Raw genomic sequence first — 89,768 nt, forward strand, 5'->3', positions numbered from 1 at the left:
CCGATGATCGGGGTCTCGGTGCCCGGGATCTCGACCATCGGCTTGGGGCGGTCGTCCGTGTACGGGCGCAGCCGCGAACCCTGGCCGCCCGCCCGGCGTCGTGGCGGCGCTGCGTCGGTCCGACGGCATCAGGAGACCGGCCCGTGGGCCCGTCGCACCCGTCGCGGTGCCGGGCGCGCGGGCCGCATATCGTTCACGCCATGCAAACGCCTACGTTTCCGACGCAGGCCGTGGTCCTGGCGGGCGGCCAGGGTTCGCGGCTGCGCCCGTACACGGACGACCGCCCCAAGCCGATGGTCGAGATCCCGGGCACCGGGACCCCGATCATCGGCCATCAGCTTGCCTGGCTGGCCGAGGAGGGCGTGACGGACGCCGTGGTGTCCTGCGGCCACCTCGCCGAGGTCCTCCAGGAGTGGCTGGACAGCGCGGTGCTGCCGCTGCGCGTCACGACCGTCGTGGAGACGGAACCGCTGGGCCGCGGCGGCGGCCTGAAGTACGCCGCGTCGAGCCTGCCCCATCCCGATCAGCCCTGGTACGCGACGAACGGCGACATCTGGACCCGCTTCTCGCTGCGCGAGATGGCCGCGTTCCACGCCGAGCGCGACGCCACGGCGACCCTCGCCCTCGCGCGTCCCCGCATCCCCTGGGGGGCCGTCGAGACGGACGCCTTCGGGCACATCACGGACTTCATCGAGTCGCCCCCGTCGCCGTACCTCATCAATGCGGGCGTGTACGTCTTCTCCGCCGCGTTCACGGGGCTGCTGCCCGACATCGGCGACCATGAGCGCATGACCTTCCCGCGGCTGGCACGCGAGCGCCGGCTGGCGGGTTTCCCGCTGCCGAACGGGGCCTACTGGCGGGCGATCGACACCGCGAAGGACCTCACAGAGGCGGCCAAGGAGCTGGACACGCAGGTCCGTTGAGGCGCCCCGCAGGGGCACGCACAGCACGCGGACACAGGGGCGGTCACCGGATCCCGGATCCGGTGACCGCCCCTCATGGCGCCGTCGCGGGCGCCGGTCAGCCGAGCAGGCCGCCGATCACGCCACCTCCGTCGGAGCCCCCGTCGCTGCCCGGGTCGGAGCCGCCGGTCGAGCCGCCGGTCGAGCCGCCGGTCGGACCGCCGGAGCTGCTGCCGCCGGTGGAGGTCGGCCCGGTGGTGCCGGTGGACGGCGGGGGCGCGGGCGCCGAGTCGGTGGGCGGCTGCTGCCCGGTGCCCTGCGTCTCGCTGGGCGTACCGGCGACCTGACCGCTCTCCCTCACCGTGTCCGCCGGAGGCGTGGACGCCTCCTCCTTCGGCTTCTCCGCGGTACGGCTGGCGGACGGGGAGGGCTTGTCCTCGCGCGTGGCCGGGGAGCTGCGCTCCGCACCCGGCTCGTTCGGCAGCGGTGCCCCGGGAAGATGGTTGGTCGGGTGCTGGTTCGGCCCGGGGACGGTGACCACGTCGTCGGAGCGGACGGCACCGCCGAGCACCGAACCGACGAGCATCGTGAGCCCGACGACGACGGCGGCGGCGAGACCGCCGCGCCGCAGCACGCGCCGACGCAGGTCCCACAGCTCCGAACGCGGGCCGAGAGTGCGCCATGCCTCGCCTGCGAGGCGGCCGTCGATCGAGTAGACGGGAGCGCCGGCGATGATCAGCGGAGACCAGGCGGCGAGGAAAATGATGTCCGGCGTCTCGTAGACGGGGACGTCGCTCCAGCTGACGGTCATGACCAGCGCCGCGGCCAGCAGGGCGCCGAAGACGGCCGCGACCCGCTGCCACAGGCCGAGGACGGTCAGGACGCCGACGATGACCTGGAGGAAGGCCACGGTGAGACCGGAGCCGACGGGGTGGGCGACCGCGAAGTCGCGCAGCGGCTCCCCGAGGGCCCACGGGTTCAGGCCGTTCAGCCACTTCACCAGCGAGCCGCGGCCGCCGCCGTCGAAGTAGACGGGGTCGCAGAGCTTGCCCATGCCGGCGTAGATGGAGATGAAGCCGAGCAGCACGCGCAGCGGCAGCAGCACCACACCGAGGTTCATCCGGCGGCCCGGGTAGTACGCGTGCCGTACGGAGTCCGCTCCGTGGCGCTGCGCCGGGCGCCGCCGGGCCCGGTCCCCGTCCAAGCCCTCGTCGTAGGGCTCGACCTCGTACGTGCCGGCGTCGTAGGGCTGCGGACCGCCGGACGGCTGCCGGTCGTCGGAGGTCCGGTCGTACGGCGGGGCGGTGTCGTAGGCGCCGACCGCCTGCCGCATCGGCGGCAGCAGCGGCTTGTCGCGGCCCGGGCCGCCGGGGGCGGGGACCGCGGGGGCCTGCACGGTCTCGTCGAGCGAGACGCGCGGGAGGACCTGGGTCGCGGACGCGCTGTAGGTGTCGTGCTCCAGGGAGGAGTTGCGTACGGCCTGGAGGAGACCGGTCGCGCCGGAGTCCCCGGGCGCGGACCTGCCGCTCCACACCACGGGCGCCCGGCGGCGCGCCGGGGCGGCACCGCCGAGGGGGGCGAGGCGCGCCGTGTTCGCGGTGGCACGTGGGCGCGGGCTCTGGGCGAGCTGCACCCGGAAGCTGGCGTGGCTGACGATGACCTGCGCGGGATCGCAGTCCACCTTGACCATGCTCAGCGCAGGCTGATCATCGAACCCGGACCGGGGCGTTCTGGTGTCCACACTCATCTAACCGAGTGACGGGTGTTTAGGGCACGGCCGTGACGGGCCCGATCTGTCCGAGACCCGTCAAGGACTCCGTATCGTCCGGTTTACGCCCGAGTCCGCCAGGATCCGCCCGGAGTCGGTCTCCGGTCTGTCAGAAAGCGACCGAACCGGACGATCTCACGCGCGCCGCTTGGCCGCCTCGTACAGCACGACACCGGCCGCGACACCCGCGTTGAGCGACTCGGCGCCGCCCGGCATCGGGATGCGGACGAGGACGTCACAGGTCTCACCCACGAGGCGGGACAGACCCTTGCCCTCGCTGCCCACGACGATCACCAGCGGTCCGCCGAGCGCTTCGAGCTCGCCGACCTCCGTCTCGCCGTCGGCGGCGAGACCGACGACCGTCAGACCGGCCTTCTGGTACGCCTCGAGGGCGCGCGTCAGGTTGGTGGCGCGCGCGACGGGCGTGCGGGCGGCGGTGCCCGCGGACGTCTTCCAGGCACCGGCGGTCATACCGGCGGCACGGCGCTCGGGGACGACGACGCCGTGGCCGCCGAAGGCGGAGACCGAGCGGACGACCGCGCCGAGGTTGCGGGGATCGGTGACACCGTCGAGGGCGACGATCAGCGGGTCCTCGCCGTCGTCGAACGCGGCCGCGGCCAGGTCCTCGGGGTGCGCGTACTCGTACGGCGGGACCTGGAGCACCAGGCCCTGGTGGTTGAGCCCGTTCGTCAGCCGGTCGAGCTCGGGGCGCGGCGCCTCCATGATGTTGATGTCGCCGCGTCCGGTGGCGAGCTGGAGCGCCTCGCGCACCCGCTCGTCGTTGTCGATGAACTGCTGCACGTAGAGCGTGGAGGCGGGCACGCCGTCACGCAGCGCCTCGAAGACGGGATTGCGGCCGACGACCATCTCGGACGTGCCCTTGCCGCCGCGGCGGGCGACGGGCCGGCGGGCGCCGTGCTTCGCCTTGGCGTTGGCCACCCGGTTCTTGACGTGTCCCTTGCGGGCGGAGGCGGGCGGCGTGGGGCCCTTGCCCTCGAGCCCGCGACGCCGCTTGCCACCGCTGCCGACCTGCGCGCCCTTCTTGTTGGACGTACGGCGGTTCCTGCGCTGGCTGTTCCCGGCCATGACTTTTCGTTCCTCTGGGTCGCGTCGTTGAGTGAAAGTGTGCCGCCCGGAACGCCGGGCGGCACATTGCGCCTGGTGCTGCGGACGCGAGGGCCGGGCCCCGGGGCCAAGACCCTAGCGGGGTCCCAGCGCCCAGCGGGGCCCGTCCGGACCGTCCTCGATGACGAGCCCGGACTGGTTCAGCTGGTCACGGATGGCGTCCGCCGTCGTCCAGTCCTTGCGGGACCTGGCCGCTTCGCGCTGCTGGAGCACGAGCCGCACGAGGGTGTCGACGACTCCGTGGAGGTCCTCGCCACGGTCGGACTCGCCCGCCCAGTGGGGGTCGAGCGGATCGAGGCCGAGGACACCCAGCATCGCACGGACCTCTGCGAGGCCTGAGACGGCGGCTTCCTTGTCGTCGGCGGCCAGCGCGCTGTTGCCCTGACGGACGGCGGTGTGGAGGATCGCGAGGGCCTGCGGCACCCCGAGGTCGTCGTCCATGGCCTCGGCGAACGCCGGCGGCACCTGCGCGGCCGGTGCGACCGGGCCGGCCTTCTCGACGACCCGCTGGACGAAGCCCTCGATCCGCGCGTACGCCGACTCGGCCTCGCGCAGTGCCTCCTCGCTGTACTCGATCATCGAGCGGTAGTGCGGGGTGCCCAGGTAGTAGCGCAGGACGACGGGACGCCAGTTCTTGACCATCTCGGAGACGAGCACCGAGTTACCGAGCGACTTGGACATCTTCTCGCCGCTCATGGTGACCCAGGCGTTGTGCACCCAGTACGAGGCGAAGGCGTCGCCGTATGCCTTGGCCTGGGCGATCTCGTTCTCGTGGTGGGGGAAGACCAGGTCGAGACCGCCGCCGTGAATGTCGAAGGCCGCGCCCAGGTACTTGTGCGCCATCGCGGAGCACTCGAGGTGCCAGCCCGGCCGGCCGCGGCCCCAGGGGGTCTCCCAGGAGGGCTCGCCCGGCTTGGTCGACTTCCACATGGCGAAGTCGCGCGGATCGCGCTTGCCGGTGATGCCCTCCTCCGAGGGCTGGCGCAGATCGTCGATGTCCTGGTTGGAAAGGGCCAGGTAGTCGGGGAACGACCGCACGTCGAAGTAGACACTGCCGTCCGCCTCGTAGGCGTGTCCGCGCTCGATGAGGCCGCGCATCATCTCGACCATCTCGGTGATGTGGCCCGTGGCGCGCGGTTCGTAGGTGGGCGGGAGGCAGCCGAGGGCCTCGTAGCCGTCGTTGAAGGCGCGCTCGTTCTCGTAGCCGATCGACCACCACGGGCGGCCCTGGTCGGCCGACTTGGCGATGATCTTGTCGTCGATGTCGGTCACGTTGCGGATGAACGTGACGTCGTAGCCGCGGTACTCGAACCAGCGGCGCATGATGTCGAAGTTCAGCCCCGACCGGATGTGCCCGATGTGCGGTGCGGCCTGCACGGTCGCGCCGCACAGGTAGATCGAGACGCAACCCGGCACGAGAGGGGCGAAGTCACGGATCTGCCGGGCGCTGGTGTCGTACAGGCGAATGGTCACGCAACAAGGGTAGTGGGCGCGTGGTAGTGCCTCGCGACCCGTTCCCGCCGGGGCACGGCGCCGACGTGACGTGTCCCCCGGCCCGGCGCTGGGCGGTACGGCGCCCGTCAGCCGTTCCTGACGACGAGCGCCGTCGCGACGGCGGCGAGCCCTTCACCCCGGCCGGTCAGGCCGAGCCCGTCGGTCGTGGTCCCGGACACGGCGACCGGCGAGCCGACCGCGGCCGACAGTTCCTTCTGCGCCTCGTCGCGCCGCTTGCCGATCTTCGGGCGCACACCGATCACCTGAACGGAGACGTTGCCGATCTCGAACCCGGCCGCGCGCACGATCCGCGCCGCCTCCGTGAGAAGCGCGACCCCGGAGGCACCGGACCACTCGGGCCGGGAGGTGCCGAAGTGGGCGCCGAGGTCGCCGACGCCGGCCGCGGAGAAGAGGGCGTCACAGGCGGCGTGCGCGGCGACATCCCCGTCGGAGTGGCCGGCGAGGCCGTACCCGTCGCTGTCGGAGCCCTCCCACAGCAGCCCGGCACACCACAGCTCGCGCCCCTTCTCGAAGGCGTGCACATCGGTGCCGATGCCGACCAGCGGCAGGCGGAGCTGCTCAGAAGCCATCGTTGGCCCTTCTCCGGGCGAGTACCGCCTCGGCCAGTACGAGATCCAGCGGCCTGGTCACCTTGAAGGCTTCCTCGTGGCCGGGGACGACGACGACCCGCAGGCCCAGCTGCTCGACCATGCTCGCGTCGTCGGTGACATCGTCGGTGACCGCGTCGTGGGCGCGGACGAGGATGTCGCGGTCGAAGCCCTGCGGGGTCTGCACGGCACGCAGGGCCGCCCGGTCGGGAGTGGCGACGACGGGCTCCGGCTCCCCCTTGGCGGCCGGCTCGACCTGCTTGACGGTGTCCGAGAGGGGCAGCGCGGGCACGACGGCCGGGGCCCCGCCGTGCACGGCCGCGACGACCGCGTCGACGGTCTCCTCGGGCACCAGCGGGCGGGCCGCGTCATGGACGAGCACGGCGGTGACGTCGTCGGGCAGCGCGTCGAGACCGAGCCGTACGGACTCCTGGCGGCTGTCACCCCCGGGGACGACGAGGTAGTCCGTTCTCTCGGGCAGGGCGTGCGCGTCCAGGAGCAGCTTCACCGCGGCGGCTCCGTCGGGAGGTGCGACCACCACGACGAGCGAGACGGCGCGGGAGGCGGCCATGGCACGGACGGCGTGGACGAGCATGGGAGTGCCGTTCAGCGCGCGGAGCGCCTTGGGGGCACCCGGGCCCAGCCGTACGCCCCGGCCGGCCGCCGGGATCACGGCGGCGGTGCGGTGGTGGCGCGATTCGTCAGACATCGGTTGCACTCCGGCAGGTTTGTTTCCTCAGCCGACATGGGTATGGCCTGGGCGTGCCCCGGCCACAGGTTGGGGTAGTGCCGGGCGCGACGTTTGACAGGACCCTTCCGTGATCAGGTCTGCGCCAGCCGCCCGGGCCCGGCACGCCATTACGTCGTCGGCGACGGCGTCCGTGATCAGTCGGCAGCGCGGCCGCCGTGCGCGTACCGCGACGCAGACATGCCCGCACACATGCCGCAGCGCCCGGTGGCAGGCTGGATTTCACAGGGTGAGTTCACAGCGTGCCGACGGGCACTGCGGCATTGTGTTGTGCGTCAGGACGCGAGGACCTCGTCAAGCAGGGCCTCGGCCTTGTCTTCGTTGGTGTTCTCCGCGAGGGCGAGCTCGCTCACCAGGATCTGGCGCGCCTTCGCGAGCATCCGCTTCTCGCCGGCGGACAGTCCGCGCTCACGCTCGCGACGCCACAGGTCACGCACCACTTCGGCGACCTTGATGACATCGCCGGAGGCGAGCTTCTCGAGATTTGCCTTGTAGCGACGGGACCAGTTCGTCGGCTCTTCGGCGTACGGCGCGCGAAGCACCTCGAAGACCCGGTCCAGTCCGTCCTGGCCGACCACATCGCGCACGCCGACGAACTCCGCATTGTCCGCCGGTACGCGAACCGTCAGGTCGCCCTGGGCGACCTTGAGCACCAAGTAGGTCTTGTCCACGCCTTTGATCTGACGAGTTTCGATAGCCTCGATCAGCGCGGCCCCGTGATGGGGATAGACCACGGTGTCGCCAACCTTGAACGTCATGTGACAGGTACCCCTTCCGTGGCTATCCAGGGTAACACGGATACAGCTTCTCCTGAATGGCGTTTTCGCAGGTCAGGGCATATCTCGGGGCTTGACAACAGCAACACGAACGTGCTGCGGAGGACTTCCGGAGTGCGGTATTCGCAGGTCGGAGGGGCTGTGCGGGCGGACGGAAACATGCCCGTTTCACGCCCCGCACGCCCCTCCCGGGAGGCCCGAACGTCCCGATATGCCGGATTCTCGACGGTGAACTTTCCGTACGCCGTTCGGCCGCCGCTCACTCGTTCGGGCGGACGCTCCCGAGAATCTGGAATTGATCACCCACGGGTATTCGTAAGGAATGTGCGGTGACCCGGGAAATTGATCACCGCGGTTATGTGAACGCGCCGGTCCGGCGCGTGGTCCGGTGCGCGGTCCTGCCCGCCGGACCTGAGGAGCGCCCCGGGCGGTTCGTCACCGCCGGTACGGGTGCGGTCGTCACCGCCGGTACGGGCAAAGGGCGGGTCGGGTGCGGGGCGTGATCGACGGCTCGGTAACCTGAGCCCGTGCTGGCACGCGATCAGCCGGTGACAGCCACCACCCGTCCGTACGTAGAAGGAGAAGCCGCAGCCGTGAGCAGCAGCCTTCGACGCGGTGCCCTCGCCGGCGCTGCCATCGTCTTCTCGATCGCCTCGCTCTCCGCCTGCGGTGCGGGCAACGACGCGCAAACCCTCGGAGTCAGGCCGGACCACGCCGCGGTCTCGGTCGACGGTCTGAAGCTCCAGAACGTGACCGTCATCGCCCAGCCGAAGCCGGACGCCCAGGGCCCGGCAGCCGTGAGCCTGACGGTCTTCAACGAGGGCGACAAGCCGCAGACCCTCGAATCGATCTCGCTGCCGGGCTCCAAGGCCCAGGTGAAGCTGACCCCCGCCGAGGGCTCGGGCCCGGTCACCGTCCCCGCGCAGGGCAGCGTCGTCATCGGCGGCGAGGGCAACGCGTCCGCCGTCATCGAGAACGGCAGCCAGGAGATCGACCACGGCGTCGTGCGCGAGCTCGCCTTCCGGTTCAGCGAGACCGGCAACGTGAGCGTGCAGGCGATGGTCGTCCCGGCGACGAACTACTTCGAGGGGTGGGGCCCGAGCGACATCCCCAGCCCGCCGGCCCAGTCCACCGAGGAGTCGCCGTCCGGCAGCCCCGCCGCACCGGAGACCACCCCGGCGGACACCGAGGCCGCGGGTGGCGAGGGCGAGGCCGCCTCGTCGGACGCGGAGTCCGCGACGGACGGCGCCGGTCACTGACCGGCGAATGCGCGGAAGGGGGCGACCCGCCGGTCACGGCGGGTCGCCCCCTTTTCCGTACGTCCGGGCCCCCGCACGTCGCTCCGTACGTCCCGCCTCCGGGCCCCCGCACACGCACGGCTTCCGCACGCCGCGCGTCTCTCCGTAGGTCCGGGTCTCCGGGTCTCCGTACGTCCGGTCTCCGTACGCCGCGCGTCTCTCCGCACCTCCGGGTCGCCGGGTCTCCGTACGTCCGGTCTCCGTACGCCGCGCGTCTCTCCGCACCTCCGGGTCGCCGGGTCTGCGTACGTCCGGGCCGTCGGCAGCGGCCTACGGCTCGAACTTGTATCCGAGACCGCGGACGGTGACCAGGTAGCGCGGCGCTCCCGGGTCCGGCTCGATCTTGGCGCGCAGACGCTTCACGTGGACGTCGAGGGTCTTGGTGTCACCCACGTAGTCCGCGCCCCACACCCGGTCGATCAGCTGCATCCGGGTCAGGACCCGGCCCGCGTTGCGCAGCAGCATCTCCAGCAGATCGAACTCCTTCAGCGGCAGGTCGACCTTTCCGCCGGAGACGGTCACGACGTGACGGTCCACGTCCATCCGCACGGGCCCGGCCTCCAGGGCGGCGGGCGTGACCTCCTCCGGCTCGCCGCGGCGGCGCAGCACCGCGCGGATGCGGGCGACCAGTTCCCGCGAGGAGAACGGCTTGGTGACGTAGTCGTCGGCTCCTATCTCCAGCCCGACGACCTTGTCGATCTCGCTGTCCTTCGCGGTCACCATGATGACGGGCACGTTCGAGCGGCCCCGCAGCTGGCGGCACACCTCGGTGCCCGGCAGGCCGGGCAGCATCAGGTCGAGAAGCACGAGGTCGGCGCCGTTGCGCTCGAACTCGTCGAGTCCGTCGGGGCCCGTGGTCGCCACCGCGACCTCGAAACCTTCCTTGCGGAGCATGTAGGACAGGGCGTCGCTGAAGGATTCCTCATCCTCGACGACGAGCACTCGGGTCACGGAAGGGCCTCCGGGGCAGGGATGTCACTGTTGGGATCGGTGTCGTAAGGCCGGTCGTCGCCCTCTTCGACGCGATCCCGGCCGCTGGTTGCGCGGTCTTTCGCCGCGCCTGTCTCAGGCAGGCGCAGGGTGAAGGTGGAGCCCTGTCCTTCGGTGCTCCACACCGTGACCTCCCCGCCGTGCGAGGCGGCCACGTGCTTGACGATCGCCAGTCCGAGGCCGGTGCCTCCGGTAGCGCGGGAACGGGCGGGGTCCACACGGTAGAACCGCTCGAAGATCCGCTCGCGGTCCTTCTCGGAGATGCCGATGCCCTGATCGGTGACGGCGATCTCGATCAGATCTCCGCCGGGTGCGGTGACGCGGCGGGCGGAGATTCCGACGCGGGTGCGGGCGGGGGAGTAGTTGACGGCATTCTCGACGAGATTGCCGAGAGCGGCGGCGAGCTTGCCGCGGTTGCCCCAGATACGCAGGTCGAGGGCGGCCCCCGCGGCCATGGTGATCTGCTTGGCAGACGCGGGCTGACGGGAGCGGTCGATGGCCTCCGCGACCAGTTCCTCCACCGGCACGGGCTCCGCGTCCTCCAGCGGGTCGTCGTTCTGGACCCGCGAGAGGTCGATGAGTTCCTGCACGAGGTTGGTGAGCCGGGTCGCCTCGATCTGCATACGGCCGGCGAAACGGGTGACCGCCTCCGGGTCGTCGGAGGCGTCCATGACAGCCTCGGAGAGCAGGGAGAGCGCCCCGACCGGGGTCTTGAGTTCATGGCTGACGTTGGCGACGAAGTCGCGCCGTACGGCCTCTATCCGGCGGGCCTCCGTCAGGTCCTCGACAAGGAGCAGGACCAGCCGGGAGCCGAGGGGCGCGACGCGGGCGGATACGGCCAGCGCCTCGCCGCGGCCGGTGCCGCGGCGAGGCAGGTCAAGTTCGACCTGCCTTATCTCGCCGTCGCGCCGGGTGTCGCGGGCCATGTGCAGCATCGGTTCCACGGCGAGCTTGCCGCCGCGGACCAGACCGAGGGCATACGCCGCGGAGCTGGCCTTCACGACGGAGTCGGACTCGTCGAGGACCACCGCGGAGCTTCTGAGGACGGACAGGACGGTGTCGACTCCGGGCGGGAGCACGGCGTCGGTGTGCAGCGAGCTGCGAGTGGGGCGGCTCTGCTCCCGCTCGCTCCAGCGGAACGCCAGCATGGCGATGACACCGGTGCAGAGACCGGCGATCGCTGCCGCTGCGGCAACCGCCGCGTTCACGTCCATGCATTCAGGTTATGCGCGCTTCCGGGCACTCTCCCAGCCAAACGGGTGGCACCTCGATCACTCGTCGCCCAGAGTTCACCAAGGGGATAGTGCTGATTCATTTGGGATGGAGCTGACGGACTCCTGACCGGCCGACCGTGGGAGCGTGGAGGTTCGAGGCCCCACCCGGACCCCGGTCGCATCAAGAGAGGGACACCCATGCGGGACGCGTACCACGAGGAACTGGACTCGATCGGCGAGGGCCTGGTCGAGATGGCCCGGCTGGTCGGGTCGGCCATCGGGCGCGCCACCACGGCCATGCTCGACGCCGACCTCAAGCTCGCGGAGACCGTGATCGCCGCGGACCAGAAGGTCGACGACCTCCAGCACGAGCTGGAGGCACGGGCGATCGCCCTGCTGGCCCGGCAGCAGCCGGTCGCCACGGACCTGCGGATCGTCGTCACGTCGCTGCGGATGAGCGCCGACCTGGAGCGCTCGGGCGACCTGGCCCAGCACGTGGCCAAGCTGGCCCGGCTGCGCTTCCCCGACCGCGCCGTACCGGACGACCTGCACGCCACGATCCTGCAGATGGGACAGCTGGCGCAGCGCCTGATGGCGAAGGCGGCGGAGGTCATCATCACCAAGGACGTCGACCTGGCGCTCCAGCTCGAGCAGGACGACGACGAGATGGACCTGCTGCACCGTGCTCTCTTCCAGCACCTGATGGACGACCGCTGGAAGCACGGCATCGAGACCGCGGTCGACGTCACCCTGCTCGGCCGCTACTACGAGCGGTTCGCCGACCACGCGGTGTCGGTGGCCAAGCGCGTGGTCTACCTGGTCACGGGCGAGCACGCGGACGAACTCCAGCAGCAGACCACGGTCGAGGGCGCTTAGCGGCGCGGCGGGGGGCGCACGGCGGGCGCCTGCGCGCATGCGCCGTTGATGCGCCCGCCTCGGCGGGGCTGCAATGGGCGTGGCGGCATTCCCATACGCCCTTGAGGAGGGACCCATGGCCGAATCCCCCACACCCGAAACACAGCCGGAAACCCCGCGTGACGCGGTTTTCCTGCCCGTCCTCGGCGCCTGCGGCTGCGGCTCCGGCTGCGGCTGCGGCTGCCAGTCCGGCGCCCCCTGCCAGTGCGGCGGCTGACGCCTCGCGCTCCCGACGAGGGCCCCGTCCGACCTCGCGACACCGGACGGGGCCCTCGTCACACGGCGCGGCCGCGGCGTGCGCTGCGGTCGAACCGGGCCCGGGACGCACCTCGGCGTCCCGCGTCCGGCCCCGGCATCCGGCATCCGGCATCCGGCATCCGGCATCCGGCCCGAGAACGAACCAGGCCCCCTGCCCGCGTGCGAACCGCGGGCAGGGGGCCTTCCAGGTACTGGGGCTACTTCTTCTTGCCCTGGTTCTTGACCGCCTCGATCGCCGCCGCGGCCGCGGCCGGGTCGAGGTAGGTGCCGCCCGGGTCGACCGGGTTGAAGTCGGCGTCGAGTTCGTAGACCAGCGGGATGCCGGTCGGGATGTTGAGGCCGGCGATGTCCGCGTCGGAGACGCCGTCCAGGTGCTTGACCAGGGCGCGCAGGCTGTTGCCGTGGGCGGCGATCAGGACCGTGCGGCCGGTGAGGAGGTCGGGGACGATGCCGTCGTACCAGTACGGCAGCATGCGCTCGACGACGTCCTTGAGGCACTCGGTGCGGGGCCGCAGCTCGCTGGGGATCGTCTGGTAGCGGGCGTCGTCCGACTGCGAGAACTCGGTGCCGTCCTCGAGGGCCGGCGGCGGGGTGTCGTACGAACGGCGCCAGAGCATGAACTGCTCCTCGCCGAACTCGGCCAGCGTCTGGGCCTTGTCCTTGCCCTGCAGGGCGCCGTAGTGGCGCTCGTTCAGCCGCCAGGAGCGGTGGACCGGGATCCAGTGGCGGTCGGCGGCCTCCAGGGCGAGCTGCGCCGTGCGGATGGCGCGCTTCTGGAGCGAGGTGTGGAGTACGTCGGGGAGCAGGCCGGCGTCCTTGAGCAGCTCACCGCCGCGGACTGCCTCCTTCTCGCCCTTCTCCGTGAGGTTGACGTCCACCCAGCCGGTGAACAGGTTCTTCGCGTTCCATTCGCTCTCGCCGTGGCGGAGGAGGATCAGCTTGTACGGTGCGTCGGCCATGCGCCCGAGCCTAATCGACTCCTCCGGAGCACCGCGCGGCTGCCCGAGGAGCGGACTCGGCTGACGGTCGCCGTCAATTGAGTGGCGGTGGGAGCCCCACCCTTTGTAACTTGCGGATTACTGCCGAGACCATTACATCCGTGGGGGCTTCCGTATGTTCATCGCTTCGCTGGTCCGTGCGGCGCGGGCGACGGTCTCGGGCCTGCCACCCGGGTTCTGGTGGCTGTGGACCTCGACGCTGGTGAACCGCACCGGCGCGTTCGTCCTCACCTTCCTGTCGCTGTATCTGACGCAGGAACTCGGCTACTCGGCCTGGTACGCCGGTCTCGTCATCGCACTGCACGGCCTCGGCGGCGTGGCCGGTTCACCGCTGGGCGGGATGCTCACCGACCGGTGGGGACGGCGCCCCACCATGATCTCGATGCACCTGGCCGGCGGGGTGTGCGCCGCCGCGCTCGCCGTGGTGAGCAGCGCCTGGGGCGTCGCGGTCGTGGTCCTGCTCATGGGCGTGGCGATGCAGGCCGTGCGGCCGGCGATCAGCGCCATGATCGCGGACATGGTGCCGGAGGCCGACCTGCGCCGGGCCTTCGCGCTGAACTACTGGGCCCTCAACCTGGGCTTCGCCGTCGCCGCTCTCGGCGGCGGCGCCGCGATCTTCCTCGGCTACCGGACCCTGTTCGTGGCCGACGCCGTCGCGACGGCGCTGTGCGCGCTGATCGTCTTCCTGCGACTCCGCGAGACTCGCCCGAAGGCCCGGGCCGCAGTACCCGCCGCGGCAGGACGGACGGACGAACAGCGTGTGTCGGTTCTCGACGTACTGAAGGACCGGCCGTTCCGGACACTCGTGCTGCTCAACCTGCTGGTCTGCCTGATCTTCACCGCACCGTGGATCGGCCTGCCGCTGACCATGGCCGCGCAGGGGCTGACCGAGTCGTACGGCAAGGTCATCTTCGTCAACGGCCTGGTGATCGTCGTTTTCCAGTTGTTGGTCAACTTCGTCATCGACAAGCGCTCCCCCGCCGCGCTGCTCACGGTCTCCTCGCTCCTCTTCGCCGTCGGGACCGGTGCGACGGCCCTGGCAGGCACGCCTTTGCTGTTCGCGGTGACCGTGGTCGTGTGGACGCTCGGTGAGATGGTGCACGTGCCCACCAACGCCGCCGCGACCGCCCGCCTCGCCCCGGAGCACGCGCGTGGCCGGTACCAGGGCGTGATGGGCATGTCATGGGCGGTGGCAGGCTTCGTCGCCCCGATCGTGGCCGGCTGGGTCGTGGACGGGCCCGGGCCGAACGTGCTGTGGGTGGGCTGCGCGGTGGTCGGTGCGGTGGCCGCCCTGGGTTACACGCTGCTGCTGCGCCGGGCGCTGGCGGAGAACGGCCCGCCGGAGAAGACCGTGCAGGCGGACGCCGGGCCCGTCGCCGTCGAGAAGGCCGAGCCCATCGGCGGCTGAACCAAGGCGCCGACCGTCAGGACGGCTCACCGTCGGCTCGGGTCGGCACAGCCGCCGGATGGCCCGTCACCCGTGTCCCCGGATGCAGCAGCGCGCACAGGAAGGCGAGGGCGAGCGCGATGGCCATCCCGTAGAAGACCCACTGGTTGGCTTCGGCGAAGTCCAGGCGGATGGCGTCCATCGAGTCGCGCATGAGCTGCGCCTGCTCGCCGCTGCCGGTCGGCGCCCGGTCGTCCGCGTGACCGGTGACCGCCTCCGCGATGCCCCGGCTCGCGTCCTGCGCGGCGGACTCCGGCACTCCCTTGGCCGCCAGGGTCTCGACCACGCGGTCGGTGGTGACGTGCGTGAGGACGGTGCCGAAGACCGCGATGCCGATCGCGGCGGAGAAGTTGCGGACGGTCTGGGTGATGCCCGTGACCTCCCCGTACGACGCGCCGATCGAGCGGTTGACCGCATCCGTGGAGGCCGGGGCGAGCAGGAAGCCGATGCCGGCGCCGGCGAGGGCCGCGTACGGCCACTGGTCGTGCATGGAAAGGTCGGTCAGTTTGTGCGCCCAGAGCGCGAAACCCACCGCGCCGAGCGCGGTACCGAGCTTCATCGCGGGCCGCGCGCCGCGTTTGTCCAGGATGCGGCCGCCCCACTGGGAGGCGATGCCGAAGCCCGCGAAGAAGTACAGAAGGAACAACGCGGCCTGATTGGGTGAGGCGCTCAGCGAGACCTGCGCGTACACGGACGCGAAGAAGAAGGCGGGGACGAAGGCGAGCATCGCGAAGAACAGCACCAGGATGTCGGCGGTGAACGCCCGGTCGCGGAACACCCGGAGGGTGATCAGCGGATGCTCCACCCCCAGCTCGTACCGGCAGAACACCGCGAGCACGACCAGTCCGCCGACGATGCACAGCCAGGTCGGGAAACTGCTCCAGCCCCATGCGGACGCCTGCTGGAGGCCCAGCACGCTCAGCCCCATGCCGACGGCGACGAACACGGCACCGGGGACATCGAGGCGTTCCCGGCGGGAGTCGCCCGGAATGCGGGCCATCGCCGTCAGTACGAGCGCGACGATAGCGACGGGCACGTTGACCCAGAAGATGGCACGCCAGGTCCAGCCGGTGAGCCAGCCGCCGAGCAGGGGGCCGAGGGCGGTCAGGGCGCCGGAGAGGCCGAAGAACAGGGCCAGTGCCCGCCCGCGCCGCTCGACCGGGAAGACGGCGATGACCACGGCGAGCGCGGCCGGGAACATCAGGGCCGCGCCGAGGCCCTGGGTGGCCCGGAAGATGATCAGCCAGGTCTGGGCGAAACCGGTCTCGGGCACGCTTCCGCACAGCACGGACGAGATGACGAACGTCAGGGTGCCGATCAGCACGATCCGGCGGTGCCCGAAAATGTCGGCCAGCCGCCCTCCGAGGGCGAAGAACGCCGCCAGCGAGAGCAGATAGGCGTTGACGACCCATTGCATGCCCGAGGAGGAGAGGCCCAGTTCGTTGATGATGCTGGGCGCGGCGATGGACACGATCGTCTGGTCGATGAAGGTCATCGACACCGCGAAGAGCATCGCCGCGAGCGCCAGCGTCTGGTTCGGCGCGCCGCGCGAAGAGACGGATGCGGTGCCCGCGCCGGCTCCGGACGGGGGCCGTTCGGTACTCATGATCCGAGTTTGGCCTCGAAGGGCCCGGCTCGCACATCCGGCCGATCCGAGGATGAATGACCACGTCGACAGCACAGGAGAAGGGAAGCGCCACGACTGTTGCCGGGGCGGGCCGGTTCGGCGGGACGCCGGGGCGGGCCGACTCCCCAGCCGCCAGGTCGGTTCCGTTCCCGAAGCGCCGGGTCGGTTCGGCGGGGCGCCGGTCAGTTCGCGGGGCGCTGGATCAGGCTCTTGAACGCGTCCAGGTTGCGGGTGGATTCGCCGCGCGAGACCCGCCACTCGTACTCACGGCGGATCGCGCTCGCGAAACCCAGCTCCAGCAGTGTGTTGAAGGAGCCGTCCGCCGCCTCCAGGATCGTGCCGAGCAGCCGGTCGAGTTCGTCGGGTGTGACCACGGACAACGGGAGTTTGCCCACGAGATAGATGTCGCCGAGGGAGTCGATCGCGTAACTCACCCCGTACAGCTTGAGGTTCCGTTCGAGCAGCCAGCGGTGGACGGCCGCGTCGTTCTCGTCGGGGTGGCGGACGACGAAGGCGTTGACGGAGAGCGAGTGCTTGCCGACGAGGAACGAGCACGTCGTCGAAAGCTTCCGGGTACCCGGGAGTTTGACCACGTAGGAGCCGGTGTCCGGGCTCTCCCACTCGAGGTCCGCGTCCGTGAAGGTCTGCTCGATGACCCGGGTCACCTGCTGCACGTCAGACATGGGGCGAGCGTACGTCAGTGGTGGGCGGCCCGGGTGCGGCGGCGGTGCTCGTACATGGCCGCCTGATAGACGTCCGCCGTCGTCGACGCCGCCGTGTCCCAGCCGAACGACTGGGCGTGCCGGGCAGCGGCCGCGCCCATCCGGTCCGTCAGCAACGGGTCCCGTACGAAGCAGGCCAGCACGTCTGCGTAGTGCGCGGGGTCGTGTCCGGGCACCAGGAAGCCGGTGCGCTCGTCGCGGACGGCGACCGGGAGTCCGCCGACGGAGGCCGCGATCACCGGCGTTCCCGCCGCCTGGGCCTCGATGGCGACGAGGCCGAAGGACTCGCTGTACGAGGGCATGACCAGCACGGAGGCGGCCCGGAACCAGTCCGCGAGCCGCTCCTGGTCGACCGGCGGCCGGAAGTGGACGACGTCCGCGATGCCGAGCCTGGCCGCCAGCTTCTGGAGACCTTCGGGCTTGGCGAGGCCGCTGCCGCTGGGGCCCCCGACGACGGGCACGAAGATACGGCGGCGCAGTGACGGGTCGCGCTCCAGCAGGGTCGCCACGGCACGCAGCAGGATGTCGGGGGCCTTCAGCGGCTGTATACGGCCTGCGAAGACGGGGATGAACGCCTCCTGCGGGAGCCCGAGGCGGGCCCGGGCGGCGGCACGGCCGTCCGCGGGGCGGAAGAGGTCCAGATTGACGCCCGGGTGGACGACGGCGACCTTCGCCGGGTCCGCGTCGTAGAAGCGGACGAGTTCGCCGGCCTCCTCCGCCGTGTTGGCGATCAGCCGGTCCGCGGCGTTCACGATCTGGGTCTCGCCGATCACGCGCGTGGCCGGCTCCGGGGTGTCGCCCTCCGCCAGCGCGGCGTTCTTGACCTTGGCCATGGTGTGCATGGCGTGCACGAGCGGGACGCCCCACCGTTCGGCCGCGAGCCAGCCGACATGGCCGGAGAGCCAGTAGTGGGAGTGGACGAGGTCGTAGTGACCGGGGCGGCGGGCCGCCCACGCCTGCATCACGCCGTGCGTGAAGGCGCACAGCTGGGGCGGCAGGTCCTCCTTGGCCAGGCCCTCGTAGGGGCCGGCGTCGACATGCCGTACGAGGACGCCCGGTGCGAGCTCCACGACGGGCGGCAGCTCGCCGGTGGTGGCTCGGGTGAATATCTCGACCTCGACGTTGATGGCGGCGAGGCGCTTGGCGAGCTCGACGATGTACACGTTCATGCCGCCCGCGTCGCCCGTGCCCGGCTGGTGCAGGGGGGAGGTGTGGACGCTGAGCATCGCGACCCTGCGCGGCTTGCGGTGGCCGCCGGGGAAGCGGATACGCGGTGCCATCCGGCTGCTGCCGAGGCGGGACACGTACTGGCTCACGGCGGCGGTCCTCTCGCTGCGGGCACGGCTAGGTGCGGGGCAGGCGGTCCCGCACGGTCTCACAACAGCGGAGGGGTGACTTCCATTTCCGGCTGCAGCCACTTTGCCAAATCATTACCGTCAGCCGGCCATGCCGCCCCTTGCGCACGTGGCGGCGCCGCCGGTCCCCGGGGCGTCCGCTCGCGGGTGGCTCCACCACTCCCGGACTTCCGCCCGCCTTGTCGCCGGGAGCCCGGCGACAAGGCGGGCGGCGGCGACGCGGCGGACGGGCGCGCCCGCAGCGGCCGGGGCGTACGGCCGGCTCCCGCCGGGAGCGGGCCCGGCAACGGCCCGGGCCGGCAGCACCGGCGGTGACGGCCGAGCACGGATGGCGATGACCAGGCACCGTCGGTGACGACCGAGCTCTGATGGCGGGGCGAGTAGCCGGCGGTGACGACCGAGCGTTGACGGCGGGGCGAGTAGCCGGCGGTGACGACCGAGCGTTGACGGCGGGGCGAGTAGCCGGCGGTGACGTCCGGGTCCGCTGTGCGCCGGTCCGACCACATACCCTCGCTGCCATGAACCGCCCCGTCGGCACCGCGACCCGCGGGACGACCAACCCCAACCGGCTCCGCCGAATGGACCGCTGGATCGCCCATGCGCACGGCCCTGCCCTGCGCCGCGCCGACTCGGCGCCCGTCGCCGTCGACCTCGGATACGGCGCGGCCCCGTGGACCGCGGTCGAACTGCTGCGGCGGCTGCGTACAGCGGATCCGCGGTGCCGAGTCGTCGGCATCGAGATCGACCCGGCCCGGGTCGCGGCCGCCGAGCCGTACGAGCGCGACGGGCTCACCTTCCGCCACGGCGGCTTCGAGGTGCCGACCGCGGACCGGCCGGTGCTCATCAGGGCGGCCAACGTGCTGCGCCAGTACGACGAGTCCGAGGTCGCCGACGTGTGGGCACGGCTGTGCGGCAGGCTCGCGCCCGGCGGGCTGCTGGTCGAGGGGACGTGCGACGAGATCGGGCGGCGGCACGTATGGGTGGCGCTCGGCCCGGAGGGGCCGCGGACGGTGACCTTCGCGACCCGGCTCGGTTCACTGGACCGCCCCTCCGATCTCGCCGAGCGGCTGCCCAAGGCGCTCATCCACCGCAATGTGCCGGGCGAGCCGGTGCACGCCTTCCTACGGGACTTCGACCGCGCGTGGGCGGCCGCTGCGCCGTACGCGTCGCTCGGCGCGCGGCAGCGCTGGATCGAGGCAGTGACGGATCTGGCGGGTACCTGGCCGCTGACGGACGACCGGAGGCGGTGGCGGCAGGGCGAGGTCACGGTGGAATGGGCGGCAATTGCTCCGAATGCAGAATGAAAGTTCCTTTTCCCGTCCGGAGTCCCACGCGGACTCCCGGGCGCACAGGCGGCCGTCCGCCCCGCGTGCCGCTCCACCCCACCCCACGCCCACCCCCACTCCGCCCCGCTCCAACCACGATCGGGTGAACCGACCGAACACGGGAACGCACAAGACGCATTGCTCGTCAGTGGAGTAGGAGAGATCAGCGGGCGCGCTGCGGGGTGGGGCGATCCATGGGGGATGATCTGCGTGCCGAACTGCCGATCGACTCTGTCACTTTTGCGTGCGTCATGACACCATCACGACGTCACTTACAAGTTACTGACGGTTAATCACATTCGGATGCCCCCGCACGGCGGCCGGATGCCAGGCGTTCGCCCGAAGGGGGAGTCGTGAACCGACGCCACTGTGCCACTGCCGCGATCACACTGGTCTGCGCTCTGACGCTGCTGACGTCTCCCGGGCCGGCCTTCGCGGCCCCTGAGCCGGCCCCGACGACCCCGGCGTCCGTCACGCAGCCGAACGCACCCGCGCCGCCCGCTCCCCCGGCTTCCCCCGCGCCGAACGCGTCACTCGAGGAGGTCCGCCTCGAGATCGACGCCCTGTACCGCAAGGCGGCCTCCGCGACCGACGCGTACAACCTCGCGGAGGAACAGACGCAGCAGCAGTCGGCCGAAATCGTGAAGCTGGCACAGGAAATGGCCAGGGGCCAGGCCAGGATCAAAGAGCTGAAGGACCGGGCGGGCGCCGCCGCCCGCGCCCAGTACCGCGGGGGCGGCCTGCCGCCGGAGGCGCAACTGGCGCTCGTCGACGACCCCCAACTCTTCCTCGACGGCGTCGGCCGTATCCAGCAGGGCCAGAAGGCCACCCAGGACCTGATCACAGAGCTGACCCGGACCCAGGCCGATCTGGCCACCTACACCAAGGACGCCAGCACCCAGTGGGAGCGGCTGGAAGCCAATCGCGCCAAGAAGGAAAAGGCAAAGAAGGAGATCAAGGAGAAAATCGCCGCGGCCAAGAAGATCGAGGACCGGCTCGAGAAGGAGGAGCTGGCACGGCTGCGGCAGCTGGAGCGGCAGGCGCAGCACAAGGCCCAGGCGGCCTGGCTGGGTTCGGGCATCCTGAAGGGCGTCGGCGGCACCGCGAGCGAACAGGGCCGCAAGGCAGTCGAGTTCGCGACGCGGCAGCTCGGCAAGCCCTATGTGTGGGGCGCCGAGGGCCCCGGCTCGTACGACTGCTCGGGGCTCACGTCACAGGCGTGGGCCGCGGCGGGACGGGGCATCCCCCGCACCTCGCAGGAGCAGTGGCGGCTGCTGCCCCGGATCGACATCAAGGACCTGCGGCCCGGCGATCTGATCATCTACCACTCGGACGCCAGCCACGTGGGCATGTACGTCGGCAACGGCGCGATAATCCACGCGCCCCGACCGGGCAGGAACGTGACCGTCGCCGGCGCCGGCTCCATGTCCATCCTCGGGGTCGTACGCCCCGACAGGTGACGTGGACCGCCGAGGAGCCGTCCACCGCACGGCGGTACGGCCCGCGTGACCCGCGCCACGCGGAGACCGGGGCAATAGGGACGCGCCGGGTGATGTTCGTCATGAGAGGTCCGGCAACTACGCCCTCATGCGCGGCATATGCCAACGGCTCTTCACTGATCGCCATTCCGTTCGGCCGCCCCGTACCGCTATGGTCCCGGTCATGAGGGCACCTCCCGGGCGCAGCCCTGGGGGAGGGACGTCGATCGTCTCCCTGCCCACCCTCGGGGGGAGGGAAGGAACAGCACCGATGCCCGTACCCGTACCGCGACAGAGGAGCGTTCCCGTCGCGGAGAGCGCCCCCGGCGGATCCGGCGGCGACCTGACGCTTCTGGTCGTCGAGGACGACCCCGCGGGCACCCTGAGCGTCCCCGAGCTGCTGGACGACACCGGCACGCGCGTCCGGGTCCGCACCGCACGGAATCTCACCGAGGCGGAGCGGCTGCTCACGGACGACGTGCACTGCGTCATCGTCGATCTCGCGCTGCCCGGCCGCGCGCAGGACGACGCCCTCGGCGCACTCAAGCACGTACTGCGCCTCGCACCCCGGCACGCCGTACTTGCGCTGACCGGGTCCGGTGACGCGGAGCTGGCGGCCGAGGCGGTACGGATCGGCGCCCAGGACCACCTCGTACGCGAGGAACTCGACGGACGCCTGCTGACCCGCGCCGTGCGGTACGCGGTGGAGCGCAAACGCGCCGACACCGTACAGGTCAAACTCGCGGAGTCCCGGCTGCGCGCCCAGGAGAACGCCCGCCTGGAGCGCGGGCTGCTGCCCACCCCCCTGCTGGAGGGCTCGGACCTGCGCTTCGCCGCGCGCTACCGCCCCGGCCGCTCCCGCGCACTGCTCGGCGGCGACTTCTACGACACCGTCCGCACCCCGGACGGCACGGTCCACGCCATGATCGGCGATGTCTGCGGCCACGGCCCCGACGAGGCCGCACTCGGCGTGGAGCTGCGCATAGCGTGGCGGGCGCTGACATTCGCCGGCCTGTGCGGCGACGACCTGCTCTCCACGCTCCAGCAGGTGCTGGAGCACGAGCGGGAGAGCGAAGAGATCTTCGCGACCCTCTGCACCGTGGACATCGCGCCGGACGGGCGCCGGGCCGGGCTGTACCTGGCAGGCCACCCCACCCCGCTGATCGCCCGCCACGGCCGTGCCGCGCAGCTGCTGCCCTACGACGACGGCGGCCCGGCACTCGGCCTGCTGCCGCGGGCCCGGTGGCCGCGCCGACAGGTGGAGCTGGGCAGCGCCTGGAGCCTGATGATGTACACGGACGGGCTCATAGAGGGTCGTCAGGGTCCGGACACGAAGCAGCGCCTGGGGCAGGAGGGCATGGTCACGATGATCGACCGGCAGCTCGCGGCCGGCCTGGAGGGCGAGGCGCTGCTGGAGGCGGCCGTCGGTGAGGTACGCGAACTCAACGGCGGTGACCTGACGGACGACGTGGCGGTGCTGCTGCTCAGCCGGAGCGGCACCCGCCACTGACCCGGACCGGCGCGCCTACCGGACCGACGCGCCGACCAGCCACCAGCCACCAGCCACGGGAACGGCGCCGACCGAACGGCGCCGACCGCCGAGATGTACGGGTTACCGTCCGCCGTTGTAGGGGCCGTACGGGCCGTCGCTGCTGGAGCCGCCACGACGCGGGCCACCGCCTCCGGTGACCTGCTGCAGGGCGGGGCGGACGTCGACGAAGAACACGATCGAGGCGATCAGTCCCGCGATCGACAGGAACAGCATGGGGATGAACAGGTTCACCGCGACCGCGACGCCGAGGATGACCATCCAGAACGGCTTGGTCTTCTTGTCCGCGGCCCGGTAGGCGTCCTCACGGGCCAGGGCGGCCATGACGAACGCGGCCACGGACGTGACGAGGAAGACCAGATTGACGATCAACATGAGTCCGAAGTCGAAGTTCTCAGCCAGCATCCTCAGCACCGCCTAGTGAGTGGTTGGTGTGACCTTGCCCCGCGGCCAAGGTACCTCCGTGGGGCACCCATGCGCGATGAACGTGCCGGACGCCGCGTCACCGCGGCGCCCGCGCTTCGCTCACTTCGCGGCCGGCGGCGTGCTCTTCTTGGCGGCCGGCTTGCGCGCCGTGGTCCTGCGGGCGGCCGGCTTCTTGTCCTCGGCGGCCTTCGGCTGCGCGACCGTCGCGTCCCCGGTCCCGGCTGCGGGCTCCGACGTCGCACCCTTCGCCGACACGGACTCCGGCTCGGACTTCGGCTCGACGGCGACGGCGATCTCGGTGATCTCCTCCGCCGCCTCGCCGCGCCACGCCCGCACGGTCTGCTCACCGTGCTCGGCGACCTTCTCGTACGTCTCACGGGCCTTGACCGCGTACTCGGCTGCCACGCCGACGCCACGCAGCGCCAGGTCCTGAGCGCTCTCGCCGAACTTCTTCAGGTCGGTGTCGAAGGACCCGATCACCTCGGCGACCTTGGCCTGCATGGTGGCCTGCGCCTCCTTGGCCTGCGTGGTCACCTTCTCCTGCACGGCCTTGGGGTCCGTGTTGCGCACGGCGTCGATCCGGGCCGGGGCCTCGGCGGCGAGCTGCTCGATCAGCACCGGCACCTTCCTGGCCTGCTGAACGGCGAGGTCGGCGGTACCGGCCGCGAAGTAGAGAGGGGTCGGGTCGGTGAGGGTCTTACGCAGGTCATCGGTGATGGCCATGACTGTGGTCCTCCCGGAACGCAGATCGGTTCATTTCGTGTTCGGTCCGGCATCGCCCGGCTCGTCGGCCGTGCGGGGGCCGTCGGCGGCGGTGTCCAGGGCGATGTCCTGGGCAGTGCCCTCAGGCACGTCCGCGGCATCGGCGGCCTCGAGCCCGTTCTCCTTGCGAAAGGACTCGTAGATCTGCAGAAGCACCTGCTTCTGCCGCTCGTTGATGGAGGGATCGGCAAGGATGACGGCACGCGTCTCCAGCTCGTCCCTCTCCTGTTCGTCGAGGATCCCGGCCCGCACGTACAGCGTCTCCGCGGAGATCCGCAGGGCCTTGGCGACCTGCTGGAGGACCTCCGCGCTCGGCTTGCGCAGCCCGCGCTCGATCTGGCTCAGATACGGGTTGGACACCCCGGCGGCATCGGCGAGCTGCCGCAGGGACAGCTGCGCGGTGCGCCGCTGTTCGCGGAGGTACTCACCAAGATTGCCGACGTTGAGCGATGCCATGTGGTCATGGTGCCCGGCAGGCGCTAACTTTTGCAAGCACCTGCTTGCAAAAGTGTTCCTCGCAACACCGCGCGGGCTTACGGTCCAGCTACCGGCGTCACCCTCTCCGGGCGGATTCGCGAGCCACGCGTTCCAGGCTGCTGCGGTGGTGCTCCCACCATGCCGGGTCGCCCGTCGGCATGCTGTCGTTGTCCTTTCTCATCCCCACGGCACCGTCTGTGAGCTCGCGGAGAATGTCGGCCTGTCCAGCATGCCGTTGCGCGTCGGCGATCACGCGTACCACGGCATGGTGCAACGTCACCCCGTCCCTGCCGGTCGGCCACCACGGCACCCTGCCGGTCGTGTCCAGGGGCAGCGCGGCGATCGTCGCGTCCGCGTGCGCCCACGCCCGGTGGTAGAGCTTCACGATGTCCTCGCGTGACTCGTCGGCGGTGACCCACATGTCCGCGTTGGGCTCGGCACCGTCCGCGAGGACCTCATGGGGCCCGGCCGACCTCGACGTGGCCCACTGCTCGACCGCGCTCGCCCTGCTGCACGGCCCGGACGAGGGCATGCGCTTCGCGGACCGGTACGCCGCCGAGGGCGGCCGGCTGTCCCGCGACCCGGCCGCCCACCTCTACTGGCGCATGCCGGACGCGCTCGCCTTCGCCCCCGACGCGGAGAAACTCGCCGCCCCCTGGCGGGAATGCGGCCGCACCGACCTGACCGCCCCGCTGCTCGCCCGCCGCCTCGAGGACTATCTCGAAGCCCTGCTCCGTCGCTACGGCTGAGCCTCCCCGCTTGCCGACGTCAGCAGGGCCATCTCGTCGTCCGAGAGCCGCAGGGCACCGGCTGCCACGTTCTCCGCCAGGTGGGCCGGGTTGCCGGTGCCCGGGATCGCCAGCACGTGCGGGCCGCGCTGCAGGGTCCAGGCGAGCCGGACCTGCGCGGGAGTGGCGCCGTGGGCGCGGGCGACCGCGAGGACCTCGTCGCTCTCCGTACCCCTCACGCCGGCCTCGCGCCCCGCGCCCGCGACGGCGAAGAACGGCACGAACGCCACGCCCTGTTCACCGCAGGCGTCCAGGAACGCGTTGTGTTCGGGCGAGGCCCCCACCCCGAACGGGTTCTGTACGCAGACCACCGGAGCGATGGCCCGGGCCTCCGCAAGGTGCCGGGGTCTGACGTGGGAGACGCCCAGGTGCCTGACAAGTCCTGCGTCCCTCAGTTCGGCGAGCGCCCCGAAGTGGTCGGCGAGAGAGCCGTTCTCCTGGCTCCGAGGCATGCGCAGGTTCACCACGTCGAGGTGGTCGCGGCCGAGTTGCCGCAGGTTCTCCTCGACCTGGCCGCGCAGTTGCTCCGGTCTGGCCCACCACCACTGCCCCGAGGTGTCCCGGCCCGGCCAGACCTTGGTGGCGATGACGAGGTCGTCCGGGTACGGCGCGAGCGCCCGGTTGATCAGCTCGTTGGCGGAGCGCGTCGAGGAGAAGTAGAACGCGGCGGTGTCCATGTGATCGACCCCGAGCTCGACCGCCCGCCGCAGCACGGCGACGGCCCGGTCCCGGTCACTCGGACTGCCGTCCGCCTTCGCCGTAAGCCGCATCGCGCCGAATCCGATCCGGTTGACCTTGAGGTCGCCCAGCGTCCAACTCCCGGCCGCCGCCGCGTCGATCTTCTGCGAAGTCATCCCGGGATGATGGCATGAGCCCCGTCGCCGCACCGACCGGATCACACGTCGCCGCACCGAACGGAGCCGGTGGCAACGAGGAACGGCGGCAACGGGCAAGCTGCGGAGGCGTCGAGGCGTGCGACCGCGCCGGTGAACACCCCGTACAGCGGTGCGGTCACACGACTCCGCCACGGCGATCGCCGCCGGATCGGCGACGGTTCACAGAACACCGGCGCGCAGCTGCGCGAAGCCCAGCTCCGCCGCCGCCACCGCGTCCGGCGCCACGTCGTCCGCACGTTCGCCCGCCTCGATCCGCCGCCAGTTCTCCTCGGCGAGGATGCGCTGCACGGCCACGATCTGACCCGCCGCGAGCCGCGCGGCAAGCCCCTCCGTACCCGCCCCCCGCAGCGCCTGCACCAGCGCCTGCTCGGACCTGCCCCGATAGGCGTGGAGCCGCGCCACCAGGCTCGGCGTGCCGTAGAGCAGCCGATGGAAGGCGAGTACGCCCGGTTCGTCGTTCAGGCCGGTCACCGGGTCGCGTCGCGACAGTCCGTCGAGGAAGTGGCGGCGCAGGGCGTCGAGCGGCGCGATGCCGGCCGCCCGGGCCGCGACCACACGGGCGGCCTCGTCCTCGTGATCGGCGAACCGGTGCAGTGCCAGATCCTCTTTCGCGGGGAAGTAGCGGAACAGTGTCGGCTTCGAGACGTCCGCCGCGGCCGCGACCTCGGCGACGGAGACGGCGTCGAAGCCCCGTTCGAGGAAGAGCGCGATCGCGGCGTCCGAGATCGCCCGGTACGTGAGGCGCTTCTTGCGCTCCCGCAGCCCCATCCCGCCGTTCACGCCGCACCGCCCTCCTCGTGCACGGCGCCGCCGCGCCTGGGGCCGCGATTCACCCCGGCGCGGTCCGCCCCGGCGCGGTCGGCCTTGCCGCGGTCCGCCCCGTCGCCCCGGCCTGCACGGTCGGCCCCGTCGCCCCGGCCGTCGCACGCTTCGCCGCCGCCCCGGGCGCGCCTGCCGATCAGCACGCCAACCCCGTCCAGCAGGCGCTCCAGGCCGAAGAGGAAGTCGAAGTCCTGCGTGTCCGGTTCGTACATCACCTTCGACTCGAGCAGTCGGGCGAGAGCCGGATAGCGCTGGGGGTCCGCCAAGCGCTCCAGGGTCTGTGCGTAATGTCGCATGACGGCCTCCGGCGGCTCACCGCTCGCCGCGATCGCCGCATCCAGATCCGCCATGAGCATGGCCTCGTTGCGCACGAAGCCGCCGACCAGCAGGATCACCGAGATCTTCTCGGCCTCGTCGAGGCCGGTGTCGGCCAGGGCGGCGAGGCCACGGTCCCACCAGGCAACCGAATTGGGGGTGGCCGGCGGGCCGGAGATGGGGATGCGCAGCATCCACAGGTTCCGGTGGAACACCTCCCGCTGCGCCCGGGCCCACGCCGCCAGCGCCTCGCGCCAGCCGGTCCCCGGAGGCGGCGGCGCAGGGGGCAGGCCGACGGCCTCCTCCTGCATCAGGATGTAGAGCTCGTCCTTGGCGGCGACGTACCGGTACAGGGACATCGTCGAGACGCCCAGTTCCTTGGCGACCCGCCCCATGGAGACAGCGCCGATCCCTTCGGCCGACGCGAGAGCGACGGCGGCCGCGACGATCCGCTCGATGCCGATCCCCGGTTTGGGGCCCTTGCCCGGCCGTTCCCTCAGCCCCCACGCCGCCTCGATGCTCGCAGGCAGCCCGGTGCCGGTCCGCGCACCTCCCGGGCCGCGCCCGCGTCCGTCGCCCGCCATTGCCTCCGCCGCCCTCTGACCGCCGACCACCGGCCACCGTCTTGACGACCGCCGTCCTGGTGTCGCCCGCACCCTCTGGTGCTTGACTCACATCCTAGTTATGCGTAAGCCTTACGCAGTAGCGCGTATCTCATACACAGAAGGTACGCGGAAGGAGTCCGCCGCCATGAGCACTCACCAACCGCCGCCCTCCGACACCACGAAACCGGCGACCACCGTGCCGACCCGCGAGGCGGCCGCCGGGGCGGCCCGCGAGGCGGCCGCCGCGTCGACCGCCGGGGCGGCCGTCGAGGCGCAGGGCCTGCGCAAGTCCTACGGAAAAGTCACCGTGCTCGACGCTCTGGATCTCGTTGTCGAGCGCGGCAGCGTCTTCTCCCTGCTCGGACCGAACGGCGCCGGCAAGACGACGACCGTGCGGATCCTCGCCACCCTCGCCGCCCCCGACGCCGGAAGCGCCCGGGTCGCCGGACACGACGTGACGGCCGACCGCGACCGGGTACGCCGGGCCATCAGCCTCACCGGCCAGTTCGCGGCGGTCGACGAGAAGCAGACCGGCGAGGAGAACCTCCGCATGATGGGCCGCCTCAGCGGCCTGTCACGCCGGGCCGCCCGCCACCGCGCCGCCGAGCTGCTCGAACGCTTCGACCTCACCGGCGCCGCCCGCCGCCTCGCGGCGACGTACTCCGGCGGTATGCGCCGTCGGCTGGACCTCGCCGCCGGGCTCGTCGGCGAACCGGAGGTCGTGTTCCTCGACGAGCCGACGACGGGTCTCGACCCGCGCAGCCGCCAGGAGCTCTGGCAGGTGGTGCGCGACCTCTCCGCCCGCGGCACCACCGTCCTCCTCACCACCCAGTACCTGGAGGAGGCCGACCGGCTGGCGGACCGCATCGCCGTCATGGACGGCGGCCGCATCGTCGCAGAAGGCACGGCGGCGCAGTTGAAGGCCATGGTCGGCGGCCACCGACTGGACCTCGTCTTCACCGACCCGGCCGCCTACCGGCGGCACAAGGGCCGGGCCGCGCACCGCGCGCCGGAGACCCTCACCCTCGGCGTACCGACGGACGGCTCGGCCGCCCTCGTCCGCGCCCTGCTCGACGAGATCGACCCGGACCGGCGGGACGTGGCCCGCTTCTCCCTGCACACGACGACGCTCGACGACGTGTTCCTTTCCCTCACACGTACCGGCACGCGCCGCCAGGAGGAGACCACCCATGCCTGAGTCCCCCGGTTCAGCCGGCCTCCTGACCCCCGCCCTCACCATGACCGGCCGCTGCATCCGCCTCAGCCGCCGCGACGTCGACTCCGTCATCACCTCGATGATGCTCCCGGTCATGCTGATGCTCGTCTTCGTCTACTTCCTCGGCGGAGCGATCAACACCGGTGCGGAGTACGTCGACTACGTCGTGCCCGGCATCCTCGTCCTGTGCGCCGCCTTCGGCTCGGCCGGCACGGCTGTCCGCGTGAGCGAGGACATGAAGGGCGGCATCATCGACCGCTTTCGCTCCCTCGACGTGGGCGGTACGTCGATCCTGGCGGGCCATGTCGTGGCGAGCACCGTACGCAACCTCTTCTCGACCGCGCTCGTCCTCGGCGTCGGCCTCCTCATCGGCTTCCGCCCCTCGGCTCCGCCGGCCGGCTGGCTCGCCGCCGGGGGCGTCCTGGTCGTGTTCCTGATCGCGCTGTCCTGGCTCTCCGCGGCGGTCGGCCTCCTGGCGAAGACACCGGAGGCGGCGGCGGGCTTCACCTTCTTCATGATGTTCCTGCCCTATCCGAGCAGCGCGTTCGTCCCCATCGAGACGATGCCGACGTGGCTCCACGGCTTCGCCGACCACCAGCCGGTCACCCCGCTGATCACATCCCTCCGCGGACTCCTCCACGACCAGCCGGTGGGCTCCGCGCCCTGGCTGGCGCTGGCATGGTGCGGTGGAATCCTCGCGGTGGCGGTGGCGCTGTCGGGAGTGCTGTTCCAGGCGCGTACGGCGTGAGACCGGCACTCCTGTCGCACGTTCACGCCCCTGCCCACGCTCCCGCCGCGGCGTCGCGCCCGCCGACACTCCTGTCGCACGTACCCGCCCTGCCCCCGCTCCCGCCGCGGCCTCACGCCCCGCCGGCGGTCTCGGCCAGCGCCTGCGCTATCCGCCGCCTGCTCGGCACCCGCCGGGTGCCGAGCGGTCTGCGCGCCGCCCGCATGACGGACTCGATCCCGGCCACCACCCGGTCGCGTCCCCCCTTGTCGGGGCAGCGCGAGAAGTCCGACGCCAGTCTGATCACATCGATGTGGACCGACTGCAACCGCTCGAAGTCGCGATACACCCTCAGCGCCCGGCGATGACCGGCGAGCGCGGCAGGGTTCACCTGGCGGAGGGCCGCACACCAGACCCGGTGCGCGGCCCGCCGTTCCGCCCACGTCGCGTACCGCATTCGGGACAGATGCGATGCCAGCTCGTACACGGGGTCGCCGAGCAGGGCGAGTTCCCAGTCGATCAGCGAGAGCCCGCCGTCGGGCCCGACGATCAGGTTGCCGCGGTGGATGTCGGTGTGCAGCAGCACGAAAGGGCGCTCACCCAGCGGGTGTGCGCGCTCCAGCAGCCGGGCGAAGACACCGTCCGGGACCCGGAGCGCGGCGAACAGGGCCTGATGGTTCTTGCCGTGCCGCCCCTTCACCTCGCTCTCCGTGAACTCGACGAGCGTACGCAGGAAGCCGGCGCAGTCGCCGTCCTCCGGCCAGTCGTCGGGGCAGGCGGGCAGCGTAGCCGGCGGTACCGTGGCCAGCTGCCGGAAGATCTCGCCGAGCGCGTCGATGTACGCGCGCCCGACCGGGGCGTCACGGCCCGCCAGCTCGGCGAGCGACCGGCCTTCGGCGAACGAATGCACGGTGAAACCCGGCCGGTCGGCGAGCACCCGGGGACTGCCCCTCACCCGGCCGCGGATGGCGCCGAGTACCTCTCCCTCGGGCCATATCCGTAAGTTGAGCTGCGCGGCCTCGGTGATCGGGGTCCGGAATTTCACGATCGTGCCCGCGGGCAGCGCGACGGACCGTGCCGGGCCGGGAGGCAGCCGCACGCAGTGATTACGGTGGTAGTAGCCGGCGAGCGGAGCGCCTTCAGCGGCTGTCCGGTACAGCGAGACCCAGGTGTCCACGACACGGTCGGAGTCGCTGCGCGCTACATCGGGCATGCGGCTCCTGCGCTCTCAGGTCCGACGACACCGGCGGCGGGCCGTCCCCGACCGCCGATCAGCTTCATACCCAGCAGTAGCCAGAGGCTCAAACCCGCCGCGCCGCAACAAAGTCCGGAAGCAGGGATGTCATGTCGGGCACGGCGTGCGCCACCTCGACCGGCTCCGGACGGCGCCATCTGCCCTCGTCGGGGTGGACGCCGAGGAACGGCATGCCGACGCGTTGCGCCGCGCCCGCGTCCGCCCGCGAATCACCGACCATCACGCTGTCGACGGGACGCACGCCACTGCCGTGCAGCACATGAAGCAGCCCGAAGGGGTCCGGCTTCATCAGCTCCGGAGCGTCGGGCCGGCCGACGACACCGGCCGTGATGTGCTTCTCGAGGTCGTGCCGCTTGAGGAAGGTCTGCACCGCCAGTTCGCAGTTGTTGGACACCACGGCCATCTCTTTGCCCAGGCCGGTCAGTTCCTCCATCAGCGCCGCGGCTCCCGGCATGCGCGCGGCCGACTCCGCGGCCGCCACCTCCTCGGCGTCCAGCCGCTCCTTGACGGCGGTCACCAGGCCGGGCGCAGTGTGCCGGTACGTGGCGTGGATCCGGGTGAAGACGACGAGCGGATCAGCCAGGCCGGTGGCACCCGCGCCGTGGCAGGCGTCGGAACCGGCCAGCTCGCGGAGCCTCTCCGCGATCCTGTCGGCCGGGCTGCGGACGAACAGGTCGCACACGATCTTGTCGAAGTCCAGGACCACCAGCGAAGCCCCGGAGAGCAGGACCCACGCCGGGTTCCGGTCGTCGCCGCCGGCACCGGTGCCGGTTCCCGTTCTGGCGTCGGTGTCCCCGACGGCGTCGGCGCCGGCGCCGGTGTGGGCATGGGGGTCGGTACCGGTATTGGTGTCGGCGTCGGTGTCCGGGGCGGTGTCGGTGTCGGTGTCGGTGGGGGGCACGATCAGTCGCCGAAGTCCGCATCCTGGGCCAGCAGGTCCCAATAGGAGTCGAAGAAGGTCTGCGCCGTCTCCACCTTCAGTGCCTGGTCAGGCTTGGAATACGGAAAGAGCGTCGCGCCGAGCCCGAGGGAGTTGAGGGTTGTGCCCTCCTGCTCCTCGCCCTCGACCGGGTCGGGATCCGTGCCCTCCAGGGTGTAATAGCCCTCGAGCAGCAGATCCTTGTTCAGCAGATACATCTTGCCGGTCGGCGTGAGCGGCACGGTCCTGATCCGGACCGAGACCTCCGGTACCAGCCGCTGCCGCTTCAGGGTACGCAGCTCGTACCGCACCGACCTGGAGCACTGGATCAACGTGTCACGGTGTCGCTGCCGCGGCCGTTCGTCGTCCGGGTCGGCGAGTGCCGCGGGGAAGGCGAGTCTGATCTTCGGGTCCGGAACCATCAGACGCAGCGAGATGCTCTGCGGCCGGATCACCCCGTCGTGGATCCGGGTGATCTGCGCTCCGAGGTGCCGGTTCATCGTCTCCGAGGTCAGGGAGAACACGTCCAGGGTGATGTGATCGGCCTCGAACGCGGCCTGCAGGTGGGGGCGGAGCGTCTCGAGCGCCGGGAGCGCGGGGGCGGACGGCCGCTGCGGGGGCAAGCCCTCGGACCGCTCCTCGGCGGGCAGGACACGGGCCCCGCTGCCCTGGCGCGACTCGATCAGACCTTCGTCCCTCAGCAGCCGCAAGGCCGTGGTGACCGTCGCACGGGACACGTCGAAGTCGTCCACCAACTGCCGCTGTGTGGGCAGCAGTCTGCCGACTCGGTACACACCGTCGCGGATCCGGGCCCTCAGCTCCTCCGCGACGTACTCGTACTTTCTGCTGCCCTCTGCTTGTCCGCGTGTTGCCACACCACCACCGTACAACTACACCGAGTGCGGCCGTAATTGACTTGTCGCCGTCGACAGGACCGATCCGGCTCCGGCGAGCGGCCAACCCTCAGCCAACCAACCGTCCGATAGTCATACAAGTTTACCGACACGTAGCCAACGGGAAGACAAGTCATATGCCAACCAGTCAGATTTGTATGGGAGTTGGCAGCTCGAGCGAATTTCCACGGGGCGCCCTGGCCGGTGACAACGGCGTACGGGCAGAAGGCGCTCCCCGCCCTTTTGAAGGAGGGGACCCCATGCCTGTGATCGCACTCGTACTCGCAACCCTCACCCTCGGCTTCGAGCAGCTCGTCCAGTGGAAGTACGGCGCCATGGGCGTGGTGGGTCTGGCCATGCTGACCATCGGGCTGAAGGCCCGGAGCGCCACCTGCACGGCCATCGGCTCGATCATCCTCGTCCTGCTGCTGACCCAGCCGGGTCAGTGACCCGGAGGAGCGAGGACCAGCGCCCCGGGAACAGCACCGGCCCGCCGGCCGTCGCTCAGAACACGTCCGGGCACCACGGCCGCCGCGCCGTGCGGAACAGCGTGTCCGCCAGGGCGACCGCGCCCGGACGGTGTTCGTCGACACGGCCGAGGGCCCCGAGGCGCGTCGCGGGCTCGTCGCCCAGACAGAGTGTCGCCAGGCCCTGCACGTCCGGCGTCAGATCCGGTGACTGCGACGTGGGCACGCAGGCCGTGCCGGACGGGGTCGCGTCCAGGCGGTAACGGCCGGAGGCGAGGGACGAGGAGTCCCGGACGTCGAGGACGAGGTTTCTCCACGAACCCGCGTCCGGTTGTCCTTTTCCACGGACCCCGCGGAGCCCACAGACCCCACGGACCCCACGGACCCGCGACGGCTCAGTCAGAACGCCGCTCGGATCGAGCCCACCTCCACGCCACCGCCGAGCAGCGGCATGTGTCCGATCCGGTCGACCACGGGCGCGTCGACGCCCATCAGCCGCAGCGTCCGCGCCAGTACCGGGCCCAGCGCCCGGATCGCGCCGTCGTCGATCTTGAAGGCAAGAGCCCGCCCGTCGGGCAGGGCGACCGCCTGCACCGCCTCGGCGCCCATCTTGGAGAGCGTGCCGGGCACCTCGCGCATCAGCCAGGTGTCCGGGCGGCGTGTACCGGCGACGTACTCGGGGTGGGCGCGCATCGCGTCCGCGACGCGGCGCTCCGCCGAGCCGGGCTCGGCGAGCACGAAGTGCCGGAAGGCGCGGGCCAGGCCGGTCAGCGAGAGGGCCATCAGCGGCGCACCGCAGCCGTCCGTGCCGACCGCGGCGACCGGTTCGCCCGCGGCCTCCTCGACCACCCTGCGGACCAGCTGCTGGAGCGGGTGCGCGGGATCCAGGTAGTTCGTACGGTCCCAGCCGTTCACCGCGCAGGCCGCCAGCATGGCCGTGTGCTTGCCGGAGCAGTTCATGGTGACCTTGTCCCGCACCTGGCCGGAGGCGAGGTACGTCTCGGCCTCCGCCGGGTCCAGCGGCAGGTCCGGCGGGGTCTGCAGTTCGTCCGCCGTGAGTCCGTGTCCGGCCAGCATCTTCCGTACGAGTTCGAGGTGGAAGCCCTCGCCGGAGTGGCTGGCCGCGGCGAGCGCCAGCCGCTCACCGTCGATGTCGAGACCGGCGCGCAGCACGGCCGCGGCCTGCATCGGCTTGTTGGAGGAGCGGGGGAAGACGGGCAGTGCGGGGTCACCCATGGCCGACTCCACGCTGCCGTCGGCCGCGAGGACGACCAGCGAGCCCCTGTGGTGGCCCTCCACGAAGCCCGAGCGGACCACCTCGGCGAGAACCGGCGGCGCCGACGGTATGACGGTGGGGCTGGAGGAGGACATGGAGGACATCGGCGGCCTTCCGGGACAGGGACCCGCGCCGGAGGCCGCTTCGGCCGGGGAGACCCGGGCAAGCCTCAGGTGAGCAGATCGTCGACTTGTGCTTCGCCTTCACGGTACCTGCGGGCGATCTCGGCACTGCAATCGTCGGCGGTCCGCTGCAACAGCCGGCGGCGGTGCGAGACCTGCTCCTCGTAGCCGAGCAGCCTGCCCATCGCCGACCGCAGCTCCTCGTCCGTACGGGCCTCGAGGTCGGAGAGGCCGACCTCGTCCAGCATCTCGGACGCGAGCCGCCGGTACTCCTCCCCGTGCGGCGTGGACAGTGTGACGTGGCGGGCGGATGAGCCTCGCCGGGAGGGTGCGTCGGCGAGGAACAGCCGGTCGCCGACCAGCCGGTCGACCACCGTGCCGGCCGCCCCCGGGTCGCTGCGGCGGGCCAGCTCGGCCCGCAGGATGTCGACCCGGCCCTGGACCAGCCTCCGCACGTAGCTCAGGTCGGCCTCGTCGCGCTGCGAGTCGCGGCGCAGTGTGCGCAGCTCGGGCAGGCGCAGGGCGGCGAGATCGTGCTGCGGGTGCCCGGGCAGCTCCGCGCCGCTGCGCTGCCGCGGCGGGCGTGCCGTCCCGACGCCCGGCGGCAGACTGATCGGTACGGGACCGAGCGACTGCCCGGCGCCAGAAATGGTCATGTGCGTATGTCCGTCCCCTCGACCGGTGCACGGGCTCCCCGGGCCCGAAGGGCCGAGGGGTTTGCACCGCCTTGGTGCATGGTGCCACTCCGATACGTCCCGACGCAGGCACTCTGCACCCGTTCGGCCCTGAACGGCGGCCCGGACGGGTCCCGATAGGTTGCTCTCCATGCGAGCAGTGGTACAGAGGGTGGACGGCGCGAGCGTCGTCGTCGCCGGTGAGTCGGGACCGGAGACCGTCGGTGAGATTCCCGGCGAAGGGCTGTGTGTGCTGGTGGGGGTCACCCACGAGGACACCAAGGAGAAGGCGGCCCAACTCGCCAGGAAACTATGGTCGGTTCGTATGCTCGAGGACGAGAAGTCCTGCTCGGACGTGGACGCGCCCCTGCTGGTGATCTCGCAGTTCACCCTCTACGGGGACGCCCGCAAGGGCCGTCGCCCCACCTGGAACGCGGCGGCGCCCGGTCCGGTGGCCGAGCCGCTCGTCGACGAGGTGGTGGCGCAACTGCGGGCGCTGGGCGCGCAGGTCGAGACGGGCCGGTTCGGAGCGAAGATGCGGGTCTCGCTCACGAACGACGGCCCGTTCACCGTGCTGATCGAGGTCTGAGGCGCACCGCCGGACGCGGGCCTCGCGCCCACACCCCCACACCGCCGGACGCGCGCCTCGCGCCCACACCCACACCCACACCCACACCCACACCCACACCCACACCGGACGCGGGCCTCGCGCCACACCCCCACACCCCCACACCGCCGGACGCGGCCCGAGCAGGCTCGCGCCGGAGCCGCCCGGCTCGGGGGCCGCGGCGAAACCACCGGGGCGCTCCTGCCCCCGGCCGCGGCGAAACCGCCGGGCGCGAGTTCTGCCCCCGGCCGCGATGGAACCGCCCGGGCTCAGGGCTCGACGACCGCCTCCTGGGCGGCGGCCGTGTCCCCGGCCCGCAGCTCGGCGTCCACCGGCACGTTCCGCTTCACCAGCGCGAGCGCGATCGGGCCCAGCTCGTAGTGGCGGGCGGATGTCGTGACGAAGCCCAGCTGGCGGCCCTCCTCGCCCTCGGAGGCGAGCCGGACGGGGGTGCCGGGCACGGGCAGGTGCACCTCGCTGCCGTCCAGGTGCAGAAAGACCAGACGGCGCGGCGGCTTCCCCAGGTTGTGGACGCGCGCCACGGTCTCCTGACCGCGGTAGCAGCCCTTCTGCAGATGCACGGCACTGCCGATCCAGCCCAGCTCGTGCGGGATGGTGCGGTGGTCGGTCTCGAAGCCGAGCCGCGGCCGGTGGTTCTCCACCCGCAACGCCTCGTACGCGAGGATTCCCGCGGCCGGACCGGACCGGGCGGCGTACGACTCGAGATCGGCGCGCGGCAGGAACAGGTCGCGGCCGTACGCGGTCTCCCGTACGACGACGCCGTCCGGCACCTCGGCGATGGACCCGGCGGGCAGATGGACGACGGCGAAGTCGTCGGTGCGGTCCGCGACCTCGGCCTTGTAGAAGAACTTCATCGACTCCAGGTAGGCGAGGAGCGCCTCGCGCGTGCCCGGTTCGACGTGCGCCCAGACCGTCTCGCCGTCGTCGACGAGGTACAGCGCGTGCTCGATGTGGCCGTGCGCGGAGAGGATCAGTGCTTCCGTGGCCTGTCCGGCGGGCAGCTCGCTCACATGCTGGGTGATCAGCAGATGCAGCCAGCTCAGCCGTTCCTCGCCGGTGACGGTGATGACACCGCGGTGCGACAGGTCGACGAAGCCCTTGCCGTCGGCGAGGGATCGCTGCTCACGGAACAGGTCGCCGTAGTGGGCGGCGACCCCTTCGTCACGCCCCTCGGCGGGGACCGCGCCGGGCAGGGACAACAGAGGGCTGGTCGGTGACATGGCCCCAGCCTACGACTCGGCCTGCGCCGCCTTCACGGTGCAGTCGCGGCAGCGGCCGAAGATCGCGAAATGCTTCATGTCCGTCTCGAAGCCGAACGTGTCGCGGAGCTTCGCGGTGAAGTCCGCGGCGATCTCGACATCCGCCTCGATCACGTCCGTGCAGTCACGGCACACCAGATGGAGGTGGTGGTGCCGGTCTGCGAGGTGGTAGGTGGGCGCACCGTGCCCGAGATGGGCGTGCGAGACGAGGCCCAACTCCTCGAGCAGCTCCAGCGTCCGGTAGACGGTGGAGATGTTCACCCCGGACGCCGTCTTGCGCACCTCGCCGAGGATGTCGTCCGGAGTGGCGTGCTCAAGGGTGTCGACGGCCTCGAGGACAAGCTGGCGCTGCGGAGTCAGCCGGTAACCGCGCTGCCGCAGATCACTCTTCCAGTCGGTGCTCACCACGTCCCCAGTGTAGGCAGCCGGTCCCCGCCCCGTCCGGCTGCCCGCCCGAAGTGGGGACCCGCTCGGAAGCGGGACCTGCCGGAAGAGGGGCCTACTTGAAGAAGGGTCTACTTGAAGAAGGCGATGCCGTCGTCGGGGAGGTCGCCGAGGTCCTTGGCCCACGACTCGACCTGCTCGGGCGTGACGACCTTCTTCAGGTGTGCCGACATGTACGGACGCAGCGGCACCTCGGGGGTGGCCTTCTCGCCGACCCACATCAGGTCGCTCTTGACGTAGCCGTACAGACGCTTGCCGCCGCTGTACGGGCCGGAGGCCGCGGTGCGCGCGACGGCGTCGGTCGCCAGGTCGATCTGCGGCTTCTGGTCGGCGAGCTCGCCGTACCAGATCTCCACGACACCCTCGTCGCGGACCATGACGACCTCGACCTTGCGGTCCTTGTCGATCCGCCAGTAGCCGCTCTCGCTCTCCAGCGGCTTGACCTTGTTGCCCTCCGTGTCGAGGACCCAGGAGTGCGAGACGTACTCGATGAAGTCCCGGCCGTCGTGGCTGAAGGTCACGGACTGGCCGAAGTTGCACTTCTCGGCGCCGGGGAAGTCGGAGACACCCGCGCCTTCCCAGGTGCCCAGCAGGAACGCGAGGGGGACGAGGTCCGGGTTCAGGTCGGACGGGATCTCGATCATGAGCAGCTCTGTCGATCTCTAGGGGTCGAGTGGTGCGGGAGGCTGGAGACTACCGCTGGCCCTGGTACAGCTTCTTCACCGTCAGACCTGCGAAGGCGAGGACACCGACGCAGACCAGAACCAGCAGGGCTTCGAAGAAAACGATCACGGGGTGCTCCTCGAATGAGCGTGAAGGCAATAGCGGGCCGGACCCCAGCTTAGTGCGCCGCATTCCGGCCCGTTCCGCGAGGTCGCCCTCGCGTCGATCAGCCGAGCAGCTGGTTCTGCAGGACCACGGTCTGGTGGAAGGGGACGAGCGGCGCGACGCCCTTACGGGAGACCACGACCAGGGCGATCGTGTCACCGGCCGTGATGTACGCGTGCCGGACGTGGACCGGGCCGCGGGGTTCGGCCTCGTCGTACACGTAGCGCTCGATGGACGTGACCCTCGCCTCACGGCCGTAGTCCCCGTCGAACGAGGACATCTCCTCAGTCCCCGTCGAACGAGGACACCTCCTCGACGCCGGTCGGCCGCACCGTCGTGTCGGGAGCCCCACCCAGCTGTCTCCCGAAGAAGTGTCCGGCGAGCGCCGAGGTGTGGAACCGCAGCAGGAAGATCCGTGCCGACGTGCCGTCCGGCATCGACCAACCGCGCGCCGCGATGTGGCGCAGGCCGCCCTCGGTCAGATGCTCGCGCAGCCCCTCGCGGTCGTCAGCGGCGTACTCGCCGAGATACCGGTCGACCGGCACCCGGCTGCGCTCGCCGCCCAGGTCCGGGTCCGGGCTGCAGCGTGGTCCGGCCGCGACGGCGTACGGCAGTCGGCCCGTCGGGTGCCGGTGGCGCCTCGGGTACCGGGTCCGGGTCCGGGTCCGGGTGCCGGTGGCGCCTCGGGTGCCGGGTCCGGGTCCGGGTCCGGGTGCCGGTGGCGCCTCGGGTGCCGGGTCCGAGCCCGGGTCCGGCGGCACGTTGCCGGCGTGCGTACCCAAATGGGCCCCCTGAGACCTGAGGCACGGATTCCGTATCCGCGCCCACGTGCAGACCGCGGCCGGACCACCAGGGTTGTAGCGCCGGGCATTACAGTTCGGCATATGGCGAACAAGCTCGTGATCAAGGTGACCGCCGGTGCCGACGCACCTGAGCGCTGCTCCCAGGCGTTCACGGTCGCGGCCGTGGCCGCGGCCAGCGGCGTGGAGGTGTCGCTGTGGCTGACCGGGGAGTCCGCGTGGTTCGCGCTGCCCGGACGCGCGGCCGAGTTCGAGCTGCCGCACGCCGCGCCGCTGCCGGACCTCATCGAGTCGATCCGGGCGAGCGGACTCATCACCCTGTGCACCCAGTGCGCGGCGCGCCGGGACATCACGGAGGAGGACGTCCTCGAGGGAGTACGGATCGCGGGCGCGCAGGTGTTCGTCAGCGAGATCATGCCGGAGGGCGTACAGGCCCTCGTCTACTGACGCGACCGGACGCCGGCACGGCCGGCTCTCGACGCGGCCGGCCACTGGCCCGGCCCGCTACCGCTCCGGCAGGGCTACCGGTCCGGTCGGCTACTGGTCCGGTCGGCGGCGTTTGCCGTCGAGTTCGTCCCACCACGCGTCGGACTCCGGGTCACCGGAGGGGTCGTCCCACCAGCGGTCTTCGGGGCCCCGCCGGTTGGCGACCACCGCGGCGACCGGCGGGACGACCATGGCGACCAGGCACATGGCGACGGCGACCGGCACGGACCAGAGCCGCACGACGGCCCAGGCGGAGACGAAGAGGACGAGGCATCCGCCCATCATCAGCAAGTAGTTGCGGCGCCGTCGCGCGTACATGCTCTCAGCGTACGACCGAAGGACCGCACCTCGTTCCCGGTAAGCGTCCAACCCCCAGGAGGTGCGGCCCTTCGGCCGGTCAACGGACTCAGACGGCGATCGCGACCTCGGCGAGGCCGCCCGTCTGCGCGACGACCGTACGGTCCGCCGTCGCGCCGGGGACGAGGGCGCGCACGGTCCACGTGCCCTCTGCCGCGTAGAAGCGGAACTGTCCGGTCGCGGAGGTCGGGACCTCCGCGGTGAACTCGCCGGTCGAGTCCAGCAGACGGACGTAGCCCGTCACCGGCTCGCCGTCGCGGGTCACCTGACCCTGGATCGTGGTCTCACCGGGCTTGATCGTCGAGGCGTCGGGGCCGCCGGCCTGCGCTCCACACATGCTGTTCTCCTAGGGAAGAGGGAAGGAAGGTCTGGCGGGTTACTTGTTGGCGCCGAGCTCGATCGGCACGCCGACGAGGGAGCCGTACTCGGTCCACGAGCCGTCGTAGTTCTTGACGTTCTCCTGGCCGAGGAGCTCGTGCAGGACGAACCAGGTCAGCGCGGAACGCTCGCCGATGCGGCAGTAGGCGATGGTGTCCTTCGACAGATCGACCTGCTCGGCCTCGTAGAGGGCCTTGAGCTCCTCGTCGGACTTGAAGGTGCCGTCGTCGTTGGCGTTCTTGGACCACGGGATGTTGCGGGCGCTGGGCACGTGGCCCGGGCGCTGCGACTGCTCCTGCGGGAGGTGCGCCGGGGCGAGCAGCTTGCCGCTGAACTCGTCGGGCGAACGCACGTCGACCAGGTTCCGGGTGCCGATCGCGGCGACGACGTCGTCGCGGAAGGCGCGGATGGAGGCGTCCTGCGGCTTGGCCTTGTACTCCGTCGCCTCACGGACCGGCACCTCGGCGACCAGGTCGCGGGAGTCGAGCTCCCACTTCTTGCGGCCGCCGTCGAGGAGGCGGACGTCGCTGTGGCCGTAGAGCTTGAAGTACCAGAAGGCGTAGGAGGCGAACCAGTTGTTGTTGCCGCCGTAGAGGACGACGGTCGAGTCGTTCGCGATGCCCTTGGCCGACAGGAGCTTCTCGAAGCCCTCCTGGTCGATGAAGTCGCGGCGGACCGGGTCCTGGAGGTCCTTGGTCCAGTCGATCCGGATCGCGTTCGTGATGTGGTTCTTGTCGTACGCCGAGGTGTCCTCGTCGACCTCGACGATGACGACCTTCGGGTCGTCGATGTGGGCCTCGACCCAGTCGGCGTCTACCAGGACGTCGCTGCGGCTCATGATGGTTCTCCTCCGGGGCAGTGTGCGGCGGTGGTGCGCGAGGGGTTGTGCGCAAGAGGTGTGCGAGTACGCGGAAGCGCGTCGATCAGCACGGTGCGGCCCCGACGAACGGTCGAAGGGCCAGGGGATACGGGGCGGTGCTCCCGCTCAGACGGGGCGACAGAGCATGGCGGCGACGCGGCACAGGTCGACTGCCCGCCGCTTCGTGAGATCCGCCTGTCGCTGCTTCATGGGACCGATCGTAGGGACGAGTCGGGCACCGTGTCACCGGCGTGTCGTATATTGAGACGCGATCGTCCACATTTCGATACGAGAGGGGCTGCACGGGCCCCGGGACCAGCAACGGGAGTGACCTGCGCCACTCAGCCTTCTGCCCAGCGGACTGAGCCGTCTCACCATGCGGCCGGTGGACACGCCGAGGTGCCCCGGCGCAGGCCCGGACCGCGGACACCCGCGGCGCTCCGGTGCCTCAGCCCGCCAGGGAGACGTCCTTGCCGGTGACCGTGATGGCCACACCCTCCGGCGTGGCCTCGACCTTCTCCAGCATCAGGCCCGCCGGCAGCCCGCCCAGCTTCCGGTCGAAGTCCGTCTTCTTGCGGATCTCGCCCTCGAGCCCGGGAATCCCTTCGCCCGGCACCTTGACGGCACGCACCCTGATCGTGTCCCCACCGACGATGCTCACCGTGGACACGACACTGCGGGTGATCTTTCCGAGCAGGGGCAGCGTGACGGACCCGGTCACCTTCACCTTGCCGTTCTCGCCGTAGGCGACGGTGACATCGTCGTCGGCGGCCTTCGTCAGGTCCGCGTAGGTGATCCGGGCGGTGCCCTCCGCCCGCTCGGCGGTCGCGGTCGAGTACCCCTCGCCCACCCGGACGTCGAACAGGTCCGCGGTCATCTCATCGATCCGCACCGGCCGGCCCGCCGCCCTGGTCTCTATGCCGGTGAGCTTGATCTCGACCTCGTCGAACTCCTTGGACAGCGCCTGCGTCAGGAACGGGAAGCCCTTGATGGACACGTCCGTCGAGTCGGCCGACCCCTCCTGGACCTTGATCCGGTCCGAAGCCTCCGACTCCGCCATGTTGACGGCGATCCGGTCGGCCACGACGAAGAGACCACCGAGAACGACGGCAATGACGAGCAGTATTCGCAGTGCACGCATGTGCTCGGTGTCCCCCACCCTGTCTGACCACGGACGTCCGTCGCCTGAACGAGTCCGGACGGCACCTGCGTAATGCTCGACGCCCGGCGGACGCCGATGGTTCCGAACCTGCCCGCAGGGCCCGCGGCTATGCGAGCGCGCGGCCGATCAGATACACCGCCGGAGCCGCCGCCGTGAGGGGAAGCGCCACGCCCGCCGTCAGGTGGACGAAGCGGGAGGGGTAGTCGTAGCTCGCGACGCGCAGGCCGATCAGCGCGCACCCGCCGGCCGCGAGGCCCAGCAGGGCACCGTCCGCGCCCATGCCGGTGAGCCCGCCGGCCGCGATGCCGGCCCCGGCGGCGGCCGACAGGGACAGCGCGACGGACACGACACCGCCCAGCGGCAGCGCTCGGGCGAGGACGGCCACGGCGACGGCGACCGCGCCGACGACCACCGCGTCGTCGGCGGCCGCGAGATGACCGGCCGCGAGGATGGCGAACGCCGCGGAGGCGACCGTCGCCATCAACCCGTACATCCGTTCGTCGGCCCCCGCGCGGCTGCGCAGCTGGAGGACGAGCGTGAGCAGCACCCACACCCCGAGCGCGCCGATGATCGCGGCGGCTGCGTTCCCGTCGCCCGCGGCGAGCAGCGCGACGTCGGCGGCGAGACCGCCGAGGAAGGCGAGGGCGATGCCCTGGCGGGCGGGCCACATGCCGTTGAGCCGGAACCAGCCCGCAGCCGTGACGGCCTGGAGCAGCACCAGCGGCACCAGCAGCGCGTACGGCCCGACGGCCGCGCCGCCGGCGAGCAGCAGAGCCAGCGCGGCGGTCAGCCCGGCAGGCTGCATGCCCGGCGCGATGATCGGCGAGCGCCCTTCGGCGCGAGCGCGCTGCGCGTCGGTGATCCGGGCGTTGCCGCCGACCGTGGTCGGGCTGTAGCCGGCGGCCACGGGCCCCGCCTCGGGCGCCGCGTACGCCGGCCCGCCGGGCTCGGGAGCCGCCGGCGGCAGCGGCTGCCCCGCCGTGACGGGCGGCAGGTACGCGGTCTCCTCCGCGGCGGGACCGGAGTGCGCGTGCGCCGCCGCGGGAGGCGCGGGCTGCCCGTACGCCGAATCGCCCGGAACCTGCCCGTACGCCGAGTCAGGCGCGGGGTTCCCGTACGCCATGTCCCTGGGGAACGCGGGCTGCCCGTACGCCGGGTCCGGCACGGCATTCCCGTACGCCGGGTCCGGCACGGCATCCCCGTACGCCGGACCGGTCGCAGCCGGCGCGGGCTGCCCGTATGCCGCCGGGGTGCCCGGCGCGGGCTGCTCCCGTCGCACGGTCGGCTGGTACTGGGTGTCCCAGGTGTCGCCCTGCCAGGTCTGCGCCGCGTCGTCGGCGGAGGCGGAGGCGGAGTCCGGCGGCGGCTGCCCGTACGGGTCCTCGTAGGGCGCCGGATGCGCCGGGTACGGCCGCTGCCCGTACGGGTACTGCTGATCGCTGCTCATGCTGTGCGGTTCACCCTCCTGCGAACGGCGGAAGCACCTCGACCGTGCCGCCCTCGGCAAGGTGTACGGTCTCATGACTCCGGGTGCCGACAGGGGCACCGTCAACGAGGAACGAACACCGCTGCAGTACGCGCGTCAGCTCCCCCGGATGCCGCTCACGGACCGTGTCCAGCGCCGCCGCGAGCGTCTCCGCCGCGTACGGCTCCTCCGCGACACCGGCCGCCGCCTTGGCCGCGGCCCAGTAGCGGATGGTTCCCGCTGCCATAGCGGCACTCCTCTCGTTCGTGTGCGCGCCGGTCACCATGATGGTCCATCCGGCGGTGAGCCAGTCCCTCCAGGCTGCGCAGCAGCGGCTCGACCGCCGCGTTCTCCGCGTGCCCATGCCCGGCTCCAGCCGCAGCTCGGCCGCCCCGTCTGCGGGGCGGCGCCCGGCATGCGCGGGTGGCCGAGCGGGAGGTGCGGGTGGCCGAGCGGGAAGTGCGGATCGCCGTCGCCGTGCACGATCAGCAGCGGCGCCGGCGCGATCAGCGGCAGGGACTCCACGGGGGACAGCGGCACCGGACCCCGGTCCGGATGGCGGATACGGGTAGGAACCCGAACCGGCCGACGAACCGGCCCGCGGGCCGTGCGACGACCCGGTGCAGCCGCCGCATCGGCGCCGTACCACGGTAGTACCAGCGGGCGGGGTCGCTCACCGCGACGACGGCGTCCGTAGGCGCCTCGGTGCGCCCCTCGTGCTTCTGTGAGCCGTGCAGCACCGCGTGCCGAAGCGGGACCGATCCCCCTCCCCCACAGCTTCGGCGTGGGAGGCACCCCCCAGCATCCGACCGTCTCCACCCGCCGGAGCCCGAGGGAGCGCGCCCACTCGACGGCCGCCGCCCAGGTCCGACCCTCCCGGTCGCCCACGGTGGACCGCCCGCCGGACCTGCCGTGTCCACGGAACGAGAAGGTCACGACCGCCGCGTACCGCGTGAAGGTCCGCGCGGCGCGGCGCACCGAGGGCCGGTCCACCGGCCGGTGAAACGGTGTGCGACGACGATCGCGGTGTCCGTCGGACCGGTCGTGCACGGCTCGGAAAGCGCCGCGATCCGGACCCCGTCCGATGTCACCGGAGTTGCGCGCCGAGGTCCGGAAGTGATCCTTCATACGTCCACAATGTGAAAACGGCCCTCTCCTACGGAACTCATGTGGGCTATTGTGCTTGGCAGAGGATCCGGGCAATGCAGCCCCCGGGTCCTTTTGTGTTTTCCGGCCGTTGTTACAGGCTGGTGAACAAAGCCTCACAAAGGCTCTCGGGCGCGAGAGCCACCGTACGAAGCAGTGCACGTCCTCGCAGGGACCGAGGAGGAACCGACGTCATGGACGAGCGACCCGACGAGCCAGGCCGACCCGCCGAACGCAGGACGAACAGGGCAGGTGAGAGGCGATGAGCTCTCTGCTGCTCCTCACCAACGCACTCCAGCCGTCGACGGAGGTGCTCCCCGCTCTCGGACTGCTCCTGCACAACGTACGGGTGGCCCCCGCCGAAGGGCCCGCCCTCGTGGACACCCCCGGGGCCGACGTGATCCTCGTCGACGGCCGCCGCGACCTGCCGCAGGTGCGATCGCTGTGCCAGCTGCTGCGGTCCACCGGACTCGGCAGCCCGCTGATCCTCGTCGTCACCGAGGGCGGCCTCGCGGCGGTCACCGCCGACTGGGGCATCGACGACGTGCTCCTCGACACGGCGGGACCCGCCGAGGTCGAGGCGCGGCTGCGGCTCGCGACGGGCCGCCGGCAGATCACCTCCGACGACTCCCCGATGGAGATCCGCAACGGCGACCTGTCGGTCGACGAGGCGACGTACAGCGCGAAACTCAAGGGCCGGGTCCTGGACCTGACCTTCAAGGAGTTCGAACTGCTCAAATACCTCGCTCAGCACCCCGGCCGCGTTTTCACCCGGGCGCAGCTGCTCCAGGAAGTCTGGGGCTACGACTACTTCGGCGGTACGCGCACGGTCGACGTCCATGTGCGACGGCTGCGCGCGAAGCTCGGCCCGGAGCACGAGTCGCTCATCGGCACCGTCCGGAACGTCGGCTACCGGTTCGTCGCTCCGGAGAAGGTCGAACGTGCGGCCGAGGAGGCCAAGGCGAAGGCGGCGGAGGTCGTAGCCCGTACGGAGGAGGGCGCCGACGTCGAGGAAGCAGCCGTACGCCCTGCCCAGCGGTAGGTCACCACGCGTAGACTTCGCGCGTGGCCAAGGTGACGCGGGACGATGTGGCGAGACTGGCGGGGACTTCGACCGCGGTCGTCAGCTATGTCATCAACAACGGACCCCGGCCGGTCGCCCCGGCCACGCGCGAGCGGGTACTCGCAGCGATCAAAGAGCTGGGGTACCGGCCCGACCGGGTGGCCCAGGCGATGGCGTCCCGGCGCACCGACCTCATAGGCATGATCGTGCCCGACGCCCGGCAGCCGTTCTTCGCGGAAATGGCACACGCGGTCGAACAGGCGGCGGCGGAGCGCGGCAAGATGGTCCTCGTCGGCAATTCCGACTACCGCGACGAGCGCGAGGTCCACTACCTGCGGGCCTTCCTCGGGATGCGGGTCTCGGGACTGATCCTGGTCAGCCAGGGCATGAGCGAGCGGGCCGCTGCGGAGATCGAGGCATGGGACGCGCGGATCGTGCTTCTGCACGAGCGCCCGGAGGCGATCGACGACGTCGCGGTCGTGACGGACGACATCGGGGGCGCGCAGCTCGCCACCCGCCATCTGCTGGAGCACGGCCACGCATACGTCGCCTGCCTCGGCGGCGTCGAGTCCACGCCGTCGGTCGGCGACCCGGTCGCCGACCACGTCGAGGGCTGGCGGCGGGCGATGCTCGAGTCCGGACGGTCGGTCGAGGGCCGGCTCTTCCAGGCGCCGTACAACCGGTACGACGCGTACCAGGTCGCGCTGAAGCTGCTGGCCGGCCCGGACCGGCCGCCGGCGATCTTCTGCTCCACGGACGACCAGGCGTTCGGTGTGCTGCGGGCGGCGCGTGAGCTGCGGATCGACGTGCCCGGTGAGCTGGCGGTGGCCGGCTTCGACGACGTCAAGGAAGCCGCGCTGACGGACCCGCCGCTGACCACGATCTCCTCCGACCGCCCGGCGATGGCCCGTGCCGCGGTCGACCTGGTCCTTGACGACGGACTCCGGGTGATGGGATCCCGTCGCGAACGCGTGAAGCTCTTCCCTTCGGGCCTGGTCATCCGCCGCTCCTGCGGCTGCGGCACGCCGACGTAGCGCGGAGCACGGGACGCGGCGCGGAGCACAGCACGCGGCGCGGAGCACAGCACGCAACACGGAGCACAGCACGCGGCGCGGAGCACGGGACACAGCCCCGCGCACAGGACGGTACGGAGCGCGGCGGGCGAGCTGAGGCCGACGCGCCAAGCGCGGTACGGAGCCCGGGGGCTGCCCCCGGGGCGAGGGAGGGAAGCAGCCGCCGCGGGCGCCGCACCCCGCCCGCCCTTATATGGGACATACACGGTTCTGCCGGACTTCTCAGCGCCGCCTCAGGCTGTTCTCATCTACGCCCACGACAGTCGTTCCCATGACGAACCACTACCCGCCACCGCCCCCGCCCTACTACCCGCCCGCGCCCGCCGCACCCACCCCGCACCGTGCCAGGGCCAAGCGGCCCGTCGCTCTGATCGCCGCCGTCGCGATCGTCGCCGCGGCCATCGGCGGCGGCGCCTCCGCCCTGGTCGGCGAGCTCGTCGGAGACGCCGGTGGCAGCAGCGGCGGCGGCTCCGTCGCGACCGGAACCAACGTCTCGCAGAGCAGCAAGGGGACCGTCGCCGGCGTCGCCCAGGCCGTCTCGCCGAGCATCGTCGAGATCAGCGCCACGTCGAGCACAGGCCAGTCGACAGGCTCCGGCGTGATCATCACGTCGGACGGCGAGGTCGTCACCAACAACCACGTGATCTCCGGCGCCTCGACCATCAAGGTCCGGCTCAGCGACGGCAAGACGTACGAGGCGGACGTCCTCGGCACGGACCCCGCCAAGGACCTCGCCCTGGTCAAGCTCCGGAACGCGTCCGGGCTGAAGGCCGCCTCGCTCGGTGACTCGAGCAAGGTCGAGGTCGGCGACGAGGTCGTCGCGATCGGTTCACCCGAGGGCCTCACCGGCACGGTGACGAGCGGTATCGTCTCCGCGCTCGACCGGGACGTCACCGTGGCCAAGGACGAGGAGCAGCAGCCGCAGCAGGACCCGCGCCAGGGCTGGCCATTCGAGTTCGGCGGGCAGCAGTTCAACGGCGACACCGGCGACTCGACGACCACGTACAAGGCCATCCAGACCGACGCCTCCCTCAATCCCGGCAACTCCGGCGGCGCCCTGATCAACATGAACGGCGAGATCATCGGCATCAACTCCGCCATGTACTCCCCGAGCGCCGCCACCGGCGCCACCGCGGGCAGTGTCGGCCTCGGCTTCGCGATCCCGGTCAACACCGTCAAGGCCGACCTGGACACCCTCCGCTCCGGTGGCAGCGGCAGCGGTACCGGCAGCGACGACAACGGCAATGGCAACGGCAACGGCAGCAGCATCAGCAACACCGACGGCAACTGAGCGCATGCGAGGCTTGGCCCATGACTGAAGGCGAGCGCGAGCGCATCCTGATCGTCGACGACGAGCCCGCCGTGCGCGAGGCGTTGCGGCGATCCCTGGCGTTCGAGGGGTACGACACCCGGGTCGCCGTCGACGGCATCGACGCGCTCGCCGGGGCCGAGTCGTACGCGCCCGACCTGATCGTCCTCGACATCCAGATGCCCCGCATGGACGGTCTGACCGCGGCCCGCCGGTTGCGGGGGCGGGGATCGACGGTGCCGATCCTGATGCTCACGGCCCGCGACACCGTCGGCGACCGGGTCACCGGTCTCGACGCCGGCGCGGACGACTACCTGGTGAAGCCGTTCGAACTCGATGAGCTGTTCGCCCGTATCCGCGCACTGCTGCGGCGCAGCTCGTACGCCGCGGCGGCCGGCACGGAGACGGCGGAGGACCACGTGCTGGCCTTCGCCGACCTGCGGATGGACCTCGCGACACGGGAGGTCACCCGCGGTGCGCGCCGGGTGGAGCTGACCCGTACCGAGTTCACCCTGCTGGAGCTCTTTCTCGCGCACCCGCGTCAGGTGCTCACGCGCGAGCAGATCCTGAAGTCCGTCTGGGGCTTCGACTTCGAACCGAGCTCCAACTCCCTGGACGTGTACGTCATGTATCTGCGGCGCAAGACGGAGGCGGCCGGCGAGCCGCGGCTGGTCCACACCGTGCGCGGCGTGGGGTACGCGCTGCGGACCGGACCGGAGTGACCTCGTGACGAACAGGTTCCGCGTACTGCCCCTGCGGTCCCGGCTGGCGCTGCTGGTGGCCACGGCGGTGACGGTCGCGGTCGCCGCCGTCTCGACGGTGTGCTGGTTCGTCGTACACGACAAGTTGTACGACGCGGTGGACGACAAGCTGCTGACCAGGAGCGAGACCCTGGACCTGCGGGCCGTGAGCGTCGCGGCAACGCTGCGCAGCTGCCCGCAGACAGCCGCGCCGCCGGACCAGTTCGCCCCGCCACGCGACTACTACTTCCAACTGGTGCGGGCCGGCGAGGAACGGCCCTGTGTCTTCCCCGCAGACTCGGTCGGAACGGTGCACGTCGAGGAGAGCGACCGGCAGGTCGCACGGCGGGCGGATCCGGAGGTCCTGAACTACCGCGACGGCACGGACACCGACGGGGAGCCCGTACGCGTGCTGACCGTCGCCGCGTCCGTGGACGCGGGCAACGCGGTCGTCCGGGACACCGCGCTGATGATCGGCGTACCGCTCGGCGACACCGAGCGCACCCTGAACGACCTGGCCCTGCTGCTGCTCGCCGTGTCGGGCATCGGCGTGGTGGGCGCGGGGGCCGCCGGGCTGGCCGTGGCACGCACCGGCCTGCGCCCCGTCGACCGGCTCACGGGCGCCGTCGAACACGTCGCCCGTACGGAGGATCTGAGCGTGCGCATCCCCGTCGACGGGGAGGACGAGATCGCCCGGCTGTCCCGGTCGTTCAATGCGATGACCGCCGCGCTCGCCTCGTCGCGCGATCTGCAGAAGCAGCTGATCGCGGACGCGGGCCACGAGCTGCGCACCCCGCTGACGTCGTTGCGTACGAACATCGAGCTGCTCGCCCGCAGCGAGGAGACCGGCCGGGCGATCCCGGCGGACGACCGGCGGGCGTTGCTGGACTCGGTCAAGGCGCAGATGACCGAACTGGCGGCGCTCATCGGTGATCTGCAGGAGCTGTCCCGGCCGGACGTGGGCGCGAGCGGCCGGGTGCAAGTGGTAGCGCTGCACGAGATCGCGCGGACCGCTCTGGACCGGGCACGGCTGCGCGGACCCGAGCTGACCTTCACGGCGGCGCTGGAGCCCTGGTACGTGCGGGCCGATCACGCCGCGCTGGAGCGTGCACTGGTGAACATCCTGGACAACGCGGTGAAGTTCTCGCCGCCCGGCGGTGAGGTCGAGGTGGGCCTGAGGGCGGGTGAGCTGTCGGTGCGTGACCACGGGCCGGGTATCCCGCCGGAGGAACTGCCGCATGTCTTCGAGCGGTTCTGGCGCTCGCCGTCCGCCCGGTCGCTGCCCGGTTCGGGGCTCGGGCTGTCGATCGTGGCCCGTACGGTCCGGGAGGCCGGCGGCGAGGCCGTGCTGATGCCCGCCGAGGGCGGTGGCACCCGGGTCGTGGTCCGGCTGCCGGGCGCGGCGACCCCGCCCCCGTCCATCCCTGACGGAGCCCCCTGCCCCTGACGGAGACCCCTGAGACACACCGTCCCGGGCGGCCCGCTACGGTCGTGTACATGCAACCGCAGCAGCCCTACCAGGCTCCCGTCCCGCCGCCCCCGCCCGTGCCTCCCGCCGCGCAGGCCCGCAGCAGGGGCCCGCTGGTGACCGCTCTGCTCGTCGGGCTTCTGGTGGGCGGCGGAGCCGTGGGCGCGGCCTGGGCGCTGACCGGCGGCACGTCGGGCGCGGGCGGGACGAGCGCCGCCGACGACGCCCGGGGCGCGTGCGACGCGCTGGCCGGCTTCGACGAGTCGAAGTACACGGCAGAGGGCGACGAGGGGCTGATCGCGCTCAACCGGTGGACCGGAGCCGTGACGCTGTCGGCCGCGGCGGCCATGGGTGACTCCTCGTACCAGCCGCTCGCGGACGCCCTCCAGCGTGCGAGCGATCGCCATATGCAGGTCTTCGAGTTCGACGACCGGGCCAAGAAGGACCTGGCCACAGCGCGCGAGATCTGCGCGGACCTCTGACCTTCCCCCGCTGCCCTGCCCTTGTCTCTCCCCTGCCCCTGTCTCTCCCCTGCCTTTCCTCTCGCCTCCCCGCCTCGCCCTCCCCTCTCCCCCTCTCCTCGTCTCGCCTCGCCACCCCTCCTCTCAGCCGTTGTGCCGGACGAGTGAGTCGACCAGTCCGGCCCGGGTGTTCGGGAAGTCCGTCGCGACGATGCCGAGACCACGCCAGCCGCTCGTCTCCGGGCCATCGAGGAATTCGTGGACGCGCGGATTGAGGTCGTCGGAGTTCCAGCGCGGCGGGAGATACGCGGACGTACTCACATAGTTGACGAACAGCTTGCCCGGCTGCTGAACCGCCTTGCGGAAATGCGCCTCGATCTTCGGGTACTTGTCCCAGGGCGGAGCGTTCCAGTCGTCCTGGATGTCGAACAGCGCGCCGTCCGCGTAACGGACACCCGGCAGACCGCCGTTGTCGCCGAGCAGCACCACCCGCCCGCGCGCCTCTCCCAGCGCCGGTATGCCCTGACCGATCCGGAACAGCGGACGCCAGCCGCGGTTGTCGAGGTAATCGTCGAAGATCGCGCGGAAGGTGGCGTCGCTGTCCTGCGAGTACTCCTGCTTGACACGCATCAGCACCGTCTCCGACGGGTGCGCGGCGAGGAAGTTCCAGCACGCGACGAGGACGTCGCCGAACATCATGTTCTGGTACGACGGGCCGTGGTGGATGGCGAACGAGCCGCCGGTGACCCGGCACCGGACGTCGAGGAAGCGGATACCACTGTCGAGCTGCTCCGCGATGGTGGTGTTCTGGCACTCGCTCCACAGCCCGCCGAAGCGGGCGCCCGAGTCGTGCGTGCCGGGGATCGTCAGTCGCTGCAGGGGGGTCGAGTCGGCAGCCCCGGCCATCCAGTCCTGGGCGGACAGGGGGCGGCGCGGTGCGGCGGCGGCGTGGGGGGCGCCGCTGAGGACGGTGGCGGACAGAGCCGCAGCGCCCACGAGGAATCTCCGTCGGTCCATGGCGCGGAGTATGACGCGAGCACGACAACACACGCCAGGGTCCGGACGCGGAACGGTCCGCGAGGCTCTGGACCGGCCGAAAACCACCCCCGGGAACGCGGACGGGGCGGCAGGCCACCGGCCCACCGCCCCGTCCGCTCCCCTCCTACTGCGTGGCGTCTACTACGTGGCGTCTGCTCCGCGACGCCTACTGCGTGACGCCTGCAGCGTGGCGTCTGCAGCGTGGTGTGTACTGCTCACACCTACTGCACGACCGTGATCCGGTCGGCCTTCGGCGGCGCGATCGGCGCCTCGGCCGAGGAGTTGCCCGCCAGGTAGGCGTTGAAGACGTCCAGGTCGGAAGCGCCCACCAGCTTGTTGGTGTGCTCCTTCAGGACCGGGAAACCGTCACCGCCGCCCGCGAGGAACTCGTTCATCGCGACGCGGTAGCTCTTCGACGGGTCGATCGCCTCGCCGTTCAGCTTCACCGAGTCCACGACGATCCGGTCGGCACCGGTCTTCGTCAGGTCCAGGGTGTAGGTGAAGCCCTCGGACACCTGAAGAATCTTCGGCGACGCCTCGTTCGGGCCGCTGACCTGCTGCTGGAGCGCGGTGATCAACTGAGCGCCGGTCAGGTCGACGACGTTCATCATGTTGGTGAACGGCTGGACCGTGTATGCCTCGCCGTACGTCACCACACCGTCGCCCTCGCTGCCCGACGCCTTGTAGACCAGGTCCGAGCGGATGCCCCCCGGGTTCATCAGCGCCAGCTGCGCACCGCCCTTGTCGGCCGGGGCGAGGCCCGCGAGCTGTGCGTCCGCGATCAGGTTGCCGAGCGGCTTCTCCGGGGTGGTGGCGCCACGGCCGTTGATGTCCGCGGAGATGAAGCCCTGAGGACGGTTCGCGATCGGCTCGACCAGCTCCTTCCAGCGCGCGATCAGGTCCGTCATGTCCTGCGCCTTGGGCTGGTCACGGCTGACCACATGGTTGGCGGACTTCACCGACGTGCGCACGATGTCCTTGGTGCGGCGGTCGTAGGTGAGCGTGGTGTCCGTGTAGAGCTTGCCGTACGAGGACGCCGAGGTGACCATGCGCGGCTTCCCGGACGGGTCCGGGATGGTGCACACGTACGCCTGGTGGGTGTGGCCGGTGACCAGCGCGTCGACCCGGGGCGTGATGTTCTTGGCGATCTCCGCGATCGGGCCGGAGATGCCGTCGCCCACACCCGGAGAGTCGCAGTCGTAGTTGTACGACGTCGAGGCCGGCGAACCGCCCTCGTGGATGAGCGCGACGATCGACTTCACGCCCTTGCGGTCCAGCTCACGGGCGTACTTGTTGATCGTCTCGACCTCGTCGTGGAACTTCAGGCCCTTGATGCCGTTGGCGCTGACGATGTCGGCGGTCCCCTCGAGGGTCACACCGATGAAGCCGATCCTGACGCCGTTCTTCTTCCAGACGGTGTACGGCTTCAGGATCGGCTTGCCCGTCGACTCCTTGGTGACGTTGGCCGCGAGGTAGGGGAAGTCCGCGCCTTCGAACTCCTTGCCCTCCTCGTAGCAGCCGTCGACCGGGTGGCAGCCGCCGTTCTGCAGACGGGCCAGTTCGACCGCGCCCTCGTCGAACTCGTGGTTGCCCACGCCCGCCACATCGAGGTCGAGCTTGTTCAGCGCCTCGATCGTCGGTTCGTCGTGGAAGAGCCCGGACAGCAGCGGGCTCGCGCCCACCATGTCACCGGCCGCGGCGGTGACGGAGTACCGGCTGCCCTTGCGCGCCTCGCGCAGCGAGGTCGCCAGGTACTCGACGCCGCCGGCCGGGATCGACTTGACCGTGCCGTCGTGCTGGAGTTCGGAGACGTGGCCGGCGGAACCGGTCGGCGGCTCCAGGTTGCCGTGCAGGTCGTTGAAGGAGAGCAGCTGCACATCGACGGTACGGCCGTGCCCGTACCCGTGCCCGTGCCCGGGGACCGAACGGTCGCCGCCGGCCGCACCGGCCGGCAGGGCGGCGACGAGCGCGCCGACGGTCGCGAGCCCGGCGGCGGCCGCGAGAAGGCGCCGGCTCCGTCGGGACGCGCGGTGGTTGGGAGGTGTCGCTGACATCTGTCCCCTTGTCAGTTCCAGCGTGATGTGAGGGTCGAGCGGCAGCTTAGAGTCAACGCGCGTAGCGCGACAGGGGGATGCAGGTTACGACCTGGTTGCCGTGTTCCACCAACGGGCGAATTGCCGCTCATCGCCCGCACGACTGCCATACCGGCACATAAACCACCGTCATGCCGCCGACGACGTGGCGACCGCGGCACCCGAGAACCCCTGAGCGGCGGCGGCTCCGCCGTACCCTCGAAGCATGACGATCGACGCAGTGATTCCGGGGCCCGGCCGCCAGATCCAGTCCCTCGACGAACTCACCTCCGAGCAGGCCGACGCCGTGCTGGACGTCCTCGCGGAGGCTGCACGGTCCGACGGGATGCAGGCCGTCTCCGAGCAGGGGCGGCTCCAGCTGCGCGGCGGGCGGCGTGAGGGCGTACGGCACTTCCTCCTCACCGTCGGCGACCAGCTCGTCGGCTACGCCCAGCTGGAGGACACCGACCCCGTCGAGGCACCCGCCGCCGAACTCGTCGTACACCCGGGTCACCGCGGACGCGGGCACGGGCGCGCGCTGGGCACGACGGTCCTTGACGCCTCGGGCAAGCGGCTGCGGATGTGGGCGCACGGCGGCAAGTCCGCCGCCCGGCACATGGCTCAGGTTCTCGGGCTGACGCTCTTCCGCGAACTGCGGCAGCTGCGCCGCCCCTTGAGCTCCGAAGGCACCGCCGAGCCGGTCTACCCGTCCGGCGTCACCGTGCGCACCTTCGTCCCCGGCCAGGACGACGCCGCCTGGCTCGCGGTGAACTCCGCCGCCTTCGCCCACCACCCCGAGCAGGGCTCCCTGACCCAGCGGGACCTCGACGACCGCAAGGCCGAGCCGTGGTTCGACCCGAAGGGCTTCTTCCTGGCCGAGCGGGACGGGGAGATCATCGGGTTCCACTGGACGAAGGTGCACGCGGAGGAACAGCTCGGCGAGGTGTACGTCCTCGGCATCCACCCCGACGCCCAGGGCGGCGGCCTCGGCAAGGCCCTCACCGCGACGGGCCTGCGCCACCTCGCCGCGCAGGGACTGCCCACCGCCATGCTCTACGTCGACGCCGACAACCCGGCAGCGCTGCGGGTGTACGAGCGGATGGGGTTCGTGACGCACGAGGTGGACCTGATGTACCGCACGGAGTCCTGAGCCCCGCAGGCACGAAGGGGGCCTCCGTCGACACGGCCGCGTCGCCTCGCCGGCGCGACGGAGGACCTGGTGTCCGCCCACACCCTGCTCACCGGGCCGGTCGGCGACCTTCCCGACGACGGCACAATCGTCGAGTCGCGCGCGACGGGCCGTCAGCTGACCGTGCCGGTACGAGGGTCCGGCGCGATCGGCGGACCGCGGTCGTCCATGGCGGAGCCCACCGCCGAGGCCCGGTACTGCTCACGCCGAGCGCGGAGCTGCGGGCGTGAGTGCCCTCACCGCCGCCCGTCCACGGCTGCGCTTCGCCACCCGGATCGTCGTCCGGCAGTACTGCCGCGTCCCGACCAGCATGGTCGTGCTGCCGGCGGCCGCCTCGACGGTCGGGACGTGCGGGCAGCGGATCGTCTACAAGGCGACGCCGCCGTAGAGCAACGAGGGCAGTGGCCTCTTCACACGGTTCACCGACCGGGGCTCGCCGCCGTCGCACACGGTTCACCGACCGGGGCTCGCCGCCGTCGCACACGGTTCACCGACCGGGGCTCGCCGCCGTCGCCGAGTACGGGGCATGCCTCGCCCGGCACGACGCGGTCGGCCGCTACCCGGACCACAACCCCGACTCGCACCTCTGGCCGCCCAGGCTCGTCGAGACCGGCATCGTCCTCGTCCTCGCCGTGGCCGCCTGCGCCGCCTGCGCCGCCTGCGCCGCCTGCGCCGCCTGCGCCGCCTTCCGGATCTTCCGGCGCCGCGCCCGAGGAGCCCGCAAGGCCGCGCACGGCCCCCGGATCGCCCCTGGGGGTCTCTTCGCGCTTTCCCTCACGTCATGTCCTTGTTACCCGGCATTCAGACGCCCTTGCGACCCTCGCTCAATGCAGCCTGCTGTGCCAGCCTCACCGAACGGCAGAAAACCTCTCGCTCCGGCCCTTTCCGACACGCCGGTGACGCCCCACGCGCGGAACAATGGGCTCATGAGCCAGCAGCCCGCCGAGGTCCCGGTCCAGCACCACCAGCCGTCCGTCGCTTCCATAGCCGCGCACCGGCCGCACGCCGTCGCCGCCACGGTCTCCGATCTCGAACCCGACCTCGACTCGGATCTCGACTCCTACGAGGAGGACCCCGAGTACGCGTACGGCTCCGAGCTGCCCCAGGGGCGGTTTCAGGACCGGGAGCGCAGCTGGCTCGCGTTCAACGAGCGGGTCCTCGAACTCGCGGAGGACCCGGCCACGCCCCTGCTCGAGCGTGCCAACTTCCTCGCGATCTTCGCGTCCAACCTGGACGAGTTCTTCATGGTCCGGGTCGCCGGACTGAAGCGCCGGATCGCGACCGGTGTCGCCACCCGTTCGGCATCCGGTCTGCAGCCCCGCGAGGTCCTCGACCTGATCTGGACCCGTTCGCGCGAGCTCATGGCCCGGCATGCCGCCTGCTACCAGCAGGACATCGCCCCGGCCCTGGCCGACGAGGGCGTCCACCTCATCCGCTGGCCCGACCTCACGGAGAAGGAGCAGGCCCGCCTCTTCACGCTCTTCCGCCAGCAGATCTTCCCGGTCCTGACCCCGCTGGCCGTGGACCCCGCGCACCCCTTCCCGTACATCTCGGGGCTCTCGCTCAACCTCGCGGTCGTCGTGCGCAACCCGGTCAGCGGCCACCGCCACTTCGCCCGGGTCAAGGTCCCGCCGCTGCTCTCCCGCTTCCTGGAAGCCTCGCCGCAGCGGTACGTACCGCTGGAGGACGTCATCGCGGCGCACCTCGAAGAGCTGTTCCCCGGCATGGAGGTGCTGGCGCACCACATGTTCCGGGTGACCCGGAACGAGGACCTGGAGGTGGAGGAGGACGACGCGGAGAACCTCCTCAAGGCGCTGGAGAAGGAGCTCATGCGGCGCCGCTTCGGCCCGCCGGTGCGCCTGGAGGTCGAGGAGTCGATCGACCCGTACGTGCTCGACCTGCTGGTGCGCGAGCTGAAGGTGTCCGACGCCGAGGTGTACCCGCTGCCCGGGCCGCTGGACCTGACCGGCCTGTTCGGCATCTCGGCGCTGGACCGGCCGGAGCTGAAGTTCCCCAAGTACGTCGCCGGCACCCACCGTGACATCTCGGAGGTCGAGTCCGCGTCGGCGCCCGACATCTTCATGGCGCTGCGCGAACGGGACGTGCTGCTGCACCACCCGTACGACTCCTTCTCGACGTCCGTCCAGGCGTTTCTGGAGCAGGCCGCGGCCGACCCGGACGTCCTCGCGATCAAGCAGACCCTGTACCGGACCTCCGGCGACTCCCCGATAGTCGACGCGCTGACCGACGCCGCCGAGTCGGGCAAGCAGGTCCTCGTCCTCGTCGAGATCAAGGCCCGCTTCGACGAGCAGGCCAACATCAAGTGGGCGCGCAAGCTGGAGGAGTCCGGCTGCCACGTCGTCTACGGGCTCGTCGGGCTGAAGACCCACTGCAAGCTGTCGCTCGTCGTCCGGCAGGAGGGCGAGACGCTGCGGCGCTACTCGCACGTCGGCACGGGCAACTACCACCCGAAGACCGCGCGGCTCTACGAGGACCTGGGGCTGCTCACCGCGGACCCGCAGGTCGGCGCGGACCTCTCGGACCTGTTCAACCGGCTGTCCGGCTACTCGCGCCGCGAGACGTACCGGCGGCTGCTGGTCGCGCCCAAGTCACTGCGGGACGGGCTGATCTCCCGGATAAACAAGGAGATCGTCCACCACCGGGCCGGGCGTCCCGCGTACGTCCGCATCAAGGTCAACTCGATGGTGGACGAGGCGATCATCGACGCCTGCTACCGGGCGGCGATGGCGGGCGTCCCGGTCGACATCTGGGTCCGCGGCATCTGCGCGATACGGCCGGGCGTGGCCGGCCTCTCGGAGAACGTCCGCGTCCGTTCGATCCTCGGCCGCTTCCTCGAGCACTCCCGGGTCTTCTCCTTCGGCAACGGCGGCGAGCCGGAGGTGTGGTTCGGCAGCGCCGACATGATGCACAGGAACCTCGATCGCCGGATCGAGGCGCTGGTACGGGTCACCGACCCGGGCCACCGCGCGGCTCTCACCAGGCTGCTGGAGACCGGCATGTCCGACACCACGTCCTCCTGGCACCTCGGCCCGGACGGCGCGTGGACGCGGCATGCGGCGGACTCCGACGGCCAGCCGCTGCGGAACGTACAGGAGATGCTCATAGACGCCCGGAGGCGCCGGCGTGCACAGCCCTGAATTCCCCCGGCCGGTCACCGCCCCGGACGGCACCTTCGCCGGGACGGCGGGCGAGGCGGTGGCCCACTACCTCCACGACCAGGCCGCCGACTTCCTGCGCAGCCTGCGCCGGCACGGTGAGAGCGGCGCGGAGACCGCGGCGGTCGCGGAGTCGGCCCGCGCGCTGCGGACCGCGTCCCGCCGCATCGGCGGGACGCTGCACACGTTCCGCCCGCTGCTGGACGCGGCATGGGCGGACGGCCTGCGTACGGAACTGGCGTGGCTGTCGACGACACTGGCCGAGGAACACGCCTGCATGTCCCGGCTGTCCCGCCTGCTGGACGCCTTGTCCCGCCTATCGGGCACATCACCGCTCCCCCCGGCCCGCGGCGAGACCCGCCCGCTGCGTGAACCGGCCGGGGCGACCGCAGGACCCACGGCTGATCCCGGCTCCACGACGGGCGCCACGGCGACCGGTACGGCGACGGGTGCGAAGACGGGTACGGCAGCCGGTACGGCGACCGCGGGGCCCACGGCTGGTCCCGGCCCCATGACGGGCACCGCGGCGACCGGTACGGCGGCCGCGGCACCAGTGGCTGGTACCGCTACCGGCACGGACGCGGTGATGCGCACGGCGGCCACGGCATCGGGTGCGGGTACGGCGGCGGGGTCGTCCACGGCGGGCAACCTGTCCGCGGCATCCTCCGCCGGCGCGAGCTCCGCGGCGGGCCTTGCCGCCACCGCGGCGAGCGGCGCAGCGGACGCCAAGCCCGGGGCGGGCGCCGAGCGTGCGAGGCAGGCCGAGCCCGCCACCGGTGCACCAGGACGCGCCGCCGGTGCACCCGAGCCCGCCACCGGTGCACCAGCACGCGTCGGCGGCAAGGCCGGGGGCAGCGCGCTGGCCGTGGGCGCCGCGCGGGCCCGGGCGCTGCTGGAGCGCCGGCTCACGCTCGCCCGGACACGCGCCCACTCCGCCGCGCTCCAGGCGCTCGGGTCCTCCCGCTTCCACGCGGTCGCGGACGCCGTCGCCTTACTGGCCTCCGAGCTCCCGCTCGGTCCCGCGGCCGCCGGGCCCGCCGCAGAAACGCTCGCACTGCCCGCCCAGGCCGCCGAGCGGCGGCTGCTGGCAGCGGTCGCCGAACTGCCGCTGGGCAGGGCGGCCCACCCGTACAACGCCGAAGCGCTCTTCAGCGGCCTCGCAGCCGCCTCCGCCGGTGAGGCGCAGGACGCGCCCTGGCACGAAGTCCGCAGGCTGCTGCGGCTGCACCGCTACGCGCAAGAGGTGCTGCGCCCTGGCGCGGACCCGGTCCTGTGCCACGCCGGGCTTCTGCTCGACCGGCACCACGACGCCGCCGAAGCCGCCGCCGCGGCAGCGGCCGCCGCCCGCACGCCGCGTATCGCCCCGGCCACGGCGTACGCCCTCGGAGTCCTCCATGCCGACCAGCGGCACGAGGTCGAGGCGGCCAGGTTCGCCTTCCAGCAGGAATGGCGCCACGCCACGGACCGCGCCACGAAGGCGGCCACCGCGCCATGAACGGCGAGGACACCGTGCTCGCCGCGGGGTGCGTGCTCTGGCGCCGCTCCCCGCATCGGCACGAGGGTCTTGAGATCTGCCTCGTGCACCGGCCGAAGTACGACGACTGGTCCCATCCGAAGGGCAAGCTGAAGCGCGGCGAGGACATGCTCGCCGCCGCTCTGCGCGAGGTGCTGGAGGAGACCGGCCACCGCTGCGTTCCCGGCGCCCGGCTGCCCACGTGCCGCTACCTGGCACACGGTCGGCCCAAGCAGGTCGCCTACTGGGCCGCCGAAGCGACCACCGGCTGCTTCGCCGCGGGCGAGGAGGTCGACCGCATCGTCTGGCTGCCGCCGCCCGCGGCGCGCGAGAGGCTCACTCAGCCCCGCGACCGCGAGCTCGTTGACGCTCTGCTTCAGGCACTGCACACGACGTAACGTTGTGGAGTGTGCGAAATGCCCTCTCTGCCCGATTGACACCTTCTCGGATCCGCGGACCATGTCTCCGGACGGATGAAGTGGGGCTGGACACCGGGTCGCCGGTCACGGTTCACCTTGCGTTCACCCTCTCCCGTCGGCCGCTTCATCTCATCTGCCTAGTTTCGGCCTCAGACGGTGACCGGCACAGTGCAGGTCCCTCCACCCCGACGCACGCCGCCACCGACGGCGGCAACTGGAAGGAACACCAGAAAGTGAAGCTTCAGCGCAAGACCGGGCTTCGCGCCACCGCGCTCGGCGCCCTCGCGATCTCCGGCGCCCTGGTCCTCACGGCGTGTGGTTCGGACGACAACACGGGCGCCACCGCCGACGGCGGCGACAAGACCAGCGCCGCGTCGAACATCAAGTGCGACGAGGCCAAGGGCCAGATCCTCGCGGCCGGCTCGACCGCCCAGAAGAACGCCATGGACCTGTGGGTCAAGAACTTCCAGGCGGCCTGCTCCGGCGTCGAGGTCAACTACCAGGCCATCGGCTCCGGCGGCGGCATCACCAAGTTCACCCAGGGCCAGGTCGCCTTCGCCGGCTCCGACTCCGCGCTGAAGCCGGAGGAGGTCGAGGAGTCGAAGAAGATCTGCAAGGGCGGCCAGGGCATCAACCTGCCCATGGTCGGCGGTCCCGTCGCGATCGGCTACAACCTGGACGGCGTGGACGACCTCGTCCTCGACTCCACCACGCTCGCGAAGATCTTCGACTCGAAGATCAAGAAGTGGAACGACCCGGCGATCGCCAAGCTCAACCCCGACGCGAAGCTGCCGGATGCCGCGATCCAGGCGTTCCACCGCTCCGACGAGTCGGGTACCACGCAGAACCTGCACAAGTACCTCAGCGAGGCCGCCCCGTCCGACTGGAAGCACGACCCCAAGTCGAAGTCGTGGCTGGCCCCCGGTGGCCAGGCCGCCAACGGCTCCTCCGGTGTCGCCGCCCAGGTGAAGCAGACCCAGGGCTCGATCGGCTACTTCGAGCTGTCGTACGCGACCTCCCAGTCGATCTCCACCGTCAAGCTCGACACCGGCGCCGCCACCCCGGTCGCGGCGACCAGCGAGAACTCCTCCAAGGCCATCGCCGCCGGCAAGATCAAGGGCACCGGCAAGGACCTTGCGCTGTCCCTCGACTACACGACCAAGGCCGAGGGCGCCTACCCGATCATCCTCGTGACGTACGAGATCGCCTGCGACAAGGGCAACAAGGCGGAGACCCTGCCGACGCTGAAGGCTTTCCTCAACTACGCCGTCAGTGACGAGGGCCAGAAGGTCCTCACGGACGCCGACTACGCGCCGCTGCCCGCCGAGATCGCGGCCAAGGTCCGCGAGATCGTCCCCACCCTGTCCTGATGTCCGGCCGGGGCCGGTCCGCACGGACCGGCCCCGGCATCCGGTGCACCGCCGCCTGGAGCCCGAGGGCTCCGCAGACCGGAGACCCCGATGGATACAGCAACAACCACCACATCGCCCCCGCCACCCGGTGCGCCGGCCGCAGATCGCTCCATGCGCGGCAAGCCGCGCCCCGGTGACCGCGTTTTCCTGGGCATGTCCCGGGGGGCCGGTATCACCCTTCTGGTGATCATGGCCGCGATCGCGGGATTCCTCGCGTACCGCGCCGGGATCGCCATCTCGAAGAACGAGGCGAACTTCCTCACCACGTCCGAGTGGAACCCGGCCGGCGATCCGCCGGTCTTCGGCATCGCCGTCCTCGCCTTCGGCACGATAGTCAGCTCGGTCATCGCCATGGTCATCGCCGTGCCGATCGCCATCGGCATCGCGCTGTTCATCTCGCACTACGCGCCGCGGAAGGTCGCTTCCCCGCTCGCCTACGTCGTCGACCTGCTCGCCGCCGTGCCCAGCATCATCTACGGCCTCTGGGGCGCCCTCTTCCTCGTCCCCCACCTCGACGGCCTGAACCGCTGGCTCGACGAGTACTTCGGCTGGACGTACATCTTCGACAAGACGGGCGAGGGCGTCGCCCGGAACCTGTTCACCGTGGGCATCCTGCTCGCGATCATGATCCTGCCGATCATCACCAACGTCACCCGTGAGGTCTTCCTCCAGGTACCGAAGATGCACGAAGAGGCCGCCCTGGCGCTCGGTGCCACCCGCTGGGAGGTCATCCGCATGTCGGTGCTGCCCTTCGGCCGCTCCGGCATCATCAGCGCCTCCATGCTGGGCCTGGGCCGCGCCCTCGGCGAGACGATGGCGGTCGCCGTCGTCCTGTCACCCAGCTTCATCATCTCGGGGCACCTGCTGGACCCGGGCGGCGGCACGTTCGCGCAGAACATCGCCGCGAAGTTCAACGAGGCGGACACCTTCGGCCGTGACGCGCTGATCGCCTCCGGTCTCGTCCTGTTCGTGATCACCCTGCTGGTCAACGGCGCGGCACGCATGATCATCGCCCGCCGCAAGGAGTACTCGGGGGCCAACGCATGAGCCAGCTCGTCAAGGACGCGCCGCCGGTGGCCGCGGTGCGCACCGGCTCCCTCTCCCACGCCCGCCTCCCGCGCTGGGCCCCGGCCGGCATCGCCGCCGGCTCGATCGCAGCGGGCTGCGGCATCGGCCTGGCCGCCGGCTGGCACAGCCGCGTCCAGTGGGGCATGATCGCCGCCCTGCTCTTCGTCCTCGCCACCTACGTGATCACCACCAAGGTCGAGAACTCCCGCCAGGCCAAGGACCGCGTCGCCACCAGCCTCGTCTGGGTGTGCTTCGTCCTGGCCGTCGTGCCGCTGTTCTCGCTGGCCTGGGTCACCCTCAGCGAGGGCATGGGCGTCGTCGACGGCTACTTCCTCACCCACTCCATGAACGGCGTCCTCGACGTCCAGCCCGGCGGCGGCATCTACCACGCGCTGCTCGGCACGATCGAGCAGGTTTTCATCGCCGCGGTGATCGCCGCCCCGATCGGCCTGCTCACCGCGATCTACCTGGTCGAGTACGGACGCGGCAAGCTGGCCAAGGCCGTCACCTTCTTCGTCGACGTCATGACCGGCATCCCCTCGATCGTGGCGGGCCTGTTCGTCCTCGCCACCTGGAACCTGATGCTGGGCTTCGGCCCCTCCGGCTTCGCCGGCGGACTCGCCCTCGCCATCCTGATGATGCCGGTGGTCGTCCGCTCCACCGAGGAAATGCTGAAGCTGGTCCCGAACGAGCTGCGCGAGGCATCCCTCGCCCTGGGCGTACCGAAGTGGCGGACCATCCTGAAGGTGGTCCTGCCCACCGCCATCGGCGGCATCACCACCGGTGTGATGCTCGCCGTCGCGCGGGTCACCGGTGAGACCGCCCCGGTACTGCTCCTCGTTTTCGGCACGAGGCTGATCAACCCGAACCCGTTCGAAGGCGCCCAGTCCTCACTGCCGCTCTACGTGTACGAGCAGTACGCGGTCGGCACCGACGCCTCGATCGCGCGCGCCTGGGGCGCCGCCCTGGTCCTGATCGCCTTCGTCATGATCCTCAACCTGGTGGCCCGCGGCATCGCCCGCTGGAAGGCCCCGAAGACCGGAAAGTAGAACCACCATGGCCAAGCGAATCGATGTATCCGGCCTGACCGCCTACTACGGCTCCCACAAGGCGATCGACGACATCTCGATGACCGTCGAGCCCCGCTCCGTGACGGCCTTCATCGGCCCGTCCGGCTGCGGCAAGTCCACCTTCCTGCGCACCCTCAACCGCATGCACGAGGTCACCCCCGGCGGCCGCGTCGAGGGCAAGGTCCTGCTGGACGACGAGGACCTGTACGGATCGCACGTCGACCCGGTCGCCGTGCGGCGCACCGTCGGCATGGTCTTCCAGCGTCCGAATCCCTTCCCGACCATGTCGATCTTCGACAACGTCGCGGCGGGCCTGCGGCTGAACGGCTCGTACAACAAGAAGCAGCTGGCGGAGGTCGTCGAGCGCTCCCTCAAGGGCGCGAACCTCTGGAACGAGGTCAAGGACCGCCTCCACAAGCCCGGCTCGGGCCTGTCCGGCGGCCAGCAGCAGCGCCTGTGCATCGCCCGCGCGATCGCGGTCGAGCCCGACGTGCTGCTGATGGACGAGCCCTGCTCGGCGCTCGACCCGATCTCGACCCTCGCGATCGAGGACCTGATCGGCGAGCTGAAGGAGCGCTTCACGATCGTCATCGTGACGCACAACATGCAGCAGGCGGCACGCGTCTCCGACCGCACGGCCTTCTTCAACCTCTCGGCCGTCGGCCAGCCCGGCAAGCTGATCGAGATCGACGACACCGAGCGGATCTTCGCCAACCCGTCCGTCCAGGCGACCGAGGACTACATCTCGGGCCGCTTCGGATAAGACGTCTGCGGGTGCTGCATGGCGGTGCCACCCGCAGGACGACGGGCCCGCCCCTCTCCCAGGGGGCGGGCCCACCCATTTCCCTGGCGCGGGCCCACCCATTACCCGTGGGCGGGCATTACCCGTGGGCGGGCGCCACGATCTCCCGGGCGCGGAGGCACGATCTACCGAGGGCGGGCGCACCCCTTTCCCCGCGGGTAGGGGCCACCCGGAGCGGGGCGGCTTCCCCTTCGGGGCGGGGCGTCCCGAGCGGGGCCGTCCCTTCTCTCTGGGGGCGGGGCTCAGGGCCCCGGAGACCCGTCCGGTGGCGCGGACGGGAAGGTTACGTAGTTCCAAGAGCCGCAGCCGGACCGGGCCCGACCCCAGCCCGTCCGGCGTTCGAGGACACCCCGCGAGGCGCGGCACCGGCACCCGACAGGGGCCCGGTCCGGAACCCTGGCGGGGCGGGGCGCAGCCCCCGCAGTGCCGGACGAGGGCCCGGCGGGCCGCTGGGCACGCCCGGGCCACGCCCGGTTTCGGCAGGGGCGGGACGCAACCCCCGCACACCCGGGCCGGCGAGGTCCGGGGCGGAGCCCCGGTTTCGGGAAGGGGCGGGGTGGGGGAAACGCCTCGCGCAGCGGCCCACCACCCCCGCGCGCCCCCCAACACACGCAGCGGCCCCCACCGCCCACCGGGCGACAGGGGCCGTGCACAACCGGTCGTCAGCCGAAGAGCACGTACACCACGCCATAACTGAGCGCAGCGACAGACGCCGCCGCCGGCATCGTGATGAACCACCCCAGGACGATGTTCTTCGCGACACCCCACCGCACCGCGTTCAACCGCTTCGTCGCCCCGACGCCCATGATCGCCGAGGTGATCACATGTGTCGTCGAGATCGGCGCGTGGAACAGGAACGCCGAGCCGAACATGATGGACGCGCCCGTCGTCTCCGCCGCGAACCCCTGCGGCGGGTCCAGCTCGATGATCTTGCGGCCGAGTGTCCGCATGATGCGCCAACCGCCCGCGTACGTACCCAGCGACAGCATCACGGCGGAGGCGATCTTGACCCAGATCGGGATCGGCTCACCCGGGTTCTCGACGTCGGCGATGACGAGGGCCAGCACCACGATGCCCATCGTCTTCTGCGCGTCCTGCAGACCGTGACCGAGCGCCATGCCCGCCGCGGAGACCGTCTGCGCGATACGGAAGCCACGCTTCGTCTTGTGCGGGTTCGACTTGCGGAAGATCCACATGATCCCGACCATCACCAGATAGCCGACGAGCAGGCCGACCACCGGCGAGATGAACATCGGGATGACGATCTTCTCGAGCACACCGGTCCAGATGACCTCCGTCCCGCCGGCCAGCGCGGCTCCGACCATGCCGCCGAACAGCGCGTGCGACGAGGACGACGGCAGGCCGAAGTACCAGGTGATCAGGTTCCAGGTGATCGCACCGACCAGCGCGGCGAACAGGATGCCCATACCGGCCGCGCCGGCCGGCGTCTCGATGAGCCCCTCACTGACCGTCTTGGCGACGCCCTGCCCGAGGAACGCACCGGCGAGGTTCATCACCGCGGCCATGACCAGCGCCGCCCGCGGTGTCAGGGCCCGCGTGGAGACGGACGTCGCGATCGCGTTGGCGGAGTCGTGGAAGCCGTTGGTGTACGTGAAGAAAAGCGCGACCCCGATGGTCACAACCAGGGCAAAGGTGTCCACGTGGTTCAGGACTCCTTGACCGCGATGGTCTCCACCGTGTTCGCGACGTGCTCGAACGCGTCCGCAGCCTCCTCGAGCACATCGACGATCTGCTTGAGCTTGAGGACCTCGATGGCGTCGTACTTGCCGTTGAAGAGGTGGGCGAGGAGCTTGCGGTGGATCTGGTCCGCCTGGTTCTCCAGCCGGTTGACCTCGATCCAGTACTCGGTGAGGTTGTCCATCGTCCGCAGATGCGGCATGGCTTCGGCGGTCAGCTCCGCGGCCCGCGCCAGGACTTCGATCTGCTGCTCGACGCCCTTGGGCAGTTCTTCGATGTTGTAGAGGACGACCAGGTCGACGGCCTCCTCCATGAAGTCCATGATGTCGTCGAGGGACGATGCCAGGGCGTAGATGTCCTCGCGGTCGAAAGGTGTGATGAACGAGGAGTTCAGCTGATGGAAGATCGCGTGGGTAGCGTCGTCACCCGCATGCTCCGCCGCCCGCATCCGTTCCGCGATCTCGGCCCTGGCGGAGGACTCCGCCCCGAGCAGTTCCATCAGGAGCTTCGAGCCCGTGACGATGTTGTCCGCGGATGCGGCGAACATGTCGTAGAAGCTCGTCTCCCTGGGGGTCAGACGAAATCGCACGGAGGGTCCTCAGGGTGCTGGGGTTCGGTCAGGCTGATGCTAAGCGCATCATCCGGCCACGGCTAACGGCATTATCCCAGTCTCGCCCATGGGGCAAGGCGTCCAGCACAGGACCCCACCACTTTCCGAACGATTCGTTACCATATACCCATGAGGGGTATACACCCCTTTCTGGACAACGGGAGGACGCGATGACGACCACCGAGACGGCCGGCCTTCCGGTCACGGACCACGAGACCGACCACGACCACGGCGTGCACGGGTACCACAAGCAGAAGGACGAGCACCTCAAGCGCCTGCGGCGGATCGAGGGCCAGATCCGCGGTCTGCAGCGGATGGTCGACGAAGACGTGTACTGCATCGACATACTCACCCAGGTCTCGGCCTCGACCAAGGCCCTGCAGTCCTTCGCGCTCCAGCTGCTGGAGGAGCATCTGCGGCACTGCGTCGCCGACGCGGCGGTGAAGGGCGGCGACGAGGTCGACGCGAAAGTGGAGGAGGCCACGAAGGCCATCGCCCGCCTGCTCCGCACCTGACCGGGCCGCGCCCCGTCCGCCCCACACACCCCGTCCACCTCTGACGCCCCCGCCCCTGACGGAGTGTGCCCGTACCGCGTTCCGCCCCGCCCCTGGAATTCGTTTCCGGCCCGGCGCCGGTGGCTTGATCTCGACGGTCGAGTCCCGCCGCCTGCCGTCAGGCCCTTCGGCGGCCCGCCGGCTGCCCCACACCGGGACCCGGCGACCGGGCGGCGGACGCTCTCGGCAACGGCGGCCCGGGTGACGGCAACTCATGACGGTCGGCGCGCGCCGAGCGGTCGACGCGGTCCGCCGCCACCATCAGCACCTCGTCGATACGGTCCGGGCTGAGCCGCTCCCCGACCGCGGCCGACGCGGCGATCATCAGCTCACCGCACAGTTCGATCTCGGCGAGGGCCACGTGGTCCTCCTGGACGGTGGTCGTACTGGACGGAGCCACGTGCAATCACCTCTTCCGGCCGATGTCGGTCTCCTAGCGTAGGGAGCGGCGCACGCCCCGCGCATGGCACGTCCGGACCATTTGGGTTCTGACTCCCCCGGCACGCCCCCCTGGGCCACCCCGGCCCAGCCCCCTTCGACCACCCCGGCCCGACACCTGCCGCCACCCCGCGGCCACCCCGCGCCAACCAGGCGCCGCACGCTCAGACGTCGACCTTTCCGGTGTAGATGTCCCGGTTGTCAGGCAGCCGGACGACGACTTTGGTCCCGAAGTCGAAGAGGACCGTGGTCGATGTGACCTCGACCGTCCGGCCCTCGTTGGCGAAGGTGAAGCGGTGCCGCACCTTGCGGAGCCTGCCCGCCTCGTCCAGATAGGCATCGAACGGCACCACGTCCTCGGCGAACCCTTTCGCCGCCGCGGCCAGTGACGCTCTCGTATGAGGAGCCGCGGCCCGCGCCGCCCGCCCGATGTCGGTCGTGCCCCTGAAGTGCCGCACCTTCTGGCCGGAGAGCTCCACGTCCCCGACGTACTTCACCCGGTCGGCGCCGCGCAGCAGTTCCGCGGCGGCGAGTGGATCGGTCGCGCCGCCCGTGACGAGATTCCCGTCGTCCAGCGTGGTCGTGTCGACCCGGACCCACTTGTCGGCGGGCACGCCCGCGCCGCGGTTCTTCATATAGAGGGCACCGGGCGTCAGCAGTTCGGTGATCGGCTCGTGCTCCTCCGCACCGGCGGCGTCCGGCGGCAGGACGACCTTCAGGCTGCCCATGCCGCGTGCGAAGTCGTACCCGCCCTCCCCGCGGATGGTGACCCGCGTCCCGCCGGACGCCATCTCCATCGACGTACGCGCCTTGGAACTGCGGGCGCCCGTCAGCGTGTCCGCCGCCTTGCGTACCTCGTCGACCGAGCCGCCGGGCCGCACGCCACCGTCGTCACCGTCCACGGCGGCACCCCCGCCGGAGCATCCGGCGGCCGTGGCCACGGCCACGGCGGTCACGACGGCGACCGCCGCGCCCCTGCGCTTGTGCTGCACCACCATCGCCTGCCAACCCCCAACGCCGGACCGCTGCCTGATTCGGGACTCGCCCTGCCTCGGCCCCCTGGGGGCCTGGGACACCCATGCGCATAACGACGGCCCGGGCACGCCGTCACGCCGGGCACCCGGCGTTCACCGCCGCAGGGGCCGCAGTACCTTTGATCCGTGCCTCAGCAGGACGTCTCGACCGGTGATCCGGAAACGCACGTGGCCACGACCGTCGAGCGCGGCTCCTTCGCCATCGCCCGTTGCAGTTGCGGCTGGTCGGGCCCGGCGAGACGCTCCCGTGACAAGGCGCGTACGGATGCCGCGTCGCACACGTCGGCGCCATGACCCGCGGTGCCCCGGCGACCGGCCCGCGACAGGAACCCGCAGGCCACGGGAGCCGTCTCGTTCCACAGGAGGTTCCATGGAACTGGACCGGCGCTCACTGCTGACCACCGCTGTCGCCCTCGCCACGAGCGCCGCCGCCGCGGGCTGCACGCGACAGGAGACCGGCACCCCACCGCGCACCTCCGCCCCCACCCGGACCGGCACCCCGCCGACGCCGTCCGCCGGCACGACCGCCGCCGCCGACTGGGCCGCTCTCGCCCGCGGTCTCGACGGGCAGCTGATCCGCCCCGGTGACGCGGAGTACGCGAGCGCCCGGCTGCTGTACAACACGCGCTTCGACTCGCTGAAACCGGCGGCCGTCGCGTATGTGGCGGGCGAGGACGACGTACGGGAATGCCTCGCCTACGCGAAGGCGCACGCCACACCCGTGTCGATCCGTAACGGCGGCCATTCCTACGGCGGCTGGTCCTCCGGGAACGGACGCCTCGTCATCGACGTGTCGTCACTGAACCGGGTCGGCGCCGACGGCTCCGTCGGCGCCGGTGCCAAACTCATCGACGTCTACAACACCCTTGCCCGGCACGGCCGCACCGTCCCCGCCGGTTCATGTCCCACCGTGGGCGTCTCCGGCCTCACTCTCGGCGGCGGGCACGGCGTCACCTCCCGCGCCTACGGACTGACCTGCGACAGCCTGACCGAGGCGACGATCATCACCGCCGACGGCAAGCGGCGAGTCGCGAGCGCGGACGAGAACAGGGACCTCTTCTGGGCCCTGCGTGGCGCGGGCAACGGCAACTTCGGCGTCGTGACCGGCTTCCGGTTCCGTACGCATCCCGCACCCGACACCGTCTCCGCGTTCCTGAACTGGCCGTGGCAGAAGGCGGAACCGGTGCTGGCCGCCTGGCAGCGCTGGGGGCCGGACCTGCCGGACGAGATCTGGTCGTCGCTCCATCTCGCCGCCGGCCCCGGCGGCACCAGGCCCACCCTGTCCGTCACCGCCTTCACCCTCGGCTCGCAGAGCGACCTGCGCAACGCCCTCGACCGGCTCGCGGACGCGGTCGGCTCGCCCGCGGCCTCCGTCGCCCTGCGCCCGCGCAGCTACCGCGACGCCATGCTCGCCTACGCGAACTGCCTCTCCCTGAGCGAGGAGCAGTGCCGCCTGCCGGGCACCACCCCGGGCCGCGGCCGGCAGGGGGCGCTGCCCCGGGAGACCTACGCGTCGGCCTCCGACTTCTACGACCGCGACATCCCGGCCGCCGGACGCCGCGCTCTGACAGCGGCGGCTGAGGCGTTCACCCGTATCCCGGCCGACGCCAGCGGCGGCGGCGGTTCGGTCGCGCTCACCGCGCTCGGCGGAGCGATCAACCGGGTCGACCCGCTGGCGACGTCGTTCGTCCACCGGCGCTCCCGGATGCTGGCCCAGTACATCGCCGCCTGGCGGCCGGGCACGGCGGGAGCCGCCCAGCAGGCGTGGCTGAAGGACACCCATGCGTCGTTGCGCCGGTACACGTCGGGCGCGGCGTACCAGAACTACGCCGACCCGAACCTGACCGACTGGCGCCGTGCCTACTACGGCCCGGCCCTCGACCGCCTCACCCGCCTGAAGCACCGCTACGACCCCGACCGCCTCTTCGACCACCCGCAGGCCCTGTAGCGCGCCGGACCACGGCCGCGACCGGTGGGAGGCCAGGCCCCGGGGGCGCGGGTCAGGCAGCGAGGCCGTTCTCGCCGTGGCCCTCGGCCCTCGGCTCCGGGACGCCCAGCGTCTCGGCCGGCAGCGCCGCACCGGCCGGTGCGCGCTTCGACCGTACGACCCACCCGAAGGGGCGCGAGGCCGCGACCGCCGACACCAGCGGCGTGAGCAGCGCGAGGGCGAGCGGCGCGAGCAGCAGGGCCACCGCCGTACCGAGCGCGAATCCGCCGATGACGTCGGTCGGGTAGTGCACGCCCATGTAGACCCTGCAGAACCCCTCGGCGACCGCGAGGCCGAAAGCGGCCAGCCCGAACCTGCGGTGCGCCACGAACAGCCCGGCGGCGATCGCCATCGCCATCGTCGCGTGGTCGCTCACGAACGAGTAGTCGGTCTTGCCCTCGACGAGGACCTCGATGCGCTGGTGGTCCAGGAAGGGCCGCGGTCTCTCCACGAAGCCCCGGATGGGGATGTTGATCAACAGTGCGATACCGGCGGCGAGCGGTGTCCAGACCAGTCCGGCGACCGCCGACACCGAGTCCTCCGCCGTGCCGCGCCGGCGCACGCTCCACCAGCACCAGAGCACCACCAGCACCATGGCGAGCATGATCCCGTACTCGCCGACGAACCCCATGACGCGGTCGAGCCAGGGAGGTGCCTCCTTGGCGAGGCCGTTGATGTCGTAGAGCAGGCCGACATCCGGGTTCAGCCCGTCTGCTGCGAGTCCAGCCATCTGCTGCGGCCCCTTGCCTTGTGCCTGCCGACGCACCTGCCTGTGCGCCGCTCATCGACCCCCGTGGTGGTGCGGTGTCTGCTGCATGGTCGGTGCGGCCTTCCCTGCACAGGAAACGACGTGATCGGCGGCCGCGTTCCCCTCTCCACCGAACGAACACGATCACGTTATCGAAGGGTGACATGTCGTCGCAGCTCAGAGCCCTGCGGCAAGCGTCGCTTTCCGGCCACCCGTTCGCGTCACGTCACTCTTTCGGAGTCTTCGGCAGGTCCGTCGGCAAAGCGCGCGCACCGTCCTCCGTCACCCGGGTCGCACCGAAGTAGTCCGGCGTGTCGATCTTGTCGAACCGGATCACCGCCCCTGTGTACGGGGCGTTGATCATGTACCCGCCGCCGACGTACAGACCGACGTGCCGGATGGCGCGCGAGTTGCTCAAATCGTCGGAGAAGAAGACCAGATCGCCCGGGAGCAACTCGTCACGGGACGGGTGCGGTCCCGCGTTGTACTGGTCGTTCGCCACCCGCGGCAGTTCGATCCCCACCGTGCGATAGGCCGCCTGCGTCAGACCCGAGCAGTCGAAACGCCCGCCCTGCTCGGGCGTTCCGTTCCCGCCCCACAGGTACTTGGTGCCCAGCTTCTGCTGCGCGAAGTAGATGGCCCCTGCCGCCTGCCGCGACGGCTCGACCCGCCCCACCGGCTGGGCGAAACTCTTCTCGAGCGTCCGGATGACCTTCACGTAGTTCTGCGTCTCGCGATACGGGGGAACACCGCCGTACTTGATGACCGCATACGCGCCCGCGTTGTAAGCGGCAAGCATGTTGGCGGTCGGATCACCCGGCACCTTGCGAACATATCCAGCCAGTTCGCAGTCGTACGAAGCCGCCGACGGAATCGCGTCCGCCGGGTCCCACACGTCCCGGTCGCCGTCCTTGTCCCCGTCGATGCCGTGCGTCGCCCAGGTGCCCGGGATGAACTGCGCGATGCCCTGCGCCGCGGCGTGGCTCTGCGCCCTGGGGTTCCAGCCGCTCTCCTGGTACAGCTGTGCGGCGAGCAGCGCGGGGTTGATGGCCGGGCAGAGGTTCCCCCATGTCTGCACCAACGCCTGGTACTTCGCCGGCACGGCCCCCTTCGCCAGCCCCACGGCCCCGTTCTTGGCATTCCCGCCGAGAAGCCCGGAGGCCGCGGAGTACGTCCCGACGACGAGCAGCGCGACGAAGCACAGACAGAACCCGATCGAGAGCCCAGCGGCCAGCCACGCCTTACGCACCGTCAACCGCCTTTCGACGCCGGGTAGTCCGCCATCCGTCAGTGTAGGCGGCGACACCGTCCGTCGAGGGTTTCCGACGGCACCACCGCCGGGCGTCCGGCCGGCAGCGCGAAACGTCCTGCGGCCGAGGCGGCGAGGCGACCGCGGCGTCGCCGGTGCGCTGTCCCTGTCGTACGAGTCGATGCCTCCTGAGGACCGCAGCGCCTTCCGGCTGCTCGGCCACCACCCGGGCCGGTACATCGATGTGCAGGAGGCCGGTGCGCTGCTCGGCCGCGGGGCGACGGAGGCCGAGGACGTCCTGGAACGGCTCGTCGACGTAAGCCTGCTCGAAGCCAGGGAGCCGGGGGCGTACGCCTTCCACGACCTGGTGCGGCACTTCGCTCGGCGACTCGGCCAGAGCGAGCCGGCCACCGGGGACACCGAGGCCGTGGAACGTCTTCTCGACCACTACCTGGCGCGGGCGGAGAACGCCGGTGACACCCTCTTCCCCGGCAGGGCCCGATACAGCGGTCCGAGCGGTGGACCCGCCGGCGGGCTGCCGGAGTTCGGCAGCCGGGACGCCGCTCTCAAGTGGCTCGACCAGCACCGGGACAGCCTGCTGGCTGCCGTGGACATGGCACAGAGCCACGGGTTATTGCGCCACGCGGGACGGCTCCCGCGCGAACTGGGCTTCCATTCGAGCATCCGCAGTTACGACCTGGAGGCGAACGTGGCGCTCGAAGCCGGTGTCGGCGCCGCGCGGACACTGGCGGACCCCGCGCTCACGCGGCTCAACCTCACCAATCTGGCCATGGGGCAGTGGCGCCTCGGCCACATCAGGGAGGCGGTGGCCCGGCTCGAGGACGCCCTGGACATCTCGCGCTCCATGAACGACGCGCGCAGCGCCGCCGAGTGCAAGGCCAGACTGGGGCAGGCGTACAACAGTCTGGGGGAACTCGGACACGCACTCAGGCTCAGCGAAGAAGCCAACCGCACGGCGCGTGCGACGGGCTTCGCGCGGCTGGACGGCTCTTCGCTGAGCACCATGAGCCATGTGCGGGCACGGCTCGGGCAGTTCGCAGAGGCCGCCGCGGCGGCACGGCAGGCACTCGCGGTCTTCGACTCGATCGGCGAGATACAGCTGTCGGTGGACGCCCTCGCCTATCTGTCCCGGGCGCTGGAAGGCACGGGCCGCCTCGAGGAGGCGCTCGCCCGCGCCGACGAGGCCGTGGAGCGCTGCGAGCAGCTGCGCGGTCCAGGAGGTCCGCCTCCGGCAGCTCGGGATCCCACAGCGACCAGACGCGGAACCCCGCATCGACGGCCTTGCTGGTGAGCTGGTGATAGGGCATCACCAACAGCACCCTCTTGTTCCGACAGCTCGTGAATGGGGCCATGTCCACCACTGTGCGCCGATGGATTCCCGGCCCGGTCCTCTCGCGTTCCCGTCGGTCCCGGTGCCACGTCGGGTCACCTCATACGCTCCCCCCGGCCTCTCCGTAGACGGCGAGCGCCCCCGTGACGAGATCGAGCGCCGACGGCTCTGGGAGCGGGACGGCCTCGCCGTACGTGCCGGGCCGGGTGCGCCGGTAGCGGGCCCCGTCGGGCGCGGTGTGCAGAGCCCAGGTGCCGTGGCGGGGGTCGACGACCAGGAGGGCCCGTACGTGCGCGACCGCGTACCAGTCGGACTTCCGGCCGAACTCCCGGCTCTTCTCCTGCCGTGGCACGATTTCGACGGCGAGTGCGATGTCCTGCGTGCGTATGGTCCGCTCCCGGGTCTCCACGCCGTCGACCAGGACGGCGAGGTCCGGCACGGCGAAGTCGTCGGGGTCCATCGGTATCCGCACGGACGGGGCTTCGACGACTGTGGCGTGCTGCGCGATCCGGTCAGCCAGGTCCCGGGCGACTGCCGCACGCGTCCGGCAGTCGGTCCGCGACAGCACGAGGCTGCCGGCGAGGATCTCCACACGTAAGTCGGTCGCCCGCGCGATCATGCGCGCCACCTCGCGGGGACTGCGCGGCAGGACACGCCCGAGCAGACCACGCCTGCTCAACGCGCACCACCGCCGAGCTCGACCCAGAGCAGCTTCCCGCCCTGCGGCAGCGCTGTCGCGCCCCACTCGTCCGCGCAGTGCGCGACCAGGCAGAGACCACGTCCGCCGGTGGCGTCCGCCGCGGGGCGGCGCGGCAGGCCGGCGAACGGAGGCGGGATGTCGGGGTGGGTGTCCCACACCCCGAGCCGCAACCGCCCCGCCTCGGGGGCGCGCAGCCGGAGCCCGTAGGGGCCCTCGGTGTGGCGGTACGCGTTGGTGACAAGCTCGGAGGCGAGCAGCTCCGCGGTCTCGGCCAGGCCGGCGAGGTGGTGGGCGTGAAGGACCGCCCGCAGGATGTGCCGGGCGACGCCGGGCGCCCGGGGATCCTGCGGGAGTTGAAGGGTGTAGGTCCAGGGCGGGGCTACGGTGGTCATGGAAGTTCCCCTGTCGGGAGTCGCGTTGAGGATGCGGTGGTGGTTGCCCGGTGACCAGGTCGCTCCGTCGAGCGGGGTACTTCCAGGCGGGTGGCCTGAGTCACACCGTAGAGCGCGCCATGGAATACATTCCATGCAATCCAGCGAATTGATCGCAGTTACCCTCGTGTGGGTGACGCTGCCCGGGAGAGTTGATGACGCCGAGCTCCACTCCAACCGCCCGCCGCCAGCGGCTCGGCGCCGAGCTCCGCAAGCTGCGCGAGCGGGCGGGCCTCACAGCGACGCAGGCCGCCGCCCTACTGGGCGGCAATCAGGCACGGATCAGCAACATCGAAGCCGGCCGTTACGGCGTCAGCGCTGAACGGGTACGCACCCTGACCTGCCTCTACGAGTGCTCGAACGCCGATCTGACAGAAGCCCTCGCCGCCATGACGGGGGACCGCAAGCGAGGCTGGTGGGAGGAGTACCGCGAGGTCCTTTCCAGCGGACTGCTCGACCTTGCCGAACTCGAGCACCACGGGCAGCGGTTGCGTACCGCGCACACCTCCGGCATCCCCGGGCTACTCCAGACCCGGGAACACACCCTGGAGGTCATGCGCCAGGTGGTGCCCGCCCTACCCCCACCCGACGTGGAACACCGCCTGTCGTTCCGCATGAAACGCCAGGCGGTTCTCTTCCGGGAGGAGGCCGTGCCGTACCAGGCGATCATTCACGAGGCCGCCCTGCGGATGAAGTTCGGCGGCCCGTCCGTCGCCGGTCGCCAGCTCCAGCACCTCTTGGACATGGGGGAGCACACCCACATCACGATCCTGGTGCTGCCCTTCGAGGCAGGCGCGTTCCCAGGTTCGGGCCAGCCGCTCTACTACGTACACGGCCCGTTGCCGCAGCTGGACACGGTCCAGCTGGACCAGGCGCACGGGATCGTCCTCCTGGACGCGGAGGCCCAGCTCGACAAGTACCGCCAGGTCTTCACCCGGCTGGAAAGCCTCGCACTGGACGCGGACTCTTCCGCAGACCTCATCCACAACATCGCCAAGAGCCTGGGAAGGGACCGGACGTGTTTGTAGACAGCTGGCAGAAGTCGTCGTACTGCGGCGAAGGCGAGTCATGCGTACACGTCACCGCCTCAGAGGGCTCGGTCAAACTGGCCGAGAGCAGCGATCCGGACGGGCTCATACTCCGCACCACCCCCGACGCCTTCGCCTCCCTCACCCACGCGCTCAAGACCGGCGCCCCGAGCCCGGACATAGACGTCACCCGCACCCCCGACGGCCTGATCCGCGTCGGCGGAGTCGTCACGACGACACCCGAGAAGTGGGACGCGTTCGTGCTCGGCGTACGAGCCGGCGAATTCGACCACATCGGGCGGCCGCCCCTGGATGCGCCCGGTCGGTGAGCGCGTGGGGCCGCCCTCCCAATCTTGATCTCGATGTTCGCGGCTCCGGGGCGTGCGCCAAGGGCGCTCGCGCCTCCGTGAGCTCGCCCATCCGGGAACGGCCGGATCGCGACCCCGGGGAAGGTGGTCTGGACCTGTCGCCGCTACTGTGTGTCACACAGCCCAGAAGGCTGAGGTCAGATCCCCGCCCGGTGACCACGCGCGGGGCCGGCAACACAGCACCACAGGAGCAAGACGTGAAGAACGCCGCGAGCGTGACGGACACCCCCGACACCAAAGACGCGCGCAACGAGGCAAAGGCAGCCCGCCGCAAGGGTGACTCCGGCGGCATGGTCGCGACGGTGACCTTCGTCGTACTCCTCGCCCTCGCCCTGGGGCTGCTCGGCTACATGGTGGTCAGCGGCTGACCCCACAGGGGCAGGCAGGAGAGCCAAGGCGGTGCGGGTCCGGTCTCGGACCCGCACCGCCTTCGGCGTACCCGACCGTCGCGCTTCCCGGACGAACCATCCCAAAGGTGGAACAACGACAGTCATTGCCCGAAGTCACCCTCCGTGATACACAGAGTGACCATGCAGACAGTCGCACCGACCCGAACCGCGCCGCCGCAGGTCAGAGCGGCTGGTTCGGTCATACGTGCGGAGATCGGGTAAAGAGACCCTCCAAGTCGGCATACGCGGGCGGTTTCATCAGCGAAGATAGGACCCAAGAGCCTGTGCCGAGCGGCACGGGCGGCTAACAACCCAACAGGGGCGGTGAGTTACATGATCCTGGCAGCGGAAAAGGGCGACATCACCACCATCATCGGCGGAATCGCCCCGAACTGGGGGCCGTTCGGAAGCCTGGGCAACGAGGCTCGGGTGATGATCGAGGTCGTGATGGCCATTGCCATCCTCCTCTGCCTCGGAATCGCGATCTGGGGAGCGGCCAAGCAGCGCATCGGTGCGACGGCGCTGCGCGACACGTTCAGCGCCGAACAGGGCAAGGGCCTGATCGTCGCCGGCCTGACCGGTGTCTTCATCATCGGGTCGCTGGGGACCTTGTTCACCATCGTCTACGGGATGGCTGTGTAAGCGCCCGTCAGTCCTCCGGGCGCGCCCCGGGCCCACCGTTCGAGGTTGCGTCTCCCTGATGTCGAGTCACCACACCCTGTCCGCACGGCAAGCAGTACGCCCATCACTGGTTGAGGGGGCCTGGGCGAGATGAGCCTCGGCGACGATCACGGCTACGGCGGCGAGCCGGGCGGCGGCTCCGGCCAGACGCGTACCCGCCTGCCGGGCAGCGGCGACCCGGACGTGTACGGAGGCGCCCGCCGCCCTGCGCGCAGCGGCTCACGCTCCCTCATCACGGTGCTCGGTGTGGTGGTGCTGCTGATCGCGGCGATCGCTTTCGCCAACCGGGGCGGGGACGGCGGGGACGACGACGCGTCGGGCGGTGCCAAGGAGCCGGCGGCCCAGCCGACGGCTCCGTCCGGCGTCCGCCCGGTCAAGGGCAACACCGGCGGCATCCCGACGGGCTATGCGCAGGACGAGCAGGGGGCGCAGAGCGCGGCGGCGAATTACGCGGTGGCGCTGGGGTCGGCCGACATGTTCGACGAAACTCGACGGGTCGAGATCGTCAACACGGTGTACGCACCGGACGTCGCGGCTGCCCGACGTGGTGACCTCGACAGCGTCTATTCCAGCAAAGAGTTCCTGACGGGCATCGGTTTGAAGCCGGACGGCACGGCGCCTGCCGGAATGACCTTCATCACCCGCTTCAATCCGGTCGGTGCCAAGGTTGAAAGCTTCACGCCGAACCGGGCGAGCGTCTCGGTCTGGTACTCGGCCCTCTTCGGGCTTGCGGGCGAGGGCTCCCAGAACCCGGTCACCGAGAGCTGGTACACGAACACATTCGACTTGAGATGGGTTGACGGTGACTGGAAGGTCGCCGACTTCACACAGAAGGAAGGCCCCGTGCCAGTCGGCCGGGACCAAGCGGCTTCAGGTGCTCGAGAGATGGCGGACGCCGTGCAGCAGTTCGGAGGGTTCACGTATGCCCGCTAATCGCCGAGCCGCGTTGTTCGCAGCTGCGTTTGCCACCACGCAGGCAGGCGCCGTGGCGTTGGCGACTCGAGCCGCCGCCGAACCGACGCCCGCACCGAGCAATGACCCTTGCGACCTCATCCGTGGCCCCGCCCGCGACTACTGCGAAGACGGCGAAGGCGCCGCCAACCCCGGCAGGACCGGGCTGGACGCCGATCCCTCCGCCGCGCTCGACCCGCTCTCCGCCCTCGCCCGCGGCTGTGCCGACGCCGCCTCGTGGACGATCGGGAAGCTGTCGGAGGCCGTCGAGTCGACGGCCACCGTCGACTTCACGAACCTGACCTTCCTCGCCCACTACGCCATCGTCTTCGCCGCCGCGTCCATCCTCACGCTGCTGCTCTGGCTGCTGGCCGTCGCCAAGCGGGCCGTGCGGGGCGTGCCGTTCATGACCGCGGTGTCCGAGGCCGTCGGGTTCCTCTGGCTGAGTGTGCTCGCCTCCGCCTTCACGCCCCTGATCCTCTTCACGCTCGTGTCGGTGACCGACGCCGTCACCGAGGTCATCGCGGGCGGTACGGCACAGCAGACGGACATGTTCTTCGGGAACTTCTCCAAGGCGCTCGCCAAGGGCGACGACATCGGCGGCGGGCCGATCATGCTGATCGTCGTGTCGCTGGTGACGATCCTCGCCGCCGGTGTGCTGTACCTCGAGCTGTTCATCCGGGCCGTGCTGCTCTACGTCGGCGCACTGCTCGGCGTCGTCGTGTACGCGGGCCTCGTCGACAAGAACATGTGGGGGCACGTCCGGCGCTGGGCCGGGATCATGATCGCGATCATCCTGGTCAAGCCGGTGATCGTGATCGTGCTGGGCCTCGCGGGAGCGCTCTCCGCCGACGGCGGGCCGGACTCGTTCTCCGCCGTCGTGTCCGGGCTGGCGATCATCCTGCTCGCCATCTTCGCGTCGGCGATGATCTACCGCTTCGTCCCCGGTTTCGGCGACGAGATCGCCGCCTCCCGCAACAACCGCATCCAGAACGGCGCCGAGAACAAGGCGGCCGCCGTCATCAGCTCCCCCGCGGCGCTCGTGTCCCAGGGCATCAAGACCCACAGCAGCCGCGGCAACCAGAACACCGGCGGCGACGGCGGGGGCGGCAGTAGCCCGCGCCCCGCCAACCCCGCCTCCGGCGGCATGGCGGCCCACGGCAGCCGTGCGTCGGAGGGGGCGGCGGGCGCGGCGCCCGCACCCCGTAGCAGCAGTCCGACGAGCGGGACCCCGCACGGCAATCGCAACAGCACAGGAGGTGGCCGGCGTTGACGACCCAGTCCCATCCGATCACGCCCCGCCGCACGTACCTCATCGGCCGGGCCCGACCGAACGCGGTCATCGGCAAGAACCGTGAGACCGGCGAGATCGCGCTGATCATCGCCGGCGCGTTCCTCGGCATGATGAGCGGGCTGCTGGTCCCCTTCCTGTCACTGCGCATCGTGCTGCTGATGGGCTTCCCGATGCTGGCGCTCGCCGCCGTCTACGTGCCGTACAAGCAGCGCACCTTCTACAAATGGTTTGAAATCAACCGCAGCTACAAACGGTCCCTGCGCAGCGGCGGCACCCTCTACCGTTCGGGCGCCGTCGAGGCGGGCACCCGCCTCGACGGCCGGGAGGTCGAGGTCGGGCCGCCGCCCGGTATCGGGCGTATCAGCTGGCTCGCCGCACCGTTCGGCCCGGACGAGATCGCCGTGCTGCTGCACGCCGACCGCCGGACCGTCACCGCCGCCATCGAGATCGAGGGTCCCGGCGTGGGCCTGCGGGACAGCGAGGACCAGGAGGCCCTGGTCGACCGTTTCGGCACGCTCCTGAAGCATGTCGCCAACGGCGACGGCTTCGTGACGCGGATCCAGATGCTGGCACGTACGCTGCCCGCCGACCCGGACGCCCACGCCAAGGACGTCGCCCAGCGCGGCGACCGGAACGCCCCCGGCTGGCTCCAGCAGTCGTACGACCAGCTGCAGTCGATGGTGTCGACCTCCAGCGAGCAGCACCGCGCCTACCTGGTGGCGTGCATGCACTACTCCCGCGAGCTGGCCGCGGAGGCGCACACCATGGCCCGTGCCGCCAAGGCGGCTTCCGGGGCGCGGCGGCTCGACAAGGACGCCGGCCTCGCCGTCGTCATGGCGCGTGAACTGACCGACATCTGCGCGCGGCTGGCGGAGGCCGACATCCGGGTGCGGCAGCCGCTCGGCCAGTCCCGCCTCGCGTCGCTCGTGCACTCCATGTACGACCCGGACCACCCCATCGACCACATCCAGGCGATGACGAAACGGAACGCCTGGCCGGCCGAGCTGGACGCCGTCGAGCCGACCTATCTCCAGGCGAAGACCCGGGAGTCGTCAACCCGGGCCCCCTGGTGCCACTCGACCGCGTGGGTCAAGGAATGGCCGCTGACGCCCGTCGGCGTCAACTTCCTCGCCCCCCTGCTGGTCCACACTCCGGACGTGATCCGTACGGTCGCGGTCACCATGGACCTGGAGCCCACCGAGGTCGCCATCGAGCGGATGCTGACCGAGAAGACCAACGACGAGGCGGACGCCAGCCGCGCCGCGAAGATGAACCGGACCATCGACCCGCGTGACATCGCCGCGCACGGTCGGCTCGACCAGCGGGGTGAAGATCTCGCGAGCGGTGCGGCGGGGGTCAACCTCGTCGGGTACATCACTGTGTCGTCGCGTTCCCCCGAGGCCCTGGCCAGGGACAAGCGCACGATCAGGGCCTCCGCCGGCAAGTCGTACCTGAAGCTGGAGTGGTGCGACCGCGAGCACCACAGGGCCTTTGTGAACACCCTGCCGTTCGCGACCGGCATCCGCCGATAGGGGCCCGTGTGATGCGAGATCCGCTGTCCATCCTCACGGATGCCTTCACCTCCTTCCTCTTCGGGAAGGTGGAGACGACCCGTCTGCCCGTCCGTACGTCGACGGGCCAGGCACAGGCCGTCTACCTGCCGACCGCCGCACCCGGCCTCGGTGACTCGGGTGTGATCATCGGCCGCGAGGTCTACAGCGGCAAGGGCTACATCTACGACCCCTTCCAGTTGTACGGGCAGCAGCTCCCCGCCCCCCACTGGCTCGTCCTCGGCGAGTCCGGCAACGGCAAGTCGGCCCTCGAGAAGACGTACGTGCTGCGCCAGTTGCGCTTCCGCGACCGCCAGGTCGTCGTGCTCGACGCCCAGGGCGAGGACGGCGTCGGCGAGTGGAACCTGATCGCGCAGGAGCTGGGAATAACTCCCATCCGGCTCGACCCGATGACCGCCCTCGACGGCGGCATCCGCCTCAACCCGCTGGACCCGTCGATCACCACGACCGGCCAGCTGGCGCTGCTCCGCACGATCATCGAGGTCGCCATGGGGCACGGCCTGGACGAACGGGCCGGCTTCGCGCTCAAGGTGGCGCACGCGTACGTCAACGCGAGCGTCACCGACCGGCAGCCGGTCCTCACCGACATCGTGGAGCAGCTGCGTCACCCGAAGCCGGAATCCGCGGAGGCCATGAACGTCGACATAGACGATGTCCGCGCCTGGGGTCTCGACGTGGCGCTGGTCCTGGACCGGCTCGTCGACGGCGACCTGCGCGGCATGTTCGACGGGCCGACCACCGTCGGTATCGACCTCGACGCGCCGCTCATCGTCTTCGACCTGTCGCACATCGACCGCAACTCCATCGCGATGCCCATCCTGATGGCGATCGTCGGTGTCTGGCTGGAGCACACCTGGATCCGCCCCGACCGCAAGAAGCGCATCTTCCTGGTGGAGGAGGCGTGGCACATCATCAACAGCCCGTTCGTCGCCCAGCTCTTCCAGCGGCTGCTGAAGTTCGGACGGCGGCTCGGTCTGTCGTTCGTGGCGGTGGTCCACCACCTGAGCGACGTGGTGGACGGGGCGGCGGCGAAGGAGGCCGCGGCGATCCTCAAGATGGCGTCGACCCGGACGATCTACGCCCAGAAGGCCGACGAGGCACGGGCCACCGGCAAGGTGCTGGGGCTGCCACGCTGGGCCGTGGAGATCATCCCCACCCTGACGCCCGGTATCGCGGTGTGGGACGTCAACGGAAACGTCCAGGTCGTCAAGCATCTGATCACCGAGGCGGAACGGCCACTGGTCTTCACCGACCGCGCCATGACGGAGTCCTCGGTGCCCGCCGTACCGGAGCACGTACAGGCCGCGGAGTGGGAGGCGGAACAGCGCGCACGACTCGTCGAGCAGCAGCAACTGGGCGAGTCGACAGAGTCGACGGTGGCGTGAGATGTACGAGGACGGCCGTAAGGACCACACGCGGCGCGAAGGGGGCGTCCCCGACGGCCTGCTGGTCGGGCTGCTGGCCTTCCTCCTCGGCCTGACGCTGCTCGTCTGGTCGGCGACGGGCCTGGCCGGTCTGTTCACGCACGGCTCCTGGCCGTCCGGGGTCACCTTCACCGACACCCCGGCGGCCATCCGGGCGCTGGCCGCCGCCCCGCAGGACCTGGCCGCCGCCTGGCCCGCCACGCCGCCCGGCGAACTCTCCGGGTACGGACCGTTCTGGGGGCTGCTCATCGGGCAGTTGATGGTGCTGATCGTGCTGACGGTGTTCGCGCTGGGCACGTTGGCGCGCTGGCGGGCAGTGCGCGCGGCAGCGCGTGCCGCGGCGCGTGAGCCCCGGCGCGTACGGGCCCCGGGGCGCGAGCCGGAGCCGCCCGTACACGGGGAAGCCGTGCGAGAGAGGACAGTGCTGGAGAAGACCACGGCACCGCAGGGCGAAGCGGCACCGCAGGCCGAAGCCCCAACGCAGGCCGAAGCGACACCGGTAGCCACCGCGCCGTTCACCGCCGCTCCCGTCGCGGACGCGGCTCCCGGGACGTTGCCCACCGCACCGCTGCCCGCCGTCCCGGGACCCCGCACCCGGACACCCCGGGTGCTGTACGGCAATCCCTCCGGCCGGCGCCCGGCCGCCGTCCAGGCACTCCTCGACGCGGAGGGCCCGGCGCTCGTCGTGACCTCCGATCCCGCCGTGTGGGCCGAGACCAAGGGCGCACGCGCCAAGCTGGGGCCCGTACTCGTCTACGACCCGGGGCACCTCTGCGACACGCCCGCCCGGCTGCACTGGTCGCCGACAACCCACTGCGAGGACGACCGGACGGCCGCCGCCCGCGCCGGCGCCCTCCTCGCGCCCGTACGCCCCCGGGCGCTCATCGACGCGGCGATGGCGGACACCGCGGAAACGCTCCTGCGCTGCTGGCTGCACGCCGCGGCCGTGGACGGGCGCCCGTTCCGCCAGGTCCACCGCTGGGCTCAGGGCAACGGCGCCCACGAGCCCGTACGCATCCTCCGGACCCACCCCAAAGCAGCCGGCGGGCTCGCGGGGCTGCTCGAATCTGCCCTCACCTCCCACCCCGAACGGCGAGAGATCGCGCAGGAGTTGACCGCACGCACGTTGTCGGCACTCTCCTCGGTCCACATCCGCGAGGCATGCACCGCGAATCGAACGGATTCGCTCACACTGGAATCATTCGTGACCGAAGCGGGCACGCTTTATGTGGTGGGTGAACCGATCGAAGATCCTCGCACCCATCCCGGCGCGATGCCTCTCCTCACGGCACTCGCAGCAGACGTGGTCGAGCACGGCCGCCGCATGGCCGCACGGTCATCCGACGGTCGGCTCGACCCACCAATGACTCTCGTGCTGGACGACGTGGCGGCCGTCGCCCCGCTCCCCGGACTCCCCGAGCTGCTGGCGGCCGGCGAGGACCAGGGCATGCCGACGCTCGCACTGCTCCGCTCCCCCGAACAGGCCCGCGCCCGCTGGACCGCGCCACTGCCCCGGTGCTGAGTACCGAGCCCTGAGCCCCGATCCCCGCAACCCCGGCGCACGCCCGAGCCGCGAACCCCGGCAACCCCGGCCCACCTCCGAGCCCTGAGCGCCTGTCAATCCTGAGGCAGGCGCCGGATCTCGTACTCCTGCGCCATCTCGTCGTCCGGCACCGGACCACTGACGCCGCTCGGGACGAAACCGACCTTGCGGTAGAGCGCGGCCGCCCTGGCGTTGTCCGAGTGGAACAGCAGCCGCACCCGCTCCACAGGCGGCGAGTCCAGCGCCCACGACCACTCCAGCGCCGCACGGAACAGCGCCTCGGCAAGCCCGTTGCCCCGCGCCTCCTGCCGTACGAACACGCCCACCACATGCGTCTGCTCGACCGGGGCCGGCGTACCGATGAGGGCGCTGCCCTTGTGCTCGACCAACACGGACGCCGTGCCGTCCCACCGGCCCCCCGGCGCCTCGGCCACGAACTGCACGACATCGACGCCCGCGGCGGCGTTCGCCGTGCGCTCCTGCCAGGCCGAGTCCGGCCGTTCGAGAGCCTGCTCGTACGACTCGTAGAAGGCTATGGGGGCGAGCGGGTCCCGCAGGGCGTGGAGCCGGAGATCACGGGCCTTGGCCCACTCCTCGGCACGCACGCGGCGGATGACGTATTCCATCCCCTGATACTGCCCCTGACCAGCACACCCGGGCAACGCCGTTTCTCCGTCGTACCCCGGTACTACCCCCGCTCCCCGCTCTGCCGCCCACGGTCGGACGCCCGGCCCGGGCCCGCTCCGTAGCGTCGACGGCATGACCGAACCCCACGGCATCGAAGCCGTCGAACTCACCAAACGCTACGGCGACACGACCGTCGTCCAGGACCTCACCTTCCGTGTCAGGCCGGGCTCCGTGACCGGCTTCCTCGGACCGAACGGCGCGGGAAAGTCCACCACCATGCGCATGCTCCTCGGTCTCGACGCCCCCACCCGCGGCCGCGCCACGATCGGCGGCCGGGCCTACGCGGCCCACCCGGCTCCTCTCACCGAGGCCGGAGCACTGCTGGAGGCCCGCTCCATCCACCCCGGCCGCACCGCCGGAAACCATCTCCTGGCCCTCGCGCACACCCACGGCATCCCGCGCTCCCGCGTCGACGAGGTCATCGCCCTGACCGGGCTCACCGATGTGGCAGGACGCCGGGTCAAGGGCTTCAGCCTCGGCATGGGCCAGCGTCTCGGCATCGCCGCCGCCCTGCTCGGCGACCCGGCGACCCTCATCCTCGACGAACCCGTCAACGGCCTCGACCCGGAAGGCGTCCTGTGGATCAGGACGCTCCTGAAGTCCCTGGCGGCCGAGGGCCGTACCGTACTCGTCTCCTCCCACCTCATGAGCGAGATGGCCCTCACCGCCGACCACCTCGTCATCATCGGCCGCGGCCGGCTGCTCGCCGACACGACCGTGGAGGCGTTCGTACGGGACTCCGGCGCGAGTGCCGTGAAGGTGGTCTCACCGGAGGCGGCCACGCTGGCCCCCCTGCTGGACGGTCCGGATGTCGACGTCGAGCGGACCGCGCCCGGCGAACTGCTCGTACGCGGCACGGACGGCGAGACCGTCGGCCGCACCGCCGCCGCCCACGGCATCCCGCTGTACGAACTCACCCCGGTCACCGCCTCGCTGGAGCAGGCGTTCATGGACCTCACGCACGACGCGGTCGAGTACCAGGCCACCCGCCTCGAAGGAGCAGCGGCATGAACGCGTACGCACTGACCCCCAAGCGCGTGCTGCGTTCCGAGTGGCACAAGCTGTGGACGCTGCGCTCCACGTGGATCACGCTCCTGACGGCCGGCGTCCTCACCCTCGGCATCGGCCTGCTGATCGGCGCCACGTACGAGTCGGGCGGCGGCGACGGCGACGTGGACGTCGTCGTACTGACGCTCATCGGCGTCCAGTTCGCGCAGATCGCCTTCGCCGTGCTCGGCATCCTCGTCACCGCCGGCGAGTACTCGACCGGCATGATCCGCGCCTCGATGACCACGGTCCCCCGCAGGCTCCCCGTGCTCTGGTCCAAGGCCGCGGTCTTCGGCGCCGTCACCCTCGCCGGCACGCTCGTCACGGCCTTCGTCACCTTCCCCGCGGCACAGCTGTTCTTCACCGGCACCGACCAGGAGGCGTCGCTCGGTGATCCGGGCGTGGTCAGGGCCCTGGTGGGCAGCTCCGCCGGGCTCACCCTGATCGGTCTGACCGCCCTCGGCCTGGGCGCGCTCGTACGGTCCGTCCCGGGCGCGATCGGGGCGTTCGTCGGCGGTGTCATGGTCCTGCCCGAGGTGATCACCCTCCTTCCGTACAGCATCGTGACGGACGCCATGGAGTACTTCCCGGCGAAGGCCCTGGAGTCCCTGATGTCGGCACAGCCCGCCCCGGGGGCGGCGTCACCGGTCGGAGCGCTGCTGGCGCTGACCCTCTGGGCGGCGACGACGCTGGTCCTCGCCGGTGCGATGCTCAAGCACCGGGACGTCTGAGGCCGGGCACGTGTACGAGGATGTGGGGATGGGGGTGGTGCGCATGGCCCGGCAGCGGAACGACCGACCGTCGACCCGCTCCGCGCAGCAGGGCTGGTCGACGGGAGCGCAGCCGCTCACCCGCCGGCTGCACCGGCTCACCGAGCGGACACGCTCCGTCGACCGCCGCCGTCCGCTGGTCTGGGACCTGCATCTCACGGGCGCGTTCGTGTTCGCCGCGATGGTGGACGCCGCGGGTGGCTGGCGAAACGTGGCCTTCAACGACGAAGTGCCGCTCTGGCTCGTCGTCCTGATGAGCCTCGGCTTCTCCCTCCCCCTGCTGTGGCGGCGCACCCACCCCCTCGCCGTGCTGCTCGTGATGCTCCCGTTCGCACTGGTCAACGCGGCGAGCGGGGCACACCTCCAGGCGTCGTTCCTCCAGATGATCGCCGTCTACAACATCGCGCTGCGGCTGCCGCTGCGGACCCTGGTGTGGTCGTTCGGCACGGTGCTCGTGCCGCCGGCGGTGGGGGCCTCGGTCTACCCGGTGGGCAGCTGGGACCAGCAGTTCGTGCCGATGCTCGACAGCTTCGCGCTGGTCGCTCTGCTGGGACTCGTGGTCCGCTCACGGAAGGAGTACCTGGCGTCACTGGTGGAGCGGGCCAGGCAGCTGGAAATCGAACGCGACCAGCAGGCACAACTCGCGGCGGCGGCGGAACGCGCGCGTATCGCACGGGAGATGCACGACATCATCGGCCACAACCTGTCCGTCATCACCGGCCTCGCGGACGGCGGCGCCTATGCGGCCGCGGGCTCCCCGCACCGCGCCGCCCAGGCACTCGAGGCCATCGGCACCACCAGCCGCCAGGCTCTGACGGAGCTGCGCCGGCTGCTCGACGTCCTCCGCGAAGAGGCCGAGACCCGGCCCGTCGCGGAGCTTGCGCCACAGCCGGATCTGACCGACCTGGACGGGCTGGTCGAGCGGGTGTCGGAAGCCGGACTGCCGGTCGGCCTGACGGTCGAGGGGACCCCCGGCACACTGCCGGCGGGCAAGCAGTTGACGGTGTACCGGGTCGTCCAGGAAGCCCTCACCAACACGCTGAAGCACGGCGGTCCGAGCGCCTCTGCCACCGTGGATGTGCGGTACGCCGCCGACGGCGTCACCGTCACGGTCACCGACACCGGAGACACTCCGTCGACCTTCGCGGACCCGGGCTCGGGCCCGGGCCGCGGTCTGACCGGAATGCGGGAACGAACCGCCCTGTACGGCGGCACACTTGAGGCCGGCCCGCTCTGCCGGCCCGGTGGCGGCTGGCGCGTCCGTCTCTCCCTCCCGAAGGAAACCGACCAGTGACGACCGTACTCATCGTCGACGACCAGCCCATGCAGCGTTTCGGCTTCCGCATGCTGCTGGAGAGCCAGGACGACATGACGGTGGTGGGTGAGGCGGGCAACGGCACGGACGCCGTCCGCGCGGCAGGGGAACACCGTCCCGACGTCGTGCTCATGGACATCCGCATGCCCGGCCTCGACGGCATCGAGGCGACCCGCCGCATCGTCGCCTCCGGCGCCCGCACCCGCGTCCTGATCGTGACGACGTTCGACCTCGACGAGTACGCGTACAAGGGCCTGCGCGCCGGCGCGAGCGGCTTCCTCATCAAGGACGCCCTGCCGGAGGAACTCCTCTCCGGCATCCGCGCGGTGGCGGCCGGGGACGCGGTCGTCGCTCCCAGCCTCACACGAAGGCTTCTCGACACCTATGTGCAGCATCTGCCTGAGACGGGGGACGGTGTGAAACCGACTGCACCCGACGAGCGTCTGGCGCGGCTGACCGAGCGAGAGCGGGAAATCCTGACGGTCATCGGCCAGGGCTGGACGAACACCGAGATCGCGACGCGGCTGCACCTCGCGGAATCGACGGTGAAGACGCATGTGGGCCGCATCCTGGCGAAGACGGGCGCGAGGGACCGGGTCCAGGCCGTCATTCTGGCGTACGACAGCAGGCTGGTGAATCCGTCGTGATCGGTCGTGAATCGGTCCGGAACGCAGGAAAGCCCCGTACCAGAGGCACGGGGCTTTCCCACAACAATTGTTCGGCGGCGTCCTACTCTCCCACAGGGTCCCCCCTGCAGTACCATCGGCGCTGAAAGGCTTAGCTTCCGGGTTCGGAATGTAACCGGGCGTTTCCCTAACGCAATGACCACCGAAACACTATGAAGATATCGAACTACCAGCCGGCAACCCACACAACATGCAGGTCGGGCGAGTTCGTTACTTCAGAACTAACACAGTGGACGCGAGCAAATGAGGACAAGCCCTCGGCCTATTAGTACCGGTCAACTCCACCCCTTAC

General features: G+C 71.0%; 91 protein-coding genes, 1 rRNA gene and 5 pseudogenes. 46 read left to right on the plus strand and 51 right to left on the minus strand.

Going from position 1 to position 89,768, the window contains the following annotated elements:
* Window positions 1-92: pseudogene (locus AB0903_RS19450) on the minus strand (sugar phosphate nucleotidyltransferase); the annotation flags it as partial.
* Window positions 93-200: 108 nt separating this feature from the next.
* Between AB0903_RS19450 and AB0903_RS19455 the strand changes: the two are divergent.
* The gene (locus AB0903_RS19455) at window positions 201-923 is read left to right on the plus strand and encodes a nucleotidyltransferase family protein (RefSeq protein WP_366704352.1); all 723 of its coding nucleotides are present in this window, start codon (window positions 201-203) and stop codon (window positions 921-923) included.
* A 97-nt stretch (window positions 924-1,020) separates the two neighbouring features.
* On the opposite strand, the gene AB0903_RS19460 is transcribed toward AB0903_RS19455, so the two are convergent.
* The 6 genes from AB0903_RS19460 to AB0903_RS19485 all read right to left on the minus strand — a co-directional run bounded on the left by AB0903_RS19460 (window position 1,021) and on the right by AB0903_RS19485 (window position 7,403).
* Window positions 1,021-2,649 carry a DoxX family membrane protein gene (locus AB0903_RS19460; RefSeq protein ID WP_366704354.1) on the minus strand — a complete coding sequence of 543 codons (1,629 nt, stop codon included), beginning with the start codon at window positions 2,647-2,649 and terminating at the stop codon, window positions 1,021-1,023.
* Between the two features lie 156 nt (window positions 2,650-2,805).
* On the minus strand, window positions 2,806-3,756 hold the full coding sequence (gene rlmB, locus AB0903_RS19465) for a 23S rRNA (guanosine(2251)-2'-O)-methyltransferase RlmB (RefSeq protein WP_366704356.1): 951 nt from the start codon (window positions 3,754-3,756) through the stop codon (window positions 2,806-2,808).
* A gap of 114 nt (window positions 3,757-3,870) precedes the next feature.
* The gene (cysS, locus tag AB0903_RS19470; RefSeq protein WP_366704358.1) at window positions 3,871-5,268 is read right to left on the minus strand and encodes a cysteine--tRNA ligase; all 1,398 of its coding nucleotides are present in this window, start codon (window positions 5,266-5,268) and stop codon (window positions 3,871-3,873) included.
* A 107-nt stretch (window positions 5,269-5,375) separates the two neighbouring features.
* On the minus strand, window positions 5,376-5,879 hold the full coding sequence (ispF, locus tag AB0903_RS19475) for a 2-C-methyl-D-erythritol 2,4-cyclodiphosphate synthase (protein WP_366704360.1): 504 nt from the start codon (window positions 5,877-5,879) through the stop codon (window positions 5,376-5,378).
* On the minus strand, window positions 5,869-6,606 hold the full coding sequence (gene ispD, locus AB0903_RS19480) for a 2-C-methyl-D-erythritol 4-phosphate cytidylyltransferase (RefSeq protein WP_366704362.1): 738 nt from the start codon (window positions 6,604-6,606) through the stop codon (window positions 5,869-5,871). Before ispD ends, ispF begins: the two co-directional genes overlap by 11 nt.
* 314 nt (window positions 6,607-6,920) lie before the next feature.
* Window positions 6,921-7,403: a CarD family transcriptional regulator gene (locus AB0903_RS19485; protein ID WP_003953493.1), complete on the minus strand. Its 483-nt coding sequence runs from the start codon at window positions 7,401-7,403 to the stop codon at window positions 6,921-6,923.
* 611 nt (window positions 7,404-8,014) lie between these two features.
* On the opposite strand from AB0903_RS19485, the gene AB0903_RS19490 reads away from it, so the two are divergent.
* Window positions 8,015-8,680, plus strand: coding sequence for a DUF461 domain-containing protein (locus AB0903_RS19490; protein WP_366704364.1), 666 nt, complete (start codon window positions 8,015-8,017; stop codon window positions 8,678-8,680).
* 309 nt (window positions 8,681-8,989) lie between these two features.
* Here AB0903_RS19490 and AB0903_RS19495 read toward each other — a convergent pair whose 3' ends face one another.
* Together AB0903_RS19495 and AB0903_RS19500 are read right to left on the minus strand one after the other, a co-directional pair.
* Window positions 8,990-9,670: a response regulator transcription factor gene (locus tag AB0903_RS19495; RefSeq protein ID WP_053557145.1), complete on the minus strand. Its 681-nt coding sequence runs from the start codon at window positions 9,668-9,670 to the stop codon at window positions 8,990-8,992.
* A complete protein-coding gene (locus AB0903_RS19500; RefSeq protein WP_366704366.1) occupies window positions 9,667-10,923 on the minus strand; it encodes an ATP-binding protein in 1,257 nt (418 codons plus the stop codon). Before AB0903_RS19500 ends, AB0903_RS19495 begins: the two co-directional genes overlap by 4 nt.
* Window positions 10,924-11,121: 198 nt before the next feature.
* On the opposite strand from AB0903_RS19500, the gene phoU reads away from it, so the two are divergent.
* Window positions 11,122-11,799, plus strand: a complete 678-nt coding sequence (phoU, locus tag AB0903_RS19505) for a phosphate signaling complex protein PhoU (RefSeq protein WP_366704368.1) — start codon at window positions 11,122-11,124, stop codon at window positions 11,797-11,799.
* A gap of 115 nt (window positions 11,800-11,914) precedes the next feature.
* The gene (locus AB0903_RS19510; protein ID WP_366704370.1) at window positions 11,915-12,055 is read left to right on the plus strand and encodes a hypothetical protein; all 141 of its coding nucleotides are present in this window, start codon (window positions 11,915-11,917) and stop codon (window positions 12,053-12,055) included.
* Window positions 12,056-12,293: 238 nt separating this feature from the next.
* Here the strand turns inward: AB0903_RS19510 and AB0903_RS19515 are convergent, their stop codons facing one another.
* Window positions 12,294-13,055: a phosphoglyceromutase gene (locus tag AB0903_RS19515; RefSeq protein ID WP_366704372.1), complete on the minus strand. Its 762-nt coding sequence runs from the start codon at window positions 13,053-13,055 to the stop codon at window positions 12,294-12,296.
* A 154-nt stretch (window positions 13,056-13,209) separates the two neighbouring features.
* On the opposite strand from AB0903_RS19515, the gene AB0903_RS19520 reads away from it, so the two are divergent.
* On the plus strand, window positions 13,210-14,502 hold the full coding sequence (locus tag AB0903_RS19520; protein ID WP_366704374.1) for an MFS transporter: 1,293 nt from the start codon (window positions 13,210-13,212) through the stop codon (window positions 14,500-14,502).
* Between the two features lie 16 nt (window positions 14,503-14,518).
* On the opposite strand, the gene AB0903_RS19525 is transcribed toward AB0903_RS19520, so the two are convergent.
* The 3 genes from AB0903_RS19525 to mshA form a co-directional block, all read right to left on the minus strand.
* Window positions 14,519-16,147: an MFS transporter gene (locus tag AB0903_RS19525; protein WP_366704376.1), complete on the minus strand. Its 1,629-nt coding sequence runs from the start codon at window positions 16,145-16,147 to the stop codon at window positions 14,519-14,521.
* Window positions 16,148-16,350: 203 nt separating this feature from the next.
* Window positions 16,351-16,851 carry a YbjN domain-containing protein gene (locus tag AB0903_RS19530; protein ID WP_366704378.1) on the minus strand — a complete coding sequence of 167 codons (501 nt, stop codon included), beginning with the start codon at window positions 16,849-16,851 and terminating at the stop codon, window positions 16,351-16,353.
* Between the two features lie 14 nt (window positions 16,852-16,865).
* Complete coding sequence (gene mshA, locus AB0903_RS19535) at window positions 16,866-18,206, minus strand: D-inositol-3-phosphate glycosyltransferase (protein WP_366704380.1); 1,341 nt, start codon at window positions 18,204-18,206, stop codon at window positions 16,866-16,868.
* 557 nt (window positions 18,207-18,763) lie between these two features.
* On the opposite strand from mshA, the gene AB0903_RS19540 reads away from it, so the two are divergent.
* The 3 genes from AB0903_RS19540 (at window position 18,764) to AB0903_RS19550 (ending at window position 22,558) form a co-directional block, all read left to right on the plus strand.
* Window positions 18,764-19,549 carry a class I SAM-dependent methyltransferase gene (locus AB0903_RS19540; RefSeq protein ID WP_366704382.1) on the plus strand — a complete coding sequence of 262 codons (786 nt, stop codon included), beginning with the start codon at window positions 18,764-18,766 and terminating at the stop codon, window positions 19,547-19,549.
* Between the two features lie 374 nt (window positions 19,550-19,923).
* Entirely contained in the window at window positions 19,924-21,030 is a 1,107-nt protein-coding gene (locus AB0903_RS19545; protein WP_366704384.1) for an NlpC/P60 family protein, read from the plus strand.
* Between the two features lie 289 nt (window positions 21,031-21,319).
* Window positions 21,320-22,558, plus strand: a complete 1,239-nt coding sequence (locus AB0903_RS19550) for a fused response regulator/phosphatase (protein ID WP_366704386.1) — start codon at window positions 21,320-21,322, stop codon at window positions 22,556-22,558.
* 102 nt (window positions 22,559-22,660) lie between these two features.
* Here the strand turns inward: AB0903_RS19550 and AB0903_RS19555 are convergent, their stop codons facing one another.
* The 4 genes and pseudogenes from AB0903_RS19555 to AB0903_RS19570 all read right to left on the minus strand — a co-directional run.
* Window positions 22,661-23,002 (minus strand): DUF2516 family protein, encoded by a 342-nt coding sequence (locus AB0903_RS19555; protein WP_366704388.1) that lies wholly within the window; start codon window positions 23,000-23,002, stop codon window positions 22,661-22,663.
* A 120-nt stretch (window positions 23,003-23,122) separates the two neighbouring features.
* Entirely contained in the window at window positions 23,123-23,746 is a 624-nt protein-coding gene (locus tag AB0903_RS19560; protein WP_366704390.1) for a hypothetical protein, read from the minus strand.
* Window positions 23,747-23,776: 30 nt separating this feature from the next.
* Window positions 23,777-24,241: a helix-turn-helix transcriptional regulator gene (locus AB0903_RS19565; protein ID WP_366704391.1), complete on the minus strand. Its 465-nt coding sequence runs from the start codon at window positions 24,239-24,241 to the stop codon at window positions 23,777-23,779.
* A gap of 97 nt (window positions 24,242-24,338) precedes the next feature.
* Window positions 24,339-24,713 (minus strand): annotated as a pseudogene (locus AB0903_RS19570) (DUF664 domain-containing protein); the annotation flags it as partial.
* 1 nt (window position 24,714) lies between these two features.
* Here AB0903_RS19570 and AB0903_RS19575 point away from each other — a divergent pair.
* Window positions 24,715-25,011 (plus strand): annotated as a pseudogene (locus tag AB0903_RS19575) (aminoglycoside phosphotransferase family protein); the annotation flags it as partial.
* Here the strand turns inward: AB0903_RS19575 and AB0903_RS19580 are convergent.
* The 3 genes from AB0903_RS19580 to AB0903_RS19590 all read right to left on the minus strand — a co-directional run bounded on the left by AB0903_RS19580 (window position 25,002) and on the right by AB0903_RS19590 (window position 27,667).
* On the minus strand, window positions 25,002-25,904 hold the full coding sequence (locus AB0903_RS19580; RefSeq protein ID WP_366704393.1) for an oxidoreductase: 903 nt from the start codon (window positions 25,902-25,904) through the stop codon (window positions 25,002-25,004). The pseudogene AB0903_RS19575 and the gene AB0903_RS19580 sit on opposite strands and share 10 nt — an antisense overlap.
* Before the next feature lie 201 nt (window positions 25,905-26,105).
* Complete coding sequence (locus tag AB0903_RS19585) at window positions 26,106-26,714, minus strand: TetR family transcriptional regulator (protein WP_366704514.1); 609 nt, start codon at window positions 26,712-26,714, stop codon at window positions 26,106-26,108.
* An 8-nt stretch (window positions 26,715-26,722) separates the two neighbouring features.
* Window positions 26,723-27,667 carry a TetR/AcrR family transcriptional regulator gene (locus AB0903_RS19590; RefSeq protein ID WP_366704395.1) on the minus strand — a complete coding sequence of 315 codons (945 nt, stop codon included), beginning with the start codon at window positions 27,665-27,667 and terminating at the stop codon, window positions 26,723-26,725.
* 166 nt (window positions 27,668-27,833) lie between these two features.
* Between AB0903_RS19590 and AB0903_RS19595 the strand changes: the two genes are divergently transcribed.
* Together AB0903_RS19595 and AB0903_RS19600 are read left to right on the plus strand one after the other, a co-directional pair.
* Window positions 27,834-28,886: an ATP-binding cassette domain-containing protein gene (locus tag AB0903_RS19595; protein WP_366704397.1), complete on the plus strand. Its 1,053-nt coding sequence runs from the start codon at window positions 27,834-27,836 to the stop codon at window positions 28,884-28,886.
* Complete coding sequence (locus AB0903_RS19600) at window positions 28,879-29,652, plus strand: ABC transporter permease (RefSeq protein WP_366704399.1); 774 nt, start codon at window positions 28,879-28,881, stop codon at window positions 29,650-29,652. The genes AB0903_RS19595 and AB0903_RS19600 overlap by 8 nt, the downstream gene beginning before the upstream one ends.
* Window positions 29,653-29,764: 112 nt before the next feature.
* Here the strand turns inward: AB0903_RS19600 and AB0903_RS19605 are convergent, their stop codons facing one another.
* The 3 genes from AB0903_RS19605 to AB0903_RS19615 all read right to left on the minus strand — a co-directional run bounded on the left by AB0903_RS19605 (window position 29,765) and on the right by AB0903_RS19615 (window position 32,680).
* On the minus strand, window positions 29,765-30,844 hold the full coding sequence (locus AB0903_RS19605; RefSeq protein ID WP_366704401.1) for an aminoglycoside phosphotransferase family protein: 1,080 nt from the start codon (window positions 30,842-30,844) through the stop codon (window positions 29,765-29,767).
* An 88-nt stretch (window positions 30,845-30,932) separates the two neighbouring features.
* Window positions 30,933-31,787 carry an HAD hydrolase-like protein gene (locus AB0903_RS19610; protein ID WP_366704403.1) on the minus strand — a complete coding sequence of 285 codons (855 nt, stop codon included), beginning with the start codon at window positions 31,785-31,787 and terminating at the stop codon, window positions 30,933-30,935.
* A 2-nt stretch (window positions 31,788-31,789) separates the two neighbouring features.
* Window positions 31,790-32,680: a winged helix-turn-helix domain-containing protein gene (locus tag AB0903_RS19615; RefSeq protein WP_366704405.1), complete on the minus strand. Its 891-nt coding sequence runs from the start codon at window positions 32,678-32,680 to the stop codon at window positions 31,790-31,792.
* 278 nt (window positions 32,681-32,958) lie between these two features.
* On the opposite strand from AB0903_RS19615, the gene AB0903_RS19620 reads away from it, so the two are divergent.
* Window positions 32,959-33,147: a hypothetical protein gene (locus AB0903_RS19620; RefSeq protein WP_366704407.1), complete on the plus strand. Its 189-nt coding sequence runs from the start codon at window positions 32,959-32,961 to the stop codon at window positions 33,145-33,147.
* Window positions 33,148-33,202: 55 nt separating this feature from the next.
* Here AB0903_RS19620 and AB0903_RS19625 read toward each other — a convergent pair.
* The 3 genes and pseudogenes from AB0903_RS19625 to AB0903_RS19635 form a co-directional block, all read right to left on the minus strand.
* Window positions 33,203-33,472, minus strand: a pseudogene (locus AB0903_RS19625) (sterol carrier protein domain-containing protein); the annotation flags it as partial.
* A 92-nt stretch (window positions 33,473-33,564) separates the two neighbouring features.
* A complete protein-coding gene (locus AB0903_RS19630) occupies window positions 33,565-34,545 on the minus strand; it encodes an asparaginase (protein ID WP_366704409.1) in 981 nt (326 codons plus the stop codon).
* Window positions 34,546-34,610: 65 nt separating this feature from the next.
* Entirely contained in the window at window positions 34,611-35,219 is a 609-nt protein-coding gene (locus AB0903_RS19635; RefSeq protein WP_366704411.1) for an AmfC protein, read from the minus strand.
* A 169-nt stretch (window positions 35,220-35,388) separates the two neighbouring features.
* On the opposite strand from AB0903_RS19635, the gene dtd reads away from it, so the two are divergent.
* Window positions 35,389-35,826, plus strand: coding sequence for a D-aminoacyl-tRNA deacylase (gene dtd, locus AB0903_RS19640; protein ID WP_366704413.1), 438 nt, complete (start codon window positions 35,389-35,391; stop codon window positions 35,824-35,826).
* A 287-nt stretch (window positions 35,827-36,113) separates the two neighbouring features.
* Here dtd and AB0903_RS19645 read toward each other — a convergent pair whose 3' ends face one another.
* The 5 genes from AB0903_RS19645 to AB0903_RS19665 form a co-directional block, all read right to left on the minus strand.
* A complete protein-coding gene (locus tag AB0903_RS19645) occupies window positions 36,114-37,085 on the minus strand; it encodes a folate-binding protein (protein WP_366704415.1) in 972 nt (323 codons plus the stop codon).
* Between the two features lie 9 nt (window positions 37,086-37,094).
* A complete protein-coding gene (locus tag AB0903_RS19650) occupies window positions 37,095-37,532 on the minus strand; it encodes a transcriptional repressor (protein WP_366704417.1) in 438 nt (145 codons plus the stop codon).
* Window positions 37,533-37,639: 107 nt separating this feature from the next.
* Window positions 37,640-38,212 carry an FABP family protein gene (locus AB0903_RS19655; protein ID WP_366704419.1) on the minus strand — a complete coding sequence of 191 codons (573 nt, stop codon included), beginning with the start codon at window positions 38,210-38,212 and terminating at the stop codon, window positions 37,640-37,642.
* A gap of 245 nt (window positions 38,213-38,457) precedes the next feature.
* Window positions 38,458-38,676: a hypothetical protein gene (locus AB0903_RS19660; protein WP_366704421.1), complete on the minus strand. Its 219-nt coding sequence runs from the start codon at window positions 38,674-38,676 to the stop codon at window positions 38,458-38,460.
* A gap of 4 nt (window positions 38,677-38,680) precedes the next feature.
* Entirely contained in the window at window positions 38,681-39,178 is a 498-nt protein-coding gene (locus tag AB0903_RS19665) for a hypothetical protein (RefSeq protein ID WP_366704423.1), read from the minus strand.
* 102 nt (window positions 39,179-39,280) lie between these two features.
* Here AB0903_RS19665 and AB0903_RS19670 point away from each other — a divergent pair, with 102 nt between their 5' ends.
* The gene (locus tag AB0903_RS19670) at window positions 39,281-39,643 is read left to right on the plus strand and encodes a DsrE family protein (RefSeq protein ID WP_366704425.1); all 363 of its coding nucleotides are present in this window, start codon (window positions 39,281-39,283) and stop codon (window positions 39,641-39,643) included.
* A gap of 90 nt (window positions 39,644-39,733) precedes the next feature.
* Here the strand turns inward: AB0903_RS19670 and AB0903_RS19675 are convergent, their stop codons facing one another.
* From AB0903_RS19675 to AB0903_RS19710, 8 genes and pseudogenes are all read right to left on the minus strand, one after another.
* Window positions 39,734-40,000, minus strand: a complete 267-nt coding sequence (locus AB0903_RS19675; protein WP_366704427.1) for a DUF3099 domain-containing protein — start codon at window positions 39,998-40,000, stop codon at window positions 39,734-39,736.
* 88 nt (window positions 40,001-40,088) lie between these two features.
* Window positions 40,089-40,376 (minus strand): DUF1416 domain-containing protein, encoded by a 288-nt coding sequence (locus AB0903_RS19680; RefSeq protein ID WP_100107898.1) that lies wholly within the window; start codon window positions 40,374-40,376, stop codon window positions 40,089-40,091.
* 39 nt (window positions 40,377-40,415) lie between these two features.
* The gene (locus tag AB0903_RS19685) at window positions 40,416-41,255 is read right to left on the minus strand and encodes a sulfurtransferase (RefSeq protein WP_366704429.1); all 840 of its coding nucleotides are present in this window, start codon (window positions 41,253-41,255) and stop codon (window positions 40,416-40,418) included.
* A 147-nt stretch (window positions 41,256-41,402) separates the two neighbouring features.
* Window positions 41,403-41,486, minus strand: coding sequence for an Ms5788A family Cys-rich leader peptide (locus AB0903_RS19690; RefSeq protein ID WP_353850233.1), 84 nt, complete (start codon window positions 41,484-41,486; stop codon window positions 41,403-41,405).
* 238 nt (window positions 41,487-41,724) lie between these two features.
* Window positions 41,725-42,417: a DUF2993 domain-containing protein gene (locus tag AB0903_RS19695; RefSeq protein WP_366704431.1), complete on the minus strand. Its 693-nt coding sequence runs from the start codon at window positions 42,415-42,417 to the stop codon at window positions 41,725-41,727.
* 127 nt (window positions 42,418-42,544) lie between these two features.
* Complete coding sequence (locus AB0903_RS19700) at window positions 42,545-43,885, minus strand: hypothetical protein (protein WP_366704432.1); 1,341 nt, start codon at window positions 43,883-43,885, stop codon at window positions 42,545-42,547.
* A gap of 10 nt (window positions 43,886-43,895) precedes the next feature.
* Window positions 43,896-44,150, minus strand: coding sequence for a MoaD/ThiS family protein (locus tag AB0903_RS19705; protein WP_366704434.1), 255 nt, complete (start codon window positions 44,148-44,150; stop codon window positions 43,896-43,898).
* A gap of 194 nt (window positions 44,151-44,344) precedes the next feature.
* Window positions 44,345-44,973 (minus strand): annotated as a pseudogene (locus AB0903_RS19710) (alpha/beta hydrolase); the annotation flags it as partial.
* 338 nt (window positions 44,974-45,311) lie between these two features.
* On the opposite strand from AB0903_RS19710, the gene AB0903_RS19715 reads away from it, so the two are divergent.
* From AB0903_RS19715 to AB0903_RS19740, 6 genes are all read left to right on the plus strand, one after another.
* A complete protein-coding gene (locus AB0903_RS19715) occupies window positions 45,312-46,091 on the plus strand; it encodes a response regulator transcription factor (RefSeq protein WP_366704436.1) in 780 nt (259 codons plus the stop codon).
* 23 nt (window positions 46,092-46,114) lie between these two features.
* Window positions 46,115-47,146: a LacI family DNA-binding transcriptional regulator gene (locus AB0903_RS19720; protein WP_366704438.1), complete on the plus strand. Its 1,032-nt coding sequence runs from the start codon at window positions 46,115-46,117 to the stop codon at window positions 47,144-47,146.
* A 310-nt stretch (window positions 47,147-47,456) separates the two neighbouring features.
* Window positions 47,457-48,476: a trypsin-like peptidase domain-containing protein gene (locus AB0903_RS19725; protein ID WP_366704440.1), complete on the plus strand. Its 1,020-nt coding sequence runs from the start codon at window positions 47,457-47,459 to the stop codon at window positions 48,474-48,476.
* 20 nt (window positions 48,477-48,496) lie between these two features.
* Window positions 48,497-49,216, plus strand: coding sequence for a response regulator transcription factor (locus tag AB0903_RS19730; protein WP_366704442.1), 720 nt, complete (start codon window positions 48,497-48,499; stop codon window positions 49,214-49,216).
* Window positions 49,217-49,220: 4 nt separating this feature from the next.
* Window positions 49,221-50,681: a HAMP domain-containing sensor histidine kinase gene (locus tag AB0903_RS19735; RefSeq protein WP_366704444.1), complete on the plus strand. Its 1,461-nt coding sequence runs from the start codon at window positions 49,221-49,223 to the stop codon at window positions 50,679-50,681.
* Between the two features lie 50 nt (window positions 50,682-50,731).
* On the plus strand, window positions 50,732-51,184 hold the full coding sequence (locus AB0903_RS19740) for a hypothetical protein (protein WP_366704446.1): 453 nt from the start codon (window positions 50,732-50,734) through the stop codon (window positions 51,182-51,184).
* 123 nt (window positions 51,185-51,307) lie between these two features.
* Here the strand turns inward: AB0903_RS19740 and AB0903_RS19745 are convergent, their stop codons facing one another.
* Complete coding sequence (locus AB0903_RS19745) at window positions 51,308-52,180, minus strand: phosphatidylinositol-specific phospholipase C (RefSeq protein ID WP_366704448.1); 873 nt, start codon at window positions 52,178-52,180, stop codon at window positions 51,308-51,310.
* 242 nt (window positions 52,181-52,422) lie between these two features.
* Window positions 52,423-54,255 (minus strand): bifunctional metallophosphatase/5'-nucleotidase, encoded by a 1,833-nt coding sequence (locus tag AB0903_RS19750; RefSeq protein ID WP_366704450.1) that lies wholly within the window; start codon window positions 54,253-54,255, stop codon window positions 52,423-52,425.
* 244 nt (window positions 54,256-54,499) lie between these two features.
* Between AB0903_RS19750 and mshD the strand changes: the two genes are divergently transcribed.
* From mshD to pstB, 9 genes are all read left to right on the plus strand, one after another.
* On the plus strand, window positions 54,500-55,423 hold the full coding sequence (gene mshD, locus AB0903_RS19755) for a mycothiol synthase (protein ID WP_366704452.1): 924 nt from the start codon (window positions 54,500-54,502) through the stop codon (window positions 55,421-55,423).
* 265 nt (window positions 55,424-55,688) lie between these two features.
* The gene (locus tag AB0903_RS19760) at window positions 55,689-55,850 is read left to right on the plus strand and encodes a hypothetical protein (RefSeq protein WP_366704454.1); all 162 of its coding nucleotides are present in this window, start codon (window positions 55,689-55,691) and stop codon (window positions 55,848-55,850) included.
* A gap of 538 nt (window positions 55,851-56,388) precedes the next feature.
* Window positions 56,389-58,620 (plus strand): RNA degradosome polyphosphate kinase, encoded by a 2,232-nt coding sequence (locus tag AB0903_RS19765; RefSeq protein ID WP_366704456.1) that lies wholly within the window; start codon window positions 56,389-56,391, stop codon window positions 58,618-58,620.
* Entirely contained in the window at window positions 58,607-60,133 is a 1,527-nt protein-coding gene (locus AB0903_RS19770) for a CHAD domain-containing protein (protein WP_366704458.1), read from the plus strand. The genes AB0903_RS19765 and AB0903_RS19770 overlap by 14 nt, the downstream gene beginning before the upstream one ends.
* Complete coding sequence (locus tag AB0903_RS19775) at window positions 60,130-60,549, plus strand: NUDIX hydrolase (RefSeq protein ID WP_366704460.1); 420 nt, start codon at window positions 60,130-60,132, stop codon at window positions 60,547-60,549. Before AB0903_RS19770 ends, AB0903_RS19775 begins: the two co-directional genes overlap by 4 nt.
* A gap of 254 nt (window positions 60,550-60,803) precedes the next feature.
* Window positions 60,804-61,940: a phosphate ABC transporter substrate-binding protein PstS gene (pstS, locus tag AB0903_RS19780; protein ID WP_366704462.1), complete on the plus strand. Its 1,137-nt coding sequence runs from the start codon at window positions 60,804-60,806 to the stop codon at window positions 61,938-61,940.
* Between the two features lie 90 nt (window positions 61,941-62,030).
* Window positions 62,031-63,029: a phosphate ABC transporter permease subunit PstC gene (pstC, locus tag AB0903_RS19785; RefSeq protein WP_366704464.1), complete on the plus strand. Its 999-nt coding sequence runs from the start codon at window positions 62,031-62,033 to the stop codon at window positions 63,027-63,029.
* Window positions 63,026-64,099 (plus strand): phosphate ABC transporter permease PstA, encoded by a 1,074-nt coding sequence (gene pstA, locus AB0903_RS19790; RefSeq protein ID WP_366704466.1) that lies wholly within the window; start codon window positions 63,026-63,028, stop codon window positions 64,097-64,099. Before pstC ends, pstA begins: the two co-directional genes overlap by 4 nt.
* Before the next feature lie 7 nt (window positions 64,100-64,106).
* On the plus strand, window positions 64,107-64,883 hold the full coding sequence (gene pstB / locus AB0903_RS19795; protein ID WP_366704468.1) for a phosphate ABC transporter ATP-binding protein PstB: 777 nt from the start codon (window positions 64,107-64,109) through the stop codon (window positions 64,881-64,883).
* 701 nt (window positions 64,884-65,584) lie between these two features.
* Here pstB and AB0903_RS19800 read toward each other — a convergent pair.
* Window positions 65,585-66,583, minus strand: a complete 999-nt coding sequence (locus AB0903_RS19800) for an inorganic phosphate transporter (RefSeq protein WP_366704470.1) — start codon at window positions 66,581-66,583, stop codon at window positions 65,585-65,587.
* 5 nt (window positions 66,584-66,588) lie between these two features.
* The gene (locus AB0903_RS19805) at window positions 66,589-67,209 is read right to left on the minus strand and encodes a DUF47 family protein (protein ID WP_366704472.1); all 621 of its coding nucleotides are present in this window, start codon (window positions 67,207-67,209) and stop codon (window positions 66,589-66,591) included.
* Window positions 67,210-67,400: 191 nt separating this feature from the next.
* Here AB0903_RS19805 and AB0903_RS19810 point away from each other — a divergent pair, with 191 nt between their 5' ends.
* Window positions 67,401-67,745 (plus strand): metal-sensitive transcriptional regulator, encoded by a 345-nt coding sequence (locus AB0903_RS19810; protein WP_366704474.1) that lies wholly within the window; start codon window positions 67,401-67,403, stop codon window positions 67,743-67,745.
* Between the two features lie 157 nt (window positions 67,746-67,902).
* Here AB0903_RS19810 and AB0903_RS19815 read toward each other — a convergent pair whose 3' ends face one another.
* Together AB0903_RS19815 and AB0903_RS19820 are read right to left on the minus strand one after the other, a co-directional pair.
* Complete coding sequence (locus AB0903_RS19815) at window positions 67,903-68,184, minus strand: hypothetical protein (RefSeq protein WP_366704520.1); 282 nt, start codon at window positions 68,182-68,184, stop codon at window positions 67,903-67,905.
* A 202-nt stretch (window positions 68,185-68,386) separates the two neighbouring features.
* Complete coding sequence (locus tag AB0903_RS19820) at window positions 68,387-69,220, minus strand: hypothetical protein (protein ID WP_366704476.1); 834 nt, start codon at window positions 69,218-69,220, stop codon at window positions 68,387-68,389.
* Between the two features lie 162 nt (window positions 69,221-69,382).
* Between AB0903_RS19820 and AB0903_RS19825 the strand changes: the two genes are divergently transcribed.
* Both AB0903_RS19825 and AB0903_RS19830 read left to right on the plus strand, forming a co-directional pair.
* Window positions 69,383-69,550, plus strand: a complete 168-nt coding sequence (locus AB0903_RS19825) for a hypothetical protein (RefSeq protein WP_366704478.1) — start codon at window positions 69,383-69,385, stop codon at window positions 69,548-69,550.
* Between the two features lie 82 nt (window positions 69,551-69,632).
* Window positions 69,633-71,204, plus strand: coding sequence for an FAD-binding oxidoreductase (locus AB0903_RS19830; protein WP_366704516.1), 1,572 nt, complete (start codon window positions 69,633-69,635; stop codon window positions 71,202-71,204).
* 52 nt (window positions 71,205-71,256) lie between these two features.
* On the opposite strand, the gene AB0903_RS19835 is transcribed toward AB0903_RS19830, so the two are convergent.
* Together AB0903_RS19835 and AB0903_RS19840 are read right to left on the minus strand one after the other, a co-directional pair.
* Window positions 71,257-71,973 carry a phosphatase PAP2 family protein gene (locus AB0903_RS19835; RefSeq protein WP_366704480.1) on the minus strand — a complete coding sequence of 239 codons (717 nt, stop codon included), beginning with the start codon at window positions 71,971-71,973 and terminating at the stop codon, window positions 71,257-71,259.
* Window positions 71,974-72,217: 244 nt separating this feature from the next.
* Window positions 72,218-73,240, minus strand: a complete 1,023-nt coding sequence (locus AB0903_RS19840; protein ID WP_366704482.1) for a bifunctional lytic transglycosylase/C40 family peptidase — start codon at window positions 73,238-73,240, stop codon at window positions 72,218-72,220.
* Window positions 73,241-73,421: 181 nt separating this feature from the next.
* Here AB0903_RS19840 and AB0903_RS19845 point away from each other — a divergent pair, with 181 nt between their 5' ends.
* Complete coding sequence (locus tag AB0903_RS19845; RefSeq protein ID WP_366704484.1) at window positions 73,422-74,552, plus strand: tetratricopeptide repeat protein; 1,131 nt, start codon at window positions 73,422-73,424, stop codon at window positions 74,550-74,552.
* A 139-nt stretch (window positions 74,553-74,691) separates the two neighbouring features.
* Here the strand turns inward: AB0903_RS19845 and AB0903_RS19850 are convergent, their stop codons facing one another.
* Window positions 74,692-75,210 carry a Uma2 family endonuclease gene (locus tag AB0903_RS19850; RefSeq protein WP_366704486.1) on the minus strand — a complete coding sequence of 173 codons (519 nt, stop codon included), beginning with the start codon at window positions 75,208-75,210 and terminating at the stop codon, window positions 74,692-74,694.
* 56 nt (window positions 75,211-75,266) lie between these two features.
* Window positions 75,267-75,683 (minus strand): ATP-binding protein, encoded by a 417-nt coding sequence (locus AB0903_RS19855; protein WP_366704488.1) that lies wholly within the window; start codon window positions 75,681-75,683, stop codon window positions 75,267-75,269.
* A gap of 194 nt (window positions 75,684-75,877) precedes the next feature.
* On the opposite strand from AB0903_RS19855, the gene AB0903_RS19860 reads away from it, so the two are divergent.
* The 9 genes from AB0903_RS19860 to AB0903_RS19900 all read left to right on the plus strand — a co-directional run bounded on the left by AB0903_RS19860 (window position 75,878) and on the right by AB0903_RS19900 (window position 84,950).
* Complete coding sequence (locus AB0903_RS19860; protein WP_366704490.1) at window positions 75,878-76,750, plus strand: helix-turn-helix transcriptional regulator; 873 nt, start codon at window positions 75,878-75,880, stop codon at window positions 76,748-76,750.
* The gene (locus AB0903_RS19865) at window positions 76,741-77,079 is read left to right on the plus strand and encodes a DUF397 domain-containing protein (RefSeq protein ID WP_366704492.1); all 339 of its coding nucleotides are present in this window, start codon (window positions 76,741-76,743) and stop codon (window positions 77,077-77,079) included. The genes AB0903_RS19860 and AB0903_RS19865 overlap by 10 nt, the downstream gene beginning before the upstream one ends.
* Before the next feature lie 236 nt (window positions 77,080-77,315).
* Window positions 77,316-77,486: a hypothetical protein gene (locus AB0903_RS19870; protein WP_366704494.1), complete on the plus strand. Its 171-nt coding sequence runs from the start codon at window positions 77,316-77,318 to the stop codon at window positions 77,484-77,486.
* 354 nt (window positions 77,487-77,840) lie between these two features.
* Window positions 77,841-78,149, plus strand: coding sequence for a hypothetical protein (locus AB0903_RS19875; RefSeq protein WP_005315450.1), 309 nt, complete (start codon window positions 77,841-77,843; stop codon window positions 78,147-78,149).
* A 129-nt stretch (window positions 78,150-78,278) separates the two neighbouring features.
* Window positions 78,279-79,121 carry a hypothetical protein gene (locus AB0903_RS19880; protein WP_366704496.1) on the plus strand — a complete coding sequence of 281 codons (843 nt, stop codon included), beginning with the start codon at window positions 78,279-78,281 and terminating at the stop codon, window positions 79,119-79,121.
* Window positions 79,111-80,412 (plus strand): hypothetical protein, encoded by a 1,302-nt coding sequence (locus AB0903_RS19885; RefSeq protein ID WP_366704498.1) that lies wholly within the window; start codon window positions 79,111-79,113, stop codon window positions 80,410-80,412. The genes AB0903_RS19880 and AB0903_RS19885 overlap by 11 nt, the downstream gene beginning before the upstream one ends.
* Window positions 80,409-81,965: an SCO6880 family protein gene (locus tag AB0903_RS19890; RefSeq protein WP_366704500.1), complete on the plus strand. Its 1,557-nt coding sequence runs from the start codon at window positions 80,409-80,411 to the stop codon at window positions 81,963-81,965. The genes AB0903_RS19885 and AB0903_RS19890 overlap by 4 nt, the downstream gene beginning before the upstream one ends.
* 11 nt (window positions 81,966-81,976) lie before the next feature.
* Entirely contained in the window at window positions 81,977-83,389 is a 1,413-nt protein-coding gene (locus AB0903_RS19895; protein ID WP_366704502.1) for an ATP-binding protein, read from the plus strand.
* Window position 83,390: 1 nt separating this feature from the next.
* Window positions 83,391-84,950 (plus strand): type VI secretion protein, encoded by a 1,560-nt coding sequence (locus AB0903_RS19900; protein ID WP_366704504.1) that lies wholly within the window; start codon window positions 83,391-83,393, stop codon window positions 84,948-84,950.
* A 95-nt stretch (window positions 84,951-85,045) separates the two neighbouring features.
* On the opposite strand, the gene AB0903_RS19905 is transcribed toward AB0903_RS19900, so the two are convergent.
* Window positions 85,046-85,597 (minus strand): GNAT family N-acetyltransferase, encoded by a 552-nt coding sequence (locus tag AB0903_RS19905; RefSeq protein ID WP_366704506.1) that lies wholly within the window; start codon window positions 85,595-85,597, stop codon window positions 85,046-85,048.
* 133 nt (window positions 85,598-85,730) lie between these two features.
* Between AB0903_RS19905 and AB0903_RS19910 the strand changes: the two genes are divergently transcribed.
* From AB0903_RS19910 to AB0903_RS19925, 4 genes are read left to right on the plus strand one after another with little or no spacing between them, the layout of a single operon-like run.
* Complete coding sequence (locus AB0903_RS19910; RefSeq protein WP_366704508.1) at window positions 85,731-86,669, plus strand: ATP-binding cassette domain-containing protein; 939 nt, start codon at window positions 85,731-85,733, stop codon at window positions 86,667-86,669.
* Window positions 86,666-87,436: an ABC transporter permease gene (locus AB0903_RS19915; RefSeq protein ID WP_366704510.1), complete on the plus strand. Its 771-nt coding sequence runs from the start codon at window positions 86,666-86,668 to the stop codon at window positions 87,434-87,436. The genes AB0903_RS19910 and AB0903_RS19915 overlap by 4 nt, the downstream gene beginning before the upstream one ends.
* 37 nt (window positions 87,437-87,473) lie before the next feature.
* Entirely contained in the window at window positions 87,474-88,769 is a 1,296-nt protein-coding gene (locus AB0903_RS19920) for a histidine kinase (RefSeq protein ID WP_366704518.1), read from the plus strand.
* Window positions 88,766-89,437: a response regulator transcription factor gene (locus AB0903_RS19925; RefSeq protein ID WP_366704512.1), complete on the plus strand. Its 672-nt coding sequence runs from the start codon at window positions 88,766-88,768 to the stop codon at window positions 89,435-89,437. Before AB0903_RS19920 ends, AB0903_RS19925 begins: the two co-directional genes overlap by 4 nt.
* 69 nt (window positions 89,438-89,506) lie before the next feature.
* Here AB0903_RS19925 and rrf read toward each other — a convergent pair.
* Window positions 89,507-89,623 (minus strand): 5S ribosomal RNA (gene rrf, locus AB0903_RS19930).
* Window positions 89,624-89,768: the final 145 nt, after the last annotated feature.

Origin of the sequence: Streptomyces sp. NPDC048389, assembly GCF_040706335.1 — a bacterium.
Classification (GTDB): domain Bacteria; phylum Actinomycetota; class Actinomycetes; order Streptomycetales; family Streptomycetaceae; genus Streptomyces.

What these genes read in the sequence shown, in the direction of transcription:
- AB0903_RS19455 (WP_366704352.1), top strand. Translation starts at nt 201, where the DNA reads ATGCAAACGCCTACGTTTCCGACGCAGGCCGTGGTCCTGGCGGGCGGC.
- AB0903_RS19460 (WP_366704354.1), bottom strand. Translation starts at nt 2,649, where the DNA reads ATGAGTGTGGACACCAGAACGCCCCGGTCCGGGTTCGATGATCAGCCT.
- rlmB (WP_366704356.1), bottom strand. Translation starts at nt 3,756, where the DNA reads ATGGCCGGGAACAGCCAGCGCAGGAACCGCCGTACGTCCAACAAGAAG.
- ispF (WP_366704360.1), bottom strand. Translation starts at nt 5,879, where the DNA reads ATGGCTTCTGAGCAGCTCCGCCTGCCGCTGGTCGGCATCGGCACCGAT.
- ispD (WP_366704362.1), bottom strand. Translation starts at nt 6,606, where the DNA reads ATGTCTGACGAATCGCGCCACCACCGCACCGCCGCCGTGATCCCGGCG.
- AB0903_RS19485 (WP_003953493.1), bottom strand. Translation starts at nt 7,403, where the DNA reads ATGACGTTCAAGGTTGGCGACACCGTGGTCTATCCCCATCACGGGGCC.
- AB0903_RS19500 (WP_366704366.1), bottom strand. Translation starts at nt 10,923, where the DNA reads ATGGACGTGAACGCGGCGGTTGCCGCAGCGGCAGCGATCGCCGGTCTC.
- phoU (WP_366704368.1), top strand. Translation starts at nt 11,122, where the DNA reads ATGCGGGACGCGTACCACGAGGAACTGGACTCGATCGGCGAGGGCCTG.
- AB0903_RS19510 (WP_366704370.1), top strand. Translation starts at nt 11,915, where the DNA reads ATGGCCGAATCCCCCACACCCGAAACACAGCCGGAAACCCCGCGTGAC.
- AB0903_RS19515 (WP_366704372.1), bottom strand. Translation starts at nt 13,055, where the DNA reads ATGGCCGACGCACCGTACAAGCTGATCCTCCTCCGCCACGGCGAGAGC.
- AB0903_RS19520 (WP_366704374.1), top strand. Translation starts at nt 13,210, where the DNA reads ATGTTCATCGCTTCGCTGGTCCGTGCGGCGCGGGCGACGGTCTCGGGC.
- AB0903_RS19525 (WP_366704376.1), bottom strand. Translation starts at nt 16,147, where the DNA reads ATGAGTACCGAACGGCCCCCGTCCGGAGCCGGCGCGGGCACCGCATCC.
- AB0903_RS19530 (WP_366704378.1), bottom strand. Translation starts at nt 16,851, where the DNA reads ATGTCTGACGTGCAGCAGGTGACCCGGGTCATCGAGCAGACCTTCACG.
- AB0903_RS19540 (WP_366704382.1), top strand. Translation starts at nt 18,764, where the DNA reads ATGAACCGCCCCGTCGGCACCGCGACCCGCGGGACGACCAACCCCAAC.
- AB0903_RS19550 (WP_366704386.1), top strand. Translation starts at nt 21,320, where the DNA reads ATGCCCGTACCCGTACCGCGACAGAGGAGCGTTCCCGTCGCGGAGAGC.
- AB0903_RS19555 (WP_366704388.1), bottom strand. Translation starts at nt 23,002, where the DNA reads ATGCTGGCTGAGAACTTCGACTTCGGACTCATGTTGATCGTCAATCTG.
- AB0903_RS19560 (WP_366704390.1), bottom strand. Translation starts at nt 23,746, where the DNA reads ATGGCCATCACCGATGACCTGCGTAAGACCCTCACCGACCCGACCCCT.
- AB0903_RS19565 (WP_366704391.1), bottom strand. Translation starts at nt 24,241, where the DNA reads ATGGCATCGCTCAACGTCGGCAATCTTGGTGAGTACCTCCGCGAACAG.
- AB0903_RS19580 (WP_366704393.1), bottom strand. Translation starts at nt 25,904, where the DNA reads ATGACTTCGCAGAAGATCGACGCGGCGGCGGCCGGGAGTTGGACGCTG.
- AB0903_RS19585 (WP_366704514.1), bottom strand. Translation starts at nt 26,714, where the DNA reads ATGGGGCTGCGGGAGCGCAAGAAGCGCCTCACGTACCGGGCGATCTCG.
- AB0903_RS19590 (WP_366704395.1), bottom strand. Translation starts at nt 27,667, where the DNA reads ATGGCGGGCGACGGACGCGGGCGCGGCCCGGGAGGTGCGCGGACCGGC.
- AB0903_RS19595 (WP_366704397.1), top strand. Translation starts at nt 27,834, where the DNA reads ATGAGCACTCACCAACCGCCGCCCTCCGACACCACGAAACCGGCGACC.
- AB0903_RS19600 (WP_366704399.1), top strand. Translation starts at nt 28,879, where the DNA reads ATGCCTGAGTCCCCCGGTTCAGCCGGCCTCCTGACCCCCGCCCTCACC.
- AB0903_RS19605 (WP_366704401.1), bottom strand. Translation starts at nt 30,844, where the DNA reads ATGCCCGATGTAGCGCGCAGCGACTCCGACCGTGTCGTGGACACCTGG.
- AB0903_RS19620 (WP_366704407.1), top strand. Translation starts at nt 32,959, where the DNA reads ATGCCTGTGATCGCACTCGTACTCGCAACCCTCACCCTCGGCTTCGAG.
- AB0903_RS19630 (WP_366704409.1), bottom strand. Translation starts at nt 34,545, where the DNA reads ATGTCCTCCATGTCCTCCTCCAGCCCCACCGTCATACCGTCGGCGCCG.
- AB0903_RS19635 (WP_366704411.1), bottom strand. Translation starts at nt 35,219, where the DNA reads ATGACCATTTCTGGCGCCGGGCAGTCGCTCGGTCCCGTACCGATCAGT.
- dtd (WP_366704413.1), top strand. Translation starts at nt 35,389, where the DNA reads ATGCGAGCAGTGGTACAGAGGGTGGACGGCGCGAGCGTCGTCGTCGCC.
- AB0903_RS19645 (WP_366704415.1), bottom strand. Translation starts at nt 37,085, where the DNA reads ATGTCACCGACCAGCCCTCTGTTGTCCCTGCCCGGCGCGGTCCCCGCC.
- AB0903_RS19655 (WP_366704419.1), bottom strand. Translation starts at nt 38,212, where the DNA reads ATGATCGAGATCCCGTCCGACCTGAACCCGGACCTCGTCCCCCTCGCG.
- AB0903_RS19660 (WP_366704421.1), bottom strand. Translation starts at nt 38,676, where the DNA reads ATGTCCTCGTTCGACGGGGACTACGGCCGTGAGGCGAGGGTCACGTCC.
- AB0903_RS19670 (WP_366704425.1), top strand. Translation starts at nt 39,281, where the DNA reads ATGGCGAACAAGCTCGTGATCAAGGTGACCGCCGGTGCCGACGCACCT.
- AB0903_RS19675 (WP_366704427.1), bottom strand. Translation starts at nt 40,000, where the DNA reads ATGTACGCGCGACGGCGCCGCAACTACTTGCTGATGATGGGCGGATGC.
- AB0903_RS19680 (WP_100107898.1), bottom strand. Translation starts at nt 40,376, where the DNA reads ATGTGTGGAGCGCAGGCCGGCGGCCCCGACGCCTCGACGATCAAGCCC.
- AB0903_RS19685 (WP_366704429.1), bottom strand. Translation starts at nt 41,255, where the DNA reads ATGAGCCGCAGCGACGTCCTGGTAGACGCCGACTGGGTCGAGGCCCAC.
- AB0903_RS19690 (WP_353850233.1), bottom strand. Translation starts at nt 41,486, where the DNA reads ATGAAGCAGCGACAGGCGGATCTCACGAAGCGGCGGGCAGTCGACCTG.
- AB0903_RS19695 (WP_366704431.1), bottom strand. Translation starts at nt 42,417, where the DNA reads ATGCGTGCACTGCGAATACTGCTCGTCATTGCCGTCGTTCTCGGTGGT.
- AB0903_RS19700 (WP_366704432.1), bottom strand. Translation starts at nt 43,885, where the DNA reads ATGAGCAGCGATCAGCAGTACCCGTACGGGCAGCGGCCGTACCCGGCG.
- AB0903_RS19705 (WP_366704434.1), bottom strand. Translation starts at nt 44,150, where the DNA reads ATGGCAGCGGGAACCATCCGCTACTGGGCCGCGGCCAAGGCGGCGGCC.
- AB0903_RS19715 (WP_366704436.1), top strand. Translation starts at nt 45,312, where the DNA reads ATGAGCTCTCTGCTGCTCCTCACCAACGCACTCCAGCCGTCGACGGAG.
- AB0903_RS19725 (WP_366704440.1), top strand. Translation starts at nt 47,457, where the DNA reads ATGACGAACCACTACCCGCCACCGCCCCCGCCCTACTACCCGCCCGCG.
- AB0903_RS19730 (WP_366704442.1), top strand. Translation starts at nt 48,497, where the DNA reads ATGACTGAAGGCGAGCGCGAGCGCATCCTGATCGTCGACGACGAGCCC.
- AB0903_RS19740 (WP_366704446.1), top strand. Translation starts at nt 50,732, where the DNA reads ATGCAACCGCAGCAGCCCTACCAGGCTCCCGTCCCGCCGCCCCCGCCC.
- AB0903_RS19745 (WP_366704448.1), bottom strand. Translation starts at nt 52,180, where the DNA reads ATGGACCGACGGAGATTCCTCGTGGGCGCTGCGGCTCTGTCCGCCACC.
- AB0903_RS19750 (WP_366704450.1), bottom strand. Translation starts at nt 54,255, where the DNA reads ATGTCAGCGACACCTCCCAACCACCGCGCGTCCCGACGGAGCCGGCGC.
- mshD (WP_366704452.1), top strand. Translation starts at nt 54,500, where the DNA reads ATGACGATCGACGCAGTGATTCCGGGGCCCGGCCGCCAGATCCAGTCC.
- AB0903_RS19765 (WP_366704456.1), top strand. Translation starts at nt 56,389, where the DNA reads ATGAGCCAGCAGCCCGCCGAGGTCCCGGTCCAGCACCACCAGCCGTCC.
- AB0903_RS19775 (WP_366704460.1), top strand. Translation starts at nt 60,130, where the DNA reads ATGAACGGCGAGGACACCGTGCTCGCCGCGGGGTGCGTGCTCTGGCGC.
- pstC (WP_366704464.1), top strand. Translation starts at nt 62,031, where the DNA reads ATGGATACAGCAACAACCACCACATCGCCCCCGCCACCCGGTGCGCCG.
- pstA (WP_366704466.1), top strand. Translation starts at nt 63,026, where the DNA reads ATGAGCCAGCTCGTCAAGGACGCGCCGCCGGTGGCCGCGGTGCGCACC.
- pstB (WP_366704468.1), top strand. Translation starts at nt 64,107, where the DNA reads ATGGCCAAGCGAATCGATGTATCCGGCCTGACCGCCTACTACGGCTCC.
- AB0903_RS19810 (WP_366704474.1), top strand. Translation starts at nt 67,401, where the DNA reads ATGACGACCACCGAGACGGCCGGCCTTCCGGTCACGGACCACGAGACC.
- AB0903_RS19820 (WP_366704476.1), bottom strand. Translation starts at nt 69,220, where the DNA reads ATGGTGGTGCAGCACAAGCGCAGGGGCGCGGCGGTCGCCGTCGTGACC.
- AB0903_RS19835 (WP_366704480.1), bottom strand. Translation starts at nt 71,973, where the DNA reads ATGGCTGGACTCGCAGCAGACGGGCTGAACCCGGATGTCGGCCTGCTC.
- AB0903_RS19845 (WP_366704484.1), top strand. Translation starts at nt 73,422, where the DNA reads ATGCCTCCTGAGGACCGCAGCGCCTTCCGGCTGCTCGGCCACCACCCG.
- AB0903_RS19850 (WP_366704486.1), bottom strand. Translation starts at nt 75,210, where the DNA reads ATGATCGCGCGGGCGACCGACTTACGTGTGGAGATCCTCGCCGGCAGC.
- AB0903_RS19855 (WP_366704488.1), bottom strand. Translation starts at nt 75,683, where the DNA reads ATGACCACCGTAGCCCCGCCCTGGACCTACACCCTTCAACTCCCGCAG.
- AB0903_RS19860 (WP_366704490.1), top strand. Translation starts at nt 75,878, where the DNA reads ATGACGCCGAGCTCCACTCCAACCGCCCGCCGCCAGCGGCTCGGCGCC.
- AB0903_RS19875 (WP_005315450.1), top strand. Translation starts at nt 77,841, where the DNA reads ATGATCCTGGCAGCGGAAAAGGGCGACATCACCACCATCATCGGCGGA.
- AB0903_RS19880 (WP_366704496.1), top strand. Translation starts at nt 78,279, where the DNA reads ATGAGCCTCGGCGACGATCACGGCTACGGCGGCGAGCCGGGCGGCGGC.
- AB0903_RS19885 (WP_366704498.1), top strand. Translation starts at nt 79,111, where the DNA reads ATGCCCGCTAATCGCCGAGCCGCGTTGTTCGCAGCTGCGTTTGCCACC.
- AB0903_RS19895 (WP_366704502.1), top strand. Translation starts at nt 81,977, where the DNA reads ATGCGAGATCCGCTGTCCATCCTCACGGATGCCTTCACCTCCTTCCTC.
- AB0903_RS19900 (WP_366704504.1), top strand. Translation starts at nt 83,391, where the DNA reads ATGTACGAGGACGGCCGTAAGGACCACACGCGGCGCGAAGGGGGCGTC.
- AB0903_RS19905 (WP_366704506.1), bottom strand. Translation starts at nt 85,597, where the DNA reads ATGGAATACGTCATCCGCCGCGTGCGTGCCGAGGAGTGGGCCAAGGCC.
- AB0903_RS19910 (WP_366704508.1), top strand. Translation starts at nt 85,731, where the DNA reads ATGACCGAACCCCACGGCATCGAAGCCGTCGAACTCACCAAACGCTAC.
- AB0903_RS19915 (WP_366704510.1), top strand. Translation starts at nt 86,666, where the DNA reads ATGAACGCGTACGCACTGACCCCCAAGCGCGTGCTGCGTTCCGAGTGG.